General features: G+C 63.6%; 116 protein-coding genes (2 of these 116 running past the window's edge). 61 read left to right on the top strand and 55 right to left on the bottom strand.

The annotated features are described in order from the left end of the window. Nucleotides 1-1768, bottom strand: partial view of a putative bifunctional diguanylate cyclase/phosphodiesterase gene (locus C7435_RS13395; RefSeq protein WP_121212081.1) — the 5' portion only. The gene continues 284 nt to the left of window position 1, outside the view; 1768 of the gene's 2052 nt are visible here — the first part of the coding sequence; the start codon lies at nt 1766-1768; its stop codon lies off the left edge, out of view. 98 nt (nt 1769-1866) lie between these two features. Further along, nucleotides 1867-2283, bottom strand: a complete 417-nt coding sequence (locus C7435_RS13390; protein WP_121212080.1) for an ExbD/TolR family protein — start codon at nt 2281-2283, stop codon at nt 1867-1869. A gap of 180 nt (nt 2284-2463) precedes the next feature. Here C7435_RS13390 and C7435_RS13385 point away from each other — a divergent pair, with 180 nt between their 5' ends. Then, nucleotides 2464-3177: a DUF4336 domain-containing protein gene (locus C7435_RS13385; protein WP_121212079.1), complete on the top strand. Its 714-nt coding sequence runs from the start codon at nt 2464-2466 to the stop codon at nt 3175-3177. Nucleotides 3178-3385: 208 nt separating this feature from the next. Here C7435_RS13385 and C7435_RS13380 read toward each other — a convergent pair whose 3' ends face one another. Next, nucleotides 3386-4708: a hypothetical protein gene (locus tag C7435_RS13380; protein WP_121212078.1), complete on the bottom strand. Its 1323-nt coding sequence runs from the start codon at nt 4706-4708 to the stop codon at nt 3386-3388. Between the two features lie 173 nt (nt 4709-4881). Here C7435_RS13380 and guaB point away from each other — a divergent pair, with 173 nt between their 5' ends. The 4 genes from guaB to C7435_RS13360 all read left to right on the top strand — a co-directional run bounded on the left by guaB (nt 4882) and on the right by C7435_RS13360 (nt 8604). Further along, nucleotides 4882-6351 (top strand): IMP dehydrogenase, encoded by a 1470-nt coding sequence (gene guaB, locus C7435_RS13375; protein ID WP_121212077.1) that lies wholly within the window; start codon nt 4882-4884, stop codon nt 6349-6351. Nucleotides 6352-6470: 119 nt separating this feature from the next. Continuing rightward, nucleotides 6471-6887 carry an MAPEG family protein gene (locus C7435_RS13370; RefSeq protein ID WP_170150477.1) on the top strand — a complete coding sequence of 139 codons (417 nt, stop codon included), beginning with the start codon at nt 6471-6473 and terminating at the stop codon, nt 6885-6887. Then, nucleotides 6884-7294 (top strand): DUF3088 domain-containing protein, encoded by a 411-nt coding sequence (locus C7435_RS13365; protein WP_121212075.1) that lies wholly within the window; start codon nt 6884-6886, stop codon nt 7292-7294. The genes C7435_RS13370 and C7435_RS13365 overlap by 4 nt, the downstream gene beginning before the upstream one ends. Then, on the top strand, nt 7291-8604 hold the full coding sequence (locus C7435_RS13360; RefSeq protein WP_121212074.1) for an RsmB/NOP family class I SAM-dependent RNA methyltransferase: 1314 nt from the start codon (nt 7291-7293) through the stop codon (nt 8602-8604). Before C7435_RS13365 ends, C7435_RS13360 begins: the two co-directional genes overlap by 4 nt. Before the next feature lie 203 nt (nt 8605-8807). On the opposite strand, the gene C7435_RS13355 is transcribed toward C7435_RS13360, so the two are convergent. From C7435_RS13355 to C7435_RS13340, 4 genes are all read right to left on the bottom strand, one after another. Then, nucleotides 8808-9656 carry a sulfotransferase family protein gene (locus tag C7435_RS13355; protein ID WP_121212073.1) on the bottom strand — a complete coding sequence of 283 codons (849 nt, stop codon included), beginning with the start codon at nt 9654-9656 and terminating at the stop codon, nt 8808-8810. Continuing rightward, the gene (locus tag C7435_RS13350) at nt 9649-10449 is read right to left on the bottom strand and encodes a sulfotransferase family protein (protein ID WP_121212072.1); all 801 of its coding nucleotides are present in this window, start codon (nt 10447-10449) and stop codon (nt 9649-9651) included. The genes C7435_RS13355 and C7435_RS13350 overlap by 8 nt, the downstream gene beginning before the upstream one ends. 129 nt (nt 10450-10578) lie before the next feature. Next, the gene (locus C7435_RS13345) at nt 10579-11637 is read right to left on the bottom strand and encodes an acyltransferase family protein (RefSeq protein ID WP_121212071.1); all 1059 of its coding nucleotides are present in this window, start codon (nt 11635-11637) and stop codon (nt 10579-10581) included. A gap of 88 nt (nt 11638-11725) precedes the next feature. Further along, entirely contained in the window at nt 11726-12313 is a 588-nt protein-coding gene (locus tag C7435_RS13340; RefSeq protein WP_075189617.1) for a YceI family protein, read from the bottom strand. Between the two features lie 228 nt (nt 12314-12541). On the opposite strand from C7435_RS13340, the gene guaA reads away from it, so the two are divergent. Together guaA and C7435_RS13330 are read left to right on the top strand one after the other, a co-directional pair. Continuing rightward, entirely contained in the window at nt 12542-14101 is a 1560-nt protein-coding gene (guaA, locus tag C7435_RS13335) for a glutamine-hydrolyzing GMP synthase (RefSeq protein WP_121212070.1), read from the top strand. 3 nt (nt 14102-14104) lie between these two features. Then, a complete protein-coding gene (locus tag C7435_RS13330) occupies nt 14105-14704 on the top strand; it encodes a hypothetical protein (protein ID WP_121212069.1) in 600 nt (199 codons plus the stop codon). 396 nt (nt 14705-15100) lie between these two features. Here C7435_RS13330 and C7435_RS13325 read toward each other — a convergent pair whose 3' ends face one another. Both C7435_RS13325 and C7435_RS13320 read right to left on the bottom strand, forming a co-directional pair. Then, the gene (locus C7435_RS13325; protein ID WP_121212068.1) at nt 15101-15598 is read right to left on the bottom strand and encodes a GNAT family N-acetyltransferase; all 498 of its coding nucleotides are present in this window, start codon (nt 15596-15598) and stop codon (nt 15101-15103) included. Further along, a complete protein-coding gene (locus C7435_RS13320; RefSeq protein ID WP_121212067.1) occupies nt 15586-15921 on the bottom strand; it encodes a type II toxin-antitoxin system TacA family antitoxin in 336 nt (111 codons plus the stop codon). Before C7435_RS13320 ends, C7435_RS13325 begins: the two co-directional genes overlap by 13 nt. Before the next feature lie 256 nt (nt 15922-16177). On the opposite strand from C7435_RS13320, the gene C7435_RS13315 reads away from it, so the two are divergent. Continuing rightward, entirely contained in the window at nt 16178-16387 is a 210-nt protein-coding gene (locus tag C7435_RS13315) for a cold-shock protein (RefSeq protein WP_075189621.1), read from the top strand. Between the two features lie 104 nt (nt 16388-16491). After that, a complete protein-coding gene (locus C7435_RS13310) occupies nt 16492-16725 on the top strand; it encodes a hypothetical protein (RefSeq protein WP_075189622.1) in 234 nt (77 codons plus the stop codon). 41 nt (nt 16726-16766) lie between these two features. Here C7435_RS13310 and C7435_RS13305 read toward each other — a convergent pair whose 3' ends face one another. Next, nucleotides 16767-17192, bottom strand: coding sequence for a helix-turn-helix domain-containing protein (locus tag C7435_RS13305; RefSeq protein WP_121212066.1), 426 nt, complete (start codon nt 17190-17192; stop codon nt 16767-16769). A gap of 79 nt (nt 17193-17271) precedes the next feature. On the opposite strand from C7435_RS13305, the gene C7435_RS13300 reads away from it, so the two are divergent. The 3 genes from C7435_RS13300 (at nt 17272) to C7435_RS13290 (ending at nt 18937) form a co-directional block, all read left to right on the top strand. After that, complete coding sequence (locus C7435_RS13300; protein WP_121212065.1) at nt 17272-18132, top strand: class I SAM-dependent methyltransferase; 861 nt, start codon at nt 17272-17274, stop codon at nt 18130-18132. Further along, entirely contained in the window at nt 18129-18632 is a 504-nt protein-coding gene (locus C7435_RS13295) for a DUF2938 family protein (protein ID WP_121212064.1), read from the top strand. Before C7435_RS13300 ends, C7435_RS13295 begins: the two co-directional genes overlap by 4 nt. A gap of 95 nt (nt 18633-18727) precedes the next feature. Then, nucleotides 18728-18937, top strand: a complete 210-nt coding sequence (locus C7435_RS13290) for a SlyX family protein (RefSeq protein WP_075189626.1) — start codon at nt 18728-18730, stop codon at nt 18935-18937. Between the two features lie 26 nt (nt 18938-18963). On the opposite strand, the gene C7435_RS13285 is transcribed toward C7435_RS13290, so the two are convergent. Both C7435_RS13285 and C7435_RS13280 read right to left on the bottom strand, forming a co-directional pair. Then, a complete protein-coding gene (locus C7435_RS13285; RefSeq protein ID WP_121212063.1) occupies nt 18964-19299 on the bottom strand; it encodes a hypothetical protein in 336 nt (111 codons plus the stop codon). A gap of 61 nt (nt 19300-19360) precedes the next feature. Then, complete coding sequence (locus tag C7435_RS13280) at nt 19361-20920, bottom strand: LytTR family DNA-binding domain-containing protein (RefSeq protein ID WP_121212062.1); 1560 nt, start codon at nt 20918-20920, stop codon at nt 19361-19363. Nucleotides 20921-21066: 146 nt separating this feature from the next. On the opposite strand from C7435_RS13280, the gene C7435_RS13275 reads away from it, so the two are divergent. The 14 genes from C7435_RS13275 (at nt 21067) to der (ending at nt 32170) form a co-directional block, all read left to right on the top strand. Next, nucleotides 21067-22542 (top strand): alpha/beta fold hydrolase, encoded by a 1476-nt coding sequence (locus C7435_RS13275; RefSeq protein ID WP_121212061.1) that lies wholly within the window; start codon nt 21067-21069, stop codon nt 22540-22542. Nucleotides 22543-22629: 87 nt separating this feature from the next. Beyond that, on the top strand, nt 22630-23496 hold the full coding sequence (locus C7435_RS13270) for an AraC family transcriptional regulator (protein WP_121212060.1): 867 nt from the start codon (nt 22630-22632) through the stop codon (nt 23494-23496). A gap of 78 nt (nt 23497-23574) precedes the next feature. Continuing rightward, entirely contained in the window at nt 23575-24192 is a 618-nt protein-coding gene (locus C7435_RS13265; protein WP_121212059.1) for an SH3 domain-containing protein, read from the top strand. A gap of 103 nt (nt 24193-24295) precedes the next feature. Then, entirely contained in the window at nt 24296-24712 is a 417-nt protein-coding gene (locus tag C7435_RS13260) for a hypothetical protein (RefSeq protein WP_143742960.1), read from the top strand. 8 nt (nt 24713-24720) lie between these two features. After that, complete coding sequence (locus tag C7435_RS13255; protein WP_121212058.1) at nt 24721-25260, top strand: RNA polymerase sigma factor; 540 nt, start codon at nt 24721-24723, stop codon at nt 25258-25260. Then, nucleotides 25247-25564: a hypothetical protein gene (locus C7435_RS13250; protein WP_121212057.1), complete on the top strand. Its 318-nt coding sequence runs from the start codon at nt 25247-25249 to the stop codon at nt 25562-25564. Before C7435_RS13255 ends, C7435_RS13250 begins: the two co-directional genes overlap by 14 nt. Before the next feature lie 105 nt (nt 25565-25669). Continuing rightward, on the top strand, nt 25670-26227 hold the full coding sequence (locus C7435_RS13245; RefSeq protein WP_075189633.1) for an NnrU family protein: 558 nt from the start codon (nt 25670-25672) through the stop codon (nt 26225-26227). Between the two features lie 85 nt (nt 26228-26312). After that, nucleotides 26313-26699, top strand: coding sequence for a DUF6249 domain-containing protein (locus C7435_RS13240; protein ID WP_233350776.1), 387 nt, complete (start codon nt 26313-26315; stop codon nt 26697-26699). A gap of 13 nt (nt 26700-26712) precedes the next feature. After that, nucleotides 26713-27255 carry an RNA polymerase sigma factor gene (locus C7435_RS13235; protein ID WP_075189634.1) on the top strand — a complete coding sequence of 181 codons (543 nt, stop codon included), beginning with the start codon at nt 26713-26715 and terminating at the stop codon, nt 27253-27255. After that, complete coding sequence (locus C7435_RS13230; RefSeq protein WP_143742961.1) at nt 27252-27593, top strand: hypothetical protein; 342 nt, start codon at nt 27252-27254, stop codon at nt 27591-27593. Before C7435_RS13235 ends, C7435_RS13230 begins: the two co-directional genes overlap by 4 nt. Nucleotides 27594-27655: 62 nt before the next feature. After that, nucleotides 27656-28483 (top strand): 3-methyl-2-oxobutanoate hydroxymethyltransferase, encoded by an 828-nt coding sequence (panB, locus tag C7435_RS13225; RefSeq protein ID WP_121212056.1) that lies wholly within the window; start codon nt 27656-27658, stop codon nt 28481-28483. A 73-nt stretch (nt 28484-28556) separates the two neighbouring features. Then, nucleotides 28557-29318, top strand: a complete 762-nt coding sequence (locus tag C7435_RS13220; RefSeq protein ID WP_075189637.1) for a tetratricopeptide repeat protein — start codon at nt 28557-28559, stop codon at nt 29316-29318. Then, a complete protein-coding gene (locus tag C7435_RS13215; RefSeq protein WP_075189638.1) occupies nt 29311-30687 on the top strand; it encodes a BamB-related PQQ repeat family beta-propellar protein in 1377 nt (458 codons plus the stop codon). Before C7435_RS13220 ends, C7435_RS13215 begins: the two co-directional genes overlap by 8 nt. A 10-nt stretch (nt 30688-30697) precedes the next feature. Beyond that, the gene (gene der / locus C7435_RS13210; RefSeq protein ID WP_075189639.1) at nt 30698-32170 is read left to right on the top strand and encodes a ribosome biogenesis GTPase Der; all 1473 of its coding nucleotides are present in this window, start codon (nt 30698-30700) and stop codon (nt 32168-32170) included. Between the two features lie 23 nt (nt 32171-32193). Here the strand turns inward: der and C7435_RS13205 are convergent, their stop codons facing one another. From C7435_RS13205 to rpsF, 9 genes are all read right to left on the bottom strand, one after another. Continuing rightward, the gene (locus tag C7435_RS13205; RefSeq protein WP_075189640.1) at nt 32194-32910 is read right to left on the bottom strand and encodes an SDR family NAD(P)-dependent oxidoreductase; all 717 of its coding nucleotides are present in this window, start codon (nt 32908-32910) and stop codon (nt 32194-32196) included. Further along, nucleotides 32907-34388, bottom strand: coding sequence for an amidophosphoribosyltransferase (gene purF / locus C7435_RS13200; protein ID WP_075189641.1), 1482 nt, complete (start codon nt 34386-34388; stop codon nt 32907-32909). The genes C7435_RS13205 and purF overlap by 4 nt, the downstream gene beginning before the upstream one ends. Then, nucleotides 34385-35029: a CvpA family protein gene (locus tag C7435_RS13195; protein WP_075189642.1), complete on the bottom strand. Its 645-nt coding sequence runs from the start codon at nt 35027-35029 to the stop codon at nt 34385-34387. Before C7435_RS13195 ends, purF begins: the two co-directional genes overlap by 4 nt. An 18-nt stretch (nt 35030-35047) precedes the next feature. Then, complete coding sequence (gene radA / locus C7435_RS13190) at nt 35048-36424, bottom strand: DNA repair protein RadA (protein WP_121212055.1); 1377 nt, start codon at nt 36422-36424, stop codon at nt 35048-35050. Nucleotides 36425-36511: 87 nt separating this feature from the next. Continuing rightward, the gene (alr, locus tag C7435_RS13185; RefSeq protein WP_158025579.1) at nt 36512-37624 is read right to left on the bottom strand and encodes an alanine racemase; all 1113 of its coding nucleotides are present in this window, start codon (nt 37622-37624) and stop codon (nt 36512-36514) included. Continuing rightward, a complete protein-coding gene (locus C7435_RS13180; RefSeq protein WP_075189644.1) occupies nt 37605-39089 on the bottom strand; it encodes a replicative DNA helicase in 1485 nt (494 codons plus the stop codon). The genes alr and C7435_RS13180 overlap by 20 nt, the downstream gene beginning before the upstream one ends. Nucleotides 39090-39271: 182 nt before the next feature. Next, nucleotides 39272-39907: a 50S ribosomal protein L9 gene (gene rplI / locus C7435_RS13175; protein ID WP_121212054.1), complete on the bottom strand. Its 636-nt coding sequence runs from the start codon at nt 39905-39907 to the stop codon at nt 39272-39274. An 11-nt stretch (nt 39908-39918) separates the two neighbouring features. Beyond that, on the bottom strand, nt 39919-40173 hold the full coding sequence (rpsR, locus tag C7435_RS13170; protein WP_011643151.1) for a 30S ribosomal protein S18: 255 nt from the start codon (nt 40171-40173) through the stop codon (nt 39919-39921). A gap of 11 nt (nt 40174-40184) precedes the next feature. Beyond that, nucleotides 40185-40538 (bottom strand): 30S ribosomal protein S6, encoded by a 354-nt coding sequence (rpsF, locus tag C7435_RS13165; RefSeq protein WP_075189646.1) that lies wholly within the window; start codon nt 40536-40538, stop codon nt 40185-40187. A gap of 242 nt (nt 40539-40780) precedes the next feature. On the opposite strand from rpsF, the gene fabD reads away from it, so the two are divergent. The 7 genes from fabD to gmk all read left to right on the top strand — a co-directional run bounded on the left by fabD (nt 40781) and on the right by gmk (nt 46750). Next, a complete protein-coding gene (gene fabD / locus C7435_RS13160) occupies nt 40781-41728 on the top strand; it encodes an ACP S-malonyltransferase (RefSeq protein WP_121212053.1) in 948 nt (315 codons plus the stop codon). A gap of 4 nt (nt 41729-41732) precedes the next feature. Further along, on the top strand, nt 41733-42470 hold the full coding sequence (gene fabG, locus C7435_RS13155; RefSeq protein WP_075189648.1) for a 3-oxoacyl-[acyl-carrier-protein] reductase: 738 nt from the start codon (nt 41733-41735) through the stop codon (nt 42468-42470). Between the two features lie 159 nt (nt 42471-42629). Continuing rightward, the gene (locus tag C7435_RS13150; RefSeq protein WP_121212052.1) at nt 42630-42866 is read left to right on the top strand and encodes an acyl carrier protein; all 237 of its coding nucleotides are present in this window, start codon (nt 42630-42632) and stop codon (nt 42864-42866) included. 9 nt (nt 42867-42875) lie between these two features. After that, nucleotides 42876-44159 carry a beta-ketoacyl-ACP synthase II gene (fabF, locus tag C7435_RS13145; RefSeq protein ID WP_121212051.1) on the top strand — a complete coding sequence of 428 codons (1284 nt, stop codon included), beginning with the start codon at nt 42876-42878 and terminating at the stop codon, nt 44157-44159. A gap of 21 nt (nt 44160-44180) precedes the next feature. Further along, nucleotides 44181-45221: an endolytic transglycosylase MltG gene (mltG, locus tag C7435_RS13140; RefSeq protein WP_121212050.1), complete on the top strand. Its 1041-nt coding sequence runs from the start codon at nt 44181-44183 to the stop codon at nt 45219-45221. 1 nt (nt 45222) lies between these two features. After that, complete coding sequence (locus C7435_RS13135) at nt 45223-46104, top strand: YicC/YloC family endoribonuclease (RefSeq protein ID WP_121212049.1); 882 nt, start codon at nt 45223-45225, stop codon at nt 46102-46104. Then, nucleotides 46094-46750: a guanylate kinase gene (gene gmk, locus C7435_RS13130; RefSeq protein WP_121212048.1), complete on the top strand. Its 657-nt coding sequence runs from the start codon at nt 46094-46096 to the stop codon at nt 46748-46750. The genes C7435_RS13135 and gmk overlap by 11 nt, the downstream gene beginning before the upstream one ends. A gap of 12 nt (nt 46751-46762) precedes the next feature. Here the strand turns inward: gmk and rsmA are convergent, their stop codons facing one another. The 6 genes from rsmA to C7435_RS13100 all read right to left on the bottom strand — a co-directional run bounded on the left by rsmA (nt 46763) and on the right by C7435_RS13100 (nt 54497). Then, nucleotides 46763-47632 carry a 16S rRNA (adenine(1518)-N(6)/adenine(1519)-N(6))-dimethyltransferase RsmA gene (rsmA, locus tag C7435_RS13125; RefSeq protein ID WP_121212047.1) on the bottom strand — a complete coding sequence of 290 codons (870 nt, stop codon included), beginning with the start codon at nt 47630-47632 and terminating at the stop codon, nt 46763-46765. Beyond that, nucleotides 47629-48654: a 4-hydroxythreonine-4-phosphate dehydrogenase PdxA gene (gene pdxA / locus C7435_RS13120; protein ID WP_407658366.1), complete on the bottom strand. Its 1026-nt coding sequence runs from the start codon at nt 48652-48654 to the stop codon at nt 47629-47631. Before pdxA ends, rsmA begins: the two co-directional genes overlap by 4 nt. Next, complete coding sequence (locus C7435_RS13115; RefSeq protein ID WP_075189656.1) at nt 48651-49958, bottom strand: peptidylprolyl isomerase; 1308 nt, start codon at nt 49956-49958, stop codon at nt 48651-48653. The genes pdxA and C7435_RS13115 overlap by 4 nt, the downstream gene beginning before the upstream one ends. 47 nt (nt 49959-50005) lie before the next feature. Further along, the gene (locus tag C7435_RS13110) at nt 50006-52198 is read right to left on the bottom strand and encodes an LPS-assembly protein LptD (protein WP_170150476.1); all 2193 of its coding nucleotides are present in this window, start codon (nt 52196-52198) and stop codon (nt 50006-50008) included. A gap of 83 nt (nt 52199-52281) precedes the next feature. Then, entirely contained in the window at nt 52282-53379 is a 1098-nt protein-coding gene (locus C7435_RS13105) for an LptF/LptG family permease (protein WP_121212044.1), read from the bottom strand. After that, entirely contained in the window at nt 53376-54497 is a 1122-nt protein-coding gene (locus tag C7435_RS13100) for an LptF/LptG family permease (protein WP_121212043.1), read from the bottom strand. The genes C7435_RS13105 and C7435_RS13100 overlap by 4 nt, the downstream gene beginning before the upstream one ends. 141 nt (nt 54498-54638) lie before the next feature. Between C7435_RS13100 and C7435_RS13095 the strand changes: the two genes are divergently transcribed. The 4 genes from C7435_RS13095 to C7435_RS13080 all read left to right on the top strand — a co-directional run bounded on the left by C7435_RS13095 (nt 54639) and on the right by C7435_RS13080 (nt 57323). Next, entirely contained in the window at nt 54639-56123 is a 1485-nt protein-coding gene (locus C7435_RS13095; protein WP_121212042.1) for a leucyl aminopeptidase, read from the top strand. 63 nt (nt 56124-56186) lie between these two features. Next, nucleotides 56187-56639, top strand: coding sequence for a DNA polymerase III subunit chi (locus tag C7435_RS13090; RefSeq protein WP_121212041.1), 453 nt, complete (start codon nt 56187-56189; stop codon nt 56637-56639). Next, nucleotides 56636-56965, top strand: a complete 330-nt coding sequence (locus C7435_RS13085) for an I78 family peptidase inhibitor (protein ID WP_233350775.1) — start codon at nt 56636-56638, stop codon at nt 56963-56965. The genes C7435_RS13090 and C7435_RS13085 overlap by 4 nt, the downstream gene beginning before the upstream one ends. Before the next feature lie 13 nt (nt 56966-56978). After that, nucleotides 56979-57323 carry an I78 family peptidase inhibitor gene (locus C7435_RS13080; protein ID WP_121212040.1) on the top strand — a complete coding sequence of 115 codons (345 nt, stop codon included), beginning with the start codon at nt 56979-56981 and terminating at the stop codon, nt 57321-57323. Between the two features lie 8 nt (nt 57324-57331). On the opposite strand, the gene C7435_RS13075 is transcribed toward C7435_RS13080, so the two are convergent. The 3 genes from C7435_RS13075 to C7435_RS13065 all read right to left on the bottom strand — a co-directional run bounded on the left by C7435_RS13075 (nt 57332) and on the right by C7435_RS13065 (nt 60642). Continuing rightward, the gene (locus C7435_RS13075) at nt 57332-57646 is read right to left on the bottom strand and encodes a hypothetical protein (protein WP_121212039.1); all 315 of its coding nucleotides are present in this window, start codon (nt 57644-57646) and stop codon (nt 57332-57334) included. A gap of 325 nt (nt 57647-57971) precedes the next feature. After that, a complete protein-coding gene (locus C7435_RS13070; RefSeq protein ID WP_147422700.1) occupies nt 57972-58640 on the bottom strand; it encodes a hypothetical protein in 669 nt (222 codons plus the stop codon). A gap of 121 nt (nt 58641-58761) precedes the next feature. Then, on the bottom strand, nt 58762-60642 hold the full coding sequence (locus tag C7435_RS13065; RefSeq protein ID WP_121212037.1) for an ABC-F family ATP-binding cassette domain-containing protein: 1881 nt from the start codon (nt 60640-60642) through the stop codon (nt 58762-58764). A 356-nt stretch (nt 60643-60998) separates the two neighbouring features. Between C7435_RS13065 and ndk the strand changes: the two genes are divergently transcribed. The 4 genes from ndk (at nt 60999) to C7435_RS13045 (ending at nt 64297) form a co-directional block, all read left to right on the top strand. Beyond that, nucleotides 60999-61421: a nucleoside-diphosphate kinase gene (ndk, locus tag C7435_RS13060; RefSeq protein ID WP_121212036.1), complete on the top strand. Its 423-nt coding sequence runs from the start codon at nt 60999-61001 to the stop codon at nt 61419-61421. Between the two features lie 128 nt (nt 61422-61549). Further along, nucleotides 61550-62176, top strand: coding sequence for a LysE family translocator (locus C7435_RS13055; protein WP_121212035.1), 627 nt, complete (start codon nt 61550-61552; stop codon nt 62174-62176). Between the two features lie 72 nt (nt 62177-62248). Next, nucleotides 62249-63265, top strand: a complete 1017-nt coding sequence (locus C7435_RS13050; RefSeq protein WP_121212034.1) for an adenosine deaminase — start codon at nt 62249-62251, stop codon at nt 63263-63265. Nucleotides 63266-63418: 153 nt separating this feature from the next. Then, nucleotides 63419-64297 (top strand): hypothetical protein, encoded by an 879-nt coding sequence (locus C7435_RS13045; RefSeq protein ID WP_121212033.1) that lies wholly within the window; start codon nt 63419-63421, stop codon nt 64295-64297. On the opposite strand, the gene arfB is transcribed toward C7435_RS13045, so the two are convergent. From arfB to C7435_RS13030, 3 genes are all read right to left on the bottom strand, one after another. Next, a complete protein-coding gene (arfB, locus tag C7435_RS13040; RefSeq protein ID WP_121212032.1) occupies nt 64298-64717 on the bottom strand; it encodes an alternative ribosome rescue aminoacyl-tRNA hydrolase ArfB in 420 nt (139 codons plus the stop codon). Nucleotides 64718-64785: 68 nt separating this feature from the next. Beyond that, the gene (locus C7435_RS13035) at nt 64786-65262 is read right to left on the bottom strand and encodes an anthrone oxygenase family protein (RefSeq protein WP_121212031.1); all 477 of its coding nucleotides are present in this window, start codon (nt 65260-65262) and stop codon (nt 64786-64788) included. After that, a complete protein-coding gene (locus tag C7435_RS13030) occupies nt 65259-66116 on the bottom strand; it encodes an NmrA family NAD(P)-binding protein (protein WP_121212030.1) in 858 nt (285 codons plus the stop codon). The genes C7435_RS13035 and C7435_RS13030 overlap by 4 nt, the downstream gene beginning before the upstream one ends. Before the next feature lie 131 nt (nt 66117-66247). Between C7435_RS13030 and C7435_RS13025 the strand changes: the two genes are divergently transcribed. Continuing rightward, a complete protein-coding gene (locus tag C7435_RS13025) occupies nt 66248-66838 on the top strand; it encodes a TetR/AcrR family transcriptional regulator (RefSeq protein WP_121212029.1) in 591 nt (196 codons plus the stop codon). 18 nt (nt 66839-66856) lie between these two features. Here the strand turns inward: C7435_RS13025 and purN are convergent, their stop codons facing one another. Both purN and purM read right to left on the bottom strand, forming a co-directional pair. Continuing rightward, entirely contained in the window at nt 66857-67507 is a 651-nt protein-coding gene (purN, locus tag C7435_RS13020; protein ID WP_121212028.1) for a phosphoribosylglycinamide formyltransferase, read from the bottom strand. A gap of 16 nt (nt 67508-67523) precedes the next feature. After that, nucleotides 67524-68564 carry a phosphoribosylformylglycinamidine cyclo-ligase gene (purM, locus tag C7435_RS13015; protein WP_121212027.1) on the bottom strand — a complete coding sequence of 347 codons (1041 nt, stop codon included), beginning with the start codon at nt 68562-68564 and terminating at the stop codon, nt 67524-67526. A 130-nt stretch (nt 68565-68694) separates the two neighbouring features. On the opposite strand from purM, the gene C7435_RS13010 reads away from it, so the two are divergent. From C7435_RS13010 to C7435_RS12995, 4 genes are read left to right on the top strand one after another with little or no spacing between them, the layout of a single operon-like run. Beyond that, nucleotides 68695-69798 (top strand): DUF2066 domain-containing protein, encoded by a 1104-nt coding sequence (locus C7435_RS13010; protein WP_121212026.1) that lies wholly within the window; start codon nt 68695-68697, stop codon nt 69796-69798. Between the two features lie 14 nt (nt 69799-69812). Further along, nucleotides 69813-70505, top strand: a complete 693-nt coding sequence (locus C7435_RS13005; protein WP_083635050.1) for a P-loop NTPase family protein — start codon at nt 69813-69815, stop codon at nt 70503-70505. Next, nucleotides 70502-72676: an RNA degradosome polyphosphate kinase gene (locus tag C7435_RS13000; RefSeq protein WP_121212025.1), complete on the top strand. Its 2175-nt coding sequence runs from the start codon at nt 70502-70504 to the stop codon at nt 72674-72676. The genes C7435_RS13005 and C7435_RS13000 overlap by 4 nt, the downstream gene beginning before the upstream one ends. Before the next feature lie 6 nt (nt 72677-72682). Further along, the gene (locus tag C7435_RS12995; protein WP_147422699.1) at nt 72683-74212 is read left to right on the top strand and encodes a Ppx/GppA family phosphatase; all 1530 of its coding nucleotides are present in this window, start codon (nt 72683-72685) and stop codon (nt 74210-74212) included. 36 nt (nt 74213-74248) lie between these two features. Here the strand turns inward: C7435_RS12995 and C7435_RS12990 are convergent, their stop codons facing one another. From C7435_RS12990 to C7435_RS12965, 6 genes are all read right to left on the bottom strand, one after another. Then, nucleotides 74249-74665, bottom strand: a complete 417-nt coding sequence (locus tag C7435_RS12990; protein ID WP_075189682.1) for a hypothetical protein — start codon at nt 74663-74665, stop codon at nt 74249-74251. A 484-nt stretch (nt 74666-75149) separates the two neighbouring features. Next, nucleotides 75150-76310, bottom strand: a complete 1161-nt coding sequence (gene rnd, locus C7435_RS12985) for a ribonuclease D (RefSeq protein ID WP_121212023.1) — start codon at nt 76308-76310, stop codon at nt 75150-75152. Between the two features lie 103 nt (nt 76311-76413). Next, on the bottom strand, nt 76414-77721 hold the full coding sequence (locus C7435_RS12980; RefSeq protein WP_121212022.1) for an MFS transporter: 1308 nt from the start codon (nt 77719-77721) through the stop codon (nt 76414-76416). Next, a complete protein-coding gene (locus C7435_RS12975) occupies nt 77718-78443 on the bottom strand; it encodes a lysophospholipid acyltransferase family protein (RefSeq protein ID WP_121212021.1) in 726 nt (241 codons plus the stop codon). Before C7435_RS12975 ends, C7435_RS12980 begins: the two co-directional genes overlap by 4 nt. A 35-nt stretch (nt 78444-78478) precedes the next feature. Continuing rightward, a complete protein-coding gene (locus C7435_RS12970) occupies nt 78479-79252 on the bottom strand; it encodes a lysophospholipid acyltransferase family protein (protein ID WP_233350774.1) in 774 nt (257 codons plus the stop codon). Nucleotides 79253-79294: 42 nt separating this feature from the next. Then, nucleotides 79295-79918 (bottom strand): TetR/AcrR family transcriptional regulator, encoded by a 624-nt coding sequence (locus tag C7435_RS12965; RefSeq protein ID WP_121212020.1) that lies wholly within the window; start codon nt 79916-79918, stop codon nt 79295-79297. 399 nt (nt 79919-80317) lie between these two features. On the opposite strand from C7435_RS12965, the gene C7435_RS12960 reads away from it, so the two are divergent. The 6 genes from C7435_RS12960 to C7435_RS12935 all read left to right on the top strand — a co-directional run bounded on the left by C7435_RS12960 (nt 80318) and on the right by C7435_RS12935 (nt 85345). Then, on the top strand, nt 80318-81142 hold the full coding sequence (locus C7435_RS12960) for a flagellin (RefSeq protein WP_075189687.1): 825 nt from the start codon (nt 80318-80320) through the stop codon (nt 81140-81142). Between the two features lie 288 nt (nt 81143-81430). Continuing rightward, nucleotides 81431-82807, top strand: coding sequence for a mechanosensitive ion channel family protein (locus tag C7435_RS12955; RefSeq protein WP_121212019.1), 1377 nt, complete (start codon nt 81431-81433; stop codon nt 82805-82807). A gap of 479 nt (nt 82808-83286) precedes the next feature. Continuing rightward, nucleotides 83287-83643: an ArsR/SmtB family transcription factor gene (locus C7435_RS12950; protein WP_121212018.1), complete on the top strand. Its 357-nt coding sequence runs from the start codon at nt 83287-83289 to the stop codon at nt 83641-83643. Next, on the top strand, nt 83627-84142 hold the full coding sequence (locus C7435_RS12945) for an SRPBCC family protein (RefSeq protein ID WP_121212017.1): 516 nt from the start codon (nt 83627-83629) through the stop codon (nt 84140-84142). Before C7435_RS12950 ends, C7435_RS12945 begins: the two co-directional genes overlap by 17 nt. Continuing rightward, a complete protein-coding gene (locus tag C7435_RS12940) occupies nt 84139-84609 on the top strand; it encodes an SRPBCC domain-containing protein (RefSeq protein WP_075189691.1) in 471 nt (156 codons plus the stop codon). Before C7435_RS12945 ends, C7435_RS12940 begins: the two co-directional genes overlap by 4 nt. Before the next feature lie 64 nt (nt 84610-84673). Further along, nucleotides 84674-85345 carry a YceI family protein gene (locus C7435_RS12935; RefSeq protein ID WP_121212016.1) on the top strand — a complete coding sequence of 224 codons (672 nt, stop codon included), beginning with the start codon at nt 84674-84676 and terminating at the stop codon, nt 85343-85345. Nucleotides 85346-85359: 14 nt separating this feature from the next. On the opposite strand, the gene C7435_RS12930 is transcribed toward C7435_RS12935, so the two are convergent. Then, the gene (locus C7435_RS12930) at nt 85360-86313 is read right to left on the bottom strand and encodes an isopenicillin N synthase family dioxygenase (RefSeq protein WP_075189693.1); all 954 of its coding nucleotides are present in this window, start codon (nt 86311-86313) and stop codon (nt 85360-85362) included. Nucleotides 86314-86478: 165 nt separating this feature from the next. On the opposite strand from C7435_RS12930, the gene C7435_RS12925 reads away from it, so the two are divergent. Both C7435_RS12925 and C7435_RS12920 read left to right on the top strand, forming a co-directional pair. Beyond that, nucleotides 86479-88062, top strand: coding sequence for a hypothetical protein (locus C7435_RS12925; protein WP_121212015.1), 1584 nt, complete (start codon nt 86479-86481; stop codon nt 88060-88062). Between the two features lie 164 nt (nt 88063-88226). Further along, nucleotides 88227-88499, top strand: a complete 273-nt coding sequence (locus C7435_RS12920) for an SEL1-like repeat protein (RefSeq protein ID WP_075189695.1) — start codon at nt 88227-88229, stop codon at nt 88497-88499. Between the two features lie 568 nt (nt 88500-89067). Here the strand turns inward: C7435_RS12920 and C7435_RS12915 are convergent. Further along, entirely contained in the window at nt 89068-89808 is a 741-nt protein-coding gene (locus C7435_RS12915; RefSeq protein ID WP_121212154.1) for a polysaccharide biosynthesis/export family protein, read from the bottom strand. An 88-nt stretch (nt 89809-89896) separates the two neighbouring features. Here C7435_RS12915 and C7435_RS12910 point away from each other — a divergent pair, with 88 nt between their 5' ends. The 3 genes from C7435_RS12910 (at nt 89897) to C7435_RS12900 (ending at nt 93410) form a co-directional block, all read left to right on the top strand. Further along, entirely contained in the window at nt 89897-91435 is a 1539-nt protein-coding gene (locus C7435_RS12910) for a GumC family protein (protein WP_121212014.1), read from the top strand. Nucleotides 91436-91500: 65 nt separating this feature from the next. After that, nucleotides 91501-92136: a P-loop NTPase family protein gene (locus tag C7435_RS12905; RefSeq protein WP_121212013.1), complete on the top strand. Its 636-nt coding sequence runs from the start codon at nt 91501-91503 to the stop codon at nt 92134-92136. Next, on the top strand, nt 92133-93410 hold the full coding sequence (locus C7435_RS12900; RefSeq protein ID WP_121212012.1) for an O-antigen ligase family protein: 1278 nt from the start codon (nt 92133-92135) through the stop codon (nt 93408-93410). The genes C7435_RS12905 and C7435_RS12900 overlap by 4 nt, the downstream gene beginning before the upstream one ends. On the opposite strand, the gene C7435_RS12895 is transcribed toward C7435_RS12900, so the two are convergent. The 4 genes from C7435_RS12895 to C7435_RS12880 are packed head-to-tail and all read right to left on the bottom strand — an operon-like array spanning nt 93411 to nt 97516. After that, nucleotides 93411-94355, bottom strand: a complete 945-nt coding sequence (locus C7435_RS12895; RefSeq protein WP_121212011.1) for a glycosyltransferase family 2 protein — start codon at nt 94353-94355, stop codon at nt 93411-93413. Then, complete coding sequence (locus tag C7435_RS12890) at nt 94352-95119, bottom strand: polysaccharide deacetylase family protein (protein WP_121212010.1); 768 nt, start codon at nt 95117-95119, stop codon at nt 94352-94354. The genes C7435_RS12895 and C7435_RS12890 overlap by 4 nt, the downstream gene beginning before the upstream one ends. Continuing rightward, complete coding sequence (locus C7435_RS12885) at nt 95119-96063, bottom strand: glycosyltransferase family 2 protein (RefSeq protein WP_170150475.1); 945 nt, start codon at nt 96061-96063, stop codon at nt 95119-95121. Before C7435_RS12885 ends, C7435_RS12890 begins: the two co-directional genes overlap by 1 nt. Nucleotide 96064: 1 nt before the next feature. Next, nucleotides 96065-97516: an oligosaccharide flippase family protein gene (locus C7435_RS12880; protein WP_121212008.1), complete on the bottom strand. Its 1452-nt coding sequence runs from the start codon at nt 97514-97516 to the stop codon at nt 96065-96067. 132 nt (nt 97517-97648) lie between these two features. Here C7435_RS12880 and C7435_RS12875 point away from each other — a divergent pair, with 132 nt between their 5' ends. Beyond that, complete coding sequence (locus C7435_RS12875) at nt 97649-98731, top strand: GNAT family N-acetyltransferase (protein WP_121212007.1); 1083 nt, start codon at nt 97649-97651, stop codon at nt 98729-98731. Continuing rightward, nucleotides 98728-99930, top strand: coding sequence for a cellulase family glycosylhydrolase (locus C7435_RS12870; RefSeq protein WP_121212006.1), 1203 nt, complete (start codon nt 98728-98730; stop codon nt 99928-99930). Before C7435_RS12875 ends, C7435_RS12870 begins: the two co-directional genes overlap by 4 nt. Here C7435_RS12870 and C7435_RS12865 read toward each other — a convergent pair. Continuing rightward, on the bottom strand, nt 99927-101474 hold the full coding sequence (locus C7435_RS12865) for an exopolysaccharide biosynthesis polyprenyl glycosylphosphotransferase (protein ID WP_158025582.1): 1548 nt from the start codon (nt 101472-101474) through the stop codon (nt 99927-99929). The genes C7435_RS12870 and C7435_RS12865 overlap by 4 nt on opposite strands. A gap of 247 nt (nt 101475-101721) precedes the next feature. On the opposite strand from C7435_RS12865, the gene C7435_RS12860 reads away from it, so the two are divergent. Next, complete coding sequence (locus C7435_RS12860; RefSeq protein ID WP_233350773.1) at nt 101722-104874, top strand: amidohydrolase family protein; 3153 nt, start codon at nt 101722-101724, stop codon at nt 104872-104874. Nucleotides 104875-105060: 186 nt separating this feature from the next. Here C7435_RS12860 and C7435_RS12855 read toward each other — a convergent pair whose 3' ends face one another. The 6 genes from C7435_RS12855 to C7435_RS12830 all read right to left on the bottom strand — a co-directional run bounded on the left by C7435_RS12855 (nt 105061) and on the right by C7435_RS12830 (nt 112317). Beyond that, nucleotides 105061-107289, bottom strand: a complete 2229-nt coding sequence (locus tag C7435_RS12855; RefSeq protein WP_121212003.1) for a TonB-dependent receptor — start codon at nt 107287-107289, stop codon at nt 105061-105063. 165 nt (nt 107290-107454) lie between these two features. Beyond that, the gene (locus tag C7435_RS12850) at nt 107455-108093 is read right to left on the bottom strand and encodes a glutathione S-transferase (RefSeq protein ID WP_121212002.1); all 639 of its coding nucleotides are present in this window, start codon (nt 108091-108093) and stop codon (nt 107455-107457) included. After that, nucleotides 108093-109025 carry an oxygen-dependent tRNA uridine(34) hydroxylase TrhO gene (gene trhO, locus C7435_RS12845; protein WP_121212001.1) on the bottom strand — a complete coding sequence of 311 codons (933 nt, stop codon included), beginning with the start codon at nt 109023-109025 and terminating at the stop codon, nt 108093-108095. Before trhO ends, C7435_RS12850 begins: the two co-directional genes overlap by 1 nt. Before the next feature lie 79 nt (nt 109026-109104). Continuing rightward, entirely contained in the window at nt 109105-110826 is a 1722-nt protein-coding gene (locus C7435_RS12840) for a sensor histidine kinase (protein WP_121212000.1), read from the bottom strand. A 9-nt stretch (nt 110827-110835) separates the two neighbouring features. Beyond that, a complete protein-coding gene (locus C7435_RS12835) occupies nt 110836-111219 on the bottom strand; it encodes a hypothetical protein (protein ID WP_075189709.1) in 384 nt (127 codons plus the stop codon). 237 nt (nt 111220-111456) lie between these two features. Further along, nucleotides 111457-112317 (bottom strand): hypothetical protein, encoded by an 861-nt coding sequence (locus C7435_RS12830; protein WP_121211999.1) that lies wholly within the window; start codon nt 112315-112317, stop codon nt 111457-111459. A 93-nt stretch (nt 112318-112410) separates the two neighbouring features. Here C7435_RS12830 and C7435_RS12825 point away from each other — a divergent pair, with 93 nt between their 5' ends. Next, nucleotides 112411-113070 (top strand): Fe2+-dependent dioxygenase, encoded by a 660-nt coding sequence (locus C7435_RS12825; protein ID WP_121211998.1) that lies wholly within the window; start codon nt 112411-112413, stop codon nt 113068-113070. A 19-nt stretch (nt 113071-113089) separates the two neighbouring features. Here the strand turns inward: C7435_RS12825 and C7435_RS12820 are convergent, their stop codons facing one another. Beyond that, nucleotides 113090-113102 carry the end of a GNAT family N-acetyltransferase gene (locus tag C7435_RS12820; protein WP_121211997.1) on the bottom strand. The gene runs 284 nt beyond the window's last position, so 13 of the gene's 297 nt are visible here — the last part of the coding sequence; its start codon lies off the right edge, out of view; its stop codon occupies nt 113090-113092.

The following is a 113102-nucleotide window of genomic DNA, read 5'->3' as shown; positions in this document are numbered from 1 at the left end:
AGGGGAAGGTGCGCAGGATGTCGAGCGAGGAATAGCCGGTGCCAAAATCATCCAGTGCCACGGACACGCCCAGCGCCTTGATCTGACGCATGATATGCATGGATTGCACCTTGTCCTTGATCAGCGCTGTTTCCGTCAGCTCGATTTCCAGGCGCTTCACCGGCAGGCCGGTTTCCAGCAGGATTTGCTGGATCTGGCGGGCGAGGCCCGAATGGGTCAGCTGCACGGCCGACAGGTTGACCGCGACCTTGTGATCATTGTCCCAGGACGCCGCGTCCCGGCAGGCCTGTCGCATGACCCATTCACCTAGTGGCAGGATCAGCCCGTTGGCCTCGGCCAGCGGGATGAAGGTGTCGGGGCCGATCGCGCCGAGGCGCGGATGGGTCCAGCGGAGCAACGCCTCATAACCGCGGATTTCGCCGGTCCCGATCGATGTCTGGACCTGATAATGGACGTGCAACTGGTCATTCTCGATCGCATGGCGCAGATCATTGGCCATGGCGCGACGTTCGCGAACCTCGTCGCCGAGTTCGGTGTCGTAAAAGCAGACGTCCAGCATCGGATCCATCTTGGCCTTGTACATGGCCAGGTCGGCATTGCGGACCAGGCTGTCGCGATCAGCGCCATCATGCGGGAAGACCGCGACGCCGATGCTCGCACCCGTGGCGGACTCGTATTCGCCATAGCTCACCGGCGTCGCGAACATCTGCTCAATGGTGTCGACGCGCTCCTGGAGGGCAATGCGGTTTTCCGCGTTCAGCACGACGCAAAATTCGTCGCCGCCCAGACGGGCCGCAAAATGGGTCTGGCCGGCCAGGCCCTTGAGCCGTTCGGCGAGGGCGCAGAGCACGGCATCGCCGGCCTCATGTCCCCAGACATCGTTGATTTCCTTGAACCGATTGAGGTCGATTCCGACCACGGCCACGCCGTCCGCGTCGGGGCTGGCGAGGCGGGCGTCCAGATAGGTGTTGAAACTGGTGCGGTTGGCGAGGCCGGTCAGCGGGTCATGCAGCGCCATGTGGCGCAATTGTTCGTCGCTTTCCTCGCGGGTGCGGTGATCGATCAGATAGCTGGTGACGCCAGTCCCGATGATCACCATCCCGGCCACGGCGACAGACAATGCCATGGCCCGGAAGGCGGCACTGTCGGCGCCCACTTCCATGCCGGCAATCGGCGTGACGACGAAGGCTGCCATGCCCGTGAAATGCAGGGCGACAATCGCGACAACAAGGATGCCCGGTGCGATGAAAACCGCTGGCCCGTTCTTCCAGCGCTCAACTGCCCAGAAGGCCATCCCAGCCAGGCCGGCCGCGAGCCCGATCGAGGCGGTGACATAGGCCTGATCCCAATCGACCAGACCATCGACGCGATAAGCGAACATGCCGGTGAAGTGCATCGCGGCGATGGCGAGACCGAACACACAGCCGCCGATGGCCGGGGCATGGCGGCTGAATCGCATGCCGGACAAGGCGAGGCCGGCGCCGGTGCCGGCAATCGCCAGGATCATGGAGACGAGGGTCAGCGTGGCGTCAAACGTCACCGGAACGCCGGGTTGAAAACCCAGCATGGCAATGAAATGGGTCGCCCAGATCGAGGAGCCAGCGCAGACCGCCGTCAGGAACAGCCAGCCGGACTTCTCGGCACCGCGCGTGCTCAGGCCGCGGCGATAGAGATGCATGGTCACGACCGAGCCGGTGGCGCACATGGCAGCCGCCAGCAGGACAAGCCAGAGATTGTGTTCCGTGAACAGGCAGGTAAAGACGCGCATATCGCTCCCCAACTATAGCGATGACGACGTCTTCTAGCGTGGCGGCGTTAAAATTTGGTCGCCTCAAACCCACAGATTGTGTGTGGGCATGGGCGTGGTCAGCCTGCCGCCGGCTCCGTCCGCTGAATCGACACCGGTACGCCATTGGCGCTCATCTCATCCCAGATCCGGACCACGACACCGTGATCGCTCTCGTCATGGACTTCCAGCAAGACGGCACTTTCCGGGTTTTCGGCGCGATGGCGGTTGATGGATGCCAGGACCCGTTCGATATCGGTCCGGTCCTGGTTGACGAAGACCTGGTTGTCGCCATCGACCTGGATCAGGATGACCGGTCGGTCCGGCGCATCGCACCCGGCGCCTTCGCATTCCGGCGGTGGACGCATATCGACGCCCTCCTCGGACAGGAAAGTGGCGGTGACGATGAAGAAAATCAGCAGGATGAAGACGATATCCAGCATCGGGGTCATGTTGACCTCTGCCTGGTCATCGCGTTTGCGAAAGCGCTTGCGCATGCGGGCCTCCCCATTGGCCGATGTTACGCGCCAGCCTCACCCGGCGCGCTGTTACTGCAGCGCTCGCGCAAGGCGATAGCGGGGAGGCGGGAAGGTTATTTGCGGGCCGTATTAGGGCGGCAACCGGGCGTGTGTTCGCGGCAGCTTGCCCGCAGGCCGCCCGGTGCCTAGCGTGACCACATGGCCGCAACAACGGACAATTCGACCTTGCGGTGCCTGTCAGACGGGATCTGGACCGCGTCCGGCGACGTCGTCACAGCCGCAGCGGGATTTCACTACCCCACGCGGATGGTGGTTATCCGCCTCGATGATGACCGGCTCTGGGTGTGGTCGCCGGTGGCGCTGAACGAAGCCCGCAAGCGCGAGATCGACGCGCTCGGCCTGGTCGCCCATATCGTGGCGCCCAACAGCCTGCACCATCTCGCCCTGTCCGACTGGCAGTCCGCCTATCCCGCCGCCCGCCTGCACGGCGCGCCGGGCATGGCGGCCCAACTCCCGGATCTGAAATTCGACACCGAATTGACCGACACCGCAGATCCGGCCTGGGCCGGACAGATCGACCAGGTCGTCGTGCCCGGCAACAGGATCACCACCGAAGTCGTCTTCTATCATCGGTCCAGCGGCACGGTGATCTTCACCGACCTGATCCAGCACCTGCCGGATGACTGGTATTCCGGCTGGCGAAGCTGGGTCGCGCGCTGGGACCGGATGACCGGGCCGGAGCCCGCCGTCCCGGGCAAATTCCGTCTCGCCTTCCGCGACCGGAAGCGGGCGCGCGCCGCCATCGACCGCATCTTCGCCTGGCCGGCCAGAACCGTCCTGTTTGCGCATGGTGAGCCGGTGCGGGACGATGCGCAGGCGTTTTTGACGCGGGCCTTTGCCTGGTTGCGTTAGGGCGGGGGGCGGCCGCCCTTGTGAGGGCTGGCGCGGCGCGCTGACCGCCCCATTCTTTCCTTGCAGAGATTTCGCCGCAGTGACTTCGCGCCGTCAAGGCGCATGCCCGCTACGCGGCGCCGAAGGCGGCCTTGACGGCGCGAAGTCACTGCGGCCTGCTGGCTGGCAAGTAAAGTATGGCGAGATTTGCGCTGGGTGCGCTGGTGAACTAGGTGTCCTCGCCGTCATCCGTGTCTTCAACGGCGCTGCGGAGCTTAGGCGGGGGCGCGCGCCAAGCCGTGAGCCTTTGAGCAACGTCGCCGTAGAAGTCATCCACAACGAGCTGCTCGAGGCTTTCGATGAATGTTTTGCGGCCTGCGAACCGTCGTCCATCGGTCATCAGTTTCATGACGACGAATGAGCCGGGAACAATCGCCCTGTTCGAATGAGCATGTATTCGATCATCATCGCGGGCAGCGGCGACGGTCGATGTCGTTTGTGGTGCCGTGCCGGGCCAGTTGGCCATCACCGTGACCTTGTCCGCCTCGCAATCTTTAAGCTGCCGCAGGAGCCAGTTCACCCTTGATTTTTGCTGAGCCTTATCCTTTGGCGCCTCAAGTTTCATTGAGGTGCGAATGGTCCGCGTGCTCAGGTCGGCTTCAATTTCGATTGCCGCCGCAGCGTCGGGCACCAAGATTGTTCCACGCAGTAATTTTGATCGCGACAAGAGGTCAGCATCAAACTGAATACGGTCACGGGGGTCAGATCGATGTTTCGGCGAAAGCTTGAGGTCTGCGGAAGCTCCCGTCTTCCTTGCCAATAAGAGGCAAAGGTCCCTCAGTTCACTATGCCAGCTAGCAACGACGCCGAGCACCTCAGGTGAATTCTTTGGAAGGTTCGTTCCTGCGCGCAGCCGGTCAAGCACGTCGGTCCACTCGGTCCCCATGCTATCGAAACGTCTGAGGCCCGCGCTTGGGTGAATGAGGAAGCGCTCTAATTCGCGAAGTAGATAAGCATGGTCTGCATCAGCGACATCATCGTTCAGTGCCAACAAGTTGATGGTGGTGAGCATTGAGAACCAGGAGAAGTGCAGCAGGCTGACTTTTCTCAACAAACGCCGGTCAACGTCGAGCGGATGGTGTTCGGGCAGTGGTGCAAAATCATTGGTCATTGTTATGACGGCATCGACACCAACGTCTTTTGCGAGCCTTAGATAGGCTTCGATCTGATCTTGGCGCAGCGCGGCATTTCCAATCTTGGCCTCGACAAACGCCGACCATTTTGTCCGACCGGTGCTGACGACTATCAGGCCGTCCGGGCGGAGCTTCTCTCCGCCGCGCTTGGCGAAGGTTACTTCCGTAAAGCATTCGACTTTCGTGCGAGTGCCATGACGTCGATTGATCGCGTTCAATACACTGGCGGCAAACTCGGGAACCTGTGCCAAGGTGGCCAGAACAATTGAAAGCGTGCGGCCTTCCTTCGAGCTGTCGGCCAATACAGGAAATAGTCGTGCTCGCTCGCCTTTGGCGTCAAACCCGTCGATGTCTTCCATATGATTGCCCCCACAACTCGAGCGGATAGTATCCTCAGGTAGCAAGTGCGCGCAATGCGAGTTGCTTCCTCGCTCCCACACCGCGACAATTCAGCGACATCCCGCACACCTCCCTTGCCACACGCCCGAATCCATTCTATTGCCGCGCCGCAAGCAGCTTAGAGGAGTCTCCCATGGAGATTCGCGAAGGTCTCACCTTCGATGATGTGCTCTTGCAACCGGGCCCGTCCGAAGTTCTTCCCGCCGATGCCGATGTTTCCACGCGTGTGGCCAGCGATGTCGCGTTGAAGATTCCGATGCTCGCCGCCGCCATGGACACCGTGTCCGAGAGCGGCATGGCGATCGCCATGGCACAGGCTGGCGGCCTCGCCGTCATCCACCGCAATCTCACCATCGCCGAACAGGCCGAGGAAGTGCGGCGGGTGAAGCGTTATGAGAGCGGCATGGTGGTCAATCCGGTGACGATATCGCCGGATGCGACACTCGCCGATCTGCGCGCCCTGATCGCCCAGCACCGGATTTCCGGCATTCCCGTTGTTGAGGGCGCCACGCCGGCTCGCCCGGGCAAGCTGGTCGGCATCATTACCAATCGCGATGTCCGCTTCGCCGATGATCCCAATGAGAAGGTCGGCAATCTGATGACCCGTGACGTGGTCACCGTGAAGGTCGGCGCCTCCCAGGACGAAGCCCGCGCCAAGCTGCACAAACACCGCATCGAGCGCCTGCTGGTTGTCGATGACGAAGACCGTTGTATCGGCCTGATCACGGTCAAGGATATGGAAAAGGCGCAAGCCTTCCCCAATGCCGCCAAGGACGCCCAGGGCGCGCTGCGCTGTGCGGCGGCGACCACGGTCGGGGATAGCGGTTTCGAGCGCGCCGAGGCGCTGATCGATGCCGGGGTCGATGTGATCGTGATCGATACCGCCCACGGCCAGAGCCAGTCGGTTCTCGACCAGGTCACCCGGGTCAAGAAATCCTCCAGCATGGCCCGTGTCGTGGCCGGCAATGTCGCGACCTATGACGGCGCCAAGGCGTTGATCGAGGCGGGGGCGGACTGCGTGAAAGTCGGGATCGGGCCAGGCTCGATCTGCACGACACGGATTGTCGCCGGTGTCGGCGTGCCGCAGCTGACCGCGATCATGGATGCCCGCCGCGCGGCGGAAGGGTCCGATGCCTGCATCATCGCCGATGGCGGCATCAAATTCTCCGGTGACATGGCCAAGGCGATCGCCGCCGGGGCCGATTGCGTCATGGTCGGCTCGCTTCTGGCCGGTACGGAAGAAGCGCCGGGCGAGGTCTTCCTCTATCAGGGCCGGTCCTACAAATCCTATCGCGGCATGGGGTCGCTGGGTGCGATGGCGGCCGGGTCTGCCGACCGTTATTTCCAGAAGGATACCGAGCGCATGAAGCTGGTGCCGGAAGGGATTGAAGGCCAGGTGCCGTATAAGGGCCCGGTCGGTCCGATCCTGCACCAGATGGTCGGCGGTCTGCGTGCCGCGATGGGCTATACCGGCTCGCGGACAATTGCGGACCTGCATGAGCGGGCGCAATTCGTGCGCATCACCAATGCCGGCCTGCGCGAAAGCCATGTCCACGACGTCAAGATCACGCGCGAAGCGCCGAATTATCCGACGACGAGCTGAACAGATAGCCGGTGAGGGCAAGCCGCCATCTTCGCATGGAGGCCATGCCCGGGCGGAGATTGCCGGTTGGTGGCGGGGTGACTACCCCGTTTCCATCCATTTTTCCAAGGGGAAGCCTGATGTCTGACGCTTTGATTTATCCGCTTCTGGTGCAAGTCGCCCTGACCTTTGTCCTGCTGTTCGCCAATGCGTTGATGCGCACCGGCGCGGTCGGGTCCGGAAAGGTCAAGCCGGCCGATATCGTGCTCGGCCAGCGCGCCTGGCCGCGCAAGGTTCAGCAGGTCTCCAACGCCTTCCAGAACCAGATGGAAACGCCGACCCTGTTCTTCGTCGGTGTCATCCTGGCGCTTGTGCTGGGTCTGGGTGGCCCGGTCCTCGCGGCGCTGGCCTGGGTCTGGGCGGCGCTGCGCATCATCCATGCGGTGATCCATACCACCAGCAATAATCTGCGCTGGCGCTTTTACAGCTTCGCGGCCGGCGTCTTCGTCCTGCTGGCCTTTTGGATCACGCTGGCGGTCGGGATCTTCACGCGATGAGGCAGGACCAGCCGATGATCGAGACCGGCCAGGACATCCTCTTCCTGCTGACCGGCGCCTGGGACGACGCAGACGGCGGTCCCTGGCTGTGCGCCGATTGCTGCACGATGGAGGGCGCACTCAAGGTCAATCCGCACTGGGCGGACGCGATCACCCTGGTGCGGATCGACTATGCCCGTCCGCGCGCGGAGATCGTGACGCTGCTGGACGCGGACCATCAGAATGCGCCGACGCTCATCCTGGCCGACGACACGATCGCCCATGTCGAGCCCGAAGCGGTCGTGGGCGGTCGCCGGATCTATACCGACCCCAAGGCCATCTGCCGCCAGCTGGCGGCGTGCTATACCGGCGCCCAGCCGAATAAACCGCGCCCGAGTGCGCCCCTGCAAGACGGATATCCGACATGAGAGACGGCGCACGCATTGCCGCGGCCATCGAGATTCTCGACACGCTCCAGACCCAGCACCAGCCGGTGAAGGATGCCGTGCGCGATTGGGGCAAGGCGCACCGCTTTGCCGGCTCGGGTGATCGGGCCTGGATTGGCGGGCTGGTGCTCGACGCGCTGCGTCACCAGTCCTCGACCGCCTTCGCGATGGAAGGTGATGCGCCCCGCACGCTGGCGATCGGCACGGTCGGTCGGGTTTGGGGCATCGAGGCCGATGCCATTGACGCCATGTTTGACGGTGATGACCACGCGCCGGAAAAGCTGACCGACGCCGAGCGAGAGGGCTTGGCGCGGGACATTTCCGACGCGCCGCTTCATATCCGTGGTGACGTGCCGGAATGGCTGGAAGAAAGCCTGATCCGGGCCTTTGGTGAGGCGGCGGCGGAAGAGGGGCGGAGGCTCTCTTCACGGGCTCCGGTCGATCTCAGGGTGAATGAAGCAAAGGTCGATTTTGATCGTGCTTTCAAAGAGGTATCGTCGAAACTGAAAGCGGCTGAAAATAGCCCTTTGGTGCGCTCAGGTATTCGCATCCCGCAGCGCGACCCGCGCGGCAAGTCGGCGGCGGCCGAGAGCATTCCCGCCTATGGCAAGGGCTGGGTCGAGGTCCAGGATATCGGCTCGCAGCTGGCAGCGCTCGCCTCGGGCGCCCGTGCAGGCGAGCAGATACTGGATTATTGCGCCGGTGCCGGCGGCAAGACGCTGGCCCTGTCAGCCCTGCTGCACAATACCGGACAGGTCCATGCTTGGGACATTGACTGGCGCCGGCTGCGCGCCATCTGGCCGCGTCTCAAGCGCGCCGATGTGCGCAATGTCCAGGTTCACGACGATAGCGAAGACAAGGCCTTGGGCGGCTTTGTTGAGAAAATGGATGTCGTCTTCTGCGACGCCCCCTGTACCGGAACCGGCACCTGGCGCCGCCGTCCCGACGCCAAATGGCGGTTGAAGCCGATGGCGCTGGAAAAGCGCATGGCCGAACAGGACATCGTGCTGGAACGCGGTCATCGCTATGTGAAGCCGGGCGGCCGCCTCGTTTACATCACCTGCTCGGTCCTGCCGGAAGAAAATGGCGACCGGGTCAACGCCTTCCTCGACAAGATCGAGGGATTCAAGCCGGTGCCGGTGCTGGACGTGCTGATCCGCTCTGGCGGTCTTGGCGACGGCGCGGAAGAATTGCTGGAACCCTGCGTCACCGAACATGGCGCGCTGCAGCTTTCGCCGGGTCGGACGGACACTGACGGGTTTTACATCTGCGTGATGGAGCGGGTGGGGTGATGGACGGCTGAATGATACCGCCCCACCAGGGCATTTTCAGGTCGGCATGGGCGTGAAGGTTGAAGGCCGAGACGAATGCTAGCCCCAGTGCCGCGGTGAGCGCGGGCACCACACACGCAATAGGCCATCGGGGCGCTCTCTGCGGTGGGTCTGTGGCCAGCAAATGGCAAGGTCGTCGCAGCCCGCTCCGCCTGCCATGAAAACTATCTCCAGCCGTTGCGCCGCCGTTTGCCGGCGGTCGCCTGCGGTCCGTATCCGAGTTCGGTCAGCCTTTGCCGCGTTGCCGCGGTCACCTGTCCATCCAGCGCCGAACCCGCGCCCGCCCGTCGCCGGGTCAGGGGCTGGTTGATCAGCGGCACGCTGTCGTGTTCCAGCCCGTGCAGCTCGATGCGTCTCGTGGCGAAGTGCAGCTGGGCCGGTTCGAACTTGAAGCCGAGGAAGGTCATCAGAGTCGTCATGGTCGCTTTGGGTCGGGTCACCAGATCTTCATAGCGCACGCGGCAAATACGGCCTGCCAGGCTGCGTTCGGCGGCGAGGCCGATACCGGTCAGGTCGGTCCAGTATTTCAGCGCCGCGCCCGGATCGCTGACATGCAGGAAGGGGCGGCCCTGCGGGTCGCGCCAGTCGCGGGCGAGCAGGGAGTTGGCGACATCGCGGCCATCCCGCACGACATGGATGAAGCGGGCCTGCGGCAGGAGGCGTCCGAGTGGATCAAAGGCAGCGACATTGAGGCTGGTCTTTTCAACCAGGACCTCGACACCCGGTGTATCCAACGGTGCGCTGATCATGCCGGTCAGGAGTTCGGCCATGGATTGGCGCATGTCCTCGGCGCCGAGATCGAAATCCCGGGCGTGCAGCGGCCCCAGCTCACGGGCGAAATTCTGCCATTGCATGGCGATCGAGGGCGGCAGGCCGGTGTCGGGACCGCAATGGACATGGCGGTGCGGTTCGATCAGGCGGCGCAGCACGGTCAGGCCGGAACGCGGGCAGCCACCGGCAAAAATCAGGCCCGCCCCGTCGCGGCGCGCCGCTGCGCCGGACGTGTCAGACATAGCCCAAATCAGCCAGATGCTGGCCGGCAATACGCATCACCGTGTCGCGCTGGGCGGTGTCGAGGTCTTGCTGCCAGCGTCCGATGGCCCGGCGGTCGACCGGACCGGCGACGCGTCCGGCGCTGGATTCAGCCGTGCCGGCGGCGGCGTCAAACTCGCGGGCGTGATCGAGGGCCCGGGCCTTGGCCGCGTCGTCCTCGCCGAGCGCGTCAAACAAGGGGGAAATCGTGCCGGCCGGATCGCTGACCAGTGCCTCATAGCGCAGCTCGAAATAATTCGGATCACCGTGCATCCGACGGCCGGCATCAATGCTGGCGCACCACAGGCGGGCGGCCGCTTCGGCATCGCGCGTGATCGCCATTGGCTGGCCGGTGCTGCCATCAGTCCAATCCATCGACAGGAGGGAGGCAACGACGTCGCGACCATCGCGGACAATGCCGATCAGCGGACTGTCCGGGAATATCTGCCGCAGGCGGGAAAAGTGCAGGATATTGGCCGGGGTCTTTTCGGCGACGCGGGCCCCGGTGCGGGCGTGCAGGGGCGCGAGCAGGCTGTCGATGGTGCGGGCAAAGCGATCATTGAGGGCCTGCCGGTCGAGGCCATAGCCACGTTCCAGCATGTCGGCCTGGCCGGTTTCGATCTGTTCGGCGAGATGGCATAGCGCCGGGATGATCCGCATTTCCGGGCCGCACACGATATTGCGGCTGGCATTGACCATGGCGCGCAACAAGGTCGTGCCGGAGCGCGGCGCGCCGCCAATGAAGATGGGAGATTTTCCGACAGCGTACTGCATGACCGATCCGGGGAGGACTTGTCAGCACGGATTACCAGTCGATCGACTGCGGAATAAGTTACAATAGTTCAATGTGTTACGGAAAGTTCATGCAGGCGTAACCTGACCGAGTCCCGTGTCTGTCGGTCGCTAGGTTCGCGGTCGTCCGGGCCGACTGACGCGGCTGATCAGCTGCTTTCCCGCGACCAATAAGGGCCGCTCGACCCAGCGGTGGGCCAGTGCCCCGAGCGCGATGCTGCCGGTCAGGCCGGTCGCATACAATACCAGCAGGCCCGACAGTGCGCCGGGGATGAGATCGGGCAGCAGACGCGCCAACACGCTGATGACCAAGAGGTGGCCGAGATAGATGGCATAGGACCAGTCACCGACTGCCGCGAAGCCGCGTGGCCAGCGTGGTTGCCAGGCCAGAACTGCAGCGACGATACCAATCGCGAGCGGGGCGAAGATCATCGCCCGGGTGTCCGCGTGGGCCAGACCTTCAATGCCAAAGCGTCCGGTCCAGACGGCGGCCAGTGCAAAGCCCAGCACGGCGAGCAGGCTTGCCGCACCGCGCATGCTCGGTAGCCGGTCGCGGAACTCCGCCAGCACGATGCCGGCGAGAAATTGCAGGTTGAAGCCGCTCAGGGCCAGTACTGCCCAAGGCGGGCCGGGGCGCAGAATATCGGTCATGGCAAGAAGGGTCAGCCCGGCCCAGAGGCCCGCCGCCGCAAGTCTCCAGCGCCGTGGCAGGAAGAGCGCAAGCCCGTAGACGAGGTAGAAGTAGAGCTCATGGGTCAGCGTCCAGCCGACCAGCAGGAGTGGCGGCTGACCGGTAGGCAGCAGGCTCAGGCTGGTTACCCAATCGATGGACTGATCGGCAAAGCCCAACTGGTCACCGATCAGCATGTAACCGATGGCGACCAGCGCCGTGAAAATCCAGTAGAGCGGGAAGATCCGGTTCAACCGCTTCAGCCCGAAGGCGAGGGACGGGCCGTCGGCTTGACGGTAGAGCGTGTGGATGATGAAGCCGGAAATGACGAAGAACACGTCGACGCCGGCAAATCCGGTAAACCCGACGGGTCCGAACCCGTCGGCTCCGAGAAACCGGCTTCCGGCCTGGTGCAGATGGCCGACCACGACCATCATGACAGCGATCGCCCGCAGGTATTGCAGCTCGATGATCTCGGCGTGGGGACGGGCGGTCGGCATTTAAACTCCGGTCAGCGGGCCGATCATCGCGCGACCGGTTGTTCGCGCAAGATTGACCCGGGCCACCGTGTCTCGCCAAGCGGGATGATCAGCCGCGCGTGAAAACCAGAGAGAAGGTGACCGGTGTGACCGGTGTGATCGAGGGCAGACCGGCGAGGTCCTGCAAGGTCGCGAGACCGTCGGTCAGGCCGAAATCAGCCGTGTGCAACAAGACCGGTCCGTGGCTTTCAACAAGCACATTATGCCCGTCAATATCGGTGACCATGACGTCGGCCTGTATATTGGCCGAGGCCCCGTGCAGGTCGATTACCGCCTCGAGCGTCAGCGGGCGACGCTCGCCAATGTCCAGATCGGCCAAGGCTGCGAGGTCGAGCGTGGTGGTGATCCGCGCCTGCGGGAATTCACCCGTTTCAAAAAAATGCTCACGCATGCGCTCATTGCGGATATCGATGCCGGTCGCGACCGTGTCGAGGTCAATGACCAGCTCGGCCCGGCCCTGGCCGTCGACCGATCCGCGAAGCCCGGTGAAGTGATGCGCCTCGGCGACGTCGCCGGATTTGATCGAGACAAAGCCCAGGTGCGAAGCCTCGCTGTCGAGCCGCCAGTCGGCGCCGGTAACCGGCTGGGAACAAGCAGCAAGCAAGGCAACAAGACTGAGAAGGGCGGGCAGACGCATGACAGCACTCCTTGGCAGCGGCACCTGCCTTACCTGCGCGTGCTTGAGGTCCGGTTCAAGCCCGCCGGCCGGTTTTCCGGGCAAAATCTGCCAAAGCGCAGGTCCGGCGTCGCCCGGGACTGGTCAAGCGGACTGACTCGCGCTATCGGGCCACATGCTGACAGATGTTTCTGCCATCTCCCCACAATCTGACCTCCGGGACACCTGCGCGCGCGGGTGCGAACGCCCATGACTGATCAACACGACAAACTCCTTATCATCGATTTCGGCAGCCAGGTGACCCAGCTCATCGCGCGCCGTGTCCGCGAAAGCGGCGTGTTTTGCGAAATCCACCCCTATAACCGCGCCGATGCCGCGTTCATCGATGCCTACGATCCCAAGGCGATCATCCTGTCAGGCTCGCCGCATTCCACCCATTGGGACAATTCTCCGCGCGCCGATGCATCCGTCTTCACACGCGGCATTCCGGTGCTGGGCATCTGCTATGGCGAGCAGACCATGTGCGCCCAGCTGGGCGGCCGGGTCGAAGCCTCCGACGAACGCGAGTTCGGGCGGGCGGATATTACCCTGATCGAGGACAGCCCGCTGTTTGCCGGTTTTGGACCGATCGGTCATGAGGAACGCGTCTGGATGAGCCATGGTGATCGCGTCGCGGCGTTGCCCGAAGGCTTCAAGGTCATTGCCAAGTCCGGCCATGCGCCCTTTGCGGCCATCGCCGATGAGGAACGCCGTTTCTACGGCGTGCAATTCCACCCGGAAGTCGTGCACACGCCGCGTGGGGCGGCTCTGCTCAACAATTTCACCCACCAGATCGCCGGTCTGACCGGGGATTGGTCGATGGCCAATTTCAAGGATGAGGCGATCGCCAAGATCCGCGAACAGGTTGGTGACAAGCGGGTGTTGTGCGGCCTGTCCGGCGGGGTCGACAGCTCAGTTGCGGCGGTGCTGCTGCACGAAGCCATCGGCGACCAGCTGGTCTGTGTCTTCGTCGATACCGGTTTGATGCGCCAGGGCGAGGCCGATGAGGTCGTCACCCTGTTCCGCGAGCATTACAATATCCCGCTTGTCCATGCCGAAGCCGAGGATCTCTTCCTGTCGGCACTGGAAGGCGTTGATGACCCGGAGAAGAAACGCAAGATCATCGGCAGCCTGTTCATCGATGTCTTCGACGAGAAGGCGAAGGAGGCTGGCGGCGCCGACTTCCTCGCCCAGGGCACGCTCTACCCTGATGTGATCGAAAGCGTCAGCTTTGATGGCGGGCCCTCGGTCACCATCAAGTCGCACCATAATGTCGGTGGCCTGCCGGCGCGCATGAAGATGAAGCTGGTCGAGCCGCTGCGCGAGCTGTTCAAGGACGAGGTCCGCGCGCTGGGCCGTGAGCTCGGCCTGCCGGACGCTTTTGTCGGCCGTCATCCCTTCCCGGGACCGGGCCTCGCCATCCGCATCCCCGGCGCCGTCTCCAAGGAAAAGGCCGACATCCTGCGCAAGGCCGACGCCATCTATATCGAGGAAATCAAGAAGGCCGGCCTTTACGACGAGATCTGGCAGGCCTTCTCGGTCCTGCTGCCAGTCAATACGGTCGGCGTGATGGGCGATGAACGCACCTATGACGCCGTCCTCGCCCTGCGCGCCGTGACCTCCGTCGACGGCATGACGGCCGACTACTACCCCTATGACCACGACTTCCTGGGCCGTGTTGCGACACGGATCATCAATGAAGTGCGCGGAGTTAATCGCGTGGTCTATGATGTGACCAGCAAGCCGCCGGGGACGATTGAGTGGGAGTAGGGGGTGGACTCGGAGGAGAAAAAGCGGCGTGCAGATCTGATCGTACAACAATACGACGGGATCGTTCCCCAGTACGAGGCTTTCTACATCAGCAGCTTGCTGTATTCGGCCAACCGAGCACGCATGTCGTTCGATGCTTTGGACGCAGCGCTCGAAAATGTTGACGACCCGAATGTTGCGATGGCGCATTTGCAAGAAGCGCTGTCGCACGCATCGTCAGTGTCTAGGTATTTTTGGCCAACGAGGCGCGATAACTACACTCAGTCTCGAGCAATCAAGTTGCGGGATGCCTTCGAAGTTTCGGATACTAATCCATTGAAAGATCGTCAATTGCGAAATGCGATCGAGCATTTTGACGAACGGTTGGATGATTTTTTGCTCAATTGCTCAGCTGGACCAGTTGTCCCAGGAGCAATCATTGGTGATTTTGCGATCATTGAAGAATCTGTCGGGCATGTGTTTAAGCTTATTGATCCTGAGCATGGCGTCTGCGTCATTCTCGGGACGATCTGTAGGTACTTCCCGGTTAGGTGTGCTGTGGTTGACGTCTCGCAGCGTGCCGAGCGGATGGACCGCGATGGCGCGCGTTTAATGCGCCCCTAGAAGTGATCGCTTCTATCGTCTAGCGGTTATCGGTATGCCGCGTAGTTAGGTCATGCCTCTTCCCATACCTCCCTTGTCAGCCAGCGGGCCGTATCCGGTTCTTGAGGTCAAGGGCGCGTAGCGCCGCTTCGCGGTTGAAACCCTTGAGCTCAAGAACCGGATACGGCTATCTCTCGGCAAGGGATGTATGGCTGGGAGTGCTCTGCGCGCCCGCTCTCAAAGCCAGCCGCCAGCGCCCAATCCCTCACGCCATTTTTCCCGGGCGAAGACCCGGGGCCGACCGGACTTGCCTTGAAGCGCTGAGTTTCCCGTAGGTCCCGGATAGCGCTGACGCGCTTCCGGGAAAAATGGTGAGGGGAAGGGAAAAGGGAAGGGTGAGTGACGGGGGCGCTTCCCTCAACCGAGCGCCTTCACCAACACCCCCACCGGCAAAAACAATACCCGACCATCCGACGGCCAGGCCTGAAACTCGGCGCACCGCATATAAAAGCGTTTCGCTGCCTCGCTCTTGGCGTGAACCAACACGGCGGCGATGCCGATGGTTCGTGAGGCGATGGCGATGCGGCGCAGGGCGTCGGCGAGGAGGTCTTGGCCGAGGCCTTGGCCGGCATGGCTGCGGCTGACGGCCAGCCGCGTGATGATCGCCACCGGGATTGCGTCCGGCGCATTGCGGCGGAGCCTGCCGGGCACCGCTGACCGTTCGACAGATCCGGCGGACAGGCTGACATAGGCGACGACCGTGTCGCCCTCGCACACGACATAGGTCCGCGAAAAGCGGCTCTCATTCTTCAGGGCCCGGTGTTTGAGCCAGTCATCAAGGGCGGGCTCGCCGCAGTCGAAAGCTGCGAGGTCGTGCGCCGCGTTGATCGCTTGCGGCGCGCTCAGGCCGTCCATGCCGGCCGGCGCTGCATTAGTGCGGTCAGTTTTTCGCCGGGATCGGCCGGCGTCTCCAGCGCATCAGCGAAGGCGTCGAAGGCATCCGGATCGAGCTGGAAGAGCCTGCGGTCGAGCAGGACGTCGATGGCGCGGCTGCGGGCGGTGTCGATCATGAATTCGGTGCGCGACTTGCCCAACGAGGCGGCTGCCTCGTCGATCAGCGTCCGGGTCTGGCCTTCAATGCGAAGATTGATGCTGCCCTTGGTCGTGCCGGCCTGGTCGGCGACGGCCAGCGGGGTGCCAGGCTTGGCCTTGCCGGGAAATTGGCGATCCTTGGTCATGCAATGAATTTGATCATCAGTATATACATTGTCAATACATGCGACTTGCCTTTGACCGCCCCCCAAAGCGATTTGCCTTGCCAAATCCCCGGACAACCCCCATATAGCGCTCACTCGAACTTGATTGCCGAATCTTCCGGGCGCGACTTGTCGCCTTCCTGACGCTCTTCCCTTTCAAATTTCGACACTTCGGGCATTCGTCGACACGCGGTCGGCGGGGCCCACCCAAATGTGACTGATTGAAAAGGATCTCGTCATGGCTACTGGTACCGTTAAGTTCTTCAATACTTCCAAAGGTTTTGGCTTCATCCAGCCGGATGATGGCTCGACCGACGTTTTCGTGCACATCTCTGCTGTCGAGCGTTCGGGCCTGTCGACGATCAGCGAAGGTCAAAAGCTGACCTTTGAAGTCGTCCAGGACAAGCGCTCCGGCAAGAACGCGGCTGAAAATCTTCAGACCGTTTAAGCCGACTGCTCCGACCGGCGCATCACGCGCCTGGTGACGAGATTGAAGAGGTCGGGCGATTGCCCGGCCTCTTTGTTTTTCTTCAGACCTTCAGGAGACCGCTCATGACCACACCCTATGCCGACCTGCTGCGCACGACGCCGAAAACGGCCCAGTCCCGCGCCGAAATCACGGACAGCACGGTGCGATCCCTGCTCGATGAAGAAGCAGTTGAGCGCTCCGCCCAGCTGAAATCCCTGCGCGAGGCTCGCCTTGCCATGGAAGCCAAGACTGCCGCCGTGGCCAAGCCGGCCGCGCCGAAAAAGCCGCGCGCCCGCAAACCGATTTCGGTGTCCTGAACGCCGCTTTCCTGACCGTCAGGGCGTCGCGCTGAGCCTGATCAGCCGCGCTGTCGCGGATCGGCGCCGCGCAGACGGCCCGCTGCGGCGGCCCGCATGAAACGTTGGAAACTCGGGCATTCCAGATGACTGGGCGCCTGGCACTCCGCCGCATGTCGCAACCCGTCCCGCATGGCGCTGAGCAGGCGGATCGTGCGGTCAAGCTCGTCCGCCTTGTCAGTCAGCATGCCGCGGTCGATCTTCGGGCGACCATCGGTGCCGAGCACCGCTGCGATCTCGTCGAGCGAGAAGCCGGAGGCGCGGCCCAGCGCAATCAGCGACAGCCGTTCCAATACATCGTCATCAAACACCCGCTTCAGCCCGTGCCGGCCCACGGATCGGATCAAGCCCTTTTCCTCGTAATAGCGCAGCGTTGAGGCCGGCAGGCCGGAGCGCCGGGCGATCACGGAGATATCGAGTGCAGTCACGCTCTTGACCTCAAGTTAACTTGAAGTGGCAGCATGCCCTCATCGCGGTTGATCCGCAAGCCAGGATGAGGAGGGCGGCATGTCCGCACAGACAGATAAATTGACGCAGGATACCGGCTGGGCGGGCACGTCCGGAGCGAATTGGGTGGCGAGCCAGGCCCTGCTCGATGCGACTTTCGAGGCGTTTGAACACCGGCTGGTCGAGGCGGTATCGCCCGGCAGTGGCGACTGGGTGCTCGATGTCGGTTGCGGCACCGGCGCCACCGTGGTCGCGGCGGCGCGACGCTTGGGCGAGGCCGGGCGGGTGGTGGGTATCGATATCTCCGCGCCCATGCTGGAGGCCGCCCGGCGCCGGGTCCGTGATGCCCGCGCCGGTGTCGAGCTGATTTGTGCGGACGCCGAGACCCATCATTTCCTGCCGGGCCGGTTCGACCGGGTCCAGTCACGCTTCGGGATGATGTTTTTTGCAGACGAGGTGGCGGCGCTGCGCAATCTGCTGACCGCCGTCACGCCGGGCGGCCAGCTTGATGCCGTGGTCTGGCGCGTTGCGGAGGACAATCCCTTCATGACCGCGGCGGCGCGGGCGGTGGCGCCGATCCTGGCTGAGCTTCCCCGATCCGACCCTGACGGTCCGGGCCAGTTCCGCTGGGGTGATGCCGAACGTGTGACGGCTTTGCTGGCCGATGCCGGCTGGCGCGATATCCGCTTTGAACCACTGGATATAGGCTGCCAGTTTCCGCGCAGCGCGCTCGAGAGCTATCTGATCCGTCTGGGGCCGGTCGGGCGCATCTATGACCAACTCGATCCCGAACGACAGCGCTCGGTGTTGGCGGCGATGGTTGAGGCGATGGTCCCATTCATCGAGAACCAGTTCGTCCGTTTCAACGCGGCCTGCTGGCAGATCAAAGCCATTCGCTCGCTTGTCGAGGCCGGCTCATGAGCGATGTCGGGGCGACCCTGTCATCCATCATCGCCATCGGGATCGGTGCCAGCCTGGTGCTTGATGCCTGGGTCTGGTTGCGCCAGCGCTGGCTGGGCGTGCCGCCACTGGACTATGGCCGCGTTGGTCGCTGGGCCATCGGTCGTGTCCGTGGGCGGTTTGATACCGGCCGGACGGGAGGGGCTGTGACGGCGGGCGAAGCGGTGGTCGGTTGGTTGATCCATTTCCTCACCGGGGTCATCTTTGCAGGCGTGCTGATTGCCATCACCGGGCCCGGCTGGCTGCAAGACCCGACGCCCGGGGCGGCGCTCATGGTCGGTGTTGCCACGGTACTGGCGCCCTTTCTCGTCCTGCAACCGGCCCTGGGCGCCGGTGTCGCGGCCAGCCGCACACCAATGCCCTGGCTCTCGCGTCTGCACAGCGTGGTCAGCCATGCCGTGTTCGGTCTCGGCCTGTATGCCAGCGCCCGGCTGCTTGCTGTCGTCATGACCCGGGTCTGACCGGTCTACGCCGCGACGACATAAGCAGCCTTCGCGGCTTTGATCCGCGCCGCGATCGGATAGATTGCGGCGCGATTGGCCGAGTGGAGAGTGCCGTGATTGATATCCTGCAAGCGCGCATCGAAGCGCTCGAGACGCATATCGCCCATCAGGACCAGACGGTGGATGATCTCAACAGTGTCATCCTCGCCCAGCGCGAGGAGCTGGACCGGCTGACCCGGCGCGTCAACAAGATGCTGGCCCGGCTGGAAGACCTGGAGGCAGCAGCCCCCGGCCCGGAAGTCACCAAGCCGCCGCATTACTAGGCCGGCCCGGTGACGGTGTTGTCGGGTCAGCCGAACACGCCGGTATTGTCGGTCTCGACCGTGATCGGTCGGAACATGCGGTAGATCATCATCGCCAGCACGAATAAGCCGCCGAATATCAAGGCCTGGATGATGACGATCACCGGCATCAACACCATCATCGGCAATGATGCGAGCAAGACAGGGCCAAGTCCGGTGACGGAGGAGTTGTTCACGGTCACCGGGGCGCCGGTCAGGGCCATCAAGATCATCAATACGAAGAAGATGGCGAACAGCATGCACCAGGCCAGCGTCCAGCCGGTAACAACCAGCTTGTAGATGCTTCCCAGCGTGAGTTGGCCGTTTCTTGTCCGAAGTCGCATGCGTCGCCCCTTTGTCGATCCGGCTGAACGTTAGGTTGAAGGGCGTTCGCGGGACAAGCGTTCAGTCGGCATTGTCCACAGCTTTGCTTGCCAGTGCCGTGCGGACGGCCGGCATGATGCGGCGACTGACCGGCACTTGAGTGCCGTTGGCGAGGATCAGCCGGCCGGTTCCGCTGGCCTCGCGTTCCAGCGCGGAAACGAAGAGCGTGTTGACGATGTGCGAGCGATGGACCCGCAGGAAGGCTGGCGGCAATTCGCTCTCCAGCCCGCCGAGCGTACCGGTATAGAGCGTGGTGGCGCCGTCCTGGAAATGCAGCTCGACATAATCACCGGCCGCCTTCAGCTGGACGATGCGGTCGCTGGAGACGTAGTCGACCCGGCCGGCGCTCACGAGCTGGATCTGGGCCGGGGCGGATTTCTGACGGGCTTGGGCGAGGGCGGCTTCCAGCTGCAGCGCACGGCGGGTCTCGACCCGGCGCTGGCGGCGCTCCGCGACCAGGGACTGGGCCTGCTGATAGATCAGGAAGGCGAGTATCCCGGCGGCGGTATAGAAATACCCGATATCCAGAAAGCCTGATCCGAACTGCCACAGCGCCGAACCCGTCAGGGCGAACAGGATGACCAGTCCGATTGCGCCGGGTCTGCGCCGGATTGCCCACAGGGCCGACCCGGCCAGGCCGGCGGCAATGGCGGTGAAAAGAACGCCGGCGGTCTTGCCGTCAAAGCCGGGCATCAGCGCGACGACGACGGCCATTGTCAGCACGATTGCCGACAGGCGGGCAAAGCGGGAAAGCCATGCGAGCCGGGTCATGCGTTTGAAAAGATAGGCCAGCAGACACAGGCTGAAGCCGGCGGCGCAGACGGTGATCAGCACCAGGCGGATATCGTGGAACGGGTAGGGATAGGCGACCAGGCCGCGCGCCGACTCGACCAGGAGTTCGCTGCCAGCAAACAATGACGCCGCCGCCAGCAGCAGCGAGGCTTCGCGCTCCTCATTGCGCCAGGCCGTTACCCCGAAAAAGACGAGACCGATCAGGAACACCCCGAAGGTGATGAGGCTCGGCCAATAGGCGGCGCTGATGGTGCGGGTCGGATCCTGATAGCGACCAAACAGGACCGCATGGATCGGCGATGCCAGGCGAACCCAGCCGCGGTGTGAGGACATGCGGATATCGACCACATTGTCGCCGTCCCGGACCAGGGTGTGCGGGACGAAGAGGCTGGCATCAATGCGACCGGCGATCTCGCCGGCGCGGTCGTCGGCCGGGCGTCCATTGGCCCCGATCCGGCTGCCATTTAGAAAAACCTCGCTCGACATCTTGCCCATGACGATCAGGCCATAGGGCCCGGTTCCGTCCAGCCCGGCCGCGTCGAGCGGCAGGCGCAATCTCGCCCAGATATGCCGTCCCTGGGGATCAAGCTCGAATACCGAAACTGTCTCGCAGGCCGGGTCGTCATAGTCCGGTGGGCCTTGGTCCTGGTCCGAGGCCCGACAGACGCGGACCGGTTCGAGGGCGACATGGGTCAAGGGTTGGGCGTCTAGGCGCGCGGCGAGGCCTGAGACGGCAAAGGCGAGGCAGGCCGCAAACAGGGCGGCGAGAGGACGAGGGCGAACGGTCATGTTTGCCAGACTAGCGGTGACGCGGTCCGACGTCCCGCCACTTGTCGGTCCTTCACTGCCGCTGAACGATTAACGCGTGTTTGTGCCGCATTGGCGGGCTTTCCTGACGGCGTGCCGGGGGGCATGCAACAGCAGCGGAGACCGCCATGACATCCATTTACCTCACCTTGCGCACCGGCCTGATGGCAGGCGCCGTGCTGGCGCTGGCGCCCCTTGATGCGGTTTTCGCGGACACGCCGGGTGAAACGCCGATGACCTTCACGGCCCAGAGCGGCGAGACGGTCGAAGCCTTTCGCGGCGAGATGCAGCTGCCCGAGAACCGCGCTGATCCCGACAGCCGGCTGATCACGGTCAGCTATGTCCGCTTTCCGGCCACGGGTGAGGTTGCGGGGCCACCCATCGTCTATCTGGCCGGCGGTCCGGGCGGATCCGGGTCCGGTACGGCGCAGGGCCGACGCTTCCCGTTGTTCATGGCGATGCGCCAGCATGGCGATGTGATTGCGTTCGACCAGCGCGGTACCGGCCTGTCGGACCAACCGCCAGCCTGCCAATCCGCCCAGCTGACGGATGAAAGCCAGCAACGCAGCGATGCCGATATCGTGGCCGGCTATCGCGCAGCGCTTGATACCTGCACGGCCTTCTGGGCCGCCGAGGGCGTTGATCTTCTCGGCTATACGACGCGTGAAAGCGTCGCCGACCTGTCGGATCTGCGGCGTCATCTCGGGGCGGACCGGATCGCGCTGTGGGGCATTTCCTATGGCAGCCATCTGGCCCTGGCGGCGCTGAACGACATCCCTGACGAGATCGACCGGGTGATCATCGCCAGTGCCGAAGGCCTCGACCAGACGGTCAAGCTGCCAGCCCGGACCGATGCCTATTTCGCGCGCTTGCAGGCGGCCGTGGATAGCCAGCCCGCCGCCGCGGCGCTTTATCCGGACATTGCCGGCTTGATGCGCCGGGTTCATGCCCGGCTTGAGGCGGAGCCGATGATGCTCGACCTGCCGCAATCGGACGGGTCCAGCATCCCCTTCCTGCTGCAACGCCATCACATGCAGCAATTCGCCTCGGGCCTGATCGCCGATCCGGACAGTGCGCGCATCCTGCCGGCGCTCTACAGCGCTCTTGATGCCGGTGATCCGACGCTGGCGATCATGCTGCTGTCCTATTTCGCGGACCCGGGAGAGGGGATCTCCCTGCGCGCGATGCCGACCGCGATGGATATTGCCTCCGGGGTCAGTGCCGAGCGTCTGGCCCTGTTTGAAGCGCAGGCCGGGAGCGGCTTGGTCGGCTCCTATCTCAATTTCCCGATGCCGCAGCTGGCCGGCGCGATTTCGGGCCTCGATCTGGGCGATGATTTCCGCCGCGGGCCGAGCGGTGACACGCCCGTCCTGCTGCTGACCGGCACGCTGGATGGACGCACCTATCCGCAGGCGCAAGTGGAGGCGGTGGCGGGGCTGGACAATGTCACCCAGGTGATTGTCCGCAATGCCGGCCACAATCTCTTCATGACCACGCCGGAAGTCGGCGAGGTCATGCATGCCTTCATGCGCGGCGGGGCGGTGAGCCGATCGGAAATTGTCGTCGACCTGCCCGATTTCACGACCCATCCCTTGCAGCGCTGAGATTGCAAAAGCGCAAGATCGGGACCGCCTGCCCTTGCCGGACCGGCTAGACCGGCATCATGGTTCACCACAACAGGAGTGACGATCATGATGCCGGACAGCCGCCTTCGCCATGCCGAACGGATCGAGCGCGTGCTTGCGCATATTGAGCAGGCCGACAGTGAGGCCGGGCTGTCCGTGGAGGCGCTTGCCGCCGTCGCGGCGCTCTCGCCTTATCACTTTCACCGGGTCTATCGCTTGATGACCGGGGAGACGCCAGGTGACACGATCCGTCGCGTGCGTCTGGCCCGGACGGTGCCCGAATTGCAGAATGCGGATCAGTCCATCACCCGTGCAGCCGGTGGCGCCGGCTACGGGTCGAGCCAGTCATATGCCCGCGCCTTCCGGGCGGCGACCGGTGGTTCGGCGAGCGATGTGCGCGCCGGACGCGTCGACCTGATCGACCAATTGCTGCGCCCCGCCCACAAGGGGGGCGGGGAGGCTGTGCCGCTGGCCGTCGAGATTGTCTCCACGGCGCCGCTGCGCCTGCTCGCGATCCGCAATATCGGCGCCTATGCCGAACTCAACCAGGCCTATGAGCGCCTGTTTGCCAGCGTGTTCAGCCAACACCCGATGGATGCCCTGCGCGGCATTTACGGCGTCTGGCATGAGGATCCCCGTTTCACGGACCCGGCCGGCCTGCATTTTGATTGTGCGATTGCGGTCGGCGATATCGAAGCGCCGGACGGGATCGAGCTGATCGCACTGGCCGGTGGCGATCATGCCCGCCTGCGTCATGTTGGCGATTATGACAGCCTGCATGACAGTATCGACCGCCTTTACGCGGCGGTGCTTGATGGTGGTCTGGGCAGGTTCGCCGACAGGCCGCTGCATGTCGAATATGTCGATGATCCGGACAGCAGGCCGGCGGCCGAGTTGCGGTCTGACATCTATCTGCCGATCGAGCGGGCATGACAGCGCACCGGCCCCAACGGACAAGACAAATCCCGCCGGCATGGCTAGGCTGGCGGGGTCTTGCCTGAGGGGGAAACCATGCGTCATCTGATTGGCTTGTTGGCCATTGTGTTTGCCTGCGGCACGGCACAGGCCCAGCCGCAGCTCTATCGGGTCGTCAATGTCGATCAGACCGACACGCTGAACGTCCGCGCCACCGCCAACCCGACGGCGGCGATTGTCGACACGCTGTCGCCCAATGCGAGCCGTGTCGAAGTTCTTGAAGAGCGCCATGGCTGGGGCCGCGTCATCGCTGGTGAGGGCGAGGGCTGGATCAATCTCGCTTATCTTCTGCGCATGGAACGACCGGCCATTGGCGAGTTCGATGCGCCGGGCGGATTGCAGTGCAGTGGCACGGAGCCCTTCTGGGGCCTGCAACTGCACGAGAGCGGGGATGCGACCTATTATGATGGCGAAAGCCTGGGGGCGGAATTGGCGCTGAACGTGGTTGATGCCCGTACCGCCCGTGCCCGACCCGACCCTCATGTCTATTATCTCAGCGGCGCCGCCGAGGGCGTGGCGGTGATTGCCAGCGGGCAATGCTCGGACGGGATGAGTGATCGTCGCTATGGTTGGCAGGCCAGTGTGGACATGCGCTCTCCTGACGGTGTGTCGAGACTGGTCCAGGGCTGCTGTTTCACACCCGTCCTGCAATAAATTTCATCGACCTGCATCCAACCCGTCGCTTGGCGGCGACACAGGTGTGAAGGCCCGGTGATCGCCGGGTCGATTGTGGATTGTCGAACAGGAGATCGACCCGATGGCCGAGATTTTCGAGAATTACTGGTGGCTGCTTTTCCCGCTGGGCTTTTTCGTTGCCGCTGGCTGGGGCAGTTTCATGCGTTACAAGCGGACCCAGGCCAAGATTGACCTGCTGAAGACCTATGCCGCCTCCGGCAAGGAGCCGCCGGCCGACCTGATCGCCAGCCTGGATGATCCGGAAGGACGTCCGGATTGGTCGGACCTGGATCAGGGCACGAGCGGCGACCGGTCGAACTATGGAACCGGCAGCAATGCCTTCCTTGTGATCCTGTTTGCCGGCTTTGCGGCGGTGTTTGCCTATGAGGGCTATGTCGGCCTGATCGGTATCGGCCAGGTCGCCTATTTTGTCGCGATGATCTTCGTCGTCCTGTCGGCGGCTTTTTTCGTATCGTCCTTCTTCAAGGGCAAGAAATAGGCTGACCGATGCGCTCGCAACCGACGGACGCGGCGCTGGTCGCGGCGGCCCGCTCGGGCAATGACGCGGCCTATGGGCGGATCGTCGACCGGTATCAGGGGGCGATCCGCACATTTTTGTGCCGGTTGTGTCCTTATGATGCGGATGCCGATGATCTGGCCCAGGAGACCTTCCTGGCGGGCTGGACGGAATTGCGCCGGCTGCGCGATCCGGAGCGTTTGAAGACCTGGCTGTTCTCGATTGCCTGGCGCAAGGCCAAGGGCCAGGCACGGTCCATGGCTCGCGCGCGCCAGCGTGACGATGACTGGCAGGACCTGCGTCCGGATAGCGAGACACCCCAGACCGAGCGCGCCATCGCCCTGCGGCAGGCGCTGGGGCAGCTGCCGCCAGACCAGCGCGCCGCGGTCTCGCTCTGCCTCGGCGAGGGCTGGTCGCATGGCGATGCCGCAAACGTCTTGGAAATGCCGCTGGGGACTGTAAAATCACATGTATTGCGAGGGCGTGCGCGCCTCGCTGAAATCCTGGGAGTGGGTGATGGACAAGACTGATCCGCTTGCTGACTTCTTCGCCGCCGATGCGGCACCGGCCAATGACCGGGCCTTCCGGACCCGTGTGATGGAGCGTGTCGCCCGGAGGCGCTTGCGCATCGAGCTGGTCCTGCGCCTGGTTGCAGGCTGCTTGCTGGTGCTCGGATTGGCGTTGGTTTCCCCTGTTTTGCAGAGCCTCGCCGACATGCTTGGGCAGGAAATGTCCATGCCGCTTCAGGTCATCGCAATGGCTGGCGGGGTCGCCTTTCTTGGTCACGCCTGGCTGAGCCGGACGATCAATCTGCCACGTTTGCGCCCGTTCTGATCGACGCGACCGGTCAAATCGGCATCACAGGATACCGCATCCGGTTTTCATCCACGACACGCCGATGAATCGCCTATAGTCCAAGCCGAGCTCGGGGAGGCGTTGATGCTGCTTTTGTCTGTGGGACTGGTTTTGTTTCTGGGTGTGCATTGCCTTCGTATCGTGCCGGGGCTGCGCGACGGTTTGCAGACCCGCCTCGGCGCGACCCCCTACAAGCTGACCTATACGGTGATCTCGCTGGCCGGTTTCGCGCTGATCATCTATGGCAAGATCATCGCGCATCCGACACCGTCTGTGTGGCAGGCACCGGACTGGGGCCGCGATCTCGCCCTGATTGCGGTGCCGCTGGGGATCATCCTGATCACCTCGGCCTATGCGCCCGGCCATATCCGCCGCTGGGTGCGCCATCCGATGCTGGCCGGTGTGATCGTCTGGTCGGGCGCGCACCTGCTGGCCAACAGCGAGGCCTCGGCCGTCCTGTTGTTCGGCAGTTTCTTTGTCTGGTCTCTGATTACCTTCATCGCTGCCTGCTTCCGCGAAACACCGCCGCCAGTCGTGAAGGGCTGGGGTGGCGATTTGACAGCGATCGTGCTGGGGCTTATTGCAGCGCTCATCATATTGAATTTACACATGTATCTGTTTGGCGTCGCCGTTATCGGATAAAATTTGCATCCGAATTGAAATCCCGCCGCATCTCATGGTCAAAGCAGGCGCCCAATGCGCCGAGGCCATAAGCAGGAGACTTAAAATGGAATTTCCGGTCATGCTGGTTTCACTGGCACCGTTCATCATGGTGCTGGGAATTGTCTGGGTCGCGGTGAATGCCGGAACCCAGAAACGCAAATCCACCCTGAGCACGATTGAGACGGCCATACAGGCTGGTCAGGCGCTCGATCCGGAAACAATCCGCGCGCTGGGCATGCCGCGCAAGGATCGCAATGGCGACCTCAAAGCCGGTCTGATCCTGGTTGCGGTGGCTGCGGCCTTTGTGGTTCTCGGTTGGACTATCGGCGCCGTCGAAGGCGATGAGGAAGCCAGATACATCATGCCGGCCGTCGCCAGCTTCCCGGGCTTTATCGGCTTGGTCCTGATCGGTTTCGGCCTGTTGGGCAGCAAAAAAGACGGCTCCGAGTAATCGGAGCGGGCTGATGAAGGCGTCGGACGAAGAACTCACAGCCCTGGTGGTCGCCACGAAGAACCCGGCGGCCTTCGGGGAGCTGGTCCGGCGCCATCAGGGTCTGGTTCGCGGCATGCTGCACCGCATGTGTCGCAATCACGCCCTGGCAGATGATCTCGCCCAGGACGCCTTTATCCGCGCCTATGAGAAGATCGGCAGCTTCAAGGGTACGGGTTCGTTCAAGTCCTGGCTGTGCTCGATCGCCTACACCCAATTCCTGATGTCGGCGCGCAAGCGCAAGGCGACCGAGCGGGTGCTGGAGAAGTACCAGACCGGTATGGACGACAGCGAGGCGCCGCGGGACATGGGCAGTGTGGTTGATCTTGACCGCGGACTGGCCACGTTGAAAGAAGAAGAACGGATCGCGGTTGTGCTATGTTATTCTTGCGGTATGTCGCATTCGGAAGCCGCTGAGGCGACCGGCATGCCGCTCGGGACGGTCAAGTCGCACGTCAATCGCGGCCGGGCCAAGTTGCAGGCGTTTTTTGCGGACGCGGAGGAGATGGTGTCATGACGATGGATGATGCATTCGATGCCCGGCTCAAGGCCGCCTTCGCACAGGCCGCCGAGCCGCTGGAAACCGAGCGCGAGGCCGAGGCTTTTTCCCACCGTGTGATCAAGCAATTGTCCAACCCGGATCGCAAGCGCATCCTGCTGATCGGCGGGGCTGGGTCGACCGGTTCGGCGATCGCCGGCACACAGCTCGAGTCAATCCTCGGCCAGATCAATGTGCCGACCGACGGGCTGATGGCCAATGTCGGTTTCCTGATGAGCCCGGAGGTCATGGCGGCGGGCGCGATGGCCGTGGCCGTGGCCATGGTGGCCGCCGTTCTGCCACGCCGTCTCGCCTGAGGCTTTTGCAGCGCAGCATGCTGCGCTAGGGTCCGGCCTTCCGATTTGAAAAGGCCACTCCCATGTCTGCCCAAACCCAGGTCCGGCGGGTCACCGCGCCGGATATCCGCGCCCGCAAGGGCGGTGAGCCGATCGTCAGCCTGACCGCCTATGACACGCCGATGGCGCGCATCCTGGATCCGCATTGCGACCTCCTTCTGGTCGGTGACAGTGTCGGCATGGTGGTGCACGGCTTGGACTCGACGGTCGGTGTCACGCTCGACATGATGATCCTGCACGGTCAGGCCGTCATGCGCGGCGCCAAACGGGCCCTGGTCGCCGTCGACATGCCGTTCGGCAGCTATGAACAATCGCCGGAACAAGCCTTTGCCAATGCCGCTCGCATCATGGCTGAAACCGGCTGCCAGGCGATCAAGATCGAAAGCGGTACCTATGCCGCCGACACGATCCGCTTCATGGCGGCGCGGTCGATCCCGGTCATCGGGCATGTCGGATTGCGGCCGCAGGCGGCGCTCGCCGATGGCGGGTTCAAGGCCAAGGGCCGCACGGATGCCGAGCGTCGACGGGTGATCGACGAGGCGGTCGCCACGGCCGATGCCGGCGCCTTTGCGATCGTGATCGAGGGCGTCGCCGAAGACCTGGCCCGTGAAATCACTGAAACCGTCGCCGTGCCGACCATCGGGATTGGTGCGTCGGCAGCCTGTGACGGGCAGATCCTGGTCACCCATGACATGCTTGGCGTGTTCGATTGGACCCCGAAATTCGTCAAGCGCTATGACAATATGGCCGAGCGCACCGATGCGGCGGTGGCGCAATTTGCCCGTGAAGTCCGCGACCGCAGCTTTCCGTCCGAGCGTGAGGTCTACACGATGAAGCGTTCCGACGGCTGACCTCTGTTGCCGCAGGGGGGTAGTGACGCTAGGGTCCGGCGCACATTGATTGGAATTACGGAGCCGCTTCGACGTGGTCGATATTTTTGAAGAAGTCGACGAAGAACTTCGCCGGGACAAGTATCAGGATTTGTTGCGTCAATGGGGGCCGTGGGTCCTCGGCGGTGCTGTGGCAATCATCCTGGGAACGGTCGCCTGGCAAGGCTTCGATGCCTGGCAGACGAGCAAGCGAGAAACCGCGTCCGATGCGTTCATCGCGGCGATGAATGATGTTGAGGCCGGGCGGCTCGGCCTGGCGGCAGCCGGTCTCGAGACTGTCGCTGCCGAAGGCACGCCGGGATATGTATCGCTGGCGCTGATGCAGCGCGGCAATCTGGCGCTCGAACAGGGCGATAATGCCGCTGCGGCGAGGTTCTTTGACCAAGCAGCGGCGCAGGCAAGCGATCCACTGCTGCGGGACATGGCTGAAATCCGGTCGGTCTGGGCATCTTGGGACAGCCTGTCCTTCTCGGATATTGATCTGCGCCTCAGCGTCCTGATCGGCGGGGATTCGCCCTTCCGTCATCTGGCGCGCGAAACCATCGCTGCCGCGGCCCTGCGTGCCGACGAGATCGAACGCGCCCGCACCCAATACCAGTTCCTGTCGTTTGCCAGTGACGCGCCGAGCGGCGTTCAACGCCGGGCCCAGGAAGCGCTCGCCCTGATTGCCCAACGCAACGCCCTGGCCGGTGAGCCGGTGGACGCCAGCGCTGCGGAGGAAGCACCCGCAATCGCGCCTGAAACCGCGACCGAGACCGAAGAAACCACTGACGCCGGGGATTCAGGCGATGATTGATGTAACGCGTATCCGCACCCTTCTCGGTGTGGCCCTTATCGCTCCGCTGGCGGCGTGCTCGTCGGTTCCCAATCCGCTGGACATGATCCCGGGGCGGGGCAATGACAATGAGAATGAACGCCTCAACGGCACCGCGCCAAGTGATGGCCGCGTCTCGATTCTCGACTTCGAACAGGGGCTGCGTCTCGACAGTGAGGCCGAACGCCCTGCCGTCGATCTGCCGACCGCTTATGTCAACACGGTTTGGCCTCAGCCGGGCGGATATCCGACCAATTCGGTCCAGCACACGCAGGCCTCCGGGCCGCTGAACGTCGCTTGGCGCCAGGGCTTCGGCAATGGTTCGGACAATGATCATCGCCTCAATGCCCGTCCGGTCGTGGCCGACGGCAATGTCTTTGCGATTGACGCCCGTGGCGAAGTCGTGGCGATGAATGCCGATACCGGCACGGTGGTCTGGCGTCACCGGATCGAGGCCACGCACCGTTATGACAGCATGTCGTTCGGGGGCGGGCTGGCTTATGATGATGGCCGCATTTATGTGCATTCCGGTCTCAATTTCTTCGTCGCGCTGGATGCCCAGAGCGGTCATGAAATTTGGCGTTCCGAGACGCTTGTTCCGTTCCACGGCGCGCCGACTGTCGCCGATGACCGTATCTTCGTGTCGAGTGACGACAATGAGCTTCTGGCGCTGGACACGGCGACCGGCCAAGTCTTGTGGACCTATCAGGGCATTGTGGAATCGGCGCGTCTGCTCACCGCACCCAGCCCGGCCGTGCTCGGCGATATCGTTGTGGCGCCGTTTGCGTCCGGCGAACTGATTGCCCTGCGGGTGCAGAACGGCAACCCGATCTGGCAGGACAGCCTGACGCGGTCTGGCGGCCTGACCGCAATGTCGGAAATCAATGACGTTGCCGGCAGCCCGGTCGTGGTCGACAACGTCGTCTATGCGATGAGCCATTCCGGCCTGCTCGCGGCGATCTCCCTGCGTACCGGTGAGCGCCTGTGGAGCCAGCCTGCCGGCGGTCTGCATGCGCCTTGGGTCGCCGGGGATTTCCTCTTCGTGACCACCAGCGAGGCCGAGATCGTCTGCATCAATCGTCATGATGGCGAGGTCTACTGGATCACCCAGTTGTCGCTGTTTGAAAATGCGCGCGAGCGCAAGAACCGTCTCGCCTGGACCGGCCCGGTCATGGCCGGCGGACGTCTCGTCGTGAACTCAAGCCGCGGTGACATGGTGGTGCTTGATGCCTTCAACGGCAGCATCCTGTCGGAGCAGGAATTGCGGGGCGATGTGTTCATCCCCCCTGTCATTGCCAATGAAACCGTATATGTCGTCACCGATGATGCGCGGATGATCGCGCTCCGCTAGGCGCAAACGCATGACTGCTCACTTGCCCCGCATCGCCGTCGTTGGACGGCCGAATGTGGGAAAATCGACCTTGTTCAATCGCTTGGCCGGGAAACCCTTGGCCATTGTCGATGACCGCCCCGGTGTCACGCGGGACCGGCGCGAGGCGCGTGGGCGTTTGGGCGATCTGCCGCTGCTGCTGATCGACACCGCCGGATATGATGATGCCGAGAAAGAAGGCCTGGACGCAGAGATGCGCACCCAGACCGAAATGGCCATCCATGATGCCGATCTCTGCCTGCTGCTGATTGATGCCCGGGCCGGCGTCACACCGCTCGATATCGTCTTTGCCGATGTCATCCGCCGCACCGGAAAACCGGTCCTGCTGCTGGCCAATAAATGTGAAGGCAAGGCGGGCGAAGACGGCCTGATGGACGCTTTCGAACTGGGCATGGGCGAACCGATTGCCTTCTCTGCTGCCCATGGCGCCGGTATCGGCGATCTCTATGATGCGATGCTCGAAGCCCTTGGTCCGATGGCCAAGGCGGCTCGTCGCCGCAGCAAGGATGAGGGCGATCCGCCGCTGCGCATTGCCGTCATCGGTCGTCCCAATGCCGGCAAGTCGACCCTGATCAATACGTTGATCGGCGAGGAGCGCCTGATCACAGGCCCCGAGGCCGGCATCACCCGCGACGCCATTTCCGTCGACTGGGTCTGGGACGGGCGCCGCGTGCGCCTGCACGACACGGCCGGCCTGCGCAAGCGCGGCAAGGTCGCCGACCGGCTCGAACGCATGAGCGCCGCCGACACGCTGCGCGCCGTCAAGTTCGCCGAAGTTGTGCTGTTGCTGATGGATGCGGACCACCCGCTTGAGAAACAGGACCTGCACCTGGCCGACATGGCCTACAAGGAGGGGCGGGCCGTCGCGATCTGTGTATCCAAGATGGATCTCGTGCCCAATCGCGAGGCCTATCTCAAGGAAATCCGGCTCGAGTTTGAACGCCTTCTGCCACAGATGACCGGTGCGCCCCTGTTGCCGATTTCGGCCCTGAAGAAAAAGGGTCTCGACGCGATCATGCCGACCCTGGCCAAACTGCACGAGAATTGGGACGCCAAGGTCAAGACGCGTGACCTCAATGATTGGCTGCATGAAATGACCGAGCGGCATCCGCCGCCCGCCGTCAATGGCCGCCGGATCAAGCCGCGCTATATCACCCAGACCAAGGGGCGTCCGCCGACTTTCGTGATGATGTGTTCGCGCGCGTCAGACCTGCCGGAGAGCTATAAACGCTATCTGGTCAACGGTTTGCGCGATGCATTTGAATTGCCCGGCGTGCCGATCCGCCTGATCGTCAAGGCTGGCAAGAACCCCTATGTCGACGGTGATCGCGGCGGCAGTGTTGCGGCCGACAAGTCCGGCAAGCCGGCGCGTCCCAACCGGCCGGTCAAACCGCCCAAGGGGCAGCAACAGGCCAAGGGCAAGGCCGCTGGGCGCAAGCCCTGACGTCCGGTTCGGACGCGGAACAATTAGCCTTCAAATTTCACGATTTCGCCGTGCCGCGTACAGGCCGGGCTGACCAGCTCGGCCAGTAGCGGCCACAGAGCGGCCGGTTCCGGCAGGGTCATCGGATCTTCGCCCGGGAAAGCCTTGGCCCGCATCTGCGTACGCAAAACGCCCGGATAGACCGTATTGATCCGGATTTTCGGATTATTGACATGCTCATTGGCCCAGCTCTCGACCAGCGCGTCGAGGCCGGCCTTGGAGGCCGCATAGGGCGCCCAGAAGGCGCGGCGTGAGGTGGCGGCGCCGGATGAGATGAAGACGGCACGGGCCGCGTCAGAGGCCAGCAGAAGCGGCTCGAAGGCGCGGATCATGCGGGCCGGGGCCATCAGGTTGACGCCGATCACTTCGTGCCAGGTCTTGGATTTGACCTGCGAGGCCGGGGTCAGCACGCCCAGCGCGCCGGCATTGGCCAGCAGGATGTCGAGCTTCTCCCAACGTTCGGTGATGATGCCGCCAAGCTTTTCGATCCCGTCCTGGCTCATCAGATCGAGCGGGACCAGGGTGCAGCTGCCGCCGGCCTTGGTGATGTCATCATCAAGTTCTTCCAGCCCGCCCGTGGTGCGCGCCGTCGCGATGACGTGGGCGCCAGCCTTGGCCAGTTCGAGCGCCATGGCCCGGCCAATACCGCGCGACGCCCCGCTCACCAGAGCGAGGCGGCCTTGAAGATCAATCTGGGTCATGCGTCCACCAGGAAGGAGAGCTGGAATTCCTTGGCCGAGAGATCACGATCATGGTCGGCCAAATGGGTCGGGTATTCACCCGTGAAATAATGGTCGGCGAGCTGCGGCTGCTTGTCATTGCGCGGCGCACCGACAACAGCTTGATAAAGGCCGTTGACGGTCAGGAAGCCGAGGCTGTCGGCCTCCAGCTTCTGCGCCATTTCCTCAACCGACATGTTGGCCGCGATCAGCTCGGCCCGGCCGGCCATGTCGATGCCGTAGAAGTCAGGATGCTTGATCGGCGGGCAGGCTGAACGGAAATGCACTTCCGACGCGCCCGCCTCGCGCATCATGCGCACGATTTTCAGCGACGTCGTACCGCGAACAATGGAATCATCGATCAGCAAAACACGCTTGCCACGCACCACGGCAGCGTTGGCCGCGTGTTTGCGGCGAACGGACAGGTCGCGCCGGTCCTGGGTCGGCTGGATGAAGGTCCGGCCGACGAAGTGCGAACGGATGATGCCCAGCTCGAAGGGAATGCCTGAGGCTTCTGAAAAGCCGATCGCGGCCGGTACGCCACTGTCGGGCACAGGGATGATGACATCGACATCGGCCGGGGTTTCCAGCGCCAGCTGACGACCCATTTCCTTGCGGGCTTCGTAGACGCTGCGGCCGCCGATCACCGAGTCGGGGCGGGCGAAATAAATGTACTCAAAGGCGCAGGTCTGGGCTTGGCGGGCCGGCGCAAACCGTTCCGAGCGCAGCCCGTCCTGGTTCACGACAATCGCTTCGCCGGGTTCGATCTCGCGCACGAATGTGGCGCCGACCATGTCGAGGGCACAGGTTTCGGACGCGAAGATATAGGCCTCGCCGAGCCGACCCATCACCAGCGGACGAATGCCATAGGGGTCGCGCGCCACGATCAACCGGTCATTGACGACGGCGACGAAGGCAAAGGCGCCCTGGACCTGTTTCAGCGCCGACAGGACGCGATTGGTCAGCTTGCTCTTCTTGGACAGGGCCGCGAGGTGGAGCACGACTTCACTGTCTGAGGTCGACTGGAAAATCTGGCCGTGATTGACCAATTCCTCGCGCAGGACGCGGGCATTGGTCAGATTGCCGTTATGGGCGAGGGCAATACCGCCGCCGCGCACATCGGCAAACAGGGGCTGGACATTGCGCAGCACCGATGCGCCTTGCGTCGAATAACGGGCATGGCCGATCGCGACGCGGCCGGGCAGGCGTTGTGGCAGGTCGGGTGAGGTGAAATTCTCGCCAACGAGGCCAAGATAGCGCTCGATATGAAAACGTGACCCGTCATGGGTCGCGATACCGCAGGCTTCCTGTCCCCGATGCTGAAGCGCGTGGAGGCCGAGCGCGGTCAGGATGGCGGCGTCGTCGGCGCCATATACGGCGAAAACACCGCATTCTTCCTGGGGGCGATCACTCTCCGGATCGTAGGTCAGTGTGGCGGGAATGGCGCTGTGGTCGCTCATCCATCGTCTTCCTGGTCATCCGTGGTCGAACCGATGAGGTCATCTAGTCGGTTTCGGTCACGTCTGCCATAGGACGTGTCATTATTTCTTATTGTTTCTGCAATCGGGTCGTTGGGGCCACCGGGCAGGGGGGCGGTCGAGCCGATGCGCGAGCTTTCCGGCGCCAGTGTCTGCAGGGCCCGCGCCGTCGCGTTTACCAGCGGATAGATCCGGGCCTGTGTGACCGAGGTCGGCGGACGCCCGTTCTCGCCGAAAGTCGCGGCGACAAAGATCACACCAAGCCCCAGTAGAACCAGGCCGCGCACCAGGCCAAAGGCAAAGCCCAGCGTCCGGTCGACCACATTGACATCCTCGCCCTTGGCCAGGCCGCGCGACAGCGAACTCGTCACGAAGGTGACCGCCAGATAGATGATGATGAAAACGATCGCGCCGACGGCCAGCGGCGCCAGCCAGTCCGGATCAATCATGTCCTGTGCCGGACCGATAAAGGCCGGCAGCGCCCACAAGGTCGCCAGCGATGCGGCCACGAAAGCCGTCACCGACAGGGCCTCGCGAACGAAGCCGCGCACCAGCGCCAGCAGACCCGAGGCCAGCAGGATGGTCAGGCCAATGCCGTCAAAGGCCGTCAGTGTAGAGTCCATCGGCGCGACACTCCGTAACTATTCGCCCGCCATTGCCCGAAGAGTCTGCACCAATTCGAGCGCCGTGGCCACGCCATCGACCCGGATCGGGGCGGTCTCGTCGGCCGCAGCCTGGGGGGCGATGGCCCGCGTGAAGCCAAGCTTGGCGGCTTCCTTGAGGCGCGAATCACTGCGTCCGACCGGGCGAACATCGCCGGAAAGACTGATTTCTCCGTAAACAACGCCGTCGGCCGGCAGGGCGACGTCCAATGCTGAGGAGACAATCGCCGCCGCGACGGCCAGATCGGCCGCCGGTTCGGTGATTTTCAGGCCACCAGCGACGTTGAGAAATATGTCCCGTCCCGCAATATCAACGCCGCAGCGCGCTTCCAGCACCGCCAACACCATGGCCAGGCGACCACTGTCCCAGCCGACCACGGCGCGGCGGGCGGTGCCGAAGGCGGCCGGGGCGACTAGGGCCTGGATTTCCGACAGGACGGGCCGCGTTCCCTCCATGCCGGCAAAGACGGCCGCGCCCGGCGTGTCACCGCCGCGGCCGTCAAGAAACAGGGAGGAGGGATTGGCGACTTCCGCCAGCCCCTTGTCGCCCATTTCGAAGACGCCGATCTCGTCGGTCGGACCGAAGCGGTTCTTCACGGCGCGCAGGATGCGGAATTGATGCGAGCGTTCGCCCTCGAAATAGAGCACGGCATCGACCATGTGCTCGACCACGCGCGGGCCGGCGATCTGGCCGTCCTTGGTGACATGGCCGACCAAGATGACGGTGCAATTGCTCTTCTTGGCGAAGCGGACGAGTTCCTGGGCGCAGGCGCGAACCTGGGCTACCGTGCCCGGTGCTGCGGCCAGCTGGTCAGACCAGACCGTCTGGATCGAATCGATCACGACAATGTCCGGCTTTTCCGCTTTCAGCCCGTCGAGAATATCATTGAGCGCGGTCTCAGACGCCAGCGAGACCGGCGCGTCGGCCAGGCCGAGGCGGCGGGCACGGCGGCGGACCTGGTCGATCGCTTCCTCGCCGGAGACATAGATGGCGCGGGCCTCGCTGCGGGCGATCTGAGCCATCATCTGCAGGAGGAGAGTCGATTTGCCGATGCCGGGGTCACCGCCGACGAGGATGGCCGAGCCGGGCACCAGGCCGCCACCGCAAACCCGGTCAAGCTCGCTGATGCCTGATTGCAGGCGGGCCGGCTCCGGGCTTTCCGACCCCAGATCGACGAGGTTGAGCCGGGCGGCCCGGCCGCGCCGCTTGGCGCTTGTTGCCTGGCTTCCGAGCGGTGCCGACGGAGTTTCCTCGATCAGCGTGTTCCATTCGCCGCAGGCATCGCAGCGACCCGCCCATTTCGGCTGCACACCGCCGCAGGACTGGCAGACATAGGTGGTATCGGCGCGCGCCATGGCGAATCAGCTCCCTTGCTCGCAGGTATTCAAACCCGCCGGGGTGACAGAACAAGTCCTGGCCCGGGCGGGCAGGCCATCGCGATCTCAGCTTTGGTAGACCCGGTCGAAGCGGATGCCGAGCCGGACCAGGAATTCATAGGAGATTGTGCCGGCCGCCTCGGCGATATCGTCGAGATGCTCGCCGAGGAAGCTGACCGGCATGCCCGGTTCGAGCGGTGTTTTCACATCAGTGAGGTCGACCGCGATCAGGTCCATCGAGACGCGGCCCAGGATCGGTGTGCGCACCGGTCCGACATGTCCGGCGCCGCCCTTGGCGCTGGCCCAGAGCAGCCCGTCGGCATAGCCGGCAGCGATGGTGGCGACCCGCATTGGCCGCTCCGCCGTCCAGGTCGCGCCATAGCCCAGCGTATCTCCCGCTTCGAGCTCGCGGATCTGCAGGATCGGCGCGTCGATGCGCACGGTGGCTTCAAAGGGTGAGGGATGGCCGGGTGCCGGCGTACCGCCATAAAGCGCCAGGCCGGGGCGAAGCACGTCGAAATGCCAGGCCTGGCCCAGAAGGGCGCCGGCGGAATTGGCAAGACTGGCGGGAATGTCGGGAAAGGCAGCCCGGATGGTGGAGAAGCGTTCCAGTTGCGCGGCATTAAGCGGGTGCGCAGGGGCATCGGCGCAGGCGAGATGGCTCATGATCTGACGGACATCGAGCCCGTCCAGCAAGTCGCGATGGGTCAGCAGGTGTTCGGTTTCCATCCGGCCAAGCCCGAGCCGGTTCATGCCGGTATCGAGATGCAGGGCGCAGGGCAGGTCCGGCGCCGTGGCGCGCAGGCTGGCGAGCTGGTCGAGCGTGTTGACCACCGGGATCAGGCCATGCGCCCGCAAGGTCGGCAGTTCAGACGGCCAGAATCCGTTGAACACATAGATCGCTGCCGCGCGCCCTGCCAGCGCCTGGCGGGCTTCGACGCCTTCAGCGGTGTGGGCTGTATAAAACTGGCGGCAGCCGACCTCGGCCAGCGCCGGTATGATCTCGGTCGCGCCGAGGGCATAGGCATTGGCCTTGACCACGGCGCCGACCTCGGCAGTCGGGGCCAGCGCTTGCAGCTTGGCGTAATTTCTTTGGATGGCGGCGAGGTCGATGATCAGGCGCGGAGCCGGGCGGGCCAGCCCGTCGGGCGTGGCAAGGTCAGGACGAAGTGTCGTCAAAGCGCGTTTCCAGATCCGTAAACTTGGTCCGAGCGCCGTCGAACGCCATTTTCGCCGTCCCGATCGCACCATGACGCTGCTTGCCGATGATCACTTCGGCGAGCTTTTCGATGCGGCGGAATTCCTCTTCCCATGCCAGATATTCCGGCGTGTCCTCTCGCGGTTTCTCGCGTTCCTTGTAATAGGCCTCACGATACACGAAGAGCACCACGTCGGCATCCTGCTCGATCGAGCCGGATTCGCGAAGGTCGGAGAGCTGCGGTTTCTTGTCTTCCCGGTTTTCGACCTGGCGCGAGAGCTGCGACAGGGCGATCACGGGGACCGACAATTCCTTGGCCAGGGCTTTGAGGTTCTGGGTGACTTCGGAGACTTCTTCCACGCGGCTGCCGCCGGACCGGTTCTTCGACGAGGTCACCAGCTGCAGATAGTCGACCACGATCAGGTCGAGCCCGTGGGTACGCTTGAGGCGGCGGGCGCGGGCGGCGAGGGCGGAAATCGGCAGGCCACCCGTATCGTCGATATAGAGCGGCAGGCCCTGGATCTCGAGGCAGGCGTCGCGGATTTCTTCGTACTGGGTGGCGTCGATCGTGCCCTGGCGGATCATGTAGCCGGGGATGCCGGTATAATCGGCGATCAGACGCGTCGCGAGCTGTTCCGCCGACATTTCCAGCGAATAGAAACCGACAACGCCGCCATTGGTGGTCTTCTTGCTGCCGTCGGGCTGGATCTCGAATTGGTAGTTCCGGGCCACGTCGAAGGCGATATTGGTCGCCAGGGCGGTCTTTCCCATCGAGGGACGACCGGCAAGGATGATGAGATCGGACGGGTGCATGCCGCCGAGTTTCTCATCGAGCGACTTCAGGCCCGATGAAATACCCGACAGGCCGCCATCGCGCTCATAGGCAGCGGCCGCTGTCTCGACCGATTCCGCCAGCGCCTGCTTGAACGAGACGAAGCCGCGCGAGGCCGAGCCTTCCTCGGCGAGATTGTAAAGCTGCTGCTCGATCTCCTGGATCAGCTCGCGGGCCTGGACCTCGACATCGGCGCTGGCGGCATTGGCCAGGTCATTGCCGATCCGGATCAGTTCGCGGCGCAGTGCCAGCTCGTAGATGATGCGGGCGTATTCGAGGGCCGCATTGCCGGTCGCGGCGCCTTCCATGAGTACAGCGAGATAGGTGGTGCCGCCAATGTCCTTGAGGCCGTCATCGCGATCGAAATGGGTCTTGAGCACGACCGCGTCGGCCAGCGAGCCGCGACCGATCAGATCGGTGGCGCTCTCGAAGATGCGACCATGCACGGGGTCGTAGAAATGCTCCGCCTTCAACCAGTCGGCGACGCGGTGGAACATTTCATTGTCGTAGAGGAGCGCGCCCAGAAAGGCTTGTTCGGCGTCGAGATTGTGCGGGGCGGAGTCCAGCTCGGCGACGTCGGATTCGGCTTCGTAGGGCAGGAGGGCTGTGGTCATGCTCTTGGGATACAGAAGCTGGCCACGCGATACACCCCCTGAGACGGTGTCGGCTGGGATTGCCCACAGCTCTTTACCAGGCCTGTGGACAGGTGTGGATAAGTCGACGACTTGGTCGCAAAAGAAAACGGGCCGGTCTGGTGACCGGCCCGTTTCCGCAAAAGCCATGAAGTGGCGGAAGCTTAGGCTTCCGTCTCTTCGCTTTCCTCTTCGCCGGCACCGGCGTCTTCGTTGGCGTCGCGCTGGGCAGCCAATTCCTGGCCTTCCTCGCTGGCTTCGAAGAGTTCGGCCGCCTGGGCTTCAGCGATGGCGCGATCTTCATCGGCCTGGGCCGCGATCACGTCTTCGCCAGCTTCCTGGCGTTCAGCCTCGTCCTGCGAGCGTGCGATATTGATCGTCACGGTCACGGAAACATCGGCGTGCAGCTTGATCTTCAGCTCGTGCAGACCCAGCGTCTTGATCGGCGCATTCAGGGCGACCTGCGAACGGACGACCTTGGTGCCGCTTTCAGACACGATCTCGGCAATGTCACGCGAGGTGACAGAACCGTAGAGCTGACCGCTTTCGCCGGCCTGGCGGATCATGACGAATTTCTCGCCATCAATCGTCTTGCCGGCTTCAGCAGCTTCCGCAGCCCGTTCGGCATTGCGCTTTTCGAGGAGCTCGCGCTCGACTTCAAAGCGCGCCATGTTGGCTTCGGTTGCGCGCAATGCCTTGCCTTGCGGCAGAAGGAAGTTGCGGGCGAAGCCGGGGCGCACGGAAACGACGTCACCAATGACGCCGAGATTTTCAACGCGTTCCAAGAGAACCAGTTTCATGTCAGTTCTCCTTAATCAACCACATACGGAAGCAGGGCCAGCTGACGCGCACGCTTGATGGCGCGAGCCAGTTCACGTTGCTTCTTGGCCGAAACTGCCGTGATGCGGGACGGGACGATCTTGCCACGCTCGGACATGTAGCGAAGCAGGAGCTTGGGGTCCTTGAAGTCGATCGCCGGTGCATTTTCACCGGAGAACGGACAGACCTTGCGACGACGCATGAACGGACGGCGCGCCGGCAGGTTCGAAATATTGCCTGAAGACATCGTTCGTTCTCCTAGTTCCGCTCGCGACGACCGCGGCGATCATCCTTTTTGGTGAGGATGGCCGACGGCTCTTCGGTGTGGGCTTCAACGCGCAGGGTCATGTAACGGATGACGTCTTCCGACAGACGCTGCAGGCGCTCGAGCTCGTCGATCACGGCGGCTTCAGCGTCGATGTCGATGAGGCCGTAATGGCCCTTGCGTGACTTGTTGATGCGGTAAGCAAGATTGCGCAGACCCCAGTATTCGGTCTTGCCGGTCTTGCCGCCCTTTTCTTCGATCAGGGCTTTGGTCTCTTCGAGAAGAGATTCCATCTGCGCCGGCGAAACGTCCGGACGCACGATGAAGATGTGCTCGTAAAGTGCCATGAAGGCTCCCTTCGATAACGGTTGCGGCGCACACCATGCCGAAGGGTCGGGCAGGTCTGCGGCGGCTCTCCAATTCGGTTGAAACACCATGCTTCAACGCCATGAACGGGAGACCGCAACCAAGCGAAGCGCGGGCCATAGCCCATACGGCCTGCATGTGCAAGCCGCATCGCCTCTTGCGCGCGCCCCTCGGGAAGGGCTAGTCAGCGGCCAACTCAAATCTTCATGGGGGAGGGATCGCCATGAAACTCGCCTTTGTCTTTCCGGGGCAAGGTAGCCAGGTCGTCGGCATGGCGCAGGAACTGGCCGGACAGTTTGCCTCGGCCCGGGCTGTGCTTGACGAGGTCGATGCGGCGCTGGGCCAGGATCTCAGCGGCCTGATGGCCGAGGGCCCGATCGAAACCCTGACCCTGACCGAGAATGCCCAGCCGGCCCTGATGGCGGCCAGCCTGGCGGTGATGGCCGTGCTCGACGCCGAGTTTGACGTAAAGGTCAACGTGGCGGACTTCGTCGCCGGTCACAGTCTTGGTGAGTATTCGGCCCTGGCGGCTGCCGGCGCGCTGTCGATCTCTGATGCCGCCAAACTGCTCAAGCTGCGCGGCCTCGCCATGCAGAAGGCGGTTCCGGTCGGTGAGGGCACCATGGCGGCGCTTCTGGGCGCCGATGAGGAACTCGCTGCCGCCGCTGTTGCTGCCGGTGCCACCGCCGGCGTGTGCGCGATTGCCAATGACAATGCGCCCGGCCAGATCGTGATCTCCGGCTCCACCGCCGCCATCGACGCGGCCATCGCCAAGGCCGGCGAGCTGGGTCTGAAGAAAGCAATGAAACTGCCGGTCTCGGCGCCCTTCCATTGCCCGATGATGCAGGCTGCCGCCGACGCCATGGCCGAAGCGCTTGGCACCGCGACCATCCAAGCGCCGACCGTGCCGGTTGTCGCCAACGTCACCGCACGCCCGACGTCGGATGTTGAAACAATCCGCAAACAGCTGGTCGAACAGGTCACCGGCCGGGTCCGCTGGCGCGAAAGCGTGTTGTGGATGGTCGAGGAGGCCGGCATCACCACGCTCGCCGAAGCCGGTTCGGGCAAGGTGCTCTCGACCATGCTCAAGCGCACGACCAAGGACGCCACTGGCGTTCCGCTCAACTCGGCGTCCGATCTGGAAGCCTTTGCTGCCTCGCTGAAGGAGTAGTCCCATGTTCGATCTTACCGGCAAGAATGCCCTCGTGACCGGAGCGACCGGCGGGCTGGGCAATGCAATTGCCCGCAAACTGCACGCCCAGGGCGCCACGGTGGCCCTGTCCGGTACGCGTGAAAACGTGCTGCAGGAACTCGCCGATGATCTGGGCGAGCGCGCCCATGTCCTGCCCTGCAACCTGTCCGACGCCGCTGCCGTCGACGCGCTGCCGAAGCAGGCGGCCGAGGCCATGGGCTCACTGGATATCCTGGTCGCCAATGCCGGCATCACCAAGGACCAGCTCCTGATGCGGATGAAGGACGAAGACTGGGACACGGTGCTTCGCGTCAATCTGGAAAGCTATTTCCGTCTGACCCGTGCCGCCTTGCGTGGCATGATGAAGGCACGGTGGGGCCGGATCGTCGGCATCACATCGGTGGTCGGCGTCACCGGCAATCCGGGCCAGACCAATTACTGTGCCTCGAAGGCTGGCATGATCGGCTTCTCCAAATCGCTGGCCCAGGAAGTCGCCGCCCGCGGCGTCACCGTGAATTGTGTGGCACCCGGTTTCATCGCCTCGCCGATGACCGATGTGCTCAATGAGGATCAACGCTCGACCATCCTGGCCAAGATTCCGGCCGGCGATCTTGGCTCGGGCGATGATATCGCCAATGCTGTCGTCTATCTCGCCAGCGCAGAAGCCGGTTATGTCACCGGGCAGACGCTGCATGTGAATGGCGGCATGGCGATGATTTAACTGTAGAACTTGAACCTGCGGGCGTGGTTTCCCATTCTGGTCTTGCCGGGGGAAACATGCTAACTGCCCGCGCATCCCGGGAATGGCCCACTGTTTCGCCGCTTCCCGTCCTGTCCTGCACCGCTATATTGGCGCGGTGAATCACTATGAGGGTCTGAAATGTCTGACGTTCTCGAGCGCGTTACCAAAATTGTCATTGAGCATCTTGATGTCGAGGCCGAAAAGGTCACCGACAAAGCCAGCTTCATCGACGATCTGGGCGCCGACTCCCTGGATAATGTCGAACTCGTTATGGCGTTCGAAGAAGAATTCGATATCGAAATTCCGGATGACGCTGCCGAGCACATCCAGACGGTCGGTGATGCCGTGAAGTTCATCTCCGAGAAGGTGGGCTAACACCCCCTCATGCGCCGCGTTGTCGTCACCGGTATCGGGCTCGTAACGCCGCTGGGCTGCGGGCGGGAAGTCGTTTGGGAACGTCTTCTCGCCGGTCAGTCCGGAGTGGGTCTGATCGAGCATTTCGAGACGGAGGATCTGGCTTGCCGTGTGGCGGGCCTGGTTCCGCGCAAGGACGGACGTGGCGGCGGGCGGACAAGCGAGGCCGGGGTGTTTGACCCCGACACCGTCATGTCGCCGCGAGACCAACGCCGGGTGGATGATTTCATCCTGTACGGGATCGCCGCGGCCGACGAGGCTATCGCCGATTCTGGCTGGGTCCCGCAGTCCGAAGAGGACAAGCATCGGGCCGGCGTGATGATCGGATCGGGCATTGGCGGTCTGGAGACCACCTATGACGCCTCGATCCTGCTGCACGAGAAGGGGCCGCGCCGCCTCTCTCCCTTTGTTATTCCCGGCATGCTGATCAACCTCGTCTCTGGCCAGGTTTCGATCAAGCACGGCCTGAAGGGCCCCAATCATGCTGTGGTCACGGCCTGTTCCACCGGTGCCCATGCCATCGGCGATGCGGCCCGTCTGGTTGAGCGCGGTGATGCCGACGTGATGGTCGCCGGCGGCGCGGAAGCGACGGTCTGCCGTCTCGGCGTGGCGTCCTTTATCGCCTGCAAGGCGTTGTCCACAGGTTTCAACGACACGCCGGAACGCGCCTCGCGCCCCTATGACAAGGACCGTGACGGGTTCGTCATGGGTGAAGGTGCCGGTGTCGTCGTGCTGGAAGAATACGAACACGCCAAGGCGCGCGGCGCGACCATCTATGCCGAGGTGAAGGGCTATGGCCTGTCCGGCGATGCCTATCATATCACCGCACCGGCCGAGGATGGCGATGGCGGTTTCCGCTCCATGTCGGCCGCGCTTCGGGATGCCGGCCTGACGCCGGCAGATATCGATTATGTCAACGCCCACGGGACTTCGACGCCCAAGGGTGACGAGATCGAGTTGCGCGCCGTCGAGCGCCTGTTTGGCGATGCCGCCGGTGATGTCGTGATGTCATCGACAAAATCCGCCATCGGCCACTTGCTGGGCGCGGCCGGAGCCGTCGAGGCGATCTTTTCCATTCTGGCGATGCGCGATGGCATTTGCCCGCCGACGCTCAATCTCGACAACCCGTCCGTCGAGACCGCGATCAATCTGGCCCCGCGTACTGCCGTCAAGCGGCCGGTCCGGGCTGTCCTGTCGAACTCTTTCGGATTCGGCGGCACCAATGCGTCCGTGGTATTTGTCGCGGCCGAGTAACGCGTTTTCGGGGACCAAGACATGAGTGACGCGCCTGCGCCCAAGGCCAAATCCGGCCTGGTCCGCTTTTTTCTCTGGTTTGTTGTTGCCGTGTTCGTGCTCGCCCTGGCGGCGGCGGGTGCGGTCTATGGTGGATACAAGTGGATGCAGGCGGAATTCGCCGCTCCCGGCCCATCGTCGGAGGAAACCATTATCCTTTTGCCGCGCGGTGACGGCCTGATCGCTATCGCCAGCCGCCTCGAGACCGAGGGCCTGATCTCCGACCGCCGCGTCTTTCGGGCTGCGGTGACTTTGGATGGCGGCGAAGGCGTCTTGCGGGCCGGCGAGTACCGCATCCCCGCCGGCGCCTCGATGGCCCAGATATATGAGCAGTTGCGCGTCGGCCAGACGGTGCAATATCCGGTCACCTTCGCCGAGGGGCTGACCAGCGCCATGATCGTGGAGACGTTGGAGGCGGTCGATGTCCTGACGGGTGACATTGCCGAGATACCGGCCGAAGGTACGCTGCTGCCGGAGACCTATCTCTTCACCCGCGGCACAACGCGCCAGGACATACTGGATCGCATGGCCGCCGCCCAGACGGAGCTGCTCGACCGGTTGTGGGAGGGGCGTGCCGCGAACCTGCCCTTCGAGACCCGTGAGGAGGCCATCATCCTTGCTTCCGTCGTCGAGAAGGAGACCGGCGTCGGAGCCGAGCGTCCCGAGGTCGCGGCGGTGTTTGTCAATCGCCTGCGCCGCGGCATGCGGCTGGAGAGTGACCCGACCATCATTTACGGCATCAGCCAGGGGCGGCCCCTGGGACGCGGTCTGCGCCGGTCCGAGATCGACAATGCGGACAATGCCTGGAACACGTATCAGATCCCGCGCCTGCCACCGACGCCGATCGCCAATCCGGGCGCCGAGGCCATTTCGGCTGTTCTCAATCCGGCCGAGAGCACCGCGCTCTTTTTCGTCGCCGACGGATCGGGCGGGCACGCCTTTGCCGACACCTATGCCGAGCATCAGCGCAATGTCGCCAACTGGCGCCGTATCGAGCGCCAGCGTCGCAATGGAGGCAATTGAGATGGGCGTGTTGTCCGGCATGACCGGTTTCGCCCGGGTTGATGGCCAAGCCGACGGCTGGAACTGGACCTGGGAGGCGCGCAGCGTCAATGGCAAGGGGCTGGAGGCACGTTTTCGCCTGCCGACCGGGTTCGAACGTCTCGAGACCAAGGCCCGAGACCTGGCCAAGGCCCGTTTTTCCCGCGGCAATGTCAACGCGACGCTGAACCTGCGTCGGGAAACCGAAGCCGGCGGCGCGCGCATCGACCTGGCGCGGGTGCGGGGTCTGCTCGACCAGGCCGCCCCCTTGCTGGAAAGCGGTGAGGTGGCCCGTCCGACGCTGGATGGGCTGTTGGCCCTGCCAGGCATGATCGACAGTGACCAGGCGGACGGCCCTGACAACAGCGCGGAGCTGGACAACGCCCTGCTGGCCTCCCTCGGCGATGCGCTGGACGGTCTGCAGGCGGCACGTCGCGATGAGGGACGGGCGCTGGCCGATATTCTCGCGGCCCATATTGCGGATATTGCCCGCCTGACCGGCGAGGCCGCCGATCACGCTGCCACCCGCAGTGATGCGATCCGTGATCGCCTGGCCACCAAATTTGCAGAGCTTCTGCCCGAGGGGCTGCCCGAGGACCGACTGGCGACCGAGGCCGCGATGCTGGCCGTGAAAATGGACGTACGCGAAGAGCTCGACCGCCTGCACGCTCATATCGACGCGGCCCGCGAACTGCTCGCCCAGGGCTCGCCGGTGGGTCGGAAACTGGATTTCCTGTCACAAGAGTTTAATCGCGAGGCGAACACATTATGCTCGAAGTCCTCCGATTCTTCGCTGACCGCGATCGGGCTTTCGCTCAAGAACACGGTCGATCAGTTCAGGGAGCAAATACAGAATGTCGAGTGATGGCTTCCCAGCGCCGATCTTTCGTGGCCGCCGCCGCGGCGTTCTGCTTGCCCTGTCCAGCCCTTCCGGCGCCGGCAAGACGACACTGTCCAAGCGTCTGCTGAGCCAGAATCCTGACGTCGTGCTGTCAGTCTCCGCGACCACGCGCGAGCCGCGACCGGGCGAGGTTGACGGGCAGGATTACCACTTCATCTCGGCCGAAGACTTCAAGAAAATGATCGAGGACGATGCCTTCTTTGAGTGGGCGGAAGTCTTTGGCCGCTATTATGGCACGCCGAAAGCGCCCGTGATGGAAGCGGTCGAGGACGGCCGCGACGTGGTTTTCGACATTGATTGGCAGGGCGCCCAGGCATTGGCTGCAGCGGCACCGGATGATGCTGTGCGGGTCTTCATACTGCCCCCCTCGCTCGCCTTGCTGGAAGACCGGCTTCGCAAGCGCGGGCAAGACGCGCCTGAGATCATCAAGGACCGCATGGCGCGCGCCAAGGACGAGATCTCGCACTGGCATGAATACGACTATGTGATCGTCAATGACGACTTCGCGCGGGCATTGGAAAAGCTCAACGAGATCCTGCACGCCGAACGCCTCAAGCGTCTGCGCCATCCCTGGCTGGAAGAATTCGTCGACGCGATCATGGATCAATAGGGCCGGGCGCCGTCAGGCGCGGCTCGCCTCATAGGCTCTGCGCCAGGCACGTGCCAGTGTTTGGAAGCCGGCGATATCAATGACTTCAGCGCGTGCACCGGCATCCAGGCCGGCAGCGTCCAGCAAGATGTCGGCACTGGTGCCGGCCTGTCCGGCCGCTTGCGCCAGGCTCCGGCGCAGCGTCTTGCGGCGCTGGCCAAAGGCCGACGCGGTGATCCGCTCCAGGGCGGTCACGTCCTTGAATTGCTGCGCTTCCGGCAGCGGGTCGAGCACCACGACGGCTGATTCTACCTTGGGCGGCGGGGTGAAGGCGCGGGCGGGTATTTTCAGCGCCAGCCGGGCCTCACAGCGCGACTGGGCAATGACGGCGAGCCGGCCATAGGCCTTGTCGCCCGGCTGTGCCACCACCCGGTCGGCCACTTCCCGCTGGAACATCAAGACGGCGCGCCGCCACCAGATCGGTTCGGCCTGCAGCCATTTGATCAGTAACTGCGTGCCGACATTATAGGGCAGATTGGACAGGATGACCTTGTCGCCCGGCCCGGCCAGCAGCGTCGTTTCATCGACGTCCAGGGCGTCGGCCCGCTTGATGGTCAACCGCCCGCCCGATGCCGTGTTGATCTCGCCCAGTGCGCCGAGAAAACGCGCATCCATCTCCACCGCCAGCAGCGAGGCGGCGCCCTCGGCCAGGATCGCACGGGTCAGCCCGCCGGGACCCGGACCGACCTCGATTGCCTGGTCCTGGCTCATGTCCCCGGCGAGGCGGGCAATCTTGGCGGTCAGGTTGAGATCGAGCAGGAAATGTTGCCCGAAGGATTTCTTCGCGCCGAGATCATGGCTGGCAATAACGTCTCGCAGGGGAGGGAGGTCGTCGAGATTCATGCCCGGCACCCGGCAATCTGCACAGCTTGGTCGAGTGCCGCGAGCAGGCTGTCGGGACGGGCAATGCCTTGGCCGGCAATGGCGAATGCGGTGCCGTGATCGGGCGAGGTGCGGACGATGGGAAGGCCGAGCGTGATGTTGACGCCGCCATGGAAATCCAGCGTTTTCACCGGGATGAGTCCCTGGTCATGATAGAGACAGATGGCGGCATCATAACCGGCGCGCGCTTCGGCATGGAACATCGTGTCCGGCGGCAGGGCATCGGTGATGTCAAAGCCTTCAGCGCGCAGCTTGGCCGCGACCGGGTTGAGCAGACGAATCTCCTCGTCGCCAAGGGCACCGCCTTCGCCCGCATGCGGGTTCAAGCCGGCAAGCGCAAGGCGCGGCGCGGCAATGGCAAAATCGCGCCGAAGGGCGGCATCGGTCAGGCGGGCGATGGCTTCGACGCGTTCTGGTGTGATCAGGCCGATCGCGCGTGACAGGGCTTCGTGAATGGTCACCAGCACCACGCGCAGCCCGCCGCCGGCGAGCATCATCGCCGGCCCGCGGGGACCCTCGAACGGTTGGTCGGCACACAGCTCGGCAAGGAATTCGGTATGGCCGGGGAAGCTGAAGCCCGCCTCATACATCACGGTCTTGGCGATCGGTGCGGTGACGAGTGCGCACGCCCGTTTATCCAGGCAAAGGCGGACTCCTGTCTCGATCGCCGCCTTGATGCAGGCCGCATGAGCCGGATCGGCGGCGCCGGCTTGCACCGGCGCGTGCAGGCAGACACCGACATCAAGTACGGGAAGGGCATCAGGCATGACGGTGGCCGCGGCCTCGGTGGTGGCGATGGCGCGGGGTTGTGGCAGGCCGAGTTGTGTTGCGATTGGTGCAAAGGCTGACAGATCGCCGAGCGCGACCAAGGGGTGGGTTTCGTCGCGCCGTCGCCAGCGCTCCCAAGCCTTGAGGATGATCTCGGGGCCGATGCCCGCCGGATCACCCATCGACACGACGACGGGTGACAAGCGGCTCATCAGTCGCGAATCTCGACGGTGGAGTCGCGGCGCAGGTCGCGCAGCCAACGGCGCGAGTGCAAGGACAATTGCTGGCCGCGCAACTGGCTTTCCAGATCGTCGCGGGTCGGCACGCCGGGGCCGGCGATGGCGCGGTCACAGACAATCAGGGCCTGCAGGCCAACGGCTGATTGCATGATGCCGGTATTCTGACCTTCATCGAGTGGCGCCAATGCATCGCGAATGGCCGGCAGGACGGCATCCGCGGAAATCGAACCGAGCGGGGTGTAGATGGACCCCGTGATCCGGCCGGCCATGGCTTCGGCCTGGCTACAGGTCGGATTGGCGGCCAGTTCGCGCTCGAAATTGCCGCGCGTGGCGTCGGTGACGGCACTCGTCGGCACGGTGACTTGCACAAGATCGTATTGCAGCGTTGTGGTGCCGTCACGGGCCCCGACAAGGGCGATCACCATGAAACCGCCGGGCACTTCGATCGGGTTGGACAGCGCTCCGCGCCCGCCGTGTTGCTCATACTGGCCGCGCATTTGCGGCATGATGGCAGCGACTTCCGGCTGCAGCTGGGAGGCCGTGATCCAGCCGATATCGCCGCCGCTGGCGGCCGACGGTGCGTCGGAGAACTGGCGGGCCAGCTCCGGGAAGGTCGCGCCTTGCTGCAGCTGGTTCATCACCGCGATGACGCGCTGGATCGTCTGTTGTTCCTGACCCGGGCTGGGCACTTCGAACAGCATCTCGAATATACGGAATTGCGGCTGCGAGGCGCTGGCCGCAAGGCGTTCGAGCGCCTGTTCGATCTGTTGCTCGGAAATACGTACGCGTGAGCCGTAGCGACCATTGACGATGATCTGCCAGGCGATCTCGGCTTCCAGCTGATGCCGCAGGGTGGAGACATCGACACCGGAATTCTGCAGGTCCTGAATGATCACGTCGATCGTCGTGCCATTGCGGTCGGCGAGGTCGAGCAGTGAGTTGGATATTTCCTGGTCGGACACCTCGATGTCGAACTCGGACGCGGCCTGCAGCTGAAGATGTTCGTCGATCAGGCCGCGCAGGGCCTGATCCTGAATCCGGACCAGCGTGCCCTCGTCGATCTGGGACATGCCGGTCGACGCGATGATCAGGCGCATGCGGTTGCGCACATCGACCGTGGTGATCGGCTCGTCATTGACCAGGGCGGCCACGCCTTCCGTCGTTTGCGCATGTGCACTGGCGGCACACAACGTCGCGACGGAGGCAAGCAAGGAAAGGACAATTCGTTTGGCGCAGGTCATCAGCAATCGCATATCGGTTCGGCGCGGAACATTACTCAAACTCGTCCCCGGCGCAATCGCCGGACACTGTAGCGCGCGGGGTTGGATCAGTCGGGGCTCACGCTGCCTAGCGTGAACAGGGTGATGCGGAATTGAATGGACTCTGATGGTCCGAGATCCTGAATTCCGAGGTCTTCTCGTTGGTAGACAATGTCAAACTGTGAGCAGTCATCGCCATAGCGGATGCCCAACTCCTGACGGCGTGTGATTTCGCGATCAAGATCGCGCTGAACCAGTCCGATCATGCTCAAGTGTCGTGTCATAGCGACTTCAAAACTACCCGAAAGCTCGCGCTGAGCGCCGCGTGTTACATTGGCGTCGCTGATGTCGAGATAGCGCACCCCGCCGGAAAGGCGTGTGCCGTTATAGTTTATGGAGACGTCGAGGCGATTGGTGTCATGGGTTTCCGGGGCGATCCGGGTGTAGACTTCAGCATCGAAATCCCCGAGCTCGATTGAACCGGCCACAACATAGTCTGATTGGTCGGCGAGCAGGCCGCTTGATGCGTTGAAGACGGCGTCGCCATCAAGACGTTCGCTCTGTCCGACGAAGAGGCGCGCGACACCGTCCTCGCCCCACATGGCGGTCGTTCGCAATCCATAGCTGACCCGCTGGCCTGCTTCCCAGACGTCGAAGCCCGGCGCGCGCACCGGCTGGAACAGAAGGCTTTCGTCGAGGTCGATTGAAAGACTGTCTTCGTTGACGATACGGTCGGCGTCCGGATCGTCCGACGCATACACGTAGGACACGACCGGCTCGACAATCCAGTCCGCCGACTCACCGGCGCGATAGAAAGGCCAACTGATCTCCGTACCGGCCAGGCCCAGAGTCCGAGAGACCGAATCCGATACCGGATCGGTGGCGGGGTTTGTCACCGGAAGATTGTCGAAACTGTAGTGATCGGCACGGGCCAGGGCGAACGGTTCGACCACCACACCGGGGCCTCCAACCCACCGAGCACGCCAGTCGACCGTGGCCGACGCCCGGTCATAATCAACGCCGGAATCACGCCGAAGAACCGCTGCATCCACGCTCGTGCTGACACGCCCCAAGCCGCGCGGCGCCGTGAACACGTATTCGTAGGCCGCGACAGGGGCCAGGGTCGGCACCACGTCGTCATCGGCATTTGTTCGCAGTGTCTGGAACTCTGCGGCAATGAGCGAGCCGTAGGAATTCCGAGTTCGCCCATCGACGTAGAGTTGGCTTACCAATTGCCGGTTCTGGGCGGCGATCGGAGCGCCCCGGTCCTTGTCCGCTTCCGAGAAGTCGTAGCGTCTCAGGTGCAGGTTGTCCGAGGCGCGCTGCACGCCAAAGCCCCAGCGCCAGTCCGGGTTTATCGCCCATTCGCCGCCGCCGAAAATATGCCAGCGATCGTCGCTTTCGCCGAAGCGTTCGCCATCGCTGTCGATCTCGAACTCATTGGTATAGCTGCCTTCAAGCTCTACGAAGCCCGACCAGAACCGTTTGCGGTATTCGCCATAGATCAACGGATTTACATTGGTCATCAAGCGCGGCGCAATGACAACATCCTGGGATGGAGAGATCGTCCAGTAATAAGGTTGTTGGTAGACAAAGCCGAGGCGTGACGACACACCGACCTTCGGGAACAGGAAGCCGGATCGCCGTTCCGATGAGGGGTCGGCGTGGGCGAAAACCGGCGCATAAAGCACCGGCAAACCCGCGATCTCCAGCCGCGCATCGCGGTAGTAGATCATCTGGTCTTCAGCGTCCTGAACCACTTCACGGGCGCGCAGGCGCCATGTCGGCGCGTGGTCGCCGTCCTCGCAAAGCTCGCATGCCGTGTAATAGGCGTCATCGAACTGCATCGAGCCGTTTTCGCGCCGAATGGCCGCGGCTGCCGCCACGCGTCCATTGTTTTCGAGCATGCTGGCGAAGCCGATGGCGACGCCGGCTGCGAGCTGGCTGTCCAGTTCCACCTCATCGGCGTATTGGGGGAAAGCGCCCTGGCCGAGAATGATGACATTGCCGCGCGCAATCACGCGGTTTTCATCGGGATGATATTCGATCTCGTCGGCGAGCAGGGTCCGCGGCGCCTGACGCACCCGGACATTGCCGCGGGCGATATAGCCGTTGCCGCCGGCGATATCCTCGACATGGTCGGCTTCCAGATAGATCGGAGACTCGTCCGCCGGGGCTTCCTGCGCGAGTGCCGGTGCCGTCAAGGCGAGCGCCGATGTGCTCAGCAACACTGCCGCTAAGCGGCGAAACTGCGACGCCATGCGCGTCACTCCCTCTCGTCTACCGGCCCCCGCAGGCGGGTGAATATCATGACTAGCCGATGCCGACGACATCGTCCACGCCGTCAACCGTCTTCGGTCGAGGCAATGTAGATCAAAGCCAGCAATGCTGTCAGCGCCGGCGCCGACCAGGCGGCCGTTGCCGGCGGCAAGGCGCCCGAGACGCCGAACGAACTCAGCATTTCCTGGAAGAAAAACATCACGAAACCGGCGATGCCGCCGGCCATGGCAAAGGCCGCCGCCCCGCCCAGACGGTGCAGGCGCAAAGTCGCGGCGGCGGCAATCAGGGTTGAGGCCAGCAGGGTCAATGGCAGGGCAAGCAGGGCATGCAGGCGCAGCTCATAGCGCTGGGTTGCCAGCCCGGCTTCCCGGGCTGAGGTGATCAGGCGCGGCAGGTCCCAGAAGGCGACACCCTCGGCCGAGCGGGCGCGTTCGAACAGGGCCTGGCGATTGATCGATGTCGGCATGGTGATCTCACCAAGATCAAGGCGTGACGGCGTGGGTGTCCGCTCGACGGCGCCGGTTATCTGCCAATAGCCCGCATGCAACTCCGCTGATTCGGCATCAATGCGGCGCTCCAGCCGCGGTGTGCCGTCGCTGCCGGCGGCAAACTGGAAGAAGATCGGATCGCGCAATTCCTGGCGCTGTTCTTCCAGCTGCGTGGCGGCGATCACGGTGAAGCCGTCGATATTGGTCTCGCGCAGCCACACCGGCTGGGCGGTGCCTTCGACGCGGCGGACATTCATCAGGCTGTCGCGCCGCGCTTCAAACTGGGCGTTGAGTTCAGCGGCAAGCGGGTTGAGGCCGGCGGCACCGATAATGCCGACCAGCACCGCAAGCGCCATTGGCGCGGTCAGGATGCGCCAGGCTGACATGCCCGAGGCCCGCATCACGATCAGCTCGCTCGAGCGGTTCAGCCGGAACAGCGATGTCAGGGTTCCAAACAGGAAGACGAAGGGCAGGGTGCTTTCGAGCAGCGACGGCGCCCGCAGCAAGGTCAGGCTGAGCAGGTCCAGTGTCGACACATCGACCCGCGTGCCGACGGCGCGCGATTGCTCCACGAAGTCGACCAGGATGATCACGGTGGCAATGGTCGCGAAAGCGAGCAGCAGGCCGCCAGCTGTCTGGCTGGCCATATAGCGATTGAGACGACCGCCGATCATGCGCTGGCCCCATTGGTTTGTGGTCGGCGTGGACGGGCCCGGGCAGGCCAGTAGATGACCGCAAGCGCGCCGATCATGCCGCCGACCGGGACCAGGTATTGGGCAAGATTCATCGCGGCATCATCGGCACTGGCCGACTGCATGGCGAAGCCCGCGAGCCGCAGCGCCAAGCCGGCGCTGACAGCGATCATCACCCGGCGGCCATATCCCATGCGGGAATGGTCACCGGCCAGGAAACAGGCGGCGGCGATCAGCGCGAAGGCGAGATTGTAGAGCGGTCCCGACAACCGGTAATGCGCTTCGGCCCAGGCGCGTTCCGGTCCGCCGGTGCGGGCGACCTCGGCGGCCGACGGCCACAGGAGTTCGTGCAGATAGCGGTCGGATTCCTTGAAGAACATGGCGTCGGCCGGGCCGACAAACTCGCCGAGATCGAATTCATAGCGGTCGAAATTGGCGTAGTAGAGTTCGCCGGCCGAATCGATCTGTTGCAGATTGCCGTCGATCAGCACCATGGCCGAGCGGTCGCCGGCGCGCACGACGACGCCTTCGCGGGCGGAATAGGTCGAGGCTTCGTCCTGGCCGCGACTGTCATGGATCAGGATGTCCTGCATCCGGCCGTCACGGTCGCGCTCGCGGGCATAGATGGTGACGCCCTGGCCGAGCTGCGAAAACGCCCCCGGCGTCACCAGGCTGGCGGCGACGTCCGAGCGCAGGGTGTGGAGCGAGCGCCGCATTTCGCGATAGGCGACCGGTTGCACGAGGAGATTTACAGCCAGGTTGGCGATCAGGACATAAACGCCAAGGCGCATGACGGGGGACAGCAGTCCGAACCGGCTCATGCCGGCCGCTGAGGCGATGACCAGTTCACTGTCGCTTGTCAGCCGGTTGAGGCTGGACAGGACCGCCACAAAAAGTGCGATCGGCACCAGCAGGGCGGTCAGGTGTGGCAGGGCCAGCGCCGTCACTTTGACGAAGGTTAGCGCGGTCTCGGAATAGCCGGACACCAGGTCGACATTCGACAGGCTCTGCGTCAGCAGGGCCAGGCCGGCAAAGGCGGCTGCCGCCGTCAGGAACGGCCAAAGCAACTGGTTGAAGAAATACCGCTGAACGAGAATCATGAAGCCGGCTTGTGCTGCGCGTTCAGCCTTCTATCTCTCTTCGTGATCGGATACCACTTCCGCGACACAAGTTTTCGGCGTCGGGTGCACACCCTTGCGCACAGAATAGTCACCCCATGCGACTGGATGAGAGGGAATACCATGAAAATCGAATTCGCTGCCGCTCCGAACGCTGCCGGCGCGATCGCCGTTCCGGTTTACGAGGACGCCACGCTGTCGCCGGCCGCTGCCGCGCTCGACACCGCATCCGGCGGTGCCATCAAGCGCGCGATCGCCGCCTCCCGCTTCACCGGCAAGCCGGCCCAGACGCTGGAAATCATGGCCCCGTCGGGCAGTGAGGCCAGCCGCGTTGTCCTGTTCGGCCTCGGCGCCAAGGACAAGCGCACCGCATCGACGCTGGAAAAGGCGGCGGCCGCTGTCGTCGCCAAGCTGCTGATCAGCGGCGAGACCACGCTGTCGATCCAGTTTGACGGTGAGACGGATGGCGATGGCGCCGCTCGCGCCGGCCTCGGTGCCCGTCTGGCGTCCTACCGCTATGACCAGTTCCGCACCAAGCTGAAGGACGAGCAGAAACCCTCCTTGGTCGAGCTGACCATCGCCGTTTCCGATGTCGACGGTGCCAAGTCGGCCTGGGCTGGCTGGGGCGCTGTGGCCGATGGTGTCGATCTGGCCCGCGAAGTCACCAACCTGCCGCCGAACATCCTCAACCCGGAAACCTATGCCAAGAAGATCGAGGGCATGGCCGAGCACGGCCTCGAGATCGAGATCCTTGACGAGGTCCAGATGACCGAGCTCGGCATGGGCGCGCTTCTGGGCGTCGGCCAGGCGTCGGAATTCGAGAGCAAGATCGCCATCATGAAGTGGAATGGCGGCAAGGAAGGCGAAAAGCCGCTCCTCTTCGTCGGCAAGGGCCTGACCTTTGACAGTGGCGGCATCTCGCTGAAGCCGGGTGCCGGCATGGACGAGATGCGCGGCGATATGGGCGGCTCGGCCGCCGTAGTCGGCCTGATGCGCGCGCTCGCCGGTCGCAAGGCCAATGTCAACGCCATCGGCATTGTCGGCCTGGTGGAAAACATGCCCGACGGCAATGCCCAGCGTCCCGGCGACATTGTCACCGCCATGTCCGGCACCACGATCGAGATCCTCAACACCGACGCCGAAGGCCGCCTCGTGCTGGCCGATGTGCTGTGGTACGCGCAGGACCGTTTCGATCCCAAACTGATCATCGACCTGGCGACGCTGACCGGTGCCATCCTGATCGGTCTCGGCAATACCCGCGCCGGCATTTTCTCCAATTCTGACGAGATCGCCGCTCAACTCTCTTCCGCTGGCGATGCCTCGGACGAGCCGGTCTGGCGCCTGCCGCTCGGCCCGGATTACGAGAAGCACATCGAGACCAAGAATGCCGACATCAAGAATGTCGGCGAGGGCCGCCTGGCCGGGTCGATCTCGGCGGCGGAGTTCCTCAAATGCTTCGTCAATGACAAGCCTTGGTGCCATATCGACATTGCGGGCACGGCGATGGGCGGCATGGGCGGCAAGGATGATCCGCGCCAGCCGAGCTGGGGCACGGGCTGGGGTGTGCGCATCCTCGACCGTTTCGTGCGTGACAATTACGAGGGCTGAGCCCTTCGCTGATCAGGGCGGCCCGCGCGGCCGCCCTTTTCGTATCGGCTGTCGGAGAGGACGATGAGCGGCGATCTCTGGTTCTACCATCTCGAGCGCTCCTCGCTGGACGAGGTGCTGCCCGAGCTGCTGGAAAAGACGCTGGCGCGCGGCTGGCGGGCGCTGGTGCGCTCACCTGATGCCAAGCGCCGCGAGGCCATCGACCAGCTGTTGTGGACCTGGCGCGAGGACAGCTTCCTGCCGCATGGCCAGGTCGAGGCCGGATCACCGGAGCGCCAGCCGGTTCTCATTGCCGAGGACGAGGCCAATCCGAATGGGGCGCAATGTCTTTTCCTGCTCGATGGTGCCGAACCCGAAAATCCGTCATCCTTTGACCGCATGATTGTCATGTTTGACGGGCAGGACGAGATGGCAGTGACCGATGCCCGCGCCCTGTGGAAGAAAGCATCGGGGCAGGGCTGTACAGTGTCCTACTGGCGGCAATCGCCGGAAGGCCGATGGGAGAAGAAGGCATGACACGTTATCTGCTGATCGCACTGGCCGGCCTCTCGGTCGCGGCCTGTAGCACGGGTGGCCATCCGATCGATGGTGGCGAGACCGTCATGCCGACGCCTGATTTCGAGGCCGACGATGCCGCCGCGCCGGACCCCGGCGCCTTCTGCGGCGCCAATGCCATGGGCTATCTGGTCGGCCAGCGTATCGAAGAGGTCGATCTGGAGACGCTGCACGGCAATATCCGCGTCATCCATCCCGGCATGCCGATTACCCGCGATTATCGCCGCGAACGGCTCAATCTTGACCTCGACGAGGCCGGTGTCATCCTGCGACCCTGGTGTGGTTGAGCGAGTATTTCCCATGAAAGCGCATGTGATCATCCTGTCCTGCCTGCTCGCAGGCTGCGGACTCACGACCGGCGGCGCGACCTCGACGGACGAACGACAACTTGACGCCCTGCCGCCGCTCGGCTCGACCGAGGATGTCGATGGTGGCGAGGTCCGCGCCCCGATCACCGGCACATGCGGCATGGAAAATCTCCAGCATTTCGTCGGACGGCCACGCGTGACCGTGCCGGCCAGCGCCATGCCGGAAAACTACCGCGTCGTCGGACCCAATTCGGTCGTCACCATGGATTACCGCCCGGATCGCCTGACGGTGCGGGTTGATGAAAATGATGTCGTGGAAAGCTTGGCCTGCGGCTGAAACGGGCCTCAGCCCGCAAACAGGTGCTGCAGGCGCGCGGCCCGGTGGCTGGTCAGCGACAGTGCATGACTGGCCAGCCAGGCGCTGACCGTGTGCGCGGTCTCGATGGCCGTTTCGCGATCCAGCAGGCTGTCATCATCCTCACCCGGATAATCGGGACCGTCATGCGAGTCCGGATCGGCGGCCATCACGATATCGACGCGGATATCATCCGGGCTGTGAAAACTGTTGTCGTGACGTGAGGCGGCCGGCTTGGGTGCGTGCGGCGCGCCGGTCTTGCGGGAAAGCGTCGGGCGCGGCGGCGGCGTGTTCTCGATCTTCATGACCCGCCTCCGTTCCGGCGCGGCGAACAGGCGAGAAAACTGCCGGGCTTTGAGGGCCCGGCATCGGCCAGATCAGCCAGTTGATATGTCGCCGGGCGGGCATCCTGTCGGTAGATGACGCCCGGCCACGCGCCTGCGGATCCCATTGATCCATCCACCAATTGCTTCGATGCTCATATTATATGAGCGCAAATACGAATGGTTTGTTAATGAGACCAGATGGCTGGAGTGAATTGGAAAGGTTGAGATCTTTCGGCATGGCTCCGGGTCTGTGCAGCGATGTTCGGTCCTGAATGGGCCATGGCTTTCCCAAGAATACCGGCGGTCAATCTGGTCGCTGCGCAGCCGCGTCAAGATTTCTCAGTTCAGTCACTTCGGTCGACAGCGCGGCGACCTGTTTCCGGGCCTTGTCGAAGCGTTTTCGCAGGCCCGGCTTGAGTGCGGTGACCTCGATCTCGGATTGTCGCTGAACGGCAAGGAACATAGCGATCGCGAACAAGAGCGTGTCTTCGCTCAGATACCCCAGACGCGAAGACGACCAGCCCTGCCGGTCGAAGGAAGAAGACTGGTCGAATTGGAAGGCGGAATTCGCCAGGAAGACACCGAAGCCGAGATAAACCGCGAAGAGGTCGGTCACCAATTCCTCTTCTGCCTCCCCCATCCAGTCGGGGCGCTCGCGTGTCATTAAAACCAGATGGCTGATCTCGTGTGCAAATGTCGCAATCAGGACAACAGGTGTCTCAATGAGATCGCTCGCATAGCTGATCTGCGGGCGGTTGCTGTCCGGGCTCAGGGAAAATGTCCCTGCGGGTGCGTCTGCGGCCGGCCGCAAGTGCCAGAACGTCCCGACTTCGTGCGGTCGATTGCGGTCGAACGGCGTGAGATCGACCTCCCAGTCAGCCACACCGCAATACACGGCGGTACGGCGGAAAATCTGTTCCGCGCGCGCCTCGGGCGTATCGGCGTCAAACGAGAAATAGCCGGGCAGCGGCAAGACAAGCTCAGTTGAGGCAATGGGTTTTTCGGGGCCGAATGTCTCGATAATCCAGCCAAGCCGATCAATCACCCATTGCGCGGTCCTCGTGTCGACAAGTTTTGGAGTGCCAGACATCAATCTACCCCGCCAGCGCCGCTTCCAGCTTTTCTTCCGCCTCCAGCCAGCTCAGCTCCGCCGCGTCGAGCAGTTCGACCGCCTTGGCGCGTTTGATCTGCAGGTCGGTGGCGGTCTTGGGGTCTTTTTGGTAGAGGCCGGGGGCGGCGAGGGCCTTGTCGATGACGTCGATAATGCCGCGCAGGCGGTCGGCTTCCTTGTCCCAGCGGGCGATCTCGTCGCGCAGGGGTTTGAGCGCCTTGCGCTGGTCGGCGGCGGAGCGGCGGGCGATGCTTTTTTCGTCGGTGGCGGCAGTCTTCTTTTTCGGCCCATCCTTGGGTGCGCGGCCGAGCAGGGACTGGCGATAGGTCTCGATATCCTCGTCATAGGGTTTGACCGTGCCGTCGCCGACCACCCAGAGCCGGTCGACACAGCTCTCGATCAGATGCCGGTCGTGGGAGATCAGGACGACGGCGCCTTCATATTCATTGATCGCCTGGATCAGGGCGGCGCGGCTGTCCATGTCGAGATGGTTGGTCGGTTCGTCGAGGATGAGGAGGTGCGGGCCCTCAAAGGTGATCAGGTTGAACAGGAGACGGGCCTTCTCGCCGCCCGACAGCGTATCGGCGGGGGTTTCCTGACGGTCTCCGGGCAGGCCGAATGTCGCCAGGCGGGCCCGGCGCTGGGCCTCGGTGGCGTCGGGCATCAGCTCGATAATGTGCTGATAGGCCGACATGTCCGGTGACAGGCTGTCGATCTGGTGCTGGGCGAAATAGGCGATCTGCATCTTCTTGTGCTTGCGCAGATGCCCGTCGAGCGGCGCCAGTCTGTCGCACAGAAGTTTCGCCATGGTCGACTTGCCGGCGCCATTGCGGCCGAGAATGCCGATCCGGTCCTCGGTGTCGATATTGAGATTGACGTCGCGCAGCACCGGCTTGCCCGGCGCATAGCCGGCCTGGAGATTGACCATGCGCACGATCGGCGGCGCCATGCGGCGCTGCGGGCTGGGAAAGTTGAAGGGCGCCACCGGGTCTTCCACCTGGGTCGCCACGATCTGCATTTTCTCCAGCCGCTTGACCCGCGACTGGGCCTGTTTGGCCTTGGACGCCTTGGCCTTGAAGCGGTCGACAAAGGATTGCAGATGGCGCCGCTCGGCCTCCTGCTTTTCGACCATTTTCATCTGCAGGCGCTGTCGCTCGGCCAGCGCCTTTTCAAAATCATCATAGCCGCCATCCCAGACGGTCAGCTTGCCGTTCTTGAGATGGGCGATCTTCTGCATGGCACCGTTCAGCAAGTCACGGTCGTGCGAGATCACCAGGGCGGCGCCGGGGAAGGTCTTGAGATAGGCCTGCAGCCACATCACCCCTTCCAGGTCGAGATAATTGGTCGGCTCGTCGAGCAGGAGGAGGTCGGGCCGGGCAAACAGGGTCGCCGCCAGGGCGACGCGCATGCGCCAGCCGCCGGAGAATTCACGGCAGGGTCGGCGCTGTTCCTCACCGGTAAAGCCCAGCCCGGCCAGGATCGAGCCGGCGCGGGCTTCGGCGGTATGGCTGTCGATATCGGCCAGCCGGGTCTGGATCTCGGCGATACGATTGGGCTCGGTCGCGGTGTCCGCTTCCGCCAGCAGGGCGGCGCGCTCGGTATCGGCGGCCATCACCACATCGATCAGGCTGTCATCCCCGCCCGGCGCTTCCTGGGCCACCGAACCGACACGCGCACCTTTCTGGACGCGCGCCTCACCGCCCTCGGTGGCGGCCTCACCGCGGATCAGGCGGAACAGGGTTGATTTGCCCGTGCCGTTGCGACCCACCAGACCCATCTTGGTCTTGGCCGGCAGGAAGAGCGTCGCCTGATCAAAGAGCATCCGCCCTTCAATGCGATAGGTGAGGTCATTGATGTGCAACATGGGAGAAGGCGGTTAGCGCGGGTTCTTGCTTGGTGCAACAGATTCGCGCTGAGCCCGGCGCGCACCCATCCATAAACGGCTTGCCGAGATGTCGCCGTATCCGTTTCTTCAGGTCAAGGGCCGCAGAGCTGCCGCTTCGCGGTTTCACCCTTGAGCTGAAGAAACGGATACGGCCTGCTGGCTGACACGCGATCCATGGATCGCTCCGCGACGGGTCGCGATGCGTGCAGGGCCCTTTGTGACCCTGACCGACAGCATGGGTTTCCAATCCACACAGCGCCCGCTATAAGCCGCGCAAATTCACAGGCCGGGCCGCAGCCCGTCCATCAATCCACCTTGTTTCGAGGACGTCTCCCATGGCCATCCAACGCACCTTCTCCATCATCAAGCCCGACGCCACTGCCCGCAACCTGACCGGCGCCATCAATGCCAAGATCGAGGAAGCCGGCCTGCGCATCATCGCCCAGAAGCGCATCCGTCTGTCGCGCGAGCAGGCTGAAGGTTTCTACGGCGTCCACAAGGAGCGTCCCTTCTTCAACGATCTCGTCACCTTCATGATCTCCGGCCCGGTTGTGGTCCAGGTCCTGGAAGGCGAAGACGCCATCGCCAAATACCGCACCGTGATGGGCGCGACGAACCCGGAACAGGCTGATGCCGGCACGATCCGCAAGGACTTCGCCGAGTCGATTGAAGCCAACTCCGTGCACGGCTCCGACGCACCGGAAACCGCAGCAGAAGAAATTCCCTTCTTCTTCTCGGACGACGAAATCGTCGGCTAATCCGAGCTGCAAAATCAGACAAAAAAGGCCCGGTATGCTGCCGGGCCTTTCTTTTTTGTGCATAACGCGTTGCGCGGGCGCGCGGCGCTCCCTAACTGCGCTCGCAGAGTGGTGTGAGGAGACGCGCGATGGACATGGCCGTGTTTGCCAGCTTGGTGACCTTCGTCGTGATCATGTCCGCCACGCCCGGCCCCAACAATATCATGATGATGTCGTCCAGCGCCCTGTTCGGGGTGCGGGCAACGCTGCCGCACTGGCTGGGCGTCAATATCGGCTTCAATCTGCTTCTGGTCGCTTCGGTGTTCGGGCTGGGTGAGCTGATCGAGCGCTTTCCGGTCATGCTGGATGTGGTCCGCATCGGCGGCTCGCTGTGGCTGGCCTGGATGGCGTGGAAATTCACTCATGCCGGCTGGGCGATTGGGCGGGCGGGAAGCCGTGCCGCGACCGCCAAGGTCGACCGTTCGCGTCCCTTCCGGTCCTGGGAGGCGGCCCTGTTCCAGGCGATCAATCCCAAGGCGATCCTGATGACGGTCTCGACGGCAGGTGCCTATGTGGCCCTGGCCGACACGCCGATCGAACGGGTCGGTATTTTTGTGACCGCTTTCGTCCTGTTCGGCGCACCGTGCGGTTTGCTCTGGATCTTCGTCGGAGGCGGCCTGAAGCGTCTCCTGGCCGAAGGCGCCTCGGCGCGCTGGCTGAATTATGCCATTGCGGGCATTCTCATCTTCACAATCTGGCTGATCCTGTCGGCCTGAGCCGCAGCCGCCCCTTGCGCGAGCCGGGCACGCGGCAGACCATGGCACTCCCCCAAGCGCCGGAGAGCTGCCATGACCGATATCGCCAGTCTCGTCCAAGCCCTGCCCAAGGCCGAGCTTCATTTGCACATAGAAGGCTCGCTCGAGCCGGAATTGATGTTCGAGCTGGCCGGGCGCAACGGGATCGAGATTCCCTACAAGTCGGTCGAGGAAATCCGCGCCGCCTACGACTTCTCCAACTTGCAGGACTTTCTCGATGTCTATTATGTCGGCATGAATGTGCTGATCACCGAGGCGGATTTCTTCGATCTGACCTGGGCCTATCTCCAGCGCGTCCACGCCGAGAATGTCCGCCATGTCGAGATATTCTTCGACCCGCAGGGCCATACCGATCGCGGTATCGCCTTCGCCACGGTGATTGACGGTATCACCCGTGCGCTGGACAGGGCGCAGTCGGAGCTCGGCATCACCTCAAAGCTCATCCTGTGCTTCCTGCGCCACCTCTCCGAGGAGGCCGCTTTTGAAACCCTTGAGATGGCCAAGCCGCACCTGGAGCGGATCGACGGGGTCGGTCTGGACAGTTCCGAACTCGGTCACCCGCCGTCAAAGTTCCAGCGCGTCTTCGAGGCCGCCGGCGCGCTCGGCCTGCTGCGGGTCGCCCATGCCGGCGAGGAGGGGCCGCCGGAATATATCCACGAAGCGCTGGACCTGCTGAAGGTCGACCGCCTCGATCACGGCAATCGCGCCCTGGAAGACGGCACGCTGGTCGCCCGTCTCGGCCGCGAGCAGATGACACTGACCGTCTGTCCGCTCTCAAACCTGCGCCTGTGCGGCATCAAGCGGCTCGAGGACCACCCCTTGAAGCGTATGCTGGCGCTGGGCCTGCGGGCCACGGTCAATTCCGACGACCCGGCCTATTTCGGCGGCTATGTGAACGACAACTACATCCGCACCGCCGCCGCCATCGACCTGACCGCCGACGAGATCATCGAACTGGCGAAGAATTCGTTCCGCGGCGCTTTCCTGCCGGAGGCGGAGATTGCGCGTCATCTGGCGGAGATTGATGCGGTGGTGGAGATGGCGGGCTGATCTGTCCTGTCAGAGCGGATCAGCCTGACCTGCCGGCACGCCCTGGCAGCTTTCCGGGCGTAACGGCGCTCGCCGCAAATGGCGCGTTCGCCGACTGCCTCATTGCGGCCCGATTTAATTGCATCCTGATGATTGTGCAATCTGGGGGATGCCATGATCTTGGGCGCGATGTTGGGGCTGAGCTTGCTTGTGCAAGCTCAAGATGAGGGGCAGACCGGCAATGGGTGCGATACGATAGCCGGCGCCGAAACACTGCTCGACGAGGCTGCGGGACGACCGATCCTGCTGGGCGAGATGCACGGCACGGTGCAGGCACCGGAATTTGTGGCCAGCCTGCTGTGCCTCGGTGTCGTGCGCGGCGGGCGAACAATCCTTGCCTTGGAAATTTCCTCCAGCGAGCAGGACCGGCTGGATGCTTACCTGGCTTCAGACGGTGGCGAGTCGGCGGTGCAGGCGCTGAGCACAGGGTCGCTCTTTTGGAATGGACGGATGCGCGACGGCCGGTCGAGCGAGGCAATGCTGGCCCTGATCGACACGGTAAGGCTCCGCAGGGCTGCCGGGGCGGCCATTGATATTGTTGCCGTCGATTATCACGCGGTCGATGACGCGGACCTGGCCGAAATGCCGCAGCGGCGTGATCATGCGATGCTGAGACGCGCGCGAAGCCTTGTCGGGAGCGCCGACGTGATCCTTGTGCTTGTTGGCAACGTGCATGCGCGCAGAGCACCAATGGTGTTCGGCGAGAGATCGCTGGAAACCATCGGCTCGCTGGCCGGGCCGGACGAAGTCTACACTGTGCGGCTGGGCACTATCGGCGGGGAGGCCTGGACTTGTCGCGGTGCCACGATGGAAACGGTCGAATGCGGCCCTCATGCCTCACCCGCTTATGTCGATTTGGGCGAACACCGTGTCATGTCAATGGAAGATGCGATCGAGGCCGGGGTTCGCGGGGTCGAGGCTGATACTTATCACCTCTATGTCCATCTCGGCGCGAGTGTGGCCTCGCCGCCGGTTTTCCCGCAGCCAGAGTAGCTAGTCCTCTGACCCCGGCTTGCGCCGCATCGACTTGGTCTGGGATTTCTGCGCCTTGGCCGCTTTCACCCGTTTGATCGACGCCAGGGATGGCCGCGCCTTCTTGCGCGGTTTCGGGGCGATCAGCGCTTGCTCGATCAGATTGCGCAGGCGGTCGCGGGCGTCGCTGCGATTGCGCTCGCGTTCGCGGTGGCTGTCGGCTTTCAGGACCAGGCTGCCATCCTTGGTCATGCGTGAGCCGGCCAGCCGCACCAGGCGGCGCTTGGCGGCGTCGGGCAGGGTGGTGTTGGCGGCGAGGTCGAAGCGCAGTTGCACGGCGCTCTCAGTCTTGTTGACATGCTGGCCACCGGGACCGGAGGCTCGGATGAAACGCTCCTCGATCTCGGCCTCATCGATCAGGATGGTCTGGGCAATCAGCATAACAGACTCCGCAAGCACACCTCCTTATTGCCGTGCTTGCGGGTCTGATCGCAAGTGAGCTTGCCCGGTCATGCGATGGCGGCGAGCAGGAAGCAGGCACAGGTGAGGACGGCTCCGGCCGTGCGGACATGGTTCCAGCCGGTCCAGCGCGCGACATATTGCGGCCAGTAGGCGGACGTACCGTCCGCGTCACCGGCCAGTGACTGCAAGCGGTTGTTCATCGGTATATTGCGCAGGCCGGTGACCAGCAGGACCGGCCCGACATGGCTGGCCATGCCCAGTCCCAGCCAGATCGCCATGCCCGGTCGTCCGAACAGGAGGGCGGTCACGGCCAGGACCAAAGCGAGCGGCACCAGGGCTTTCAACAGCACCAGGAAAATTGACTTGTAGACGGTCCGGTTGAGGCCGCGCATCGCATCGGCGCCGCCGCCCGGCCCGGCCTCATCGAGACCGGGCATGACGAAGTCGGAGAAGGCGAGGAAGATGCCGGCGATGAGGCCGGCACCGAGACCCAACAGCTGGGCCGACAGCGTCAGGGCGATCATGATGCCAGCCCGGCGGCGGGTGTGGCGGCCCAGGCACTGGCCGGAACCGAGGCGGCATAGTCGGCAAAGCTGCGCGGCGGCCGGCCCAGGGCCCGTTCGACACCGTCCATGACCCGGGCATTGCGACCGTCCAGCACCGTTGTGAACAGGTAGTCGAGCAACCAGACATGATCCTGTGGCAGGCCGGCAGCGCGGGCGCCGTCGATGAACGCCTGGTGCGGAATGTCGACATGGCGGACGGGGCGGCCGGCCCTCTCGGTGATCAGGGCCGCAATATCGGCAAAGCTCAGCAATTGCCGACCGGTCACTTCATAAAGCTGGTCGTCATGTTCCGTGCCGGTCAGAGCCGCGACCGCGATATCGGCAATGTCGCGGATATCGATGAAGGGTTCGGCGATCTGTCCGACCGGCAGAGCGAGTTCACCGGCCGCGACCATGGGCTGGAAGGCACCTTGGTCGAAATTCTGGAAGAACCAGCTTGAGCGGATCACCGTCCAGCGCAGCCCGCTCTGGCGGATGATGGTCTCGCTGGCTTCCGCCTCAGGCTCACCGCGCCCGGACAGCAGCACGAGTTGCTCCACGCCGGCTTTGCGGGCGCGGTCGGTGAAGGCGGCGATGTCCTCCGGGGCGCCTGGCACGGCGAGATCCGGCGCATAGGCGATATAGACCGAGCGCACACCCTGCAGGGCATGGTCCCAGCCATCACGGTCCTGCCAACTGAATGGACGTTCGGCGTCGCGCGAGCCGGGACGGACGGGGATATTGCGCGATTGCAGGGCATTGACGATGAGGCGGCCGGTCTTGCCGGTGGCGCCGAGGACGAGGATGTCGGCGGATGGGTCGATGGCGGTCATGGCGATTTCCTTTGCTTGACGTGGTGTAAACTTTACATGGCGTCAAGTGGCATCGACTTGACGTGGTGTCAAGTGCAATCAATCCTGCATCGGAACCCGTCGATGCGGGTGCACAGGGAAAGGCCAGGGCTATGCCGGATGATGGAGTGTCGACGCGCGAGCGGATCTTGCGGGCGTGCTGGGCCCTGCTCGAGCAGGGGCAGGGCGCGAAGACCCGCATGAGCGATATCGCCAGGGCGTCCGGCGTCAGCCGCCAGGCCGTGTATCTGCATTTCAGCACCCGCGCCGAGCTGTTGATCGCGGTGACCCGATTTGTTGATGCCGAGAGCGATATCGATGCCCGCCTGGCCGCCAGTCGCGCCGCGACGTCAGGCCTGGAAAGGCTGGACGCTTTCATTGAAGCCTGGGGTAATTACATCCCGGTCGTGCATCCGGTCTGTCGTGCCTTGCTGGACATGGCGCCCGGCGATGAGGCTGCGAAACTGGCCTGGGATGACCGGATGTCAGCCCTTCGCGAAGGTTGCATGGCCGCGGTCTCTGCCTTGAAGGCAGACGGAATTCTGCGTGATGACCCGGATGACGCTGCGGCGACGGATCTGTTGTGGACCCTGTTATCGGTCCGCAATTGGGAAAGCCTGGTAGAGGGCTGCAACTGGCCGCAGGCGCGCTATATCGAGGAGATGAAGCGGCTCGCCAGACAGGCCTTGATGTCGACCGGTTGAGCCTTGTGCGACCGCCCGTCAGTCGTGCGGGTTCATCAGCAGTTCGGCACCGAATTCACGGACCTGCAGGCGGACCCGCTCACCGGCCACACGCGCCTTGCCGGAGCAGGCGAGGGCGACGCACTGGGCGTAGAGGGCATGCTCGGCATGCAGCACGCGCTCACCCAGCGTCTCGGCGGTATCGCCATGCAGGACGGGGACAGCGGCCTGGCCGATGATCGGGCCGTCATCCATCTCCGGGCGGACGTAGTGGACTGTGCAGCCATGAATGCGGACACCGGCTTCCAGCGCCCGTTCATGCGTGTGCAGCCCCTTGAAGGCTGGCAGCAATGACGGGTGGATATTGATCAACAGGTCGCGCCAGCGCTCGGTGAACCAGGGCGTCAGGATGCGCATGAAACCGGCCAGGCAGACGATGCGCGCACCATAGAGTTTGATCGTCGAGTCGAGCGCCTCCTCGAAGGCCGCCCGGTCGTCAAACTCGCGATGATTGACGACTTCGGTGTCAATGCCAGCGGCGCGGGCGATCTCGAGACCGGCCGCGTCGGGATTGTTTGAGGCGACCAGCACGATTTCGGCCGGGAAGTCCTCGTCCCGTGCCGCTTCGATCAGGGCCTGCATGTTGGAGCCGCGCCCGGAGATGAGCACGGCGATCTTTGTCTTCGCCATCTGTGTGTCTCTCGCGTCAGGCCGCTTGGAGTTCGCCGATGATCATGGCGGTCTCGCCGGTCAGTGCAAGCGCTTCCATCGCCGCATCCACCTTGTCCGGCGCCACCGCGAGCAGCATGCCTATGCCGCAATTGAAGGTGCGGTGCATTTCATGGGCGGAAATACCGCCGGTTTCGGCCAGCCACTGGAAGACCGGCGGCAGGGTCCAGGCACTGTAATCGATGACCGGGACTAGCGAGTCGGGCGTCATGCGCGGCGGATTCTCGACCAAGCCGCCACCGGTGATATGGGCGAGACCGGTCAGGAGGCCGGACTTGATCAAGGGCAGGCAGGACTTCACGTAGAGCCGGGTCGGGGCGAGGAAGGCCTCGCCGAGTGTCTGGCCCGGTGCGAAGGGCGCTTCGTCAGACCAGTCCAGGCCCGACAGCTCGACCACTTTGCGGACCAGCGAGAAACCGTTCGAGTGAACGCCGGAGGAGGCGAGGCCGATCAGCACGTCGCCGGCAGCCATTTTGTCGTGGTCGGGCAGGAGACGGCCGCGTTCGGCGGCGCCGACCACAAAGCCGGCGAGATCGAAATCATCGCCCTCATACATGCCCGGCATTTCCGCCGTTTCGCCGCCGATCAGGGCGCAGCCGCTGTCCTTGCAGCCGGCGGCAATGCCCGAGACGATGGCTTCGCCGCGCGCCGGGTCAAGCTTGGAACAGGCCAGATAGTCGAGGAAGAAGAGCGGTTCGGCGCCCTGGGCCAGCACGTCATTCACACACATGGCGACCAGGTCGATCCCGACCGTATCAACCTTGCCGGTGGCGATGGCGAGCTTGAGCTTGGTGCCGACTCCGTCCGTGCCGGAAATCAGGATCGGATCCGTGTAACCGGCCGCTTTCAAGTCAAAGGCTCCGCCGAAGCCGCCCAGGTCGGCAGCCGCTCCGGCACGGCGTGTCATGGCGGCCAAGGGCTTGATACGGTCGACCAACGCGTCGCCGGCGTCGATCGAGACACCACTGTCGGCATAGGTCAGCCCGTTCGGGCGATCATCGTTTCCGGTTCCGGACATCCGTTTCCTCAACTCTGTAAAATCAGGCGCGGTGTATGTCGAAACACGCCCCGGAGGCAAGCCACGGGCTTCACGCCCGGCAGCGTGTGGTTATAGTGCGCCCGATGTCCAAGTTACAGGAGTCGCCGCCGTGCGTTTCATTCTAGCCGCGCTTTGTCTCAGCCTCGCCTGCCTGCCGGCGGCCCGGGCGGACGACCCCTACACCATCAAGGGCGTCGCAATCGACGCGACTGCCAGCAATGCCCTGGAGGCCCAGACGGCGGCGATGCGCCAAGGTCAGCTGGCCGCGGCCCGGCGCCTGATCGAGCGCCTGACACTGGCTGAGGACCGTGCTGGTACAAGCCTCGAGCTCGACGCGCACCTGTCCGAGACCGGTGAAATGGTCTCCGGGCTCACCCTCGACGAGGCGATCATTGCCGAGATGATTGCCGGCCTGGAAATCTCCAACGAGCAGCGCAGTGCGACCCGTTATCTCGCCCAGCTGGATGTCAGCTTTGATCCCCGCGCTGTGGGCCGGGTGATGCGCGCTTATGGCGTGCCTTATGTGGAATCGCAGTCGCGCCCGATGCTGGTCCTGCCGGTGATGGAGACCGAAACCGGCTTTGCCCTGTGGGAGGCCAATCCCTGGCGCGCCGCGTGGAGCGAGCAGGATTTCAGTCATTCCCTGACGCCAATCTCCTTGCCGCCGCAGACCAGCCTGTCGACGTCGCGGCCGATTACAGCCCGCCAAGCCCTGCAGCTTGACGAGGAAGCGCTCCGCAACACGGCCCTGATGTATGGTTTCAACCGGATTGCCGTGCTGCGCGCCGGCGAACGTGACGGCATTCGGCGCTTTGGCGGTTATCTGGTCAGCTTTGACGCCGTCGGAGTGATGTCGACTGACACCTGGGGGCCGCAAATTGTCTATGGCGGCTGGCGCGATGCGGCGCAGGCTTTCGTGACCGATCGCGAAGATGACTGGAAGCGGCGTTCCGTGGTGCGCGATTTCGAGACCACATCACTGCGCGTGACTGTACTCTATGGCGGCTTGGACGAGTGGCGTCGGCTGCAGACCGCGCTGAGCAGGGCCTCCCTGGTCGAAGGCGCCCAGCTGGATGCCCTGTCGCGTGACGGTGCCCGCATGAACGTCGAGTATCGCGGCGATTTCGCCCAGCTGGTCTCCGAACTTGCCGAGCGCGGCGCGACGCTGGAAGAACATCCCGGACTGGGCTGGGTGGTATTGTCGGCCCGCTGATCAGCGTGAGCGCGATGAAGATGTCTGTGACACCGCAAATGGCGCTGGACCTTCCGGCGCGCGAGGATTTCAGTGCGGCAGCCTTCATTTCGGGGCCGTCGAATGCCGGTGCGCGCGATGTGCTGGAGCGACCGGGAGACTGGCCGCGCAATGTCATGGCGTTGGTCGGGCCGGAGGGCGCGGGCAAGTCGCATCTGGCGTCGATCTGGGCGACACAAAACCACGCCATCACCCTGCCGGCAGCGCATCTCGCAGCGCACCTGTCTGACTTGGCGGCGCAGACAGCGCTGGTGGTCGAGGGTGTCGATCAGGGTGTCGACGAGGACGCGCTCTTCCATCTCCTCAACCGGGCTGCTGAAGGCGAGATCCAGGCCCTGTTGCTGACTGCACGCAGCCGGCCGGCTCACTGGCGCGCGACCTTGCCGGACCTGGTGTCGCGGTTGCGGGCGCTGGTCCATGTCGATCTGCACGAGGCCGATGACGAATTGCTGACCCGGATGATGCAAAAACAATTGGCCGACAGGGGCGCGCCGGTGCGTCCCGGCGTGATAGACTATCTCCTGCCGCGCATGGAGCGATCCGTTGCGGCGGTGCGCCTGCTTGCTGAACGGATGGACAAGCTGGCGCTCGTCAAGAAGACTCCGATTACCCGCGCCATCGCGCGCGAAATCCTGGACAGCTGGACCGAGACTGGAGACGCGGCATGAATGCTCCTGTGGGAGACCTCGCGGAAATTGAAACGCTGATGCAATCACCCAAACGCTTCGTGAATCGGGAGCTGTCCTGGGTGCGTTTCAACCTGCGTGTGCTCGACGAGGCGGCCAATCCGCACCATCCGGTGTTTGAGCGCCTGCGTTTCCTGTCGATTTCTGCCAGCAATCTGGACGAGTTCTACATGGTCCGCGTCGCCGGTCTGCGGGCCCAGGTCCATAATGGCGTCACCGCGACCAGTATCGACGGGCTGACCCCGGCCGAACAACTCGAACAAATCCATGCGCTGGCCGGCGAGCTGATGCTCAAACAACAGGCCCTGTGGCGCAAACTGCATGCCGAGATCGGCAAGGCGGGCGTCAAGGTGCTGGAACCGAGCCAGGTGTCCAAGACCGATGAGGCCTGGTTGCGGGGTGATTTTCTCAAACACACCTTGCCGGTGATCACGCCGCTGGCGATCGACCCGGCGCATCCTTTCCCCTTCATCCCCAATCTCGGCTTCGCGGTCGCGCTGCAGCTGCGCAAGAAAGGGACGGGCAAGCTTATGAATGCGCTGATCCCGCTGCCCAGCGGCGTCAAGCGCTTCGTCGAGCTGCCGACGCGACCGGCGCGCGATGGCGGTCGTCCGGCGCGTCGCTACATGACATTGGAAAGCGTGCTGACCATGTTTGTCGACACGCTCTTTCCCGGTCATGAAGTGGTCGGCAAGGGCAGTTTCCGCGTCATCCGTGACAGTGATATCGAGGTCGAGGAAGAGTCCGAAGACCTGATGCTCGAGTTCGAAAACCTGCTCAAGCAACGCCGCCGCGGCGTGGTGGTCCGGCTGACACTGGACGAGGGCATGTCGCCAGCCCTGCGTGATCTCATCGTCCAGCACCTGCATGCCGGCCCGCAGGATATCGTCCCGGTCAACGGGCTTTTGGGCCTGGCCCAGGTCAGCCAATTGATCCCGGATGATCGCGGCGACCTGAAATTCACGCCTTACGAGCCGCGCTATCCCGAGCGCATCCGCGATCATGGCGGCAATTGTTTCTCGGCGATCCGGGAGAAGGACATCATCGTCCACCATCCCTATGAGAGCTTTGATGTGGTGGTCGAATTCCTGCGTCAGGCGGCGGCCGACCCGGACGTCATCGCGATCAAGCAGACCCTATACCGTACCTCCAAGGACAGCCCGATCGTGGCCGCCCTGATCGAGGCCGCGGAGAGCGGCAAGAATGTCACCGCCCTGGTCGAGCTGAAAGCGCGCTTTGACGAAGAGGCCAACCTGAAATGGGCCCGCGACCTGGAGCGTGCCGGTGTGCAGGTCGTCTACGGTTTCATCGAGTACAAGACCCACGCCAAGATTTCGCTGGTGGTGCGGCGCGAAGGCTCGGACCTGCGCACCTATGCCCATTTCGGGACCGGCAATTATCACCCGATCACGGCCCGCATCTATACCGACCTGTCGCTGTTCACCGCCGACCCGGCCTTTGGCCGTGATGCCGGTCGCGTCTTCAACTATGTCACCGGTTATGCCCGACCCGATAATCTGGAACGCCTGGCAGTGTCGCCGATCGGCATGAAGGAAACCATTATCGGCCATATCGAGCAGGAGATCGCCAATGCCGGCGAAGGCCTGCCGGCGGCGGTCTGGGCCAAGCTCAACTCGCTCGTCCATCCGGAAATCATCGACGCGCTCTACCGCGCCAGCCAGGCCGGTGTCCGGGTCGAACTCGTGGTGCGCGGGATTTGTTGCCTGCGACCGGGCATTCCCGGCCTGTCGGAAAACATCCGCGTGAAATCCATCGTCGGGCGCTTTCTCGAACATTCGCGCATCGTCTGTTTTGCCAATGGCAAGGCGATGCCGTCGCCGGCGGCCAAGATGTATATCTCCTCGGCCGACTGGATGCCGCGCAATCTGGACCGCCGGGTTGAGCATCTCTGCCCGATCCAGAACCCGACCGTGCATCGCCAGGTGCTCGACCAGATCATGGTCGCCAATCTCAACGACACCGATCAGTCCTGGTATATGGACGGCCAGGGCGATTATCGCCGGGTCGACACGGCCAATGTCGACAAGCCGTTCAGTGCGCATGCCTATTTCATGACCAACCCGTCCCTGTCAGGGCGCGGGCATGCGCTCAAGAATGACCAGCCGCCCGTTCTTACCGACACCAATGGCTGACCAGGATTGACCAGCCAGCTGACGCCCTCCGACTTCATGGCCGAACAGGCCATCCACCGCGATATCGCGGTGATTGATGTCGGCTCCAATTCGGTGCGTCTGGTGCATTTCCGGGTCGAGGGGCGCTCGCTCTGGCCGATCTTCAACGAGAAGGTCATGGCCGGGCTTGGTCGCGGCGTGCATGACACCGGCAAGCTACATCCGGAAGGCCGCGACATCGCACTGCGGGCGCTCAAGCGCTTCCAGCGTCTGCTCGACGCCAAGGGCGTCAGCGATCGCCATGTCGTCGCGACCGCTGCGGTCCGCAATGCCACTGACGGTTCCGCCTTCATTGCCGAGGTCGCCGAGCGGACCGGCCTGCGGGTGCGCGTCCTGTCCGGTGAGGACGAGGCACGTCTTTCCGGTTTGGGTGTCGGCGCTGGCATTCCTGATGCCAACGGCATGATGGGGGATCTGGGCGGATCGAGCCTTGAACTGACGGCCATGAATGACGGTCTGCCCGGGCGCGGCATCACCACCGCGCTGGGCCCGCAGGAAATCCTCGACGACGGCCCGATGGACGAGGCCGCCGTCATCAAGGCGATCGACGCGCAATTGCTCGCCTCAGGTCAGCTGACCGGGCAGGGCGGTGCCTTCTATGCGGTCGGCGGCGCCTGGCGCGCGCTCGGCCAGCTCGCCTTTGCCCGTTTTGGCTACCCGCTCAATGTCGTGCACGAATTCGCGCTGACGGCCTCCCGGGCCGACGAGTTGGCACGGCTGGCGACCCGGCTCAGCCCGGCCTCACTGCGGGGCACGCCGGGCCTGTCCTCGCGGCGTGTCGCGACTTTGCCCTATGCCGCGCTCCTCTTGCGCCGGATCATGCATCATGGCCGTTTCGATCGCCTGGTTTTCTCGGCTTTCGGTGTGCGCGAAGGCGTGCTGGCCTCCGGCCTGCCGCCGGCGCTTCTGGCCCAAGACCCGCTGATCGCCGGCGCCGAGGCGATGGCCCGTCCCAATGCGCCGACCCCGGATTTCGGCCGGGCCCTGGCGCGCTGGCTGGTTCCGGCCTTTGCGGCGCTGGAAACGGCCTTTGGCGATGCCCGCGACCAGGTCCTGCACGAAGCGGCGACCCGGCTGACCGATCTCGGCGCCCGCCATCATCCCGACCATCGCGCCGATCTCGCTCGTGACAGCGTGCTCTACGCCCCCTTCGCCGGGGTCACCCATGCCGAGCGGGTCTTCCTCGCCGCCGCGATCCATTATCGCTATGCCGGCCGGCGCAGCGTGCTGGAAGACAATGCGATCTTCCACCTCATCGACGAGGATCAGCACAATCTCGCCCAGATGCTGGGTCTGTCGCTGCGTCTCGGCGCCAAGCTGTCGGGCCGTTCACCGGCCCTGCTGGACCGCTATGCGCTGAGCGTCGAGGCCGATGTCATCCGCCTGGAGGTCGATGAAAGCGTGCGCGACCTCTATGTCGAACGCTCGGTCTCCCTGCTCGACAACCTCGCCGCGGCGGTGGGGCGGACGGGGGAGGTGGTTTATGTCAACCGCTAAGCGTGGTGCGTGAGGGCGAGTTGCCGATCACAACGATCAAGACGCCTGGATAGGCCTGGATCGATTTTGCCTCAGAATAGCGATCTTGCACCGCACGCCTTGATCAGAAACGGAGCGGCACGCTGACACGAGCGCCGCAAACCGTGCGACTCCTGTATCCGCATCTTGGCCAAAGGCCTCTTCGACACCCGTCAGGACGAGCACATTGATTTTCGTCGGGTCAAAGGCAGGTGGAACCGGCATATCCAGGACAGCGTCAAGATGGCCCAAGGTCCAACCAAACCCCAAAAGTTCGGATAATCGATCGAGCCAATTGCCAAAATCGTCACCTTGAAAATCGAAAACATGGACCGACACGGTGTCTAAAGCGCAGATCCAGTCATAGGTCGTCAAAATCTCAACGAATGGGAACTCCGAAAGGACGGGTTTTATTCGATGTCCAAAATTCTCCATACGCACTCTCTTCTAGTGACCTGAGGCCAAACGGTCAGTCGTTTTTCGAGGGGACTGAATGGCCCGCGCCAGCGGCACACACCCCACCTTAAACCTCTTGCCGGGAGTTCGCCGTATCCGGTTCTTCAGGTCAAGGGCGGCCTCGCCGCCGCTGCGCGGTTTCACCCTTGAGCTGAAGAACCGGATACGGCCCGCTGGCTGACAAGGGATTTATGACTGCGTCCGCGCCGGGCGCTGACTTTTGTGACGCGGTGAGGCGGGGGCACCTTTTTCCGGTGCCGGACTGGATTCCTGATCCTGGTGTCCCGCGGTTGTCATCCCGGACGGAGCCCTGACTTGATCAGGGCGGAGATCCGGGACCGATACGCCCGGTTCCGGCAGCAATCGCGTTTATGGGTCCCGGATCTGCAACCTGCCTTCGCAGGTTTTCGTCCGGGATGACAACGCGCAAATCCAGGGGTGAGGCGACGCGCTCCGGCGGCCCTCAGCCCTTCGTTTCGACGATCACGACCTTGCCGTCCTTCAGTGCCAGCGCCATCTCGCCGCGTTTGAGCTTGAGGGCCGGCTCGCCGAACACCTCGCGGCGCCAGCCGGTCATGGCTTCGACATCGGCCTTGTCGTCGGCGGCGATCTTTTCGAGGTCGGGCATGGTGGCGATCAGGCGCGGGGCGACGCCCTTTTCGTCGGCGACCAGTTTGAGGAAGACTTTCAGCAATTCCACCGTCGGACCGAGGCCCTGGGGCGGCGGGGCCGGCTTTTCGACCTTCGGGGCATAGGCCTCCGGGTCGGCGAGGGCTTCGGCCATCTTGTCGAACAGGCGGCGGGCGGCGCTGGAGCGTTCAAAGCCCTTGGGCACGGCGCGCAGGCCGGTCAGCTGTTCCGGCGTGGTCGGGGCGACACCGGCGATTTCGTAGAGCGCATCGTCCTTCATGACGCGCTGGCGCGGTATGTCGCGGGTCTGCGCCTCGGTCTCGCGCCAGGCAGCGGCACCTCGCAGCGCGGCGACCCATTTCGGGGTCGTCTTGCGCAGCTTCATCCGGCGCCAGCTTTCTTCCGGGTCGAGGCGATAGGTCGACGGGCTGGTCAGGACCTTCATCTCTTCGGCCAGCCATTCGGTGCGCTTTTTCTTCTCAAGCCGCTCGACCATGATCGGGTAGAGATCGCGCAGATGGGTGACGTCGGCGATGGCGTATTTGGTCTGGGCGTCGGACAGCGGACGGCGTGACCAGTCGGTGAAGCGCGGACCTTTATCGATCGGCCTGTTGAGCAGGGTACGAACGAGCGCGTCATAAGCGATGGAATCGCCGAGGCCGAGCGCCATGGCAGCGACCTGGCTGTCGAACATCGGATGCGGGATCAGGCTGTCGCCGCCCTGGTGAAAGAAGATTTCCAGATCCTGGCGGGCGGCGTGGAACACCTTGATGATGCGCTCATCGGCCATCAACTCCCAGAAGGGTTCCAGGTCGATACCTTCGGCAAGCGGGTCGATGATGACCTCGGTCTCGCCGGCTGCGGCCTGGATCAGGCAGAGCTGCGGCCAATAGACCGTTTCCCGCATGAACTCGGTGTCAACGGCGACATAAGGGTGCTGGAGGAGGGCGTCGCAGGCCGCTTCGAGGGCCTCGGTCGTGGTAATCATTGTCATGAAACGGCCCTTTAGCGCGGACCGCGGCCTTTGGCTATCGTTTCGGCCAGCCGGGAGGCGCATTCCCGGCTGGCCGATGCGATCAGGCCTCAGGCAACAGCGCTCACACCTTCGCGCCGCGGCGCAGATTGAGGCGCCAGAAGATGAAGGTCACCGCCAGTGCCGAGATGAAGGCAATCATCAGGAAAGCCATCTGGATCGGCAGTTGCAGCAGCACGATCCCGGCCAGGGTGAACTGGCCCAGCGTCGCCGTGGCGGCATTCATGATGCCGCCTGCGGCCAGCAATCGGCCACGCAGCTCCGCCGGTGCCCGCCGCTGCGCCATCGCCTGCAACGGCACCACGAACAGGCCGGCCGAGATTGCCGCCAGACCGAGATCCGCCAGGATGCGCCAATTACTCTTGTCGGCCAGGAAGGCATTGGCCGCGATCAGGGCGGCGCCTTCCGGCACGATCGGGTTGGACCAGGTGATCGCCGCGACATCGACCGTGAAGACAACCAGTCCGATGGCGCCGATGACGGAAAAGGGCAGGGCGTCACCTTCGCCGGACAGGGCGCCGCACAACAGCGCTCCCAGCGCCGCGCCGATGGTGAACAGGGCGCTGAACAACAGGACCACGCTTTCATCGGCGCCGAGGATGGCGGCGGTGAAGACCGGCATCAGGGTGATGATCGAGGCCGCCAGCATCCAGAACCAGGCGGCGCCGAGGAGTGGCCGCAGCACCTCCGGCGCCTTGAAGGCATAGGACAGGACGCGAAATGTCTCGCCGATGAAATTGAGGCTCAGCGGCATGTCCGGCTGCGAGGCGGCGGCCGACGGCAGGCGGCGGATCGCCAGCCAGCCCAGCACCGCCATGCCGACCAGGCCCAGCCCGACCAGTTCCGGGCCGAAGGGTCGCATGACCAGCCAGGTGCCTAAGCCGATCCCGACCAGGACCGAGACATTGAGGAGGCCGGACAGCATGGCATTGGCTGGCACCAGCTCGCCCGGCGTCAGCAGGGTCGGCAGGGCGGAATTCTTGGCCGGGGTGAAGAAGGCGGACTGCGTCCCCATCAGGAAGAGCGCGACCATCAGCAAAAGCGGCTGTTCCAAGAAGAAGGCGAGGGCGACGATCAGCATCAGCCAGATCTCGGCGAATTTGGCAAAGCGCATGATGCGGGTGCGGTCGAACTTGTCGGCCATCCGCCCGGCAATGGCCGAGAAGAGGAAGATCGGCAGGGTGAAAAGAGAGGCCGCGATCGGCACCATCATGTCGCGTTCGAGATCGAACAGGGTCAGCCCGCCAAAGGTCACCAGGGTGACCAGGGAATAACGGAAGAAATTATCGTTGAAGGCGCCGAGCGACTGGGCGAGCAGAAGCGGCAGGAAACGGCGCTGGCTGACCAGCTGGGCGGCGATCTTGGCACTCATGAGCGGGCCTCCTTGTCGGCCTGACCCTCGGCTTCGAGGGCGCGGGTGCGGGTTTCAATCGTCATTTTGAGGCGGGGCAGGAAATCATCGCGCGGCAGGCCGGGCGGGATGTCGCCGAGGAATTCGATGACCGCCGGGCCGGGATGTTTTCGCCAGCGGTTCTGCGGCCAGCGCAGCCCGGTATTGGTGGCGACCGGCACGACATGGCGGCCCAGCGTCTCGTACATCAGGTGCACACCCTTGCGGTAGCGATAGCTCTCGCCGACTTCCGGCAGGCGGCCTTCCGGATAGATCAGCAGCGGGCGCGGATCGTCGGCGGCGCGCTTGATGGCGTCTGCCAGCGCGCCCTGGGCGCCGGTCAGGCCGGGCGAATTGACCATGGTCGCGCCGGACGCCCGCACGATGCGGCCGATCAGCGGGAATTTGCTGATCTCATTGCCGATCACGAAATTGATGTCGCCCATCACCGCCATCATCAGGAAACCATCGGCCCAGGACTGGTGTTTGGCGGCGATGATGACCGGGCGTCCCGTCGGCACCGGACCGCGCACCTCGACCGGCGCGCCGAGCACCCATTTCATCAGGGCGCGCACCGTCCGGCAGGCGGTTCGCATGATCGCCTTGAGGCCACGCGACCAGGGCGTGAAGGCGACCGGCCAGGCGATCAGGGCAAACACGACCAGCACGGGCCAGAACAAGAGGTTGAAGACAAGCGAACGCATCAGATCCTCCCCGGATCATGGCGCCGGTCTGCGGCTTACGCGCAGATCCGGGCCGTGCCTGTCATTGGGCGGGTTTCACCGTGCGATGCTTTGCCGGACGTGGCAAATTCGGCTTCAAGTGCGCGCGAACGGGTCTCGACGCGCTCCTGCAGCGTCGCCAGGTCGGCATCGCGGTCCTCGCCGGGCCGGATCGGGTCGAGAAACTCGATCACGGCCGTGCCCTTGTATTTGGTCCAGGCCTGTTGCGGCCAGCACTGGCCCAGATTGGTCGCAACCGGAATGATCGGGCGATCCAGCGCTCGGGCCATGTGCCAGACGCCAGAGCGAAAGCGCATCCCGCTGCCGACCTCGGTCAGATGGCCTTCCGGATAGATCAGGACCGGGCGCGGGCGACCTTCGCCCTGCGAGCGGACAATGCCGGCCATCAGGCTGTCGCGCGCTGCCGGGCCACCCTGGTTGGACAGGATGATGGCGCCGCAGCGCTTCAACACCCAGCCGATCAGCGGGAATTTCAGCATGTGGTCACCGCAGACGAAATTCACATCGCCGCACTTGGCCATCATCACAATGCCATCGCCCCAGGACTGGTGCTTGGCGCCGATTACCACCGGCTGGTCTTTGGGCGGGGTGCCGCGCACCTCGATTTTGATGCCGCACACCACGCGCATCAGGATCAGCGTGGCGCGGGCATAGCTGCGCAGCCCGTGCATCAGCACGGTGCGGCCCGGGATCAGCGCCAGGATGGCGCAGACGATGGCGTAGACGCCGGAGAGGGACCAGTAGGCGATATTGAAGATGAAAGAGCGCATGACGTGTGTCCTGTCTTTCTCTGGATTAAGGGGTGAGGGCGCTTACGAGCGCAGCACGGCCATGATGCCGCGGGTGAACTGGTCGATATGCTGGGAGAGCGGGCGGTCGATCCGGCCGTAAAGACTGTACTCGGCCGCCTGCATCACCACGCCCAGCGCCATCGCCGAGCGCAATTCCGGATCGCCCTTGGGGATTTCGCCACGTTCCATCGCCTGAGCGATGCAATCGGTCATCAGGTCCGACGGGTCGGCGCCGCCATCTCCGGAGGCGGCGATGAAGTAGTTGCGATGGGTGAGGTGGTAGGTGAATTGCGCCGGGTCCTCGTCGGCCAGATTGCAATAGGCGGTGACCAGGGCGCGCGAAATGTCCTCCAGCGAGGCCTCCGGCGTCAAATGGCTGGCCACCATGTCCAACAGCTTCTTGTGGATCGCCTCGAACATCAGGCGGGCCAGCGCGTCCTTGGACTTGAAATGGCGATACATGGCGCCATCGGAAATCGTGCAGGCCTCGGCGATCTGCTTGATCGAGACGCCATCCATGCCGTGGCTGGCAAACAATTGCAGCGCGGCGCGCTCGATCCGCGCCTTGGTGGTGCCGGTCTTGGCCGTCACACCGACATTCGGATTGGAGCCATCAAACAGGCCGTCTCGCAGCATCCCGGTCATGTCCCATCCCCCTCAGGGCTGTAAGTGAATGATCATTTACATGCTGTATAGCGAAGGGTTTTGGGAGATGCAAGTGAATAGTTACTTACATCAGGATTTTTCCTTCCAGGCCGTGGTGCGGCGGGGGACGATAGACAGGTCGGATCCGCGCGGCAGGTGGTCCGTATCGGAGAGAAAATCGACTGGAACCCGGTCTGAATACGCCTATTCAACACCCTGAATACGTGCGGGAAATTCCGAAATTTCCTTGCCAGCAAGGGCAATGCGGATGCGCCGTTAGCGAATATTTTATGAGTCAGCAGTAGCTTTATCGTACCGAACGGCCATCGAGACCGACCGAAAACAGGTTGGCCAGGCCGGATCCGGTGGTGGATATGCAGAAGCGTGGGGAGCCAAGAAATGGCGACGATCAACACCAATGCGGGTGCCATGGTGGCCCTGCAAAGTCTCAATCAGACCAATCGTGACCTGGAAACCGTCCAGGCCCGGATCAATACCGGACTGGCTGTCGGCTCGGCCAAGGATAATGGCGGCGTTTACGCCATTGCCCAATCGATGCGCGCCGATGTGCGCGGCTACTCCGCCGTGGCCCAGTCGCTCGACCTGTCAGCCTCGACTGTCGATGTCGCCCTGGCCGGCGGCGAAGCGATTTCCGACCTGCTCGTCGAGATGAAGGAAAAGGCGCTGGCCGGCTCCGACAACTCGCTTGACCAAGCGTCGCGCGATGCCCTGAACGAGGACTTCAAGGCGCTGCGCGACCAGATCGGCAAGATTGTCGAGACGGCCGAGTTCAATGGCACCAATCTTATCAATGGCTCGATGACGCAGATTTCAGCCCTGGCCAATGCTGATGGCTCCTCGACCCTGACCATCGGCGCCGAGGACCTGTCGCTGGGCGGCGCGGTGGTCACCCTGTCGGCGACCGCCTCCTTCGCCTCGGCCGGTGATGCCGGCACGCTGGTGGCGACGATCGAGGCCTCGCTGGACAATCTCAACGCCTCGCTCGCCCGTCTCGGCACTGGCTCGAAATCGCTGGGCGTTCACAAGGCTTTCGTCGGCAAGCTCTCCGATGCGCTGGAAAAGGGGATCGGCAATCTCGTCGATGCCGATCTGGCCAAGGAAAGCGCCAATCTCCAATCCCTCCAGGTCAAGCAACAACTCGGTGTCCAGGCGCTCTCGATCGCCAATTCCGCACCGGCGACGATCCTGGGCTATTTCCGCTAGGCAGCGGCGCAACAACAAACATCTTTCTGGTGGCGCGGCCCGTGAGGGCGTGCAACTGGGGGCGCTCCGGCGCCCCCATTTTTTGGCGTCGTCCTTGCTGCGCCCGGTCGGCAAGGATGGTGGGAACATGAAACAGGCCAGAAATTGTTGGCGCTCCAAACCGTCGTGACCGCCATCGGGCTTTGCTGTAGCGCGCGCCGCGTGGTGATGGGAGCGAGCTGGCGCAAGAGACTCGCCCGCATCCCCGCAATAATGCTATCTCTCTGAAATCAAGGGGGAGAGCACCAGATGACCACACCGCAGGATGACAGCGCGCTGGGCGAACTTTTGCCGATGGAAGTGCTGGAAGGGCGGGTGCGTGAACTTTGGGACTGGTTTGTCGCCAGCCTGCTCAATCTTGATGTTGCCCTTCAGATGGGGCTGGTCCTTGCGGCCTTCATTCCAGCGCTCATTTTTGGTCCGCGCCTGCGCCATGTGGTGGAAGAGCTTACCCATAGCCGCATCCGGACCGGTTTGGCCCGGCGGCTGGTGACGGCCGCGATCTCACTGGCGACGCCACTGGCCCTGGTTTCGGTACTGGCGATCATCCGCATCGTGCTCGGCGCGCTCGACCGGCCTTTCGGCCTCATCGACGCCGCCATGAGCCTGATGACGGCCTGGCTGGTGATCCGGGCGGTGACCCTGATCATCCGGTCGCGCTTCTGGTCCAAGGTCGCCTTCTATGTCGCCTGGCCGGTGGCGGCGCTGGACGTGTTCGGCCTGCTCGACGATGTGGTGATGCAGTTGCAGGCATTGGCCATTCCCCTGGGTGAGACCGAGGACGGTCAGCCGGTGGACCTGTCCCTGTTCGATATCCTGCGCACCCTGATTTATTTCGGTGTGCTGTTCTGGCTCGCGTCGCTGGCCGGTCGCACGGTCAATGCCCAGCTGCAAAGGGCGGAGGAAATCTCGCCGGCCCTGCGGGCGCTGATTGCCAAGGTGCTCGGCTTCGCCCTGCCGGTCGTGGCGCTGTTGATCGCGCTGCAGTTGACGGGTTTCAACCTCGCCACGCTGGCGATCTTTTCGGGCGCCGTCGGTATCGGCGTCGGTCTGGGCCTGCAGAAGACCGTCGCCAATTTTGCCGCCGGCTTCACCTTGCTGGCCGACAAGTCCATCAAGCCCGGCGACGCGCTGGAGGTCGATGGCCAGTTCGGCTGGGTGACCGGGATGGAGTCGCGTTATGTCTCGCTGCGCACCCGTGACGGCACCGAGCACCTCATTCCGAACGAGCATTTCATCGCCAATGGCGTCATCAACTGGTCGAAGTCCGACCGCGTGGTGCGCCAGCATGCACCGTTTGGTGTCTCCTACGACACGCGCGACCTGGCCCGGGTGCAGAGGATCGCGATCGAGGCGGCGATGACGGTCAAGCGGGTCGTGTCCGACAAGGAGCCGGTCTGCAATCTGATGGAATACGGCGACAGCTCGGTCAATTTCGACCTGCGTTTCTGGATATCAGACCCGGAGAACGGCCTCTCCAATGTCCGCAGTGATGTCTATCTGGCAATCTGGGAGGCTTTCCATGAGAATGAGGTCGAATTCCCTTATCCGCAGATCGACATCCATGTCCGCGACATGCCGGCCGGAATGAAAAAGCCCAAGCCGGCGACCACCACGTCCGAGTAGGCACGCCAAAAAAGTGGCCGCGAGGCTTGCGCCGCGCGGCCATCCAGTTGGCTGGTGGCAGGGCCGGTGCGCTCGATGTCGATCACAACCCGCCATCTTCCACATCAGCAGGATGCGCCGGGACCACGCGTTGGTACAATCGATTGATTTTCTGGCAGCCATCGAAATTGGTGATGCTGCCGGTTGCTACCCACCGGAGCGTGTATGGTGGTCATGCATTCTTGTTGCATTACAAAGTGTTCAGCTCGGGACGCGCTTAGCGGTTTGGTAATACAACCTGAAGATATTCGCATTGCCGAACGGTGGCGGGGCACAGCCCGATCACCGGAGGGCGCTATCAGACTTCGGGGGTGCAGACATGGGGCTGCACCCCTTTTTCTGTGTCAGGGCGGGTTCTGTGCCGGGGCGGGCGGAAAATTGGTTAGGTATATTTCTAAGTTTTTGCTTGACCGCAGGCCGGGCGCCTAATACCTAGGCGCATGCCTAACTTTCAAGACCCGCTCGACCAGACCTTCCACGCGCTCGCTGATCCGACGCGCCGGGCCATCATCGCCCGGCTCGTGCAGGGTTCGGCCAGCGTGTCCGAACTCGCCAAACCCTTTGACATGGCGCTTCCCTCGCTGATGCAGCACATCAAGGTGCTTGAGCAGGGCGGGCTATTGAAATCCCACAAGACCGGACGGGTCCGCACCTGCCGCCTGGACGCCGCCCGCCTGGGTGAGGCGCAGGACTGGCTCGCGGAACAAAGGGCGCTGTGGGAAGGGCGGCTGAACCGCCTCGACGCTTATCTCAAGGACATGGCTGAAAAGGAAAATCCCGATGACCCACAAGCGTGACTGGGCCGCGTTCAATCCCGAAACCGATCTGATGATCGAACGCCGCATCGATGCGCCCGTCGAACTGGTCTGGTCCGCCTGGACCGATCCCGAGCGATTGAAACAGTGGTGGTGTCCGCAGCCCTGGTCGACCCCGGAGGTTGAAATGGATCTGCGTCCCGGCGGCATTTTCCGCACGGTCATGCAGTCGCCTGAAGGCGACCGGCACGATAATGCAGGCATTTTTCTCGCGATCGAACCGAGGGCCTGGATCGCCTGGACCAGCGCTTTGCGGCCTGGCTTCCGACCGGCCGGCGATGCCGGAGGCAGCGGCTTGCATATGACCGCCGGTATCGAGTTCAAGCCTGACGGTACGGGAACGCATTATAGTGCCACGGTGCTGCACCCGGACGCCGCGTCCCGCAAGCGCCATGAGGCCATGGGCTTCCACGATGGCTGGGGCACCGTGATCGATCAGCTGGCCGCGCATGTCGCGACAATGAAGGCAGGTGCCCAATGACCGGCTGGATGGCGCATGAAAGTTTCTCGCTCGAGCGTGAATATGAGGTATCGGTGTCGCGGGTCTTTGCGGCTTGGGAGGATGTCGAGGGGCGTGCGCTCTGGCAAAAGCCGGCGGCCCATCTTCACCTCGTCTATGACAGGGCGGATTTCCGGGTTGGCGGCAGGGACGTCAGCCGTTGCTGGGCGGATGATGAAAGCGATGCCTACCAGGCCATCGTCCACTATCAGGATATCGTGCCGGATCATCGCATCATCATGTCCGAAACCGTCTCCAAGGCCGGCACGCATCTGGCCTCGGCGCTGGTCACGGTCGAGATGTGTGCCGACAATGGCGGCACCCGCCTGCGCCTGACGTTGCAGATCGTCGGCGAAACGAACTCGGAGATCTTCGCAGGCTATCGTGAGGGCTGGGGCGCGCTGATCGAAAACCTCGCTTTGCATTTCGAGGCGGAGACCACGTCATGACCCACGCGCTCACCCTGTCTGTGGACCGTTATCTGGAAGCGACGCCTCTTGGGGAGAAAAAAGGATGATCGTTCGAATTCCGCTGGTCGCCGGTGCGTTCGCGGTTGCCCTTACTGCCGCGGGCGCGGCCCAGGACATCCAGGCGCCACCCATGACGCCGCCGCCAGCTGGCGAATACACGCTCGACCCGGCCCATGGCAGCGTGATCCTGCATGCCGGTCACATGGGCTATTCGCGCTACCCGGTTCGTTTCACCCGGTTCGACATGCAGCTGGACTTCGATCCGGCCGCACCTGAGACCATGTCCGTGTCGGCCCGGATAGACCCGTCATCCCTGGATACGCATTATCCCGGTGAGGATGTCGATTTCGATGCCATCCTGACCGGCCCGCAATGGCTTGATGTCGAGAATTTCCCCGCGATCGGCTTCGTGTCGCACAGCGTGGAACTGACCGGGCCGGACAGCGCGGACGTGACCGGTACGCTTTCGATGATGGGCTTCGAGCGGACGATCACGCTGCAGGTGACCTATAATGGCGGCTATGCCGGCATGGCAGTTTATGATCCGCAGGCCCGGATCGGGTTTTCCGCCACGGCCGAGTTCAACCGATCCGATTTCGGCCTTGCCTATGGAATTCCGGCAGAAGGCTCGTCATTCGGTGTGGCGGACAGGGTCACGGTGAGCATCGAGGCTGAATTGATCGGTCCACCACTCGAAGCGCCGCCTGCTGAATAGCAAGTGCAACAGCGCTACTTCAACAACCCGATCTCGCGAAGGCGCTGGTTGAGATAATCATTGGCCCGCATTGCTTGCGGATATTTGTCCGGATTGTCCGGCCCGGCACAGCCCGGCAGCGTCTCGATCATGTAGTCGGGACGATAGTGCAGGAAAAACGGCAGGGAGTAGCGTGAGAAACCAGTGCGGGCGCCGGCCGGATTGATCACCCGGTGCTGGGTCGAGGGCAGGATGTCATTGGTCGAGCGGGCCAGCATGTCGCCCATATTGACGACCAGGCAGCCGGGCGGCGGGTTCATGTCGATCCACTCTCCGGTGCGAGCCTTGACCTGCAGGCCCGGCTCCTCGGCGCCCAGCAGCAGGGTGATGGTGTTGATGTCGCCATGCGCCTCAGCCCGGATCGAGCCGCCCGGATCGCCGGTCACCGGCGGGTAATGCAACAGGCGCATCACCGAATTGCCGTCCTTCACCGTGTCGTCGAAGAAGGTCTCTTCAAGGCCCAGATCCAGCGCAATGGCCCGCAATACCTGCACACCGAGTTGGTCGAAGGCGTCATAGAGGGCGTGCACGGTCTCGCGCCAGCCGTCGATTTCCACCGGCACCAGATTGGGCGCCATGTCGGCTTCATATTTGTGGCCAGCCGGCAGGTCGCGACCGACATGCCAGAATTCCTTCAGATCGACATGTTTGGCATCCTTGGCGATCTCCTTGCCGAAAGGCGTGTAGCCGCGCGCACCACCGCCGCCCTCGACGAGATATTTCATCTTGGTCGCTTCGGGCAGGGCAAAGAAGTCTGCAGCCTTGTCGTAGGCTGCCTTGATCAGATCGGTGTCGAGGCCGTGATCGGAGATCGCCGCAAAACCGTATTCCCGGAAACTGCGGCCCAGCTCGGCGGCGAAGCGGACCTTGTCGGTCTGCGCCAGGCGCATCGAGACGGGCGGGAAGCGGGAGAGGGTGTCAGACGGCATTATCGGCTCCTGAAGGCGACCTGTTGGAAATAGGACGCGCAAAAGCGACAGGCAATCTCCCTTTCATCCAGTACCGTCCTGCACCGGCCTCCTCGCGCCTCAGGTGCAAGCCCTTGCACGGTCACGGCAGGGCGGCATAACTGGGCATGGGAACAGGGGGGCATCATGACGGAGACCGTCGATGCTGGAGAGATGCGGACGCCGGGCGCCGATGCTTGGCAGCGGGCGGGCTTGACCCGCGGCGAGGCGGTGCGCCGCGAGCGCGTGGATCGCTGGCGGGCCGAGACCCAGTCGCCTTGGGAAGCGGGCCTTCCGGGTCTGATCGGCTGGCTGCTCTGGCGGACCCTGTTCAAGGGGCTGCAGCCCCTTTGGCTGATCACGTCGCTGGCGCTGGCCTTGTGGTTCTCGATCCAGTGGTTGGGCCAGACCGGTGGTCTGGCGGCCCATATTGAGCCGCAGCCGGGTGAGGCGGCACGTCTGTCGGCGCTGGTCGCGGCCGCCGTGCCGGAAGATCGGGACGCGCGCTGGATCTGGCACGCCCGGCTCGAGGACGCCTTGCGCGGCGATGAGCGGAGACGCGCTGATATCGACCGTTTCCGCAGCTGGGCGGAGTTGGGTCCGGATCTGATCGGCCGCGACCGGCTGGCGTTGGAAAGCCTGGCCGGCGCCGCCGGGCCGCGGGCGCTTGACGCTGAATTGCGTGCCGGTCCGGCGTGGCAGCGGCGGACCCGTCTTGACGCCGCATGGCAATCTCAACTGGCGCGTGGCGAAGCCCTGGACCTCGACCCGCCGGCCTTGATCTTCGCACCTGAGGCGATCCGCCAACGGGCCGTGGCACGCCGTTTCGCCTGGGCGGTTGCCAAGACCAGTGCCGAGGGGTTTTTCCGTGGCGATCATCGCGGCCAGTTCGAGCTGCGCTCCGTGCCGGGCCTGGTCACCGCGGAGGCGGGCGATACCCGTCTTTATGGCGGGGTGCGTGATCTTGTGATCCAGCTTTGTGCCGGGACCGGATCGGGACCATCGCTCCGACCCGACGGGTGCGACAGCGCCATCATCCCGCCTGCGGGCGCGGATCCGCTTGCCCTGTCGCTGGCGGCGATCGAAGCCGGCATGGTCGAATTGCCCGGTCGCAGCCGGGCGATGGTGTCGGGCGCGGAAATCCTGATCGCGGCGCGCCGGGCCGGCCGTCTCGATCCCGGTTTCGAGGCTTGGTTGGCCGGTGCGCTTGCGGACCTGCTGCCCGCCGAAACCGTGAGGGCGCGCCTGGTCGAAGCTGGCGTGCGCCCGGATGTCAGCTTTGCCGCGCCGTCGCGGGTGCGGCCGCAGATCGAGAATTTGCACGACGCTCGCACCGCACCCGGCGCGGTCGAGCTGGCGACCTTGTTACAGCAGATCGACGCCGTGCGGTCGGCCACGTCGAGCTTTGAGGCCATTCGCCTGATGGTTTATGTCGACACGCCCGATACGCTGGCGGAGCTGCAGCGCTTGTCGGCCCTGGCCGGCCCGGCCAGCCTGGCGGTGATGGAATGGCTCGGCGCGACCGCTTATCAGGCGCTGGTCGAGGCAGGGCCGCGACCGGCTGCGGCGCCGGGTGTTCGTCAGGGTCTGATCCTTGCGCTCGGTTCGGCTGCCTTCGTCTTGCTGCTCACGCTGATCCGCATCATGACGCCGGACCGGCTGCGCCGCGCCAGCCGCACAAGTCTTACCGATGCGTGGATATCGCGTTTACTACTCGGCAGGAAAGTCTAACGCCTTTAAAGACTTAAGGCGTATTTTTTCTGATTCGCCTTAACCTTAATGCAAGCCTCTTTGCTCACTATCCTCCGTGTTCGAAGGCATTCGGACTGGATGGTGGTTGCGGGTTACAGGTCAAAACGACAGGGCCCGCCAGTGTAGAGTAAGGGGAAAGACCCATGGCGTTCACGGACGTAGAAACGGCCCAAGCGCATCAAGCGGCATTTGCTGACCCGACGGGTGAGGATCTGTGCAAGCTTGGTATCTTGTATTCAACCGGCCAGGGTGGCGAGATCGACTATGTCGAAGCGCACAAATGGTTCAACCTGGCAGCCCTGATGGGCTCGGAACCGGCGAAATACTATCGCGCCGAAATCTCCGATCAGATGTCGACCTTCGAAGTGGCCAGCGCCCAGCGCGCCGCCCGTGAATGGCTGTCGACGCGCCACTAGGCGAAACCGACTGACATGATGATAGCCGGCGGATGGGGGCATCTGCCGGCTTCAGTACTAACACGCCCGCTGATCCGTGAGGATGGTGGGCGTTTGTGTGTTTTTGGTGCTGTCTCCGCGCTGCTCTCCCCGGGGTTTACCCCTCACCCTGGCCCTCTCCCAAGGGAGAGGGAAAGCGTCTCGCAGTAAAAATTCGGGAAAACTTATCCGCCCCCCGTCCGCCCCATCGCATAATCCTCCCGTTCCCGCGCCACTCGAGGCTCGGACCGGTTATCCGGGGGTGTGGGGATGGCGGAGCACATCCGGTTTGGTGGGGCCGACCACCATCAGACCCGGTGCGGCCATCGGCAGGGCAGGCGGCATAACGATGACCGTTTTGATCCCCGCCGGTTTCGATACGGGGCCGCAAGGCAACCCGGGAAATCTCCGCGTGCGGGATGCTTGTCGAAGCTACCGCAATTAAATCAGCTCCTTACCGGCTCCGGCCGGTATCCCGCACTCCCTCTGCCCAAAACGCCAGGCGAGCTCGCCGTGGCGGTCTTGGTGTTTGGGTCAGGAAAATGACGGCTCAGTCATTGGTGATCGCGTCGGCGATGGCGTAGGAAAAGGCTTGGTCCAGCGGCAGGATGCCGGAGACGTATTGCTCGAAGAAGACGCCGACCTCTGCCACGGTCGAGCGCGGCACGAAGATGATGTCGTGGCGGCGGATCTGGATGGCGTCGGCGCCGGAGCGGCCACGCAGCGCGTCGTGAAGATTGACGGTGCGCATCATCAACCCGCCGCCGGGCTGGCGACGCAGGACGACGACATCGCCGCGGGCGGCCGTGTTCTGGAAGCCGCCGGCCATCATGACCGCCTCCAATGCGCCGACCGGACCGGTCAATTCGACCAGGCCGGGCGCGTTGACTTCGCCGCCGACAATGATGTTCTGCGGACCCAGCGCGGCGCGGCGGACCTCGATGATGGGCGAGACCAGGATGTCGCGGGCATAGGCGTCGGCCAGCGTGTTGGCGATCTCGTAATCGGTCTTGGCGGCGACCATGACATTGCCCAGAAGCGGCAGCGAGACGCGACCGTCGGGGCCGATCAGGGCGCTGCGTGACAATTCGGGCGCCGAGTGGACGGTGACGTCGATCGTGTCGCCGGGAAAGAAGCGATAGGCGGGATCGGTATCCTGCCAGGCGGCAAAGCGCGGTTCGCCCCAATTGGCCGTGGCGGGCGGGCCGGACGGTGTTGCGGCGCAGGCGCTCAGGGCCAGCGGGGCCAGGAGGAGGGCGGCGGCGCAGAGGCCATGTCGGATCGCGCTCATGAAATATCTTTCCGGTCGGCTGTTGGCGGCCATTCTCAACGCGGCATGGATAACAAATTTTTAAGCGCGTGCGGGGTCTTATTGGGCGATGACGCGCGCATATCAGGATATGGGCCCCGCTCACCCGGCGGCCAGCGGATCGGTTCACGCCCCGAGGGGGGAGCTGGACCTGTTCGATGTGATCGCTCTGGCTTGGTCACAAAAAGGCTTTATCGCCTTGATTTTCGCGCTTGTTTTCGCGGTTGGCGCGGCGGCGTCGCTGATGTTGCTGAAGCCGACCTATACCGCCGAGACCCGTCTGCTTGTCCTGCTCGATTCGAATCCGACGCCGACGGCGGCCGGGGTCGGTGATGCCTTCATGCTCGACCAGGTCATGCAGTCGGAAAGCGAATTGCTGAGTTCCGAGGCCGTACGCCGTCTGGCCCTGGACACGCTGGGCGCCGATGTCGTGCTGGGCGAGCAAGCCGGTCTCAATGCTGATGGGGTGGCGCTGCGCGAGTTGCGCGGCGGTTTTGAGTTGTCGCGTGAGCCCAATTCCTCGGCCATCAATGCCGCATTCAAATCGCCTTCGGCCGAGCGCTCTGCGCTGATCCTCAACACCATTGTTGATGCCTATCTTGCCTATCGTGAACAGGTCCTGTTCGAGACCGGCGTCAGTGGCCTGGAAGTGCGGCGTGAACAGGCCGATGCGGCTGTGTCGCAAGCGCGCGGCGAACTCGATGCTTTCCTGCGTCGTCATGATTTGGCGAATTTCGAGGCCGAGCGTCTGACCGCCGAAAACCTGGTCGGCAATCTGTCTGAGCGGATCAGTCAGGCGCGGGCCGAGCGCGACTCCGCCCTGGCCGGTGCGTCGGCCTTGCGAGAACGCTTGTTCCAGATCCCCGAAAGCATCGAACTCTATGTCGAGAACGGCGTCTCGGGCGTCCTGCTGGATCGCCGGGCCGAACGGGCCAGCCTGCTGGCGCGCTATCAGCCGACGGCGCCGGCGGTGCAGGCCGTCGACCGCGAGATCGCGGCGATCGAGAGCTTTATCCAGTCAGGCGCAACCGAAGGCGAGGGCCAGCGCCGGACCGGCGCCAATCCGGTCCGGCAGACACTTGAGTCAGAACTGGCGACCCGTGAGGCCAATGCCCAAGCGCAGGCCTCACTGGTGACGGCCCTGGAAGCTCAGGCACGGGATAATCGCAATCTGGTCAACCGGCTGCGCCAGCTTGAACCGGACTATACCCGCCTTGCCCAGAACATCACCGCTGCTGAAGAAGCTGCCGGAGCGGTGGCGGCTTTGGAAGCGACCGCATCGGCGCGACGTGCGCCCAGCCTTGGTGCGGCCGACGCTGTCCGTCTGATTGACCGCGCCTCGCCGCCAATGGAGGGGAGCTCGATGAAGAAACTCGGCCTGATCGGCGCCTTCGTGCTGGCCGCAGGGCTCGCGCTCTTCCTTGGCCTGTTGCGCGGCTATTGGCTGACCTATGTCCGGGCTGCGGCGCTGCCGCGTTCACGTCCGGTCACGCCAGCCGCTGCGCCGGCACAGGAGCAGGCACCCGTCACCGCTGCGCATCCGGTGGCGGCCAATGATCCGTTTGATGGGCTGCCCATACTGGCGCATGTCGCTGACCGGACTTTGTAAGCGCAGCGTTAACCTCGTTTCCCGCATCCTGTGGCCTAGCGATTCGCCCTGAGCTTGCCCGTGCCATGAACCTCACCGCCGACCTTTCCCAGCTGATCGATGAACTCGAACCGATTGCCCGTCCGGGCGGTCAGGGCCGGGTATTGATGGTGATGGGCGCGAGCCGCGGCGCCGGGGCATCGACGGTGGCCCGCGAGCTGGCCCGGTTGGCGGCGCGACGGTCGACCCGTGGCGTCTGGCTCTATGACCTCGATTTCAACGCCAATGCCCAGGCCGAAGCGGCCCGCGTGCAGGGCCAGGCCTATGATGCCGGTTTCGGGCGCAACCCCTTCTGGTCGCTGACCACGCAGGATGGCGAGAAGGCCCGCATCATTGCGCGGCAATCGGCGGTGTCGAACCTCTTCGTGACCGAACTTCAGGCCCGGCCCGGGGCCGTGCGTCAAGCGGGTCTGCGTGCGGCGCCGGACTATTGGTCGGCGGTGCGCGGGGCGGTCGATCTCGCCATTATTGATGCGCCCGGCAATTCGCGGGCGCCCTTGTCGCTGGTGGCCGATGTCGATGGTGTCATTCTGGTCGCTGATGCCCGTTTGAGCCGGGTCGATGGCATCCAGGCCCGCCGTTCTGCCATCGAGGCACGCGGCGGTGTGGTCGCCGGTCTTATTCTCAATCGCACGCGGAGCAATGCCCGGAGCGCGGCATGAGTGTGCGCGGCATGAGCCTCGCCGCCGCGCATGATCCGGCCTTTCTCGCCGCTTGGCGCCAGGCGCCGGCGCTGAAATTTACCAGCCTTGTCGAGGGTGGGCTGACCCTGCTCTGTCTCTTCCTGTTTTCACAGGGGCTTATCGGCCCGCTCTTTGCCGATCCGGCCGACCCCGACAGTTCTGTCGTGCTGCGCCTGATCTGGTTGCCGGTCTACGCCATCACCATGGTGCTCGCCGTCACCCGTCCCGGCGCCATGGCCCGTACGCTGACCGGTAACTGGTTGATGCTGGCGCTGGTCCTGTTGACGGCCGTCTCGGTGATCTGGTCGGTGGCGCCGGACACCACACTGCGCCGTGCCTTCGCCCTGATCATGACGACATTTTTCGGCTTCTGGATGGCCGCACGCTGGTCGTGGCGCGGTTTGATCCTGCTTGTCGCGACAACATTTGTCGGCCTCGCGGTGATGTCGACATTGATGGCGCTGGCCATGCCGTCGCTCGGGGTTGACCATGCGGTCCATGCCGGCGCCTGGAAAGGTGTGTGGTGGGAGAAGAATACGCTCGGCGCCATGATGGCTTGGGGCGCGGTGGCCTGTTTTGCGGCGCTTCACGTCGACCCAAAGCGGCGCTGGATCTGGATGGCGGGCGCGGTCCTGTGTTGTGCCCTGGTCTTGTTGTCGACGTCCAAGACGGCTCTGTTGGCTCTGTTATTGGGTCTTGGCGGGGCGGTCGGCATTGCCCTGTGCCGGCGCGGTTTCGGCTTTGCCTCACTGATGCTGTTTCTCGGCCTGACCGGCGTGGCGGGCGGCGTGCTCATCCTGTTGGTGGCACCCGTTGAATTTCTCGAACTCCTCGGCCGCGACGCCACACTGACCGGGCGGACCGACATCTGGGCCATCCTGTCGCGCCAGGCCATGGAGGTGCCCTGGACCGGCTATGGCTATATGGCCTTCTGGGCCAACGAGACCGGTCCGGTCTTCTGGGTCCGGCAAGGCACGGACTGGCCGGTGCCGACAGCGCACAATGGCTGGATCGAGACCGCGCTGGCGATCGGGATGCCGGGCATGGTGATGATGTTGCTGGTCTTTGGACATGCGCTGGTGCGGGCGGCCGGCCGCTTGTTTCGTGGTCCGGAGACCTATTGGACGCTGACTTTCCTGGCGATGCTTGGCTTGGTCAGCATCTCCGAATCCAACCTGTTGCAGCAAAACTCGATCAGCTGGGTGTTGCTGGTGGCCACAGCGGCCAAGCTGGCCGACCGGCGCGCGGTCTGATCAGGCCTGGCTGGTCGGGTCGGCCGGGCTGAGCGGCGCAGCCTCACCGTAGAAGCGCGGTTCGAACGCCTCGATCCAGAACAGTTTGCCAGCGCCTTGAACTGCCCGATCGAGCCAGCGCGCCGCCGAGGCGTGACGGGCCAGCATGGTCACGGCGGCGACAGCGCCATAGGCGGCCAACTGCCCAAGTCCCACCATCATCCAGAAGCCGATCCCGGCCCAGCGCCGCGGCCGGGCATTGGCGGCTGACTGTGTGGCGCCCTGACCAAAGGCAAAACTACGGGCCAGGAGGTAGCGCCAGCTGGTGCGGCGCGCGTCCACGGTTTCTACTGCGTGGGCAGCGGCCGACCAGCCAAAGCGGGCGCCTTGACGGGCGAGCTCGGCAAAGAAGAGGTCATCCTCGCCGCCACTGATATTCATGCGCGGATCAAACGGGGCATCGGCCAATTTGAAGGCATTGCGGTCGACCAGGGAATTGCCGCAGCCGAAGGGCGCGTCCAGCCGATGGTCGGTGATCGCGCCGGGGCGCGAATAAAGGCGCTGTGCCAAGCCGGCGCGCACGCCATTCGGTGCATCCAGCGCTTCACCCCGCAACGGGCCGAACACGACATCGGCGGGCAGGGTTGTTGCCGTCGCCATCAGCGATTCCAGCCAGCCCGCCGACGCGATCTCGTCATCATCGAGAAAGGCGACATAGCGGCTCGTTGCTGCGGCCCAGCCGGCATTGCGGGCATTGGCGACACCGGCGCGTTCTTCGTGGACATAGGTGACCTTGCAGCGGGCCACGGCCCTCGCGTTGGCGACGCCGCGCGCCGCAGAGCCGGCCGGATCATTGTCGACGATGATGATTTCGTCGGGCTGCCGGCTTTGCGCCATCAGGCTGGCGAGGGCGGCACGCAGCCCGTCCGGACGGCGAAAGGTCGGCAGGATGACAGAGACGCTCATGCCGAGGCCTCCATCTGACGCACCGCTTCGCGCATGGTCAGGACTTCGGCACCGCTGTCGGCGACGGCATCGCAGACACGCGCAAACTGGTCCGGCGTGCACCCCCATTGGGTGGGGTCGGCCTGGACGTCATGGGCGTAATAGATCAGCCAGCCGGGATGGCGTGACAGGCTGGCGGCGGCGTCGACAGCGCGCGCTATGCCGGCGGCCCCGCCGTCGATCGGCACCGACTTGAGCAGATTGCAGTCGGCCCCGCCGCGATTGATGTCGGCATGCACGCCGCGCAGATTGCTGAAGCGCTCGGACAAGGCCCGTTTGGTCGCCGGCGTTGCCTCGCCATAGGGGAAGGCAAAACTGTCGAGGTCGGTCTCCAGACCCATCGCCCTCAAGGCCCGCTCATTGCGCTCGATATCGGCGAGGAAGGCGGCGGTGCCGACCTGGCTGGCGTCGAGATGGCTGTAGGTGTGGCAGGCGATTTCATGTCCGGCGGCTGTCAGGCGCTGCAGGTCGCCGCAATCGAACATCGCGCCATGATGGGTCACCCCACCGGCATAACCCGCCGATGCATAGTAAGTGCCGCACCAGCCATGGCGAGCCAGTGTGGCGGCGCCCGCCTCGGCGGCGGATTTCGGGAAATCGTCGAACGTGATGGTGACGATGGCGCGGTCGGTCGGCATGCGCAGCGGCTGGCGCGCGGCAAACCGCGCCCAGCGGCGGTTGAGGCCGGCGATCAGACCGGATGACGGTGTGTAGGGGGCGTTCATCAGATGACCTCCGAAGTCCAGCTGGCGCGCCAGAGTTTCAGCGCCAGGGTGCGGATACGCAGCGGCAGGCCTTCACTGCGGCTGAGACGCGCCCACAGGCCGCGCAGCCAGTGCTGGCCAGGAACACGCTTGAGCAGGCGGGCGGCACGGGCGCCGGGCAGGTTTGCCAGCTCGGGATGGCGCGCAATCAGGCGTTTGAAGTTGATGGCTCCTGCGCGAAACTTGTCCAGAAGCTCGGTCGCTTCCTGCAGGCCACCATGCCGGGCCGGATTGTCGATATGGGTAAGACGGAAGCGGGCCGAGGCGCTGACCGCCCAGTCGACATCTTCCCAGCCCCAGCCGGTGAAATCCTCGTCATACGGGCAGTCGCGCATCACTTCGGCGCGGACCAGGAGATTGGAGGAGCAAAAGGCGGTCGCGCCGATGGCGTTGCGGCTCGCAGCACCATGCTGGTCGCTCGTGCGTGACAGGGCGGCGTGTAGGCGGTGCGCCGGGTTGTCCGGTTCGTCGGTTTCATAACCACCGAAGACGGCATCGGCCACGTCCGTGGCAATCGCCGTGTGATAGCGATCAAGAAAGGCGTCGTCGCCGGGCGTCATGTCGGCGTCGAGATAGAGCAGCCAGGGCGCACGTGCCTGCCCGGCCAGCAGGTTGCGACCGGCTGCGCGGCCGCGATTTCGGACGCTGGTCAGCAGCCGCATCGGCAGCTCGAAACCGTCGATAAGCGCACAGATGGCCTGATTGAGTTCCGGATCCGGTTCACCATCATCGAACAGGACAATCTCGAAATCATGCGGGTCGCGGGCGAGGGGGGCGAGGGCAGTGATCAGTGCGCTGGCGTCGTCTCGGTAAAACGGGACGAGAATCGAAATCGCCGGCGCGCCCCCCCGTCGGCTCGCCGCATTGGCGTGCTCACGCATCGGGATTTCGGTCATCACGGTCATGCTAGGCCCCCGCCGGTCGGAACAGAAGGCGTGCATCGCGCAGCCAGGTCCGACACCCGGCAATATCCAGGCAATAGGCTGAAATCACGTAAACAAGTCCGCCGGTGCCTGCTTTCAGCGTGAGATCGAGCCAGGCCGTGCCGGCACCCGGCAGGGCAAAGACGGCAGCAGCCATGATGGCAGTCGCGGCGCCGGCCTTGACCCAGTCGGTCCATGGCAGCGGCAGGACGAAATGCCGGCGGCCGAGCACGGCGCAGGCGACGAGGGCCAGCGCATAGGCGATCACCGTTGCCATCGCGGCGCCGGCGATGCCGAAAAGCGGGATGAAGGCGAGGTTGAGACCGAGATTGATACCGGCGGACACGGCCATGGTCGCGGCCATGACACCGGTCTTTCGGGTCAGGGTGAAGGCCTCGTGGAAATAATAGGTCATCATCCCCTTCATCAGGCCCGACAGGGCGATCCAGGGCAGGATGGCGGCGGCCTCGGCACGCACGGATTCGCCGATGATGAGGGTCGTCAGGGGGGTGGCGACGAGGGCCAGACCCGCGGCGGCGGGAAAGCAGATCAGGCCCATCAGCCCGGCGGCCCGTCCGGCCATTGCTTGCGCGGCGGCGGTGCCGTCCTTCTCGAACGCCTTGATCGTCAGCGGCCAGACCGCGGCGCCGAACCAGATAAAGATCACGTCGAGCAGCCTGTCTGCGAGTCCGTAGCCGGCCGCATACATGCCGACCGCGCCCTGGCTGATCATCGCCGCGATCAGGAAGCGATCGCCCACTGACAGCAAGTGCTCGAAGATCAGGGACATGGAGAGTGGTGCGCCATAGCGCATGAAGCTGGCGGCGCGCGCAGGATGGCGGCGACCACGGGCGGCACGCCTCAGCATCACCGGCAAGTCGAAAACCAGCATGGCAAGGGCTGCGACGGCTGTTCCGACGAAGACACCGGCCGCGCCGAGATCGGTGGTCAGGACGACACCGATGCCGACCAGGAAACCGACCATCAGATAGCTCGCCTCAAGTGCCGAATAGCGCGAGACATTGCCACTGGCGCGATGTGTTTCCATTCCGATTTGCAACAGGGCCCGCAGCAGGAGCGAAATGATGGCAAAGCTCAGTGCGGCTTGAAGCCTGGGATCGATGGGCAGGATGTGCACACCCAGAACAAGCAGCGCACCTGCGACAACGGCAATGACCAGATAGAGACCATAGGCGGTCGCCAGATGGTCGCGCAGTCGACCGCGCTGTTCGGCCCGTGCGTGAAAGCGTGCGACCGCCGCTTCCAGCCAAGTGAATGTGACAATGTGGGTCAGGGAAAGCGTTGCTATTGCAATGGCATACTGGCCATACATTTCCGCCGGCATGATCCGGGTGAAGACGGCCACACCGCCGAAGCCGACCAAAACCTGCGCCAGTTGCACGGGCAGATAACCCAAGAGATGTCGTCCAAGCATGAAACGCTCCGCTCGCCTGACAGGGGAAGCCTGCAAGAGTGATGCCGCTTTGCGGGCGAGGTCGGAATTGTTCACCACCTGCTAAGGCGTTGCCGATATTTTGCTATTCGTGGCGGGGAAGCGGTTCACGCGATGCAGGTCGATCTGAAAAAGCCGAGCGAGTTGACGGGCGCGGAGCGGGGCGCCTGGCGTGCCTTTCTGGCCGCGGAACCGAGTCTCGCAAGTCCCTATTTTGCCCTGGAATTTGCCGAGTGTTGCGAGGAAGCGCGCGATGATACGCGCGTGCTGGTGGTGCGCGAACAGGGCGCGGTGGTCGGTTTCTTACCGTTGCAGACCGGACAGTTCGGATTTGCCCGTGGCCTGGCCGGACCGCTCGGCGATGTTCAGGGTGTGATTGCGCCGCATTCCAATCGCCCCGATCCGGCGGGTTGGCTGGCGGCTGCCGGTATCCCGGTATTCAGCTTCCACAGCGCCCTCGCGAGCCAGCCGGGATTTGCTGAGGCGGCGCGGGACCGGCCGGACGGGTCCTGGGTGATTGACGTCGCTGACGGGTTCGACGCGTGGCATGCGGGCCGTAAATCCGTCAACGCCAAGGCCATGCGCAACATCGCCACCCGTTTCCGGCGTCTTGGCGAGGTGGATGGCGGCCATTCCTTCGTGATGGCCGACTACCGTCCCGATGTGTTTGAAACCATGGTGCGGTTGAAGCGCGACCAGTATCGCCGAACCGGCGTGTTCGACGTGTTTTCCGTCGGCTGGACCGGGCGTCTGCTCAAGGCAATCCTGCGCCGGCAGAGCGATCATTTTTCCGGTGTGTGTTCCAGCCTGCGGGTTGGCGGTGAAATCGTTGCCGTTCATGTCGGCATGGCGAGCGACCGGCTGTGCCATTATTGGTTTCCGGCCTACGAACCGGATCATAGCCGGTTGAGTCCGGGCGTTCTCTTGCTCGTTGAAATGGTTCGGACCGCGGCGGCGATCGGCCATGTCGGTATTGAATTGGGGCCGGGTGATTATGGCTTCAAGAAGGATCTCGCGAGCTCGCAGACGGGGCTGGTCGGTGGGCGTTTCACGACCCGGTCCGTGCGTGGGGGATTGGCCCGTGTCAGCCGGAATTGCGCCGATGCCTGCATACAGGCACCGCTCGGTCCGCTCGGCCGGATACCAGACAAGGGGCTGCGCAAGCTAGACCGGCTGGCCGGATTCTGGACGTTGTGACCGGTCTGACCCGACGCCACGGCCTGATGGCCGCCGCGGCCGGCCTGGTCGCTGCCCCGGCCGTTCGCGCTGACAGCACACGGGCTGCCTTGTGGGACAATCGCCAGGGACCGAGCTTGCGCGGTGCCGTGATCGCCCAACGCCGCGTCTATGCCGATATCGACGGGCCAGAATTTCTCGGATCCGGCCCGGTCGGGGCGCCGGTGACCGACGCAGCACTGGCTCGTCTTGCTGCGCTGGGCGCCAATCTGGTTGTTCTGTCACATCCCGGCCCGGCCAGCGAGACGCCGCCCTATGAGGTCGATCCGGACGTTGAAATCCATCTCCACCGGATTGTCCGTCGATGCGCCCGGCATGGACTCTTCGTGGTCATCGGGTTTCGATCCGGGCCCGGACGCAGCGAATTCACCTTCCATCGCGACCAGGCGGATAGCTGGTTTCCGGCTTCGCGCATTGACGAAAGCGTTTGGCGGTCGCGCGAAGCCCAGGATGCCTGGGTCGCGATGTGGCAGCGTACCGCCCGGCAATTCCGGGCCTATCCGAACCTGGCCGGCTATCTGTTGATGGTTGAGCCGAATGCCAATCTTGTTGCTCCCGGTCCCGGTGGCGGTGATCTCGACATCTGGGATGCCGGACGGTTGGCTGAGGTCGTGGCCGGCACCCCGGCGGACTGGCCAGCGCTGGCCGCCCGCCTGGCGAGGGCGGTTCGCAACGAGGATACGCAGACGCCAATCCTGGTCAGCCCGGACGGTTATGCCAATCTGCATTTTGCCAGCTTGCTCGATATGCAGGTCGTGCCGGGTCAGGTTCTGGCCGTGCATGACTACGCTCCGCGGGCGTATACGCATCAGGACGCAGACATACGCCTCGGCTTTGATCCACAATTGGCCGGATTCGAACAACCTGCCAGCGGTGTGCCCTGGATGTTGGGAGAATTTGGCGTGTCACGTTGGGCGCCGGGCGCGGCGCAGTATCTGACCAGCCGGATAGCGGCAGCCGAGGCGGCAGGCGCGGCTTGGTCGGTGTTTCGTTGGGATAGCGGTTGGCGGGTTTATGAGAATGCCGAGAATCGCTTCAATCCACTGTATGGCGTCGATCCGGTGGCCGATCTGCCCGACGCCGGCTCGCCATTGATTGCGGCGCTGTCGCGTGCCTGGTCGGCGAACAATGTGCGGCCGGCGCCGCTCCTGCGTCGCTAGCGAATATTGATCTTGTCGCCGAGCAGGGCCGGCAGGGTGCGCAGCATGATCCACAAATCGAACCAGAAATTCGCCTTGTCGATATAGGCGACGTCGAAGGCGATCCGTTCGCGCGCCGCTTCCGGCGAATGCAGCGGACCGCGTGAGCCATTGACCTGCGCCCAGCCGGTAATGCCCGGCTTGACGCGGTGGCGATGTGCGTATTCGGCGACCAGATTCGACGTCTCGGTGCCGCCGGTGCGCATGCCGGGCGCATGCGGACGCGGGCCGACGAGCGACATGTCACCGGTCAGGACATTCCACAATTGCGGGAGTTCATCGAGGCTGGTCTTGCGCAGGAAACCCCCGATGCGTGTGACCCGCGGATCGTCCAGTTCCACCTGGCGGACAGGCTTGGCGGCGGCGTCGGGGTCATGACGCATGGTGCGGAATTTCAGGACATTGATGGGACGCCCGTTGAAGCCTTCGCGGACCTGGCGGAACAGCACCGGGCCACGACTGTCCAAGCGCACCGCCAAGGCGATCAGGGCCATGACCGGCAAGCTGACGAGGAACAGGCCGAGGCCGAGCACGACGTCCTGCAGGCGTTTGGCGAGCAGGTGGGTGAAGCGCTCTTCGACGCCGCTCATGCGGGCGGCCTGGACGCCGACAATGTCGTCGAGCGAGGTTGCGGCCGGATCAAAACTGTCGAGATCCAGCAGCAGGCAGACGGTGTGGGGCAGGGCGCGCAATTTGGTCAGCAACAGGCGCACGCGCTCCTCGGCCTTTGGAGTCACGGTCAGGATGATGCGGTCGACCTCGTGCAGCAATGACCAGGCGAGAAGGTCATCGGTCGTGCCCAGATAGGGCGCGCCGGCGAGGGCTTGCGGGCTGCGGGCCTTGCGGTCGTCGAAAACGCCGACAACATTGACTGTCCCCGAGCCGGCATTGGCCTTGATCAGCTTGCTGGCATTCGGCGTTGCCCCGACCAGGACGACATTGCGGGCGAGGCGGCCGGCCTTGGCCCAGTGCTGGATGAAGCCGGCATAGATGACATGCAACAGGGTGACCGCGCCGACGCTGGTAATCGCGAAAGTGGCGACCAGATGTGTCACATCCGGGGCTGTCAGATGGGCCAGGGCGGTCACTGCCGAACCGGTCAGGGCAGTCGCGATGAAGGCCCGCAGCACACGCACCGTCGCGCTTTCGCGCGGTTCGACGGTGTAGAGTCGCATCAGCATGGCCAGGGCCGGGCACATTGCGGCAAAGGCGAGCAGGGGCAGGAGCTCACCCGCCGCGACCTCGGTCACGGCCCCGCCGGACATGGCGTAGGCGCCGGTCACGGTGAGGATGAGGATAACAAAGATATCAAGGCTCTGCCAGACATGGCCGAGCGCCTTGCGATTGACGCGGTGACGCGGTGCACGTGCATCGGCTTTCAGATGGGCGCGAGTCAGGCTGGCCGTGTCCGGATTGGACGGGCGCAGTGCGTCGGACGTGTCATTGGCCGGACCGGAGGCCTTGCGGGCCTGATCGCTCTGGCGCGGTGCGTTGGAATAGTCCACGGAGGTCCCCATTGATCTTGTCGTCATTCAACCAGACCAGGCAAAAGATTTCGTTGAGAAGCGTGGTTAGGGAAGTGTTACCGCAATGGCAGCGCCGGGATGCCCTGACGCGGGCGCCCGGCTCATGGCGCGATTGTTACAAACTGGTCAGTTTGTGGTCAGGCTGTTTGCGCCCTAATCTCTCGCCAAGAATCCAATCTTGGGGGAAGAAATGACCAGATTTGTTGCCATTTTAGCTGCGACCACAATGCTTTCCGGAACCACGGCCTTTGCCGCTCAAGGCGACGAATCCGAGGGATGGGATGTTGCCAACCCACCACTTGAGACCCGGTCGATCGACATCAATGTCACCGAAGGCACCTGGATGTCGCTGGATGTCAGCCCGGACGGGCAGACCATCGCATTCGATCTCTTGGGCGATATTTATACCATTCCGGTCGGTGGTGGCACGGCGACCAATATTTCGTCCGGTCTGCCCTGGGAGATACAGCCGCGCTTTTCTCCCGACGGCAGCCAGATCGCTTTCACGTCGGATCGCGCCGGTGGTGACAATATCTGGATCATGAATGTCGATGGCTCCGATGCTCGGCAGCTGACCGAAGAGAGCTTCCGCCTGCTCAACAACTCGGCTTGGCATCCGTCCGGCCGCTACATCGCGGCGCGCAAGCACTTCACCACATCGCGCTCGGCCGGGACCGGTGAGATTTGGCTTTATCATGTGCTCGGTGGCAGCGGTGTGCAGCTGGTCGAGCGTCCCAACGAAAATTTCCAGAAAGAACTCGGCGAGCCGATTTTCTCGCCGGACGGACGTTATCTTTACTACACGCAGAATGTGACTTCCGGGAACACCTTCATCTACGCCCAGGATTCCAACACGGACCTGTTCAATATCCGCCGCTATGACATGGAAACCGGCGAGACCGACACGGCGGTCTCGGGGGCCGGTGGCGCTGTGCGCCCCGCTCCGTCGCCGGATGGGCGCTACATGGCCTTTGTCCGTCGTGACCGCATTCGCTCGGGTCTGTGGATCAAGGATCTGCAGTCGGGCGAGGAGCGCAGGATTGTCCAAACCGTCGACCAGGACATGCAGGAAACCTGGGGCATCACGGGCATGTATCCGAACATGGACTGGATGCCGGACAGCCGCTCCATCGTCTATTGGGCCGAGGGCGGCATCCAGCGGGTTGATATCGCGACCGGTGCCGTTACCAACATCCCGTTCAGTGTCGCCGACACCCGCGATGTCATCGATCCGCCGCGCCCGTCGGTCGAGGTTGCTCCCGCGACCTTCCAGACCCGCATGCCGCGTTTCGCTACCGCTTCGCCTGATGGCAGCCAGATCGTCTATGAGACACTCGGCCAGCTCTGGGTGCGCGATGCCAATGGCGGCGAGCCGCGGCGCCTGACCCGTGACGACGGGACGCGCCGGGAAATGATGCCGACCTGGTCGGCGGATGGCCGCACCATCGCCTTTGCGACCTGGGATGATCAGGACCTTGGTTCGATCCGCACGGTTTCCGCACGCGGTGGCCGCGAAAGGGTTCTCACCAGCGAGCCCGGCCATTATCGCAATCCGCGCTTCTCGCCGGATGGCACGACTGTCGTCTTCGAGAAGGGGTCTGGCGGTTATCTGACCGCGCCGGAATGGTCGGAAGATGAGGGTGTTTATCGTGTTCCGTCGGATGGTGGCGACATGGTCCGCATTACCGACAGCGGTTCCGATCCGCATTTCGGGGCCTCAAACGACCGCGTTTTCGTGACCCGTGGCGGCGATGGCGCAAGCCTCATTTCGCTCGATCTCGACGGTGGCAATGCGCGCACCCATGTCACCGGCGAACTGGTCACCGGCTATCAGGTTTCGCCCGATGGCAGCCATGTTGCCTTCCGCCAGAATTACGACGTCTTCGTTCAGCCATTGCTGCCCGGGCCGCAATCCGTGTCCGGTGGTCGCGGCAGTTCGGCTCTGCCGACAGTCGAAATTTCCGGCAATGGTGCCAGTTACTTCCATTGGAGCGGATCCGGCGACGCGCTCAACTGGTCGATGGGGCCGACTTTCTTCACGGCACGGGTTGATGAGTTTCGTCCTGATCCGACCGGCGAGCGCGAATACACGCCGCCGACCGAAGGGGTGAACCTGTCGATGACCGCGACGGCGGACCGCCCGACCGGTGTTGTCGCGCTGACCAATGCCCGCATCGTCACCATGGCTGGAGAGGATGGCGGCGTGATCGAAAGCGGCACCATCGTTATCGACGGCAATCGCATCGCCGCCATCGGCGCCGATGTGGCCGTGCCGGACGGAGCCCGCACGGTCGACATGTCGGGCCGCACCATCACGCCGGGCTTTATCGATGCCCACGCCCACGGCCCTCAGGGTACGGGCGACATCATTCCGGAGCAGAACTGGTCGGTGATTGCCCACCTCGCCCTGGGCGTAACCACGATCCACGACCCGTCGAGCCGGGCCAGCATGATCTTCCCGGCGGCTGAATACCAACGGGCCGGCAGCCTGTTGGCGCCGCGCATCTATTCGACCGGTGAGATTGTCTATGGCGCTCGCGCGGCGTCGGTCTATGCCCAGATCGACAATTACGAGGATGCCCAGGAACACGTCTTCCGGCTGGCCTCGCAAGGTGCGCATTCGATCAAGAACTACAACCAGCCGCGCCGCGACCAGCGCCAGCAAGTGGTCGCTGCCGCCCATGAGGCCGGTGTCGAAGTGGTCGCCGAGGGCGGCTCCAACTACCACATGGACATGGCCATGGTGGCCGACGGCAATACCTCGATCGAGCACAACCTGCCGCTCTCGGCCATCTATGAAGATGTGCTGCAGATGTATTCCCAGACCGAGGTTGCCTACACGCCGACCATTGTCGTGACTTATGGCGGCCTCGCTGGTGATCCGTATTGGCGTCAGGCCATGGATGTCTGGCTCCACCCGATCCTGTCGCAGCATGTGCCGCCGCGCATTCTCCAGGCCGGATCGGTACGCCGGACCACGGCGCCGGAGGAAGACTTCGTCGATGACGACAATGCCCGCACCGCGCTGCAATTACGCAATCGCGGGGTCGAGGTCTCCATTGGTGCCCATGGCCAGCAGGAAGGTCTCGCGGCGCACTGGGAGATGTGGTCCTTCGTGCGCGGTGGCTTCTCGCCGCTGGAAGCGCTCGAGGCGGCGACCATCGCACCGGCCCGCCATCTCGGTTTCGACGCGGATATCGGGTCTCTGGAGGTTGGCAAACTGGCCGACCTGGTCGTCATGACCGCCAATCCGCTTGAGGATATCGGCAATACCGACGAGATCGAATACGTGATGCTCAATGGCCGTCTCTACGAAGCCGACACGATGAATGAGACCGTGACCGGTGATCGTCAGCGTCAACCCTATTTCTGGGAATAGACGCCAGCTCGCTGACTTCCTGAACCGGGAGAGAAAAAGAGGGCGCCCTACGGGGCGCCCTCAGTCTCTCGGGGGGATCGGTCTCTTCCCCCTACATGCCTGACCACGGCGATGGATGCAGTGAATAAAAAAAGCCCCGGGTAACCGCCCGGGGCTTTTTCAAGTCTTAAGCTTTGTCGCGTCGGCCTAGTTGAGGCTGGCGCGGAAGGAGGCGCCGATGATGCGCGGCTCGTTGACGAACCCGGTATTGTTGTTGAAGTCGATGCCGCCGACGAGATTGTCTTCGTCCGTGATATTGCGGGCAAACAGCGCGACTTCGTAGTCCTGGCCACCGGACAGCTCGCCGGCATAACCGACCCGAAGGCCACCTTCGAAATTGCCGTCGGAGTAGAATTCTTCCGACTCGTAGAGGAAGAGGTTGGTCCGGCCCTGGTAGAACCAGTCGGTGAAGGCGAACCATTCGCCGCCATTGCCGGCCGGGATCGAGTAGCGTGCCGAGAACGACAGGATGTAGTCCGGGGCCTGCGGGAAGGGATTGCCGTCAACTTCGACAAAGCCGTCAAAGTCTGCGTCCGGATCCAGCACGGTGCACTGGGCACAGACGCCAACTTCCAGATCGCTATCCTGCAGCTCTGTCTCGTTCCAGGAGAAGCCGGCCGTGACGAAGAGGTTGTCGGTGACCCACATTTCGCTGTCGATTTCGAAGCCGTAACCAACGCCGCGGTCGGCATTGATCAATTGGACCAGGTTCCCGCCGCCGCCGACAGCCGACAGCTGAAGGTCGTCGATCTGGTAGTAAAAGGCCGTGGCGTTGAAGCGGGCGCGACCATCGAGCGGCTCGGACTTGTAGCCGAGTTCGAAAGAGGTCGAGGTCTCGCTGTCGGCGATCGACGGCGGGTTGAAGAAGGCGACATCACGAGCCTGGATCGACGGGCCACGGAAGCCGCGGGCGATCCGTGCGAAGACAGCCTGGCTGTCGTCGAGGTCGTAATAGGCTGACAGGTCCCAGCTGATTTGCTCGTCCTGGACACTGACCGGGGTCACCGGAATAGAGGTCACCACACCGACGAGGCTTTTCTGGTCGACAGTGAAGCGCAGACCGCCGGACAATTCCAAACGCTCATTGAGTTGGTGGGAGGCTTGGCCGAATACCGACCACAGTTCATTGGTGTGCCGAACCGTTGTGGACGGCGGGAAGCCGCCATTCGGCCCCACTGTGGTGATGTCGAACTGACTGTCGAAGAAATAGGCACCGACCTGCCAGCTCGTCGTCTGATCGTCAGACGAAGCGAAACGGAATTCCTGGCTGAACTGGTCCAGATCATCAATGCCGTCCTGTGTCTCGGACGGGAAGGGGATGAAGCCCGGGCCGGTGACCAGATTGCCGCCATCGATATCGCCGAGGCTGTAGCCGGCGGCGTGCTCATAGGCCGAGATCGAGGTCAGCGTATATCCGCCGTCGAGATACAGGTTGACCGCGGCACTCGTGCCCCAATTGTCGTAGGCCTGCGGGTTATTGAAAGTACTGTCGAAATAGACTTCGTCGCGGACATAATTACTGTTCAGCTCGTTGGATCCCGGCGTCAGGATATTGGCCCGGAAGACGGCAGAGGTTCCGGTCAGCGAGCGGGCGTGGACATTGAACAGGGCCTCGACGGTTTCGCTCGGCGTGAACAGGAGCTGGATGCGTCCGGCCATTTCCTCATGGCCGCCCAGAGCATCGGTTTCTCCGGTAAAGGCATTGTCGATCCAGTCGTCCCGGTTCTGTGACAGCAGCGAGAGGCGTGCACTCAGCACGTCCTCGACCACTTGGCCGCCCAAGGCCGCTTCCAGATTGGTGGTGCCGTAGGACCCGGCCGTGACACTGATATAGCCGTCGGTTTCCTGGCTCGGGCGGACCGAGTCAAACTTGATCGTGCCGGCCGTCGTGTTGCGGCCAAACAGCGTGCCTTGCGGGCCGCGGGCAATTTCAACCTGGGCGACGTCAAAAAGCGGGAAGGATTTCAGGATGACGTTTTCCATCACCACATTGTCCATGATCACCGAGACCGGTTGTGAGGCGGCAAGGTCGAAATCGGTATTGCCCAGACCGCGGATGTAGAAGCGCGGCGCGACACGGCCGTTGGAGCTCTCGGCATAGACGGACGGAATGCGGGCGGCGAGGCTGAGAATATCGGCGCCGCCCTCTGTCAGCGGAGCCAGATCTTCGCCGGATTGGGCGGTCACCGAGTTGGCGATGTCCTGGATGTTTTCCTCGCGGCGGGTCGTCGTCACGATGATGGTTTCAACGGTCGAGGTTGTTGCCGGTGTGGATTGGGCCGAAGCCGTGGCCGGCATGAGGGCGGACGCGGTGAGCGCAAGGGCGCTGACACCGGCGAGCTGGACGCGTTTGCGCACGGAGGAAGCAAGGGTCATGAGGGTATCTTTCGAGCCAACCAGTAAGGGCTGTGCCAGGCGAAATCATGGTCGCCGCGAGGGGGTACAGCCAAGATGGACCTTCAGATAACGGATATTGCGGTTCTGTGACAGGCCGGTGTTGCGCTGCAGCAGAATTCAACGCTGTAGTGTGGATTCAGCGCATCACTTGTCCGGGGCGCGATCGAGTGGCGGAGTCCAGACCGGGTGTTTTTGCATGATCGCGGCGAAGCGGTCTGATTGCAGATGGCGATCAAGCCAGCGGTGTGCGGCCGGCCAGTCCTGGGCCGCGAACCAGTCGCGGTCGGTATGGGCGAACTGCCGGATGAAGGGAAAAATGGCGATGTCGGCGAGTCCGTCAGCGGCGCCAAGCAGGGCTGTGCCCTGTCTGAGCCGGTCGTCGAGTGTGCGGACAAAACGTGCGGCTTCGGCACGGTGTTCTCGCGGGTCGGCATCCTCATAGCGCGTGGCGTATTTATAGCGGTCGAGGTGTGGCTTGAACCGGGTGTCGCATCGGTCGATCAGGTCCAGGGCAAGGGTCTCGTCTGCCAGCCAGTTGTCGGGGTCGTGCTGCCGCAGTGCCCACAGCATGATGGCCAGGCTTTCCTCGAGCACGCGGCCATCCGGCAGAACCAGAACCGGTACAGTCCCTTTCGGCGAGGCGGTCAGCATGGCCTGCGGTTTGTCGCGCAACAGGATTTCGCGATGTTCGACGGCGGTCGCGCTGGCGTGCAGGGCTAGCCTCGCACGCATGGCGTAGGGGCAGCGACGGAAGGAGTAGAGTATCGGCAGGTCTCGCGGCATCACCCGGTCTCGCGCGGCGCGCCGGGTTGGCCGAGATGCCATTCGCCGCGCGCCCGGGCCAATTCATCCTGGCGATGGCGTTCAGCATAACGCTCGCGTTGTTCAGGCGTGCGGACATCGGCACAGTGTGGGCAGGACAGGCCGCTGACATAGTCTGGCGAGCGCAAGTCTTCCGGTCCCAGCGGTTCGCGGCAGGCATGGCACAGCGTGTGGGAGCCAGCTTGCAGGCCATGTTTGACTGCGACGCGCCGGTCAAAGACGAAACATTCACCGCGCCAACGGCTCTCGGCCTCGGGAACCTCTTCGAGATATTTCAGGATGCCGCCCTTGAGGTGGAAGACATCGTCCAGCCCCTCCATGCGCGCGAAGGCGGTTGCTTTCTCGCAGCGGATACCACCGGTGCAATACATCGCAATCTTGGCATTCGGCCGGGTTTCTCGGAATTGGCGGAACCAGTCCGGGAATTCCCGGAAAGAGACGGTTTCGGGATTGATGGCGCCTTCGAACTGGCCGATCCGGACTTCGTAGTCATTGCGGGTGTCGATGGTGACCACGTCCGGTGCCGTGATGAGGTCGTTCCAGTCGGCGGGCTCGACATAGGTGCCCACGGCGCTGACCGGATCAATGTCGGTGATACCCATGGTCACGATCTCGCGTTTGAGCCGGACTTTCAGACGCAGAAAGGGGTGGTCGTCGGCTCGGCTTTCCTTGTGCTCCAGCTCCGCAAAGCCGGGGAGGGACCGCAGCAGTGCCAGAACTGCGTGAACACCGGCCTCGGGGCCCGCGATCGTGGCATTGATCCCCTCTGGCGCCAGCAGCAGCGTGCCGAACACATTGTGTGCCTCGCAAGCGGCTTTGATACGGGCCTGTAGTGCGGCATCCGGCACGAGCGGGGCAAATTTGTAGAGAGCGGCAACCAGAAAGCGGGACATGGGCATCCGTCGACGTTGGGGGCGCTCCGCCTATACCAGCTCGACAGGGGGGCTGTCAGGCCGCAGCACTGCGGCATTCTCAGCGGTCGTTCGACACCAGACGTGGCGGCCTGTCGCCACCGGTTTCGTCGTTGTCACCGGCATCAATCTGCGGGGCGAGGTTCGCGGGCAGGCGGACGGTGAAACAGGAGCCTTCTCCCGGTGAGGAGGCGACGCTGATATCGCCGCCGTGAAGCTCGGCGGCGCGCTGGCACAATGCCAAACCGATACCCGTGCCTTCATAGGCATCGCCGCCATGCAGGCGTTCAAACACCTCGAAAATGCGCCCGAAATAGGCCTTGTCGATGCCGATACCGTTGTCGCTTACGCTGATCAGAATGTTGTCACCGGCATCGCGCGAGGCAATGCGCACCAGCGGGCGCTCGTCGCGACGGTATTTGATGGCATTGGCGATCAGGTTCTGGAACATGCGAACCAACAGGAAACGATCGGCGTGAATTGGGCCGTCAAGCGCCCATTCGAGCCGGGCATCGGCATCGGCAATGACGGCACCCAGCAATTCTTCGATCTCGCTGCGAATTTCATCGGGTTCGATCCGTTCGACGCGCGCTTCCTTGCGTTCGGCGCGGGTATAAGTCAGCAGATCCTGGACCAGGCGCTGGGCCCGGTCGGCCCCGCGATTGATCCGCTCCAGCATTTCCCGGGATCGTTGGTCAAGGTTGAGTTGGCGTTCGACCAGGAGCGAGGAAATCCCCTTCATGGCGCGCAACGGCGCCTGCAGATCATGCGAGGCGTGGGAGGCAAAACGGTCCAGTTCGGCATTCTTGGCCGCGATAATGGCGTTCGACCGGCTCAGTTCTGCAGTCTTGCGTGTCACTTCGCGCCGGACTTCGTCGGCCCGCCGGGCGTCTTTCAACGAGATCGCCCCGATGGTGGCCGTTGCAAAGAATGACGAGAACAGAACCACCCATGGCAGCGGACCAGTCAGCATCAGGAATGAGCGGCGCGGGAGCAATGTCGCGCGAATATCCGAATAGGGTGGCGCGGCAATCCAGTGTACGAGAAAGGGCGCACTTTCCAGTGCCAAGCTGATGTTGATGTCTGTCGGATTGGCTGCCGTCTGCATTTCTCGCGTGCCGGCAAGGGCGTGGGTTGGTGCCCGGTCGGTAATGTTGACCACGACCCAGAGCGGATCGACCGGTCCGACGGGGCTGGCCAGCATCACGTCGAAATCGGAGACAATATAGGCGCGGGCCGTCGGGCGGTCCGGCAGGGCCTGGACCAGGGCGAACCGGCTGTTGCGCCCTTCCGCGTCGGTCAGGGGAATGACAACCGGTTGTTCCGATGGCGGCTGGCGGGCGATCAGGAGATTGATTTCCTGCAGCGCCTGGCGCCCGACCTCGGGTGAAATCGCTCCTGTCAGCCGCCCGTTTTCAACAATCCCCATGTCACGGATGATCGGGATTTGCTGCGAGACTTCGGCGACGTCGAAAATCCGGACCGCAGCTTCGGGACTCAGGCCACTGTCAATGGCCTGGGCAAGTTGGCGCAGCTCGACGTCGAGGGTTGAGATGGCGCCGTCCAGCTCGATGATGCGCGACTGGGCATAGCTGCGGAAATCCAGCTCCTTGTCCCGGCTCTGGCCGACCAAGGCCGCAAAGAAGAGCGCCAGCGAAACCATGATACCGAACAGGATGATCGCAACCGGTGTGCGATAGGCGTGCAACAGTCCGGACAGTGTCTCGTACTCATCGGCGTCGCCATGACGATGGGGCGAAGAAGGTTTGGCGGTGGCGGCCAATGCTGGAGACTATCCTTCTGCGTCTGAAAGTCGGGTGAACCGGTCAAGCAAGACCGGGACGAGCGGCAACATCAGGACGGCCGTGGCAACCGAGGCTGCCGCCGTGAAGAGTTTGAGCACGGCCTCGATGTAGTAAAGCGGGTACCAGAGCACGATGATATTCATCACGTGATTGATGCCGCAGAACAAAATGAAAATTCCGAACATGATGAACGCCCAGCGAAAGGGCGGGGTACGTTCCAGCCGGCGCAGGAAAATCATGATGGTGATCGGAATGGAGAAGTAAGCGAGCGCAATGGCGAGATCGGCGATGACATGCATGCCGACCAATTCTGGTCGCCAGAGGAAACACATCCCGTGGGGCATGAAATTATTGATGTCGAAATAGCCCATCTGTTTCGCTCCGTGTGCGCCTGGACGTCGAATTCTGCATCAAAACGCCAAGCAACCCGAATTTGTTCGTCGATTCCGCCGTCATGGATTGCCTAAAGTTATGCGGGCTGCCCATGCCAGCATTTTGTTCCTCCAAGACTTTCAACCCCCCTCACGGGGTGAGGGAGGTTGCTTGAATGATCATCGCAAAATCGTTGGGCCGCGCGCGTGTCCGTCGTCACACGCAAAGGCGGGATGTCAGCGCAGGGCGTCGGCGCCGGCCCGGGCATTGGCGGCAAGTGCCAGCAAGCTCTGGCTGTCGCCGGACAGCGTCGCGGGTCGCGTTGCGGTCGGGAAGGCGGCCGTGATTGCAGCAATGGCGCGGCCGAGCTGCAGCGCGAGGTCGGGATCGCCTTCCGCGATTTGTTCCAGATGATTGCCGGCATAACGCTGCGCGGCGCGGGCAAAGCCATAACCGTCCAGATAGGGTTCGTGCGCGTCCGGCTGGCTTGCCAGGACTTCATACTGCAGGGCTGCGCGCTCGATCAGGTCGGTCAGCACGCGGGCATGGACACCGGCCGGCGAGAGCTGGTTGCGCGGCGCGAAGGTTGAGGCAGCGTCGATTGCGGCCACCACATCGGCGACCCGGGCGGCTATCGCTTCATCGCTCTCACCGCCATAGGGGGCGACCGATGCGTCCGTCATGGTATCGCCGAACAGGGGCGCCCCACGGCTCTCCAGAACCGGTTCGAAATCGATATAGATCTCCGAGATCGGGTGGGCGAACATTTCCGCGCCCGCCGTCCGCTCGCCGGCCTGGAAAGCGTCGATGCCGGCGAGATAGTGAGCGCGCATGACTTCCAGCGCGGTGAGGTAAATGACTGGGTTGGTCTCGGCCTCGACGGGATCAATGCCGAACTCACCGCCTGACGCGCCGCCCTCGCCACCTTCCCCTTCACCTTCGGAAAAACCTGGTGCGGTGGCCGGCATTGCGGCGGCTTCCGTGTGGGTATCCGGGCTGGGTGGCGCGTCCGCCGGGTCACTGCAGCCGGTCAACCCTCCCAGCAGGGCGGCGGTGCCGACAGATGTCCAGATGCGCGTGCGACGCTTGATACCCATGGAACTCCCTTTCACGGATGGCTTTCGCTCATATCAATGCGATAAACGCCTATCCGGTTTTCAAGCAAATGACAATTAGTCGCAGGTTTGTCCATGCTCATACATCTGCAAAATGTCTGTCCGCCCGAACAGGTCGAACACCTACGCAAGGTCATTGAAGGGGGCGCGTTTTCCGATGGTGGTAAGACCGCTGGCGCCGTCGCCCGGGTGGTCAAGTCGAACGAGCAATTGGAGACCGGTGCCCATATCGACACGGTCCGCACTGAAGTCCGCAAGGCCTTGATGGCCCATGCCGGCTTTGTCAGTTTTGCACGCCCCAAAACGCTGTCGCGTATCTTGGTGTCACGCTATCTGCCGGGGATGGAATACGGGCCCCATGTCGATGACGCCCTAATGGGCGGGCGCCGGGCCGACCTTTCCTTCACCCTCTTCCTCAGTGACCCCCTAGATTATGATGGTGGTGCGCTGGTCATGGACGGCACGGATGGCGAGACCGAAATCAAGCTGGCGGCCGGTGATGCCATTGTTTACGCCACCACCGCGATCCACCATGTTGCCACCGTGACGCGCGGCGAGCGTCTGGCGGTGGTCGGGTGGGTCCGCAGCCTGGTGCGCCGCCCCGATCAGCGCGAAGTCCTGTTTGACCTTGACCAAGTTGCGACGCGGTTATTCGAGCAGTACGGCAAGACCCGCGAACTCGATCTCGTCCTGAAGACGAAGGCCAACCTGTTGCGGCAATGGGCAGAGGATTAGCGCGATCTGATTGTGACGGTCACAGGCCCTTG

The sequence above is a fragment of the Maricaulis maris genome (genome assembly GCF_003634045.1).
In the GTDB taxonomy this organism is placed as follows: Bacteria; Pseudomonadota; Alphaproteobacteria; order Caulobacterales; family Maricaulaceae; genus Maricaulis; species Maricaulis maris.
The sequence above is the reverse complement of the archived record's forward strand: the minus strand, read 5'-3'. Positions and strand labels throughout refer to the sequence as shown.

Coding starts and splice junctions, on each gene's coding strand:
- C7435_RS12900 (WP_121212012.1), top strand. CDS start 92,133: ATGAGTGTGCGCGGCATGAGCCTCGCCGCCGCGCATGATCCGGCCTTT.
- C7435_RS13150 (WP_121212052.1), top strand. CDS start 42,630: ATGTCTGACGTTCTCGAGCGCGTTACCAAAATTGTCATTGAGCATCTT.
- trhO (WP_121212001.1), bottom strand. CDS start 109,025: ATGTCCCGCTTTCTGGTTGCCGCTCTCTACAAATTTGCCCCGCTCGTG.
- C7435_RS12935 (WP_121212016.1), top strand. CDS start 84,674: ATGATCGTTCGAATTCCGCTGGTCGCCGGTGCGTTCGCGGTTGCCCTT.
- C7435_RS13000 (WP_121212025.1), top strand. CDS start 70,502: ATGAATGCTCCTGTGGGAGACCTCGCGGAAATTGAAACGCTGATGCAA.
- guaA (WP_121212070.1), top strand. CDS start 12,542: ATGACTGATCAACACGACAAACTCCTTATCATCGATTTCGGCAGCCAG.
- guaB (WP_121212077.1), top strand. CDS start 4,882: ATGGAGATTCGCGAAGGTCTCACCTTCGATGATGTGCTCTTGCAACCG.
- C7435_RS12825 (WP_121211998.1), top strand. CDS start 112,411: ATGCTCATACATCTGCAAAATGTCTGTCCGCCCGAACAGGTCGAACAC.
- C7435_RS13295 (WP_121212064.1), top strand. CDS start 18,129: ATGAGCGATGTCGGGGCGACCCTGTCATCCATCATCGCCATCGGGATC.
- rplI (WP_121212054.1), bottom strand. CDS start 39,907: ATGAAACTGGTTCTCTTGGAACGCGTTGAAAATCTCGGCGTCATTGGT.
- purM (WP_121212027.1), bottom strand. CDS start 68,564: ATGTCCGGAACCGGAAACGATGATCGCCCGAACGGGCTGACCTATGCC.
- C7435_RS13270 (WP_121212060.1), top strand. CDS start 22,630: ATGATGCCGGACAGCCGCCTTCGCCATGCCGAACGGATCGAGCGCGTG.
- rnd (WP_121212023.1), bottom strand. CDS start 76,310: ATGACAATGATTACCACGACCGAGGCCCTCGAAGCGGCCTGCGACGCC.
- C7435_RS13390 (WP_121212080.1), bottom strand. CDS start 2,283: ATGCGCAAGCGCTTTCGCAAACGCGATGACCAGGCAGAGGTCAACATG.
- gmk (WP_121212048.1), top strand. CDS start 46,094: ATGTCGAGTGATGGCTTCCCAGCGCCGATCTTTCGTGGCCGCCGCCGC.
- C7435_RS13205 (WP_075189640.1), bottom strand. CDS start 32,910: ATGACCCAGATTGATCTTCAAGGCCGCCTCGCTCTGGTGAGCGGGGCG.
- C7435_RS12875 (WP_121212007.1), top strand. CDS start 97,649: ATGCAGGTCGATCTGAAAAAGCCGAGCGAGTTGACGGGCGCGGAGCGG.
- C7435_RS13360 (WP_121212074.1), top strand. CDS start 7,291: ATGAGAGACGGCGCACGCATTGCCGCGGCCATCGAGATTCTCGACACG.
- C7435_RS12990 (WP_075189682.1), bottom strand. CDS start 74,665: ATGGAGAATTTTGGACATCGAATAAAACCCGTCCTTTCGGAGTTCCCA.
- C7435_RS12975 (WP_121212021.1), bottom strand. CDS start 78,443: ATGCGTTCGCTTGTCTTCAACCTCTTGTTCTGGCCCGTGCTGGTCGTG.
- C7435_RS13135 (WP_121212049.1), top strand. CDS start 45,223: ATGGGCGTGTTGTCCGGCATGACCGGTTTCGCCCGGGTTGATGGCCAA.
- C7435_RS13365 (WP_121212075.1), top strand. CDS start 6,884: ATGAGGCAGGACCAGCCGATGATCGAGACCGGCCAGGACATCCTCTTC.
- C7435_RS13380 (WP_121212078.1), bottom strand. CDS start 4,708: ATGGAAGACATCGACGGGTTTGACGCCAAAGGCGAGCGAGCACGACTA.
- C7435_RS13350 (WP_121212072.1), bottom strand. CDS start 10,449: ATGCAGTACGCTGTCGGAAAATCTCCCATCTTCATTGGCGGCGCGCCG.
- C7435_RS12970 (WP_233350774.1), bottom strand. CDS start 79,252: ATGCGCTCTTTCATCTTCAATATCGCCTACTGGTCCCTCTCCGGCGTC.
- C7435_RS13320 (WP_121212067.1), bottom strand. CDS start 15,921: ATGACCAAGGATCGCCAATTTCCCGGCAAGGCCAAGCCTGGCACCCCG.
- arfB (WP_121212032.1), bottom strand. CDS start 64,717: ATGCTGATTGCCCAGACCATCCTGATCGATGAGGCCGAGATCGAGGAG.
- C7435_RS13075 (WP_121212039.1), bottom strand. CDS start 57,646: ATGAAGATCGAGAACACGCCGCCGCCGCGCCCGACGCTTTCCCGCAAG.
- C7435_RS13095 (WP_121212042.1), top strand. CDS start 54,639: ATGAAAATCGAATTCGCTGCCGCTCCGAACGCTGCCGGCGCGATCGCC.
- C7435_RS12965 (WP_121212020.1), bottom strand. CDS start 79,918: ATGACCGGGATGCTGCGAGACGGCCTGTTTGATGGCTCCAATCCGAAT.
- purF (WP_075189641.1), bottom strand. CDS start 34,388: ATGAGCGACCACAGCGCCATTCCCGCCACACTGACCTACGATCCGGAG.
- C7435_RS12885 (WP_170150475.1), bottom strand. CDS start 96,063: ATGACCGTGATGACCGAAATCCCGATGCGTGAGCACGCCAATGCGGCG.
- rpsF (WP_075189646.1), bottom strand. CDS start 40,538: ATGGCACTTTACGAGCACATCTTCATCGTGCGTCCGGACGTTTCGCCG.
- C7435_RS12955 (WP_121212019.1), top strand. CDS start 81,431: ATGACCACACCGCAGGATGACAGCGCGCTGGGCGAACTTTTGCCGATG.
- C7435_RS12895 (WP_121212011.1), bottom strand. CDS start 94,355: ATGAGCGTCTCTGTCATCCTGCCGACCTTTCGCCGTCCGGACGGGCTG.
- C7435_RS13030 (WP_121212030.1), bottom strand. CDS start 66,116: ATGACCGCCATCGACCCATCCGCCGACATCCTCGTCCTCGGCGCCACC.
- C7435_RS13195 (WP_075189642.1), bottom strand. CDS start 35,029: ATGGACTCTACACTGACGGCCTTTGACGGCATTGGCCTGACCATCCTG.
- C7435_RS13110 (WP_170150476.1), bottom strand. CDS start 52,198: ATGGCGTCGCAGTTTCGCCGCTTAGCGGCAGTGTTGCTGAGCACATCG.
- rpsR (WP_011643151.1), bottom strand. CDS start 40,173: ATGTCTTCAGGCAATATTTCGAACCTGCCGGCGCGCCGTCCGTTCATG.
- C7435_RS12950 (WP_121212018.1), top strand. CDS start 83,287: ATGCCTAACTTTCAAGACCCGCTCGACCAGACCTTCCACGCGCTCGCT.
- C7435_RS13260 (WP_143742960.1), top strand. CDS start 24,296: ATGGCCGAGATTTTCGAGAATTACTGGTGGCTGCTTTTCCCGCTGGGC.
- C7435_RS12920 (WP_075189695.1), top strand. CDS start 88,227: ATGGCGTTCACGGACGTAGAAACGGCCCAAGCGCATCAAGCGGCATTT.
- C7435_RS13325 (WP_121212068.1), bottom strand. CDS start 15,598: ATGGACGGCCTGAGCGCGCCGCAAGCGATCAACGCGGCGCACGACCTC.
- C7435_RS13035 (WP_121212031.1), bottom strand. CDS start 65,262: ATGATCGCCCTGACGCTGTCGGCCCAGCTGTTGGGTCTCGGTGCCGGC.
- der (WP_075189639.1), top strand. CDS start 30,698: ATGACTGCTCACTTGCCCCGCATCGCCGTCGTTGGACGGCCGAATGTG.
- C7435_RS13275 (WP_121212061.1), top strand. CDS start 21,067: ATGACATCCATTTACCTCACCTTGCGCACCGGCCTGATGGCAGGCGCC.
- C7435_RS13310 (WP_075189622.1), top strand. CDS start 16,492: ATGACCACACCCTATGCCGACCTGCTGCGCACGACGCCGAAAACGGCC.
- fabF (WP_121212051.1), top strand. CDS start 42,876: ATGCGCCGCGTTGTCGTCACCGGTATCGGGCTCGTAACGCCGCTGGGC.
- C7435_RS13025 (WP_121212029.1), top strand. CDS start 66,248: ATGCCGGATGATGGAGTGTCGACGCGCGAGCGGATCTTGCGGGCGTGC.
- C7435_RS13315 (WP_075189621.1), top strand. CDS start 16,178: ATGGCTACTGGTACCGTTAAGTTCTTCAATACTTCCAAAGGTTTTGGC.
- C7435_RS12890 (WP_121212010.1), bottom strand. CDS start 95,119: ATGAACGCCCCCTACACACCGTCATCCGGTCTGATCGCCGGCCTCAAC.
- C7435_RS13005 (WP_083635050.1), top strand. CDS start 69,813: ATGAAGATGTCTGTGACACCGCAAATGGCGCTGGACCTTCCGGCGCGC.
- C7435_RS12910 (WP_121212014.1), top strand. CDS start 89,897: ATGACGCGCGCATATCAGGATATGGGCCCCGCTCACCCGGCGGCCAGC.
- C7435_RS13255 (WP_121212058.1), top strand. CDS start 24,721: ATGCGCTCGCAACCGACGGACGCGGCGCTGGTCGCGGCGGCCCGCTCG.
- C7435_RS13085 (WP_233350775.1), top strand. CDS start 56,636: ATGACACGTTATCTGCTGATCGCACTGGCCGGCCTCTCGGTCGCGGCC.
- C7435_RS12960 (WP_075189687.1), top strand. CDS start 80,318: ATGGCGACGATCAACACCAATGCGGGTGCCATGGTGGCCCTGCAAAGT.
- C7435_RS13345 (WP_121212071.1), bottom strand. CDS start 11,637: ATGCCGACCGCCCGTCCCCACGCCGAGATCATCGAGCTGCAATACCTG.
- C7435_RS12880 (WP_121212008.1), bottom strand. CDS start 97,516: ATGCTTGGACGACATCTCTTGGGTTATCTGCCCGTGCAACTGGCGCAG.
- C7435_RS13050 (WP_121212034.1), top strand. CDS start 62,249: ATGACCGATATCGCCAGTCTCGTCCAAGCCCTGCCCAAGGCCGAGCTT.
- C7435_RS13250 (WP_121212057.1), top strand. CDS start 25,247: ATGGACAAGACTGATCCGCTTGCTGACTTCTTCGCCGCCGATGCGGCA.
- C7435_RS13340 (WP_075189617.1), bottom strand. CDS start 12,313: ATGCGTCTGCCCGCCCTTCTCAGTCTTGTTGCCTTGCTTGCTGCTTGT.
- purN (WP_121212028.1), bottom strand. CDS start 67,507: ATGGCGAAGACAAAGATCGCCGTGCTCATCTCCGGGCGCGGCTCCAAC.
- C7435_RS13235 (WP_075189634.1), top strand. CDS start 26,713: ATGAAGGCGTCGGACGAAGAACTCACAGCCCTGGTGGTCGCCACGAAG.
- C7435_RS12855 (WP_121212003.1), bottom strand. CDS start 107,289: ATGACCCTTGCTTCCTCCGTGCGCAAACGCGTCCAGCTCGCCGGTGTC.
- C7435_RS12860 (WP_233350773.1), top strand. CDS start 101,722: ATGCTTTCCGGAACCACGGCCTTTGCCGCTCAAGGCGACGAATCCGAG.
- fabG (WP_075189648.1), top strand. CDS start 41,733: ATGTTCGATCTTACCGGCAAGAATGCCCTCGTGACCGGAGCGACCGGC.
- C7435_RS12925 (WP_121212015.1), top strand. CDS start 86,479: ATGACGGAGACCGTCGATGCTGGAGAGATGCGGACGCCGGGCGCCGAT.
- C7435_RS12835 (WP_075189709.1), bottom strand. CDS start 111,219: ATGGGCTATTTCGACATCAATAATTTCATGCCCCACGGGATGTGTTTC.
- C7435_RS13285 (WP_121212063.1), bottom strand. CDS start 19,299: ATGCGACTTCGGACAAGAAACGGCCAACTCACGCTGGGAAGCATCTAC.
- C7435_RS12850 (WP_121212002.1), bottom strand. CDS start 108,093: ATGCCGCGAGACCTGCCGATACTCTACTCCTTCCGTCGCTGCCCCTAC.
- C7435_RS12830 (WP_121211999.1), bottom strand. CDS start 112,317: ATGGGTATCAAGCGTCGCACGCGCATCTGGACATCTGTCGGCACCGCC.
- C7435_RS13385 (WP_121212079.1), top strand. CDS start 2,464: ATGGCCGCAACAACGGACAATTCGACCTTGCGGTGCCTGTCAGACGGG.
- C7435_RS13065 (WP_121212037.1), bottom strand. CDS start 60,642: ATGTTGCACATCAATGACCTCACCTATCGCATTGAAGGGCGGATGCTC.
- C7435_RS13230 (WP_143742961.1), top strand. CDS start 27,252: ATGACGATGGATGATGCATTCGATGCCCGGCTCAAGGCCGCCTTCGCA.
- C7435_RS13355 (WP_121212073.1), bottom strand. CDS start 9,656: ATGTCTGACACGTCCGGCGCAGCGGCGCGCCGCGACGGGGCGGGCCTG.
- C7435_RS12945 (WP_121212017.1), top strand. CDS start 83,627: ATGACCCACAAGCGTGACTGGGCCGCGTTCAATCCCGAAACCGATCTG.
- mltG (WP_121212050.1), top strand. CDS start 44,181: ATGAGTGACGCGCCTGCGCCCAAGGCCAAATCCGGCCTGGTCCGCTTT.
- ndk (WP_121212036.1), top strand. CDS start 60,999: ATGGCCATCCAACGCACCTTCTCCATCATCAAGCCCGACGCCACTGCC.
- C7435_RS13280 (WP_121212062.1), bottom strand. CDS start 20,920: ATGACCGTTCGCCCTCGTCCTCTCGCCGCCCTGTTTGCGGCCTGCCTC.
- C7435_RS13105 (WP_121212044.1), bottom strand. CDS start 53,379: ATGATCGGCGGTCGTCTCAATCGCTATATGGCCAGCCAGACAGCTGGC.
- C7435_RS13240 (WP_233350776.1), top strand. CDS start 26,313: ATGGAATTTCCGGTCATGCTGGTTTCACTGGCACCGTTCATCATGGTG.
- panB (WP_121212056.1), top strand. CDS start 27,656: ATGTCTGCCCAAACCCAGGTCCGGCGGGTCACCGCGCCGGATATCCGC.
- C7435_RS13215 (WP_075189638.1), top strand. CDS start 29,311: ATGATTGATGTAACGCGTATCCGCACCCTTCTCGGTGTGGCCCTTATC.
- C7435_RS12940 (WP_075189691.1), top strand. CDS start 84,139: ATGACCGGCTGGATGGCGCATGAAAGTTTCTCGCTCGAGCGTGAATAT.
- radA (WP_121212055.1), bottom strand. CDS start 36,424: ATGGCGCGCGCCGATACCACCTATGTCTGCCAGTCCTGCGGCGGTGTG.
- C7435_RS13370 (WP_170150477.1), top strand. CDS start 6,471: ATGTCTGACGCTTTGATTTATCCGCTTCTGGTGCAAGTCGCCCTGACC.
- C7435_RS12930 (WP_075189693.1), bottom strand. CDS start 86,313: ATGCCGTCTGACACCCTCTCCCGCTTCCCGCCCGTCTCGATGCGCCTG.
- C7435_RS13080 (WP_121212040.1), top strand. CDS start 56,979: ATGAAAGCGCATGTGATCATCCTGTCCTGCCTGCTCGCAGGCTGCGGA.
- C7435_RS13100 (WP_121212043.1), bottom strand. CDS start 54,497: ATGATTCTCGTTCAGCGGTATTTCTTCAACCAGTTGCTTTGGCCGTTC.
- C7435_RS12905 (WP_121212013.1), top strand. CDS start 91,501: ATGAACCTCACCGCCGACCTTTCCCAGCTGATCGATGAACTCGAACCG.
- C7435_RS13045 (WP_121212033.1), top strand. CDS start 63,419: ATGATCTTGGGCGCGATGTTGGGGCTGAGCTTGCTTGTGCAAGCTCAA.
- C7435_RS13055 (WP_121212035.1), top strand. CDS start 61,550: ATGGACATGGCCGTGTTTGCCAGCTTGGTGACCTTCGTCGTGATCATG.
- C7435_RS12915 (WP_121212154.1), bottom strand. CDS start 89,808: ATGAGCGCGATCCGACATGGCCTCTGCGCCGCCGCCCTCCTCCTGGCC.
- C7435_RS13245 (WP_075189633.1), top strand. CDS start 25,670: ATGCTGCTTTTGTCTGTGGGACTGGTTTTGTTTCTGGGTGTGCATTGC.
- C7435_RS13090 (WP_121212041.1), top strand. CDS start 56,187: ATGAGCGGCGATCTCTGGTTCTACCATCTCGAGCGCTCCTCGCTGGAC.
- fabD (WP_121212053.1), top strand. CDS start 40,781: ATGAAACTCGCCTTTGTCTTTCCGGGGCAAGGTAGCCAGGTCGTCGGC.
- rsmA (WP_121212047.1), bottom strand. CDS start 47,632: ATGAATCTCGACGACCTCCCTCCCCTGCGAGACGTTATTGCCAGCCAT.
- C7435_RS13265 (WP_121212059.1), top strand. CDS start 23,575: ATGCGTCATCTGATTGGCTTGTTGGCCATTGTGTTTGCCTGCGGCACG.
- C7435_RS12980 (WP_121212022.1), bottom strand. CDS start 77,721: ATGAGTGCCAAGATCGCCGCCCAGCTGGTCAGCCAGCGCCGTTTCCTG.
- C7435_RS13180 (WP_075189644.1), bottom strand. CDS start 39,089: ATGACCACAGCCCTCCTGCCCTACGAAGCCGAATCCGACGTCGCCGAG.
- C7435_RS13300 (WP_121212065.1), top strand. CDS start 17,272: ATGTCCGCACAGACAGATAAATTGACGCAGGATACCGGCTGGGCGGGC.